Source organism: Hymenobacter sp. M1-2 (assembly GCF_057808495.1).
Genome location: NZ_JBTYZO010000024.1, coordinates 1 through 103,299, shown reverse-complemented (window position 1 = coordinate 103,299; position 103,299 = coordinate 1). Strand labels below are relative to the sequence as shown.

87 protein-coding genes are annotated in these 103,299 nt (G+C 58.5%); 40 read left to right on the top strand and 47 right to left on the bottom strand.

Going from position 1 to position 103,299, the window contains the following annotated elements; all coding sequences use genetic code 11:
* Positions 1–182 precede the first annotated feature (182 nt).
* The 4 genes from ACYSMN_RS20675 (at position 183) to ACYSMN_RS20660 (ending at position 2,543) form a co-directional block, all read left to right on the top strand.
* A complete protein-coding gene (locus tag ACYSMN_RS20675; RefSeq protein WP_488925814.1) occupies positions 183–566 on the top strand; it encodes a hypothetical protein in 384 nt (127 codons plus the stop codon).
* 157 nt (positions 567–723) lie between these two features.
* On the top strand, positions 724–1,179 hold the full coding sequence (locus ACYSMN_RS20670; RefSeq protein ID WP_488925813.1) for a hypothetical protein: 456 nt from the start codon (positions 724–726) through the stop codon (positions 1,177–1,179).
* A gap of 243 nt (positions 1,180–1,422) precedes the next feature.
* Positions 1,423–1,707, top strand: coding sequence for a hypothetical protein (locus tag ACYSMN_RS20665; protein WP_488925812.1), 285 nt, complete (start codon positions 1,423–1,425; stop codon positions 1,705–1,707).
* Between the two features lie 104 nt (positions 1,708–1,811).
* Positions 1,812–2,543: a DUF3891 family protein gene (locus ACYSMN_RS20660; protein ID WP_488925811.1), complete on the top strand. Its 732-nt coding sequence runs from the start codon at positions 1,812–1,814 to the stop codon at positions 2,541–2,543.
* 99 nt (positions 2,544–2,642) lie between these two features.
* On the opposite strand, the gene ACYSMN_RS20655 is transcribed toward ACYSMN_RS20660, so the two are convergent.
* On the bottom strand, positions 2,643–3,476 hold the full coding sequence (locus ACYSMN_RS20655; RefSeq protein ID WP_488925810.1) for a hypothetical protein: 834 nt from the start codon (positions 3,474–3,476) through the stop codon (positions 2,643–2,645).
* Between the two features lie 142 nt (positions 3,477–3,618).
* On the opposite strand from ACYSMN_RS20655, the gene ACYSMN_RS20650 reads away from it, so the two are divergent.
* Together ACYSMN_RS20650 and ACYSMN_RS20645 are read left to right on the top strand one after the other, a co-directional pair.
* The gene (locus tag ACYSMN_RS20650) at positions 3,619–4,590 is read left to right on the top strand and encodes a YihY/virulence factor BrkB family protein (protein WP_488925809.1); all 972 of its coding nucleotides are present in this window, start codon (positions 3,619–3,621) and stop codon (positions 4,588–4,590) included.
* Between the two features lie 170 nt (positions 4,591–4,760).
* Positions 4,761–5,954, top strand: a complete 1,194-nt coding sequence (locus ACYSMN_RS20645; protein ID WP_488925808.1) for a hypothetical protein — start codon at positions 4,761–4,763, stop codon at positions 5,952–5,954.
* A gap of 139 nt (positions 5,955–6,093) precedes the next feature.
* On the opposite strand, the gene rlmN is transcribed toward ACYSMN_RS20645, so the two are convergent.
* Positions 6,094–7,161, bottom strand: a complete 1,068-nt coding sequence (rlmN, locus tag ACYSMN_RS20640) for a dual-specificity RNA methyltransferase RlmN (protein WP_488925816.1) — start codon at positions 7,159–7,161, stop codon at positions 6,094–6,096.
* A 66-nt stretch (positions 7,162–7,227) separates the two neighbouring features.
* Positions 7,228–7,656, bottom strand: a complete 429-nt coding sequence (locus ACYSMN_RS20635; protein WP_488925807.1) for a thioesterase family protein — start codon at positions 7,654–7,656, stop codon at positions 7,228–7,230.
* A 146-nt stretch (positions 7,657–7,802) separates the two neighbouring features.
* Between ACYSMN_RS20635 and mnmC2 the strand changes: the two genes are divergently transcribed.
* The 3 genes from mnmC2 to ACYSMN_RS20620 all read left to right on the top strand — a co-directional run bounded on the left by mnmC2 (position 7,803) and on the right by ACYSMN_RS20620 (position 10,464).
* Positions 7,803–8,495, top strand: a complete 693-nt coding sequence (gene mnmC2 / locus ACYSMN_RS20630) for a tRNA (5-methylaminomethyl-2-thiouridine)(34)-methyltransferase MnmC2 (protein ID WP_488925806.1) — start codon at positions 7,803–7,805, stop codon at positions 8,493–8,495.
* Positions 8,496–8,638: 143 nt separating this feature from the next.
* Complete coding sequence (locus tag ACYSMN_RS20625; RefSeq protein WP_488925805.1) at positions 8,639–9,862, top strand: DUF2157 domain-containing protein; 1,224 nt, start codon at positions 8,639–8,641, stop codon at positions 9,860–9,862.
* Positions 9,859–10,464: a GDYXXLXY domain-containing protein gene (locus ACYSMN_RS20620; RefSeq protein ID WP_488925804.1), complete on the top strand. Its 606-nt coding sequence runs from the start codon at positions 9,859–9,861 to the stop codon at positions 10,462–10,464. Before ACYSMN_RS20625 ends, ACYSMN_RS20620 begins: the two co-directional genes overlap by 4 nt.
* 62 nt (positions 10,465–10,526) lie before the next feature.
* Here ACYSMN_RS20620 and ACYSMN_RS20615 read toward each other — a convergent pair whose 3' ends face one another.
* The 22 genes from ACYSMN_RS20615 to ACYSMN_RS20510 form a co-directional block, all read right to left on the bottom strand.
* A complete protein-coding gene (locus ACYSMN_RS20615; RefSeq protein ID WP_488925803.1) occupies positions 10,527–11,045 on the bottom strand; it encodes an ExbD/TolR family protein in 519 nt (172 codons plus the stop codon).
* A 272-nt stretch (positions 11,046–11,317) separates the two neighbouring features.
* Positions 11,318–11,896, bottom strand: a complete 579-nt coding sequence (locus tag ACYSMN_RS20610) for a 5-formyltetrahydrofolate cyclo-ligase (RefSeq protein ID WP_488925802.1) — start codon at positions 11,894–11,896, stop codon at positions 11,318–11,320.
* A 66-nt stretch (positions 11,897–11,962) separates the two neighbouring features.
* A complete protein-coding gene (locus ACYSMN_RS20605; RefSeq protein WP_488925801.1) occupies positions 11,963–13,726 on the bottom strand; it encodes a HAMP domain-containing sensor histidine kinase in 1,764 nt (587 codons plus the stop codon).
* 35 nt (positions 13,727–13,761) lie between these two features.
* Positions 13,762–14,931, bottom strand: coding sequence for a sensor protein KdpD (locus ACYSMN_RS20600; protein ID WP_488925800.1), 1,170 nt, complete (start codon positions 14,929–14,931; stop codon positions 13,762–13,764).
* A gap of 305 nt (positions 14,932–15,236) precedes the next feature.
* Complete coding sequence (locus ACYSMN_RS20595) at positions 15,237–17,189, bottom strand: KUP/HAK/KT family potassium transporter (protein WP_488925799.1); 1,953 nt, start codon at positions 17,187–17,189, stop codon at positions 15,237–15,239.
* A 57-nt stretch (positions 17,190–17,246) separates the two neighbouring features.
* Positions 17,247–18,659: an outer membrane beta-barrel protein gene (locus ACYSMN_RS20590; protein WP_488925798.1), complete on the bottom strand. Its 1,413-nt coding sequence runs from the start codon at positions 18,657–18,659 to the stop codon at positions 17,247–17,249.
* A gap of 157 nt (positions 18,660–18,816) precedes the next feature.
* The gene (gene kdpC, locus ACYSMN_RS20585; protein ID WP_488925797.1) at positions 18,817–19,389 is read right to left on the bottom strand and encodes a potassium-transporting ATPase subunit KdpC; all 573 of its coding nucleotides are present in this window, start codon (positions 19,387–19,389) and stop codon (positions 18,817–18,819) included.
* A 144-nt stretch (positions 19,390–19,533) separates the two neighbouring features.
* On the bottom strand, positions 19,534–21,579 hold the full coding sequence (kdpB, locus tag ACYSMN_RS20580; protein WP_488925796.1) for a potassium-transporting ATPase subunit KdpB: 2,046 nt from the start codon (positions 21,577–21,579) through the stop codon (positions 19,534–19,536).
* A 192-nt stretch (positions 21,580–21,771) separates the two neighbouring features.
* Positions 21,772–23,472 carry a potassium-transporting ATPase subunit KdpA gene (gene kdpA, locus ACYSMN_RS20575; protein ID WP_488925795.1) on the bottom strand — a complete coding sequence of 567 codons (1,701 nt, stop codon included), beginning with the start codon at positions 23,470–23,472 and terminating at the stop codon, positions 21,772–21,774.
* A gap of 45 nt (positions 23,473–23,517) precedes the next feature.
* Complete coding sequence (gene kdpF, locus ACYSMN_RS20570) at positions 23,518–23,595, bottom strand: K(+)-transporting ATPase subunit F (RefSeq protein ID WP_488925815.1); 78 nt, start codon at positions 23,593–23,595, stop codon at positions 23,518–23,520.
* Positions 23,596–24,000: 405 nt separating this feature from the next.
* A complete protein-coding gene (locus ACYSMN_RS20565; RefSeq protein WP_488925794.1) occupies positions 24,001–25,356 on the bottom strand; it encodes a sigma-54-dependent transcriptional regulator in 1,356 nt (451 codons plus the stop codon).
* 88 nt (positions 25,357–25,444) lie between these two features.
* Positions 25,445–27,034: a bacillithiol biosynthesis cysteine-adding enzyme BshC gene (gene bshC, locus ACYSMN_RS20560; RefSeq protein WP_488925793.1), complete on the bottom strand. Its 1,590-nt coding sequence runs from the start codon at positions 27,032–27,034 to the stop codon at positions 25,445–25,447.
* A 329-nt stretch (positions 27,035–27,363) separates the two neighbouring features.
* The gene (gene rimO, locus ACYSMN_RS20555) at positions 27,364–28,677 is read right to left on the bottom strand and encodes a 30S ribosomal protein S12 methylthiotransferase RimO (protein WP_488925792.1); all 1,314 of its coding nucleotides are present in this window, start codon (positions 28,675–28,677) and stop codon (positions 27,364–27,366) included.
* Between the two features lie 512 nt (positions 28,678–29,189).
* Positions 29,190–30,329, bottom strand: coding sequence for an acyltransferase family protein (locus tag ACYSMN_RS20550; RefSeq protein WP_488925791.1), 1,140 nt, complete (start codon positions 30,327–30,329; stop codon positions 29,190–29,192).
* A gap of 374 nt (positions 30,330–30,703) precedes the next feature.
* Positions 30,704–31,681, bottom strand: coding sequence for a signal recognition particle-docking protein FtsY (gene ftsY, locus ACYSMN_RS20545; RefSeq protein ID WP_488925790.1), 978 nt, complete (start codon positions 31,679–31,681; stop codon positions 30,704–30,706).
* Positions 31,682–31,861: 180 nt separating this feature from the next.
* Entirely contained in the window at positions 31,862–32,023 is a 162-nt protein-coding gene (locus ACYSMN_RS20540) for a DUF4295 domain-containing protein (RefSeq protein ID WP_488925789.1), read from the bottom strand.
* Between the two features lie 7 nt (positions 32,024–32,030).
* Positions 32,031–32,213 (bottom strand): 50S ribosomal protein L33, encoded by a 183-nt coding sequence (rpmG, locus tag ACYSMN_RS20535; RefSeq protein ID WP_044510387.1) that lies wholly within the window; start codon positions 32,211–32,213, stop codon positions 32,031–32,033.
* Between the two features lie 307 nt (positions 32,214–32,520).
* Complete coding sequence (locus tag ACYSMN_RS20530) at positions 32,521–34,158, bottom strand: aminopeptidase P N-terminal domain-containing protein (RefSeq protein WP_488925788.1); 1,638 nt, start codon at positions 34,156–34,158, stop codon at positions 32,521–32,523.
* Positions 34,159–34,268: 110 nt separating this feature from the next.
* The gene (gene rpmB, locus ACYSMN_RS20525) at positions 34,269–34,508 is read right to left on the bottom strand and encodes a 50S ribosomal protein L28 (protein WP_488925787.1); all 240 of its coding nucleotides are present in this window, start codon (positions 34,506–34,508) and stop codon (positions 34,269–34,271) included.
* 321 nt (positions 34,509–34,829) lie between these two features.
* Positions 34,830–34,991 (bottom strand): C1orf53 family protein, encoded by a 162-nt coding sequence (locus ACYSMN_RS20520; protein ID WP_488925786.1) that lies wholly within the window; start codon positions 34,989–34,991, stop codon positions 34,830–34,832.
* A gap of 11 nt (positions 34,992–35,002) precedes the next feature.
* A complete protein-coding gene (locus ACYSMN_RS20515; protein ID WP_488925785.1) occupies positions 35,003–35,383 on the bottom strand; it encodes a RidA family protein in 381 nt (126 codons plus the stop codon).
* A 127-nt stretch (positions 35,384–35,510) separates the two neighbouring features.
* Positions 35,511–36,413, bottom strand: coding sequence for an LEA type 2 family protein (locus ACYSMN_RS20510; RefSeq protein WP_488925784.1), 903 nt, complete (start codon positions 36,411–36,413; stop codon positions 35,511–35,513).
* A 207-nt stretch (positions 36,414–36,620) separates the two neighbouring features.
* Here ACYSMN_RS20510 and rocD point away from each other — a divergent pair, with 207 nt between their 5' ends.
* The 6 genes from rocD (at position 36,621) to ACYSMN_RS20480 (ending at position 45,617) form a co-directional block, all read left to right on the top strand.
* Entirely contained in the window at positions 36,621–37,871 is a 1,251-nt protein-coding gene (rocD, locus tag ACYSMN_RS20505) for an ornithine--oxo-acid transaminase (protein ID WP_488925783.1), read from the top strand.
* Between the two features lie 108 nt (positions 37,872–37,979).
* Entirely contained in the window at positions 37,980–38,297 is a 318-nt protein-coding gene (locus ACYSMN_RS20500; RefSeq protein ID WP_488925782.1) for a S24 family peptidase, read from the top strand.
* A 219-nt stretch (positions 38,298–38,516) separates the two neighbouring features.
* Positions 38,517–39,044: a hypothetical protein gene (locus ACYSMN_RS20495; protein WP_488925781.1), complete on the top strand. Its 528-nt coding sequence runs from the start codon at positions 38,517–38,519 to the stop codon at positions 39,042–39,044.
* A gap of 737 nt (positions 39,045–39,781) precedes the next feature.
* Positions 39,782–40,774 carry a porphobilinogen synthase gene (hemB, locus tag ACYSMN_RS20490; protein ID WP_488925780.1) on the top strand — a complete coding sequence of 331 codons (993 nt, stop codon included), beginning with the start codon at positions 39,782–39,784 and terminating at the stop codon, positions 40,772–40,774.
* A gap of 432 nt (positions 40,775–41,206) precedes the next feature.
* Complete coding sequence (locus ACYSMN_RS20485; RefSeq protein WP_488925779.1) at positions 41,207–44,770, top strand: PQQ-dependent sugar dehydrogenase; 3,564 nt, start codon at positions 41,207–41,209, stop codon at positions 44,768–44,770.
* A gap of 307 nt (positions 44,771–45,077) precedes the next feature.
* A complete protein-coding gene (locus tag ACYSMN_RS20480; protein ID WP_488925778.1) occupies positions 45,078–45,617 on the top strand; it encodes a GNAT family N-acetyltransferase in 540 nt (179 codons plus the stop codon).
* Between the two features lie 42 nt (positions 45,618–45,659).
* On the opposite strand, the gene ACYSMN_RS20475 is transcribed toward ACYSMN_RS20480, so the two are convergent.
* Positions 45,660–47,027: an APC family permease gene (locus ACYSMN_RS20475; RefSeq protein WP_488925777.1), complete on the bottom strand. Its 1,368-nt coding sequence runs from the start codon at positions 47,025–47,027 to the stop codon at positions 45,660–45,662.
* Between the two features lie 149 nt (positions 47,028–47,176).
* On the opposite strand from ACYSMN_RS20475, the gene ACYSMN_RS20470 reads away from it, so the two are divergent.
* Together ACYSMN_RS20470 and ACYSMN_RS20465 are read left to right on the top strand one after the other, a co-directional pair.
* On the top strand, positions 47,177–48,136 hold the full coding sequence (locus tag ACYSMN_RS20470; protein ID WP_488925776.1) for a cation diffusion facilitator family transporter: 960 nt from the start codon (positions 47,177–47,179) through the stop codon (positions 48,134–48,136).
* Between the two features lie 70 nt (positions 48,137–48,206).
* Complete coding sequence (locus ACYSMN_RS20465) at positions 48,207–48,923, top strand: phospholipase D-like domain-containing protein (protein ID WP_488925775.1); 717 nt, start codon at positions 48,207–48,209, stop codon at positions 48,921–48,923.
* 213 nt (positions 48,924–49,136) lie between these two features.
* Here the strand turns inward: ACYSMN_RS20465 and ACYSMN_RS20460 are convergent, their stop codons facing one another.
* On the bottom strand, positions 49,137–50,765 hold the full coding sequence (locus tag ACYSMN_RS20460; RefSeq protein WP_488925774.1) for a PA14 domain-containing protein: 1,629 nt from the start codon (positions 50,763–50,765) through the stop codon (positions 49,137–49,139).
* 283 nt (positions 50,766–51,048) lie between these two features.
* Here ACYSMN_RS20460 and ACYSMN_RS20455 point away from each other — a divergent pair, with 283 nt between their 5' ends.
* Complete coding sequence (locus ACYSMN_RS20455; RefSeq protein WP_488925773.1) at positions 51,049–51,546, top strand: methylated-DNA--[protein]-cysteine S-methyltransferase; 498 nt, start codon at positions 51,049–51,051, stop codon at positions 51,544–51,546.
* Between the two features lie 41 nt (positions 51,547–51,587).
* Here ACYSMN_RS20455 and ACYSMN_RS20450 read toward each other — a convergent pair whose 3' ends face one another.
* Positions 51,588–52,496, bottom strand: coding sequence for an alpha/beta hydrolase (locus tag ACYSMN_RS20450; RefSeq protein ID WP_488925772.1), 909 nt, complete (start codon positions 52,494–52,496; stop codon positions 51,588–51,590).
* A 458-nt stretch (positions 52,497–52,954) separates the two neighbouring features.
* Here ACYSMN_RS20450 and ACYSMN_RS20445 point away from each other — a divergent pair, with 458 nt between their 5' ends.
* On the top strand, positions 52,955–53,671 hold the full coding sequence (locus tag ACYSMN_RS20445) for a tetratricopeptide repeat protein (RefSeq protein ID WP_488925771.1): 717 nt from the start codon (positions 52,955–52,957) through the stop codon (positions 53,669–53,671).
* Between the two features lie 270 nt (positions 53,672–53,941).
* Positions 53,942–54,688: a hypothetical protein gene (locus tag ACYSMN_RS20440; protein ID WP_488925770.1), complete on the top strand. Its 747-nt coding sequence runs from the start codon at positions 53,942–53,944 to the stop codon at positions 54,686–54,688.
* Positions 54,689–54,854: 166 nt separating this feature from the next.
* Here ACYSMN_RS20440 and ACYSMN_RS20435 read toward each other — a convergent pair whose 3' ends face one another.
* Positions 54,855–57,302 (bottom strand): M4 family metallopeptidase, encoded by a 2,448-nt coding sequence (locus ACYSMN_RS20435; RefSeq protein ID WP_488925769.1) that lies wholly within the window; start codon positions 57,300–57,302, stop codon positions 54,855–54,857.
* A 274-nt stretch (positions 57,303–57,576) separates the two neighbouring features.
* Between ACYSMN_RS20435 and ACYSMN_RS20430 the strand changes: the two genes are divergently transcribed.
* Complete coding sequence (locus ACYSMN_RS20430) at positions 57,577–58,365, top strand: SDR family oxidoreductase (protein ID WP_488925768.1); 789 nt, start codon at positions 57,577–57,579, stop codon at positions 58,363–58,365.
* Between the two features lie 107 nt (positions 58,366–58,472).
* On the opposite strand, the gene ACYSMN_RS20425 is transcribed toward ACYSMN_RS20430, so the two are convergent.
* Together ACYSMN_RS20425 and ACYSMN_RS20420 are read right to left on the bottom strand one after the other, a co-directional pair.
* A complete protein-coding gene (locus ACYSMN_RS20425) occupies positions 58,473–59,372 on the bottom strand; it encodes an ATP-grasp domain-containing protein (protein WP_488925767.1) in 900 nt (299 codons plus the stop codon).
* A gap of 177 nt (positions 59,373–59,549) precedes the next feature.
* On the bottom strand, positions 59,550–60,857 hold the full coding sequence (locus ACYSMN_RS20420; protein ID WP_488925766.1) for an amidohydrolase: 1,308 nt from the start codon (positions 60,855–60,857) through the stop codon (positions 59,550–59,552).
* Between the two features lie 169 nt (positions 60,858–61,026).
* On the opposite strand from ACYSMN_RS20420, the gene ACYSMN_RS20415 reads away from it, so the two are divergent.
* Both ACYSMN_RS20415 and ACYSMN_RS20410 read left to right on the top strand, forming a co-directional pair.
* Complete coding sequence (locus ACYSMN_RS20415; protein WP_488925765.1) at positions 61,027–61,674, top strand: phosphatase PAP2-related protein; 648 nt, start codon at positions 61,027–61,029, stop codon at positions 61,672–61,674.
* Positions 61,675–62,109: 435 nt separating this feature from the next.
* Positions 62,110–64,266 carry an ATP-binding protein gene (locus ACYSMN_RS20410; RefSeq protein ID WP_488925764.1) on the top strand — a complete coding sequence of 719 codons (2,157 nt, stop codon included), beginning with the start codon at positions 62,110–62,112 and terminating at the stop codon, positions 64,264–64,266.
* Positions 64,267–64,295: 29 nt separating this feature from the next.
* Here ACYSMN_RS20410 and ACYSMN_RS20405 read toward each other — a convergent pair whose 3' ends face one another.
* Both ACYSMN_RS20405 and ACYSMN_RS20400 read right to left on the bottom strand, forming a co-directional pair.
* Entirely contained in the window at positions 64,296–65,081 is a 786-nt protein-coding gene (locus ACYSMN_RS20405; RefSeq protein WP_488925763.1) for an SDR family NAD(P)-dependent oxidoreductase, read from the bottom strand.
* 223 nt (positions 65,082–65,304) lie between these two features.
* The gene (locus ACYSMN_RS20400) at positions 65,305–66,120 is read right to left on the bottom strand and encodes a phytanoyl-CoA dioxygenase family protein (protein WP_488925762.1); all 816 of its coding nucleotides are present in this window, start codon (positions 66,118–66,120) and stop codon (positions 65,305–65,307) included.
* 188 nt (positions 66,121–66,308) lie between these two features.
* Between ACYSMN_RS20400 and ACYSMN_RS20395 the strand changes: the two genes are divergently transcribed.
* The 6 genes from ACYSMN_RS20395 to ACYSMN_RS20370 all read left to right on the top strand — a co-directional run bounded on the left by ACYSMN_RS20395 (position 66,309) and on the right by ACYSMN_RS20370 (position 71,852).
* Positions 66,309–67,133, top strand: a complete 825-nt coding sequence (locus ACYSMN_RS20395; protein ID WP_488925761.1) for a WG repeat-containing protein — start codon at positions 66,309–66,311, stop codon at positions 67,131–67,133.
* 615 nt (positions 67,134–67,748) lie between these two features.
* Positions 67,749–68,168, top strand: a complete 420-nt coding sequence (locus ACYSMN_RS20390; protein ID WP_488925760.1) for a hypothetical protein — start codon at positions 67,749–67,751, stop codon at positions 68,166–68,168.
* A 46-nt stretch (positions 68,169–68,214) separates the two neighbouring features.
* Positions 68,215–68,934 (top strand): energy transducer TonB, encoded by a 720-nt coding sequence (locus tag ACYSMN_RS20385; RefSeq protein ID WP_488925759.1) that lies wholly within the window; start codon positions 68,215–68,217, stop codon positions 68,932–68,934.
* A gap of 25 nt (positions 68,935–68,959) precedes the next feature.
* Positions 68,960–69,445 carry an energy transducer TonB gene (locus tag ACYSMN_RS20380; RefSeq protein WP_488925758.1) on the top strand — a complete coding sequence of 162 codons (486 nt, stop codon included), beginning with the start codon at positions 68,960–68,962 and terminating at the stop codon, positions 69,443–69,445.
* Positions 69,446–69,448: 3 nt separating this feature from the next.
* Positions 69,449–70,102, top strand: coding sequence for an energy transducer TonB (locus ACYSMN_RS20375; RefSeq protein ID WP_488925757.1), 654 nt, complete (start codon positions 69,449–69,451; stop codon positions 70,100–70,102).
* Positions 70,103–70,292: 190 nt separating this feature from the next.
* Entirely contained in the window at positions 70,293–71,852 is a 1,560-nt protein-coding gene (locus ACYSMN_RS20370) for a hydroxymethylglutaryl-CoA reductase (RefSeq protein WP_488925756.1), read from the top strand.
* Positions 71,853–71,966: 114 nt separating this feature from the next.
* Here the strand turns inward: ACYSMN_RS20370 and ACYSMN_RS20365 are convergent, their stop codons facing one another.
* Positions 71,967–72,494: a hypothetical protein gene (locus tag ACYSMN_RS20365; RefSeq protein ID WP_488925755.1), complete on the bottom strand. Its 528-nt coding sequence runs from the start codon at positions 72,492–72,494 to the stop codon at positions 71,967–71,969.
* A 225-nt stretch (positions 72,495–72,719) separates the two neighbouring features.
* The gene (locus ACYSMN_RS20360) at positions 72,720–73,928 is read right to left on the bottom strand and encodes a homogentisate 1,2-dioxygenase (RefSeq protein WP_488925754.1); all 1,209 of its coding nucleotides are present in this window, start codon (positions 73,926–73,928) and stop codon (positions 72,720–72,722) included.
* 229 nt (positions 73,929–74,157) lie between these two features.
* On the opposite strand from ACYSMN_RS20360, the gene ACYSMN_RS20355 reads away from it, so the two are divergent.
* Positions 74,158–75,144, top strand: coding sequence for a transglutaminase-like domain-containing protein (locus ACYSMN_RS20355; protein WP_488925753.1), 987 nt, complete (start codon positions 74,158–74,160; stop codon positions 75,142–75,144).
* Positions 75,145–75,302: 158 nt separating this feature from the next.
* On the opposite strand, the gene ACYSMN_RS20350 is transcribed toward ACYSMN_RS20355, so the two are convergent.
* Positions 75,303–76,985 (bottom strand): S41 family peptidase, encoded by a 1,683-nt coding sequence (locus ACYSMN_RS20350; RefSeq protein ID WP_488925752.1) that lies wholly within the window; start codon positions 76,983–76,985, stop codon positions 75,303–75,305.
* A 403-nt stretch (positions 76,986–77,388) separates the two neighbouring features.
* On the opposite strand from ACYSMN_RS20350, the gene ruvX reads away from it, so the two are divergent.
* The 7 genes from ruvX (at position 77,389) to ACYSMN_RS20315 (ending at position 83,738) form a co-directional block, all read left to right on the top strand.
* The gene (gene ruvX, locus ACYSMN_RS20345; protein WP_488925751.1) at positions 77,389–77,799 is read left to right on the top strand and encodes a Holliday junction resolvase RuvX; all 411 of its coding nucleotides are present in this window, start codon (positions 77,389–77,391) and stop codon (positions 77,797–77,799) included.
* Positions 77,796–78,395 (top strand): peptide deformylase, encoded by a 600-nt coding sequence (gene def, locus ACYSMN_RS20340; RefSeq protein ID WP_488925750.1) that lies wholly within the window; start codon positions 77,796–77,798, stop codon positions 78,393–78,395. Before ruvX ends, def begins: the two co-directional genes overlap by 4 nt.
* Positions 78,396–78,599: 204 nt before the next feature.
* Positions 78,600–79,577 carry a zinc dependent phospholipase C family protein gene (locus ACYSMN_RS20335; protein WP_488925749.1) on the top strand — a complete coding sequence of 326 codons (978 nt, stop codon included), beginning with the start codon at positions 78,600–78,602 and terminating at the stop codon, positions 79,575–79,577.
* Positions 79,578–79,796: 219 nt separating this feature from the next.
* Complete coding sequence (locus ACYSMN_RS20330; protein ID WP_488925748.1) at positions 79,797–80,168, top strand: DMT family protein; 372 nt, start codon at positions 79,797–79,799, stop codon at positions 80,166–80,168.
* Between the two features lie 85 nt (positions 80,169–80,253).
* On the top strand, positions 80,254–80,562 hold the full coding sequence (locus ACYSMN_RS20325; protein ID WP_488925747.1) for a CD225/dispanin family protein: 309 nt from the start codon (positions 80,254–80,256) through the stop codon (positions 80,560–80,562).
* A 21-nt stretch (positions 80,563–80,583) separates the two neighbouring features.
* The gene (locus ACYSMN_RS20320; RefSeq protein WP_488925746.1) at positions 80,584–80,991 is read left to right on the top strand and encodes a DUF2752 domain-containing protein; all 408 of its coding nucleotides are present in this window, start codon (positions 80,584–80,586) and stop codon (positions 80,989–80,991) included.
* 407 nt (positions 80,992–81,398) lie between these two features.
* Positions 81,399–83,738, top strand: a complete 2,340-nt coding sequence (locus ACYSMN_RS20315) for a patatin-like phospholipase family protein (protein WP_488925745.1) — start codon at positions 81,399–81,401, stop codon at positions 83,736–83,738.
* A 230-nt stretch (positions 83,739–83,968) separates the two neighbouring features.
* On the opposite strand, the gene ACYSMN_RS20310 is transcribed toward ACYSMN_RS20315, so the two are convergent.
* Complete coding sequence (locus tag ACYSMN_RS20310; protein ID WP_488925744.1) at positions 83,969–84,949, bottom strand: quinone oxidoreductase family protein; 981 nt, start codon at positions 84,947–84,949, stop codon at positions 83,969–83,971.
* Positions 84,950–85,116: 167 nt separating this feature from the next.
* On the opposite strand from ACYSMN_RS20310, the gene ACYSMN_RS20305 reads away from it, so the two are divergent.
* Positions 85,117–85,485, top strand: a complete 369-nt coding sequence (locus ACYSMN_RS20305) for a winged helix-turn-helix transcriptional regulator (RefSeq protein WP_488925743.1) — start codon at positions 85,117–85,119, stop codon at positions 85,483–85,485.
* Between the two features lie 40 nt (positions 85,486–85,525).
* Here ACYSMN_RS20305 and ACYSMN_RS20300 read toward each other — a convergent pair whose 3' ends face one another.
* The 6 genes from ACYSMN_RS20300 to ACYSMN_RS20275 all read right to left on the bottom strand — a co-directional run bounded on the left by ACYSMN_RS20300 (position 85,526) and on the right by ACYSMN_RS20275 (position 96,430).
* Complete coding sequence (locus ACYSMN_RS20300) at positions 85,526–86,116, bottom strand: DUF1989 domain-containing protein (RefSeq protein WP_488925742.1); 591 nt, start codon at positions 86,114–86,116, stop codon at positions 85,526–85,528.
* The gene (gene gntA, locus ACYSMN_RS20295) at positions 86,085–86,777 is read right to left on the bottom strand and encodes a guanitoxin biosynthesis heme-dependent pre-guanitoxin N-hydroxylase GntA (protein ID WP_488925741.1); all 693 of its coding nucleotides are present in this window, start codon (positions 86,775–86,777) and stop codon (positions 86,085–86,087) included. Before gntA ends, ACYSMN_RS20300 begins: the two co-directional genes overlap by 32 nt.
* Before the next feature lie 409 nt (positions 86,778–87,186).
* Positions 87,187–89,196 (bottom strand): type I pullulanase, encoded by a 2,010-nt coding sequence (gene pulA, locus ACYSMN_RS20290; protein ID WP_488925740.1) that lies wholly within the window; start codon positions 89,194–89,196, stop codon positions 87,187–87,189.
* A gap of 203 nt (positions 89,197–89,399) precedes the next feature.
* Positions 89,400–92,198: a T9SS type A sorting domain-containing protein gene (locus tag ACYSMN_RS20285; RefSeq protein WP_488925739.1), complete on the bottom strand. Its 2,799-nt coding sequence runs from the start codon at positions 92,196–92,198 to the stop codon at positions 89,400–89,402.
* 391 nt (positions 92,199–92,589) lie between these two features.
* Positions 92,590–95,025 (bottom strand): TonB-dependent receptor, encoded by a 2,436-nt coding sequence (locus ACYSMN_RS20280; RefSeq protein ID WP_488925738.1) that lies wholly within the window; start codon positions 95,023–95,025, stop codon positions 92,590–92,592.
* Positions 95,026–95,398: 373 nt separating this feature from the next.
* A complete protein-coding gene (locus ACYSMN_RS20275; protein WP_488925737.1) occupies positions 95,399–96,430 on the bottom strand; it encodes an AraC family transcriptional regulator in 1,032 nt (343 codons plus the stop codon).
* Positions 96,431–96,552: 122 nt separating this feature from the next.
* Here ACYSMN_RS20275 and ACYSMN_RS20270 point away from each other — a divergent pair, with 122 nt between their 5' ends.
* Positions 96,553–97,815 (top strand): DUF4386 family protein, encoded by a 1,263-nt coding sequence (locus ACYSMN_RS20270; protein WP_488925736.1) that lies wholly within the window; start codon positions 96,553–96,555, stop codon positions 97,813–97,815.
* Between the two features lie 8 nt (positions 97,816–97,823).
* On the opposite strand, the gene ACYSMN_RS20265 is transcribed toward ACYSMN_RS20270, so the two are convergent.
* The 4 genes from ACYSMN_RS20265 to ACYSMN_RS20250 form a co-directional block, all read right to left on the bottom strand.
* Positions 97,824–98,576, bottom strand: coding sequence for a LytR/AlgR family response regulator transcription factor (locus ACYSMN_RS20265; RefSeq protein WP_488925735.1), 753 nt, complete (start codon positions 98,574–98,576; stop codon positions 97,824–97,826).
* On the bottom strand, positions 98,506–99,615 hold the full coding sequence (locus ACYSMN_RS20260; RefSeq protein WP_488925734.1) for a sensor histidine kinase: 1,110 nt from the start codon (positions 99,613–99,615) through the stop codon (positions 98,506–98,508). The genes ACYSMN_RS20265 and ACYSMN_RS20260 overlap by 71 nt, the downstream gene beginning before the upstream one ends.
* Before the next feature lie 52 nt (positions 99,616–99,667).
* A complete protein-coding gene (locus ACYSMN_RS20255) occupies positions 99,668–100,348 on the bottom strand; it encodes a hypothetical protein (RefSeq protein ID WP_488925733.1) in 681 nt (226 codons plus the stop codon).
* Between the two features lie 192 nt (positions 100,349–100,540).
* Positions 100,541–101,470 carry a LysR substrate-binding domain-containing protein gene (locus ACYSMN_RS20250; RefSeq protein WP_488925732.1) on the bottom strand — a complete coding sequence of 310 codons (930 nt, stop codon included), beginning with the start codon at positions 101,468–101,470 and terminating at the stop codon, positions 100,541–100,543.
* 105 nt (positions 101,471–101,575) lie between these two features.
* Here ACYSMN_RS20250 and ACYSMN_RS20245 point away from each other — a divergent pair, with 105 nt between their 5' ends.
* A complete protein-coding gene (locus ACYSMN_RS20245; protein WP_488925731.1) occupies positions 101,576–103,093 on the top strand; it encodes a catalase in 1,518 nt (505 codons plus the stop codon).
* The last annotated feature ends 206 nt before the right edge of the window (positions 103,094–103,299 follow it).

Sequence of the window (103,299 nt, the reverse complement as noted above, 5' to 3'; positions counted from 1 at the left end):
TTTTCACTTCTTCTTTTAGCCCTCTATAGCCTTTCTATACACTCATTACACGACCGACCTATGGATTGAAGAAAAGTACACGAATAAAATTATGAAAAACATTAAATCGCTTACAGACTAATGGCATGAAACAAATACTCTACATAGCTCTTAATTATATACTCCCTATTACATACATCTACTTGTCTTATCGCTACATCTGGAAAGATGCTTTGCTCAATGTTTCCTTTAAAGGCTGGAGCAGCTTGTCTCGTTATAAAGTTGCCAATACAATAATGCCCGCCAAGCATACTGTCATAACCATGCGCGTAGGCTCACAAACGTACAACTTTGATAACATGTTTATTTTCTTAGATGACAGGGGTGTTTATCTACAACGGAAATATTTTGGCACTCGCGATACAGTACATATACCTTATAGTAAATTCAAACTTGCAGATCCTCCCAAGAGCAAGAGATTCTTAGTTTTCAGCATTCCCGTTTACGGTCTTTTTTACGTTGATGGGGTGGATTTGTGGATAAACAATCCTCATGCTGAACAAATTATAAGCCATTTGCCTACATGATAAATTCTTTGACAGGAGCAATCACTTGTATCACTTATACAATAGCCTTCTGTCTTATATGATCGAAACACTCCTATTACTAGCTTTAATTCGGTGGAGCAAGTGGTCATGGGCACCATTTCATCATATCTGTTCTATTGGTCAAACTGTGCTCTTTATGAACCAAGCTTTGAAAGTATTCTTTGACATCATATGGACGATAGCATTCCTTGGGTTTATAGCTTACAGACTCAGGTTTATCTTAAAGAATATAAGAATAAATTCCTTTAGAGGAGATTGGGGAAGTTTAGAGCCGAAATATTCTCTACACAAAAAAACTATCAGTTTGCCTTTATTGTCAACTTCCATTAGAGTTGGCTTCATAACATATATGGATACCGCTAGTATTGCCTTAGATGCTATGGGCGTATACTTACAAAGAGACCTTGTTTTCATTTCTAAAAACATTATTTATATACCGTATGAGAATATCAGACTAGTGGAAGAGCCTAGGAAATCTTGGTTTTCAGCAGGAATTGGAATATTTACCGTCGACGGAATAGATTTGTGGATAGATCAGCCGTATGCAAGCAGAATAATAAATAAATTACCCATTCAAGATCGGTGCAAATAGAAGCAGATTGATCTTGTCGTTTCAACGAAGAACTGACTTACTGCATAAGAAACTTTGTCTTATAGCAGGAAGAAACTACCTTCTTTACTAATGCATTGCGCATCACCTGTTTGTATTATGCCCCCACTTTTCGATTGGACAATCTCTTTAGCTCTGCTGTATGCCGTTTATCATAGTGTCTTGAAGCCGCCAATCTCCCATTGGTTTCACTTAGGCTGGAAGAAGCTCTACAAACAGTATGGGATGGACGCACCGGTGTCCTACGAGCCGCAAACCTTAGTGCGGGTTGCCTGGAATCAGTATCCGCTCTGCGTCTGGACCACGGAGCAGGGCCTATACCTGCAACGGCAGAGCACCCTCACCCCCACCACCATCTGCGTTCCTTACAACCAGATTCGGCGGGTGGCGCGGCCCCTGAAAGCCAAGCTGTTCGCGTCCGACTTATATTATTTCTTCCTCATGGACGGCCTGGACTTGTGGATGGAAAAGAAGTATGGCTGTCACGTTTCCCTCCATTTGCCTACCTAGCGCATACGTCTCCACCGACGGGCCTTTTGTGCGTTAACGGCATTCTCCGCGAACCTCTGCGTGTCCTCTGCGTTCCTCTGCGGGAACTCTACTCAGAGCGTATCATGATAGTAAACCATACCCCCGACGGCTGGCAAATCATCTATCAGCAAGCCCATGCGCTACTGGCGGCGCAGCTGGCTTGGCACTGGCCCCCGCTCGGCCCGCCAGACCGCTGGGTGGGCATACTCGCCGCCACCGCGCAGCACGACGATGAGCAGCAGACCTGGGACGGGCACTATGGCATTACGCCGGCGGGGGCGCCAGCCAACTTCACCATGAAGGAGTTTTCGCTGGAACAGGCCACGCGCGTGATGCACGCTGCTCGGTTCCAGGGGCGCTGGCGCAGTTTGCTGACCAGCATGCACCTGAGTACACTTTACGAGGGCATGCGTGGAGAGAAGCAAGAACTAGACACGTTTCTGGATGAGCAGCAAGCTTGCCAGCGGCAGTGGCTGAAGGAGCTACACCTCAAAAAAGCCGAAGCCCAGCAAGCCTACGACCTGCTCCACTGGTGCGACCGGCTCAGCCTGATTCTGTGCCGGCACGAGTTGCCTGAAATGGGCCGCACCCTCGAAATCTACACGGGTTCTGATGGGCAGGCCTACTACGTTTCTCAGCCCCAACCCAATGGCGCAGTAGTAGTAGAGCCCTGGCCATTTCGCCAGAGAAATTTCACGGTAAGCGTAGAAATGAGTGTGCTGCGCCAGTTGCAATTCCAAGACGATGCGGAGCTGGCCGCAGCCCTACGTAGCGCCCCAGTTGAGACGCTGACGTGGGAACTGCGCCAGCACTAAAGACGCCAGCTCATTTTCTGGTTTGGAAACTCTGGTAGCCAGCCAGACGCCGCCGAACGCGACTGAGCTGCGTGGTGAAACGCGGAGCAGATTTCAGCGCTACAGTTTTTGCACAGGCACCTTGTTTGTCATCACGCCAGCGGGCACGGAATCCAGGGCTACAACGTGGTCGAGGTGGCGGCCGTCTTTGCCGTCGGTACGGTCGGTGGCGAGCAGCAGGCGGCCGTAGCGGCGATAGTCGGCCCAGCGGCGGCGGAAGGCGGGTTCAGCGTCTGTGGCTTTCGGGAAATAGGCCCATTCTTCCACCAGGTTGGTTGTGGGGTTGATGAGTACTTCGTACTTGTTGTCGGGCGTAACGCCGACACCCTTGAAGGTCATGCTGAGCACTTCGGCGGGCGTACCATCCATAAGCTTACCGGCCCCCTTGTAGGTGAGCGTGACGCCGGAATCTTTGAGCTTGAACGGCAGCAGCAGCCACCACGAGTTGTTCACCCAGATGGGGTACATATTGGTCAGCAGCTTCTGTCCGTCGGGGGTTGCCGAAATGTCTTGCCCGCCTTTGTAGACCTTGCCCTGTTTGCTGGTTAAGTTATACACGCCCACAAGGCTGTCTTTCTGCCACCGGAAGTCGCCGGTTTGTTTGTCCCAGAGTTGGTAAGAACCGTCCAGAAAATCCCAGCCCAGCAGGCGGGTTCCTTGCCAAGCCGCGTAGCCGCCCATCTGCCGCATCACTTTGTCGGCGAGGGCCAGGGCGCGGGCATCGGAGCCAGCTTGGTCGAAGCCTTGCGCCGCGGGGTAGCTGGCCGTATCAGCGGCCGCGCTGGTTGCCGACTTTGCCGAATCGGCGGTAGACTTGTCGGTAGTGGTGGGTCCGCAGGCGGCGGCACTCAGCAGCAAGGCTGAGAGTAAGCAAGAAAGACGCGAAAAGCTCATGGCTAACCAGCAAAATGTGAGGAAAACAACCGTTGCGTTTGTGCACGGCCAAGGTACGGAACTGATGGACAGATGCTAGCTAATCCAAACGCCGGCCGCGTCTCCACCGTACTACGCAGGTATTCCCCGACTCCGCTGCTTTATGGCCACGCACTACCGCATATCCGACATTCTGAACATTCTCAAGGCTACGGCCAATGAGTTTATCGAAAACAACTCCTTCCGGCACGCGGCAGCCCTCTCCTACTACACCATTTTCTCGCTGCCGCCGCTGCTGCTCATCGTCATCACCACGGCTAGCTCTGTATATGGAGCCGAAGCCGTAACGGGCCAGATTTACGGCCAAATTCGGGGGCTGGTGGGTACCGACTCGGCCAAGTTTCTGCAAGATTCCATAGCGGAGTTCACCAAGCAGCAGAAGACTGGCGTCGCGTCCATCATTGGGATTGGAACGCTGATTTTCGCGGCCACCACGTTCTTTGTTACGCTCCAAGCCAGCATCAACGACATCTGGAATTTGAAGGTGAAGCCCCGCAGCGGCGTGTGGCAGTTTGTGCGGGACCGGCTGCTCTCCTTCGGACTCATTCTGAGCGTGGCGCTGCTACTACTGATTTCGTTCGTAGTTAGTGCCGTACTCAGCGTGTTCACCGGCTACTTGCAGCGTTTGTTACCAGAGGTGGCAGTAGTCTTTATTCGCATCATCGATGTGGCGCTTTCGCTCGGTATCACGACACTGCTCTTCGCGCTCATTTATCGTTTTTTACCCGATGCCATTATCCGCTGGCGCGATGTCGGCATTGGGGCCTTTATTACGGCCTTGCTGTTTCTAGTAGGTAAATACCTGATTGCCTTCTACATCGCCAAGTCTGATCCTGGCTCGGCGTTTGGCGCGGCGGGGTCGGCCATTGTGCTGCTGCTATGGGTTAACTACTCCTCGCTCATCATCTTCTTCGGTGCCGAGTTCACCCAGGAATTCGCCGATGCTTTCGGGCAGAAAGTACAGCCCAAGTCCCACGCCGTGCGCATCGAAACCCGTGAGGTACCAGAAGGCGAGACCAGCGAAGAAATAGCCACGGGCCGTCCCCGCGCCACCGGGCGCTGGAAGAAAGCTTAAAAGTCAGATAATAAACGAGCTATACGCTTGATTTTGCAGCGTAGCAACTTACTCTTGTTGGTATCAGCTCCGTTCAGGAAGTCTGATTACTGCATCGATTTACCTTGCTAACGTGCTGCGGAATGGTGGCGAAGTGATAGGTTTGACAAACCTCTCTCCTCACTACCTGTATGGTTCGACCGTTACTTTTCAGCAAGTTTCTGCTGCTCTTGGGCCTACTCTTGTGTACCCGAGCGGGGCAGGCGCAGAACGTTCCCGCTACCGTACGGGTGGTTAGCGCCAGCCCTATTCTTGGGCCGCTGATTGATGCGCAGGAGAAGTCTACCTTCGGCCTGTTCCCGTATTACTCAGCCAACGACTTCCAGCAAGCGCGTTTCACGCGGGCCTTAGACCCCGATAGTGCCATCGTCCTCTACACACTATTGCGCGATGGTCGCACTGTTACCCGCCCGTTCACCGAAGCAGAATTTCGCGGCATCGACCAACTAGTCGAGGAACGGGTAAACGAACTGTACCGGAGTCGAAAAGCGCAGGGCAAAATTAGCCCTTCGACGGGGCCAGCGGGGCCCATAGGAGCGGAGGTTGAGCAGCCCGAAACGGTGGGAAAAGCCTACTTCGTAGACGTATTTTCCGGTGCTTCTTTCATTGGCACGCTCACTGACACCAGCCCCGAGGCCTTGGAATTCGACACGAAGGAACTAGGCCATTTGCGGTTGCTGCGCGCCAATATTCGACAGATGCTACCGCTCACGGCCGAGCAAGCGCGCCGCGGCTGGGACCCGGTTGGCAACGGCACGCGCGTTTTCTTCTCGCCCACGGCTCGCAACCTGCGCCGTGGCGAAGGCTACGTCCAAAGCATCGATATTATCTTTCTAGGAGCCAATTACGGCGTCACGGATAATTTCTCGGTGGGTGCCCTCGCTTTGTTGCCTATCGGCCAAGACCTGAGCGAGGGCCTACTGGCGCTTACGCCTAAGTTTAGTGTACCAGTCAGCGAGAAGTTTCACGTGGGTGCGGGCGTGCTGATTTCGCGAGCCTTCGGTACCACGTTCGGCGTGGGCTACGGGGTAGGCACCTACGGCTCCGCCGACCAAAACCTGACGCTGGGCCTGGGCTACGCCTTCGCGGAGGGTGAGGTGAGCAGTACACCAGTGGTGGTGCTGGGCGGGGCCGCACGAGTGTCGCGCCGTATTTCGCTGCTGAACGAAACGTATGTTGCCGGGGGAAGCGCCGCGGGCCTATTTGGACTGCGCGTGGCTGGCCCGCAGTTCAGCGGTAGCCTAGGCTTCTTGTATGCCAGTGAAGTGGGAGGCATCTATCCCGCCTATGCCGAAGTCGCTTACCGATTCGGGCGAGTGAAATGAGAAGTGAGACAGTTCTCTAATGAGCGGAGCCTTATCTACGACCACAAAGGCGCTTACTTTCGATTACCACGAAATAGAAATGCAGAGGCCCTGCCTCATGTATTTGAGGCAGGGCCTTTTTAGTAGCCATAACACTGGCTTACGCGGCTTCGGGCTTTTCCTTTACGGCCAATTGGCCACAGGCCGCGTCAATGTCTTTGCCGCGTGAGCGGCGCAGGTTGGTTTGCACGCCTCGGTCGGCGAGGTACTTCAAGAAAGCCATCAGCTTTTCTTCGCCCGTGTTGCGGTAATCAGCGTTTTCGATGGGGTTGTACTCGATAAGGTTCACCTTGCAGGGAATCCACTTCGAAATCTGGAACAGTTCCTCGGCATCCTGGAGCGTGTCGTTGAAGTTCTCGAATACGATGTACTCGTAGGTTACTTTGCGGCCCGTCACCTGGTGGTAGTGCTTGAGAGCATCCTTTAGCGAAGCCAGCGAGTTGGCTTCGTTGATGGGCATGATTTCATTGCGCTTGTTGTCGTTGGGAGCGTGCAGCGACAGGGCCAGATTGGCCTTTACGTCATCATCCGCCAGCTTTTTGATCATCTTGGCAATCCCGGCGGTGCTGACCGTGATGCGGCGGGGCGCCATATTCAGGCCGTCGGGCGCGGTGATACGCTCAATGCTTTTCACCACATTGGCATAGTTGAGCAGCGGCTCGCCCATGCCCATGTATACAATGTTGGTGAGCGGCGTGCCGTACTGCTTTTCGCACTGCTCGCGGATGCGTACCACCTGGTCGTAGATTTCGGCGGCGTCGAGGTTGCGCTTGCGCTCCATGTAGCCGGTGGCGCAAAACTTGCACGTGAGCGAGCAGCCTACCTGCGAGCTAATGCAGGCCGTCATGCGCGTGTCGTGCGGGATGAGCACGCCTTCCACGATGTTGCCGTCGTGGAGCCGGAACGCCGACTTGATGGTGCCGTCGTTGGAGAGCTGCTGGTTTTGGACCTGCACTCCATTGATGACGAAGTGCTTGGCCAGCAGCTCGCGCGTGGCGAGGGAAATGTTGTTCATTTCCTCAAACGAGCCGGCCGTGTTCTTCCACAGCCACTCGCTTACCTGCTTGGCCCGAAACGGCTTTTCGCCGTGCTCCACCATAAAGGTTTTGAGCTCGTCGGGCGTGAGTTTGCGGATATCGCGCTTGGAAACTACGGGCAGTTCAATCATCATAGCCGCAAAGATACAACGCCGGAGGCGCTTGGGTTCCACTAGTTTGTCTTTCCAGCCGTAAGGTTATTCGCCGCGCAGCAGAGCCTCGGCCGTCTCTCCTAACGCCAGCAACTTGCGGGCGTTGTAGTCGAAGCTCACCATGCCGGTTTTGGCGCGGGCAATGTCGCGGCCGTCTTGGTTGCGGACCTGGTACACGATGTCGAAGCCGTACTTCTGCACGTCATCCACGGCCATGTCGATGTGCAATGCGTCGCCGTGAAACGCTTCGCCTTTGTACTCGATGGCGACGTCGGCCATGATGTGGCCCTGGCCGGTGGCGCGGTCTACTTCGGGGCGGCCCAGGTGGCGTAAAAACTGCACGCGCGCTTCGTGCAGGATGCTGAGCAGGGCATCATTGCCGAGGTGGGCGCCGTAGTTGAGGTCGGTGATGCGGACGGGAATGACGACCGAGAACCGGAAAGTTTCCGGTAGATTTACCTTGACGCGGGGCATAGATTAGAAGAAAATAAGTGAGTGAAAACTATACGCTAGGTGGCTGGCCACCGGGCAAAGATGGCGCTTGCTCCTTATTCGTATTGCACATCTAGTTTATGCTTCAGCTCGTATCCGCCCTATTCCCACTCCCACCCCCTGTCCTAATGTCTGACCCCGAAGTAGAAGTCCGCACTACCGCCGACGGCTCCAGCACGCTCTACGTGCCGGCCCTCAATGAGCATTACCATTCCACGCACGGCGCCTTGCAGGAAGCGCAGCACGTGTACTTGGCGGCTGGCTTGGAGCACGCGCTAGCCACTACCACCGACGACGTGCTCTGCGTGCTCGAAGTCGGCTTTGGCACGGGCCTGAACGCGCTGCTTACCTTGCAGCGCAGCCTTGCCAGTCGGGTGCCTATTTTCTACGACACCATCGAAAAGTATCCGCTTTCGACGGCGGTTATTGAGCAGCTGGGCGTGGAAAGCTACGTGCTGAATCCCGAGCTGCTCGACTACCATCAACACATTCACGCGGCTTCCTGGAATACGCCGGTGGCACTTACGCCGCGGTTTGCGCTGCTCAAGCTGGCCGGCGCGTTGCAGGATACGCCTCTAGCCGAGGATACTTACCAGGTCATTTACTTCGATGCCTTCGCGCCTGAGAAGCAGCCGGATATGTGGACCGATGAGGTCTTCGCGCAGCTGTACGCCGCTGCCGCACCGGGCGGCGTGCTGGTGAGCTACTGCGCCAAAGGCAGCTTCCGCCGCAGCCTGAAAGCCGCCGGCTGGCTGGTAGAAAAGCTGCCCGGCCCGGCTGGCAAACGCGAAATGACAAGGGCTAGAAAGGTGATGGGGTGAGTAAGGAATTAAGTGATTAGGTCAGTAAGACAGTAGATGACTGGGTTAAATTACTTTCGCACTTCCTGCTCATATAAGCTGCTATCCGTCTCCTCGCTTCATTACCCAATCACCTACTCACTTAATTTCTTACTCACCAATCAATGAGCCGAAGACTACTGGAAACTGACGGACTGAACTGGGTGCAGAAAGGCATCATCACGCCGGAGCAACGGAACAATCTGCTGGCCCTGTACCCAGAAGAGCCGCCCGCTATTGGGCTGTTGCCACTGCTGGGCAGCTTGCTCATTGGGCTCAGTGCTTTGAGCTTGCTGGCCGCTTACTGGGTAGGACTGCCGGAAGTCGTGCGGCTGGGGCTGCTGCTGGGGTCGTTGGCTGGGGCGTACGTGGGAGCCGAATATTTCCTGCGCCGCCGCTACGAGGCGCTGGGCGTGGGCCTCGTTGGGCTGGGGCTGCTGCTGTTCGGGGCGAGCATTGTGCTTACGAGCCAGATGTACCAGCTCATCGGCTACGATGTGACGGGGCTAGTAGCCTGGGCCGTGGCGGGCGTGGCCCTCACGTGGGTGTATCGCAGCCGCTTCTTGTTCATCCTGACCGTCGCCATTGGGGGGATCGTGCAAGGCTACAATACCGGGCAGCTGGGTGCCTTCAGTTACATGACGGCCATTCTAACGGCGGGCGGGCTGGGCTACTACTGGTGGCGCCGGCCCGATTCGCTGCTGGGGGCCGTGCTAGCTACGGGCTTGCTCTGGCAAACGGCGCTGCTTGTGAGTCATCTCCACATCAAAATCACCTGGTTTTTCGGGCCGGCCATGCTCATCTATGCCTTCGGCGACTGGCAGGCGGATCGGCCGGCCGGCCGGGCCATGCAGGGCCCACCACTCGTAGCTGCTTTTCTGTTTACGCTGGGGCTGGCCTTGTTTGGAGAATCAGATGCGTACGCGGGCGGGCTGCGGCCACCGCTGTTGGCGTATCTGGCGGTGCTAGGTGCCGTGCTGGCGCTGTCGTTGGAGGGCAAGCGGCGACGCGGCCGGCTGGGTAGCGCCACCGACTGGCTGCTACTGCTGCCAGGCTTCTACTTACCGGGTGGGTTGCCGCTGGCCATAGCAACGCTGGTGGTGCTCTACGCCTATTCCGGTGCCGTGCTGGCCCGCGCCCACCAAGAGCAAAATCCCGACCGAGTAACGCTAGGCACGGTGCTGTTCATCCTGACTACCGCCGTGGCTTACTTCAAGCTGACGTGGGGTTTCATGGATAAGTCGCTTTTTTTCCTGCTGGGTGGGGCGCTGTTGCTGGGTCTGAGCTGGTTTTTGCGCCGCCGGGCCGCCCAAACGTTTTCCCCCTCCGAACCATCTTCCAAAGCATGAGCGAGCCCGCAACTTCCGTCCCAATCGTCGGTAGCAGCGCCGCCGCTTCTATCTCCACCGAGGCACTGCCGGAGCCGAGCCGCCAGCGGTGGCTCCTGTGGTTGGTAGGCGCGCAGTTGCTGTTCGTGTTGGCTGTGGCAGCAGCGGGCTACGCTACCGGCCGCTTCGGCACCATCGTCACGTTGCGCACCGCCCCCGTCGACTCGCGCGACCTGCGCTACGCCGACTACGTGACTCTGAACTACACCATCAGCCAATTGCCCGGTCACTTGTGGAAAGGCAGCACCTTGCCGCGCCGGAAAGACCCCGTATACGTGGTGCTCCAGTCCCGCCAAGGCAGTTTCGAAGCCGTGGCCATCTACCCGGAAAAGCCGACCGTGACGCCCGAGCAAGCCATATTGCGCGGCTGGGTAGCCGACGTCTGGCGCCGCAGCTTGCACCTGCGCTACGGCCTGGAACGCTACTACGTACCAGACGAAATCCGCCGCAAGCTGAAACGCCAATTGCCTTTGCAAGTACAGGTCAGCATTGCACCGTGGGGGCAGGCGCGCATCTCGCAGGTTGCGGTGCTGCCAGCACCGAAAACGCCCACGGCGCCATAAGTGCCGTTAGACACTCATGACGCCGTGGGCGTTTTATCAACTTAACATACAACAAGTTACATCTACCGAGCGTTGCGCTGGAGCAGTTCTTTATCGGCGGGGGTGAAGTCCACTAAGGCGTACTTGCCTTGTTCAGTGATGTTCATCTCATCGAGTACATCTACCAAGTCGCGGTACTTCGCATCGGGGCCGGCTTTGATGAGCACAAAAGGTGCGGGTTTCTGTCCCTGACGCTTTAATAGCACCTGCCGGAGCCCTTCGGCGCTGAAGCTGGTAGTGTACAAGGTTGGCTTGCTCTCCGAGTCATTAAGGCCGAAGAAATAATGCACCTGGCTGTCTTTGCCCAGAATCAGGGTCAGCGCTTTGCTAGCCGGCAAACCATCATTAATAGGTTTTTCTGGCTTCACTGGCATCGTCAACTGCATCACGTTCGATTTGGCGAAGGTGGTGGTGAGCATGAAGAAAGTGAGCAACAGGAAAGCCAGGTCCACCATCGGCGTCATGTCGAGGCGAAAGGCATTCTTCTTAACGCGCGGCTTGTTGCCGCGACTTGCAGGGGCGGAGGAGGTGATTTCAGCCATGACAGAAAAGGGTATATAGTGGACAGATAATAACCTAACGGCACAGTGCAACTACTTATTGCCTGTCTCTTATTCCACTACCTCGAACCACCACTGTAGCACGGCCTTCAGCGCGTAGCTCCTGCCACAGGGGAAGTTTGCCTTCTCGTTAGCTTGACCAACTTAGCAGCCAGCACTACATCAAGCAGTAGTAACCTTGAGCAAGCACCCTAGACCTTGTCAACAAAATTTTGAAACGCATCCGTCTGTTTCGCTGCCCATGTCCCACTCTCTCATCTCTCAAAAACCCACACGGCATCCGGCGTGAGGCAGGTGTGCAGGCGGATGTCGCCGGGCCAGGCGTCGGTGATGCGCGGTACGGGCGGCTCCAGGCTCAGGCCGATGCGCAATGTGTCGGGGCGGCATTCAGTTAAAAATCGGTCGTAGAAACCTTTGCCGTACCCAACGCGGTGGCCCTGTTCGTCGAAAGCCAGCAGCGGCATCAGCACGGCATCAAACACGGTGGGCGTTACTTCCTCGGCCCCGACGGGTTCCGGAATGCCCCATCGGGTATCCATCAGCTGCGTTTCGGGCGTAAGCTCGTAGTGGCGCAAGGTCTGCCCGTCGGGCTGCACGACGGGCACCGCCAGCCGCAGCGGCAGCTTTTCGCCCCACACCCACCGAACGATTTCCCAGGTGTCGGGCTCGTGTTGGCGCGGGATGGGCAGAAACAAGTGCAGCCACTGCCACGCCGCCACATCGAAATGCCGAAAAAACTGCTTACGAAGTATATTACTGCCCCGGGCCACTTCGCCTGCTGAAAGGGCCCGGCGCTGGGCTAAGGCGGTGTGGCGCAAGTCGGCTTTCAGCATCGCGGTTGTAATGGATTTCGATGAGGTACAGCCCTGTCTCTTTCTCTCACGTGTGCGGTTTTGTGGTCAAGCAATTGGTAGCGTGAAGCGAAAAGTGCTGCCAGCGCCCAGCTCGCTTTCCACCCACAGCCGGCCACCTTGGGTGGTGATGAATTCGCGGGCGATGCTCAAGCCCAGACCAGAGCCGCCACGGTAGCCGGCCTTGTCGGGAATCTGGGCGAAGCGCTGAAAGATACGCTCGTGGTGCTCGCCCGCAATACCAGGCCCCCGGTCCTGCACGCTGACTTCCACTTGCTTGCCTACGGCTTCGACGCGGACCGTGAGAGTTTCGCCAGGCGGCGAGTAGCGAATGGCGTTGGCTAATAGATTGATGAGCACCCAGGTAGTCTTCTCGACATCGGCGCGGGCATTGGGCAAATCAACAGCGAGTTGCAGGTCGAGATGAATACGTTTGTCGTCGAGCTGGGCTTGTACGGTGGCGGTGGCGTATTGGACCACCTCCGCGAGGTTGGTGGCGCGCACATCGAGTTGGATGCCGGCGCCGCTGTCGAGGCGGGACACGTCGAGCAGTTCGGCTACCATGCGTTGCAGACGCCGGATTTCCTGCCGTACGCTGTCGGTAATACGCTGGCGCTCTTCGGCGGGCAGACGCTCATCTTGCAGCAGCTTGAGGTTGATGTTCATGCTCGACAAGGGCGTTTTCAGCTCGTGCGACACGGTAGCCAGGAAGTTGGACTTCATCAGATCCAGGCGCTTGAATTCCGATACGTTGCGCAGGGCCAGAATGTGACCCGTGAACTGCATCTCGTCGGCCTCCTCGTTGAAAGACACGATGTCGTGTACCGCCAGGCGGTAGTAGGCTTCCTCCCCACGTTGCGTGATGGTAAATAATGGCGCGTCGGCCAGGGCTTGCTGACGGCGCGGGGCGGCCAACGGCGCCAGCAGGCTGTGGAGTAAATCGTTCTGCTGAGCCAGTTCGTCGGCGGGCCGTCCGATAAGCTCGGCGGCGGGCACACCCAGTAGCTCGGCGGCCGTGGGGTTGGCCAGTAAGATGCGCTGGTGCTGGTCGATGAGCAGCAGGCCCTCGTCGAGGCTATTGACCAGGCTTTTCATACGGTTGCGCTCGGTGATGAGCTCGGCTGTGGTAGAAGAGCGGAAGTCCTGCAACTGCACTAGCAAGCGGTTGAAGGCATCGGCCACGGTGCCAAACTCGTCGTGGCTTTCCACCGGAATAGTCGAGCGAAAATTTCCCTGGCTGGCGTGCCGAATGGCGGTTGTGAGCTTGCGCAGGGGCATTACGGCGGCTTCGGGTACGCTAAGTACCAGGGTCAGGCCTAGCAGCAAGGCCAGAGCCACACAAGCGAGCAGGTAGCGGTTGGCCTGCGTGGCGCGCTGGTTAGCGGCCGAGTTTTTGGCCGTTAGGGCGCGCACGTTCAGGGCGATGACGCGGTGGGTCTGAGCCCGCAGCTGCTCCACCAGCGCCAATTGAGCCGCCGGGTCTGAGGTGGCCAGCTGCCGCTGGTAGCGGGCGAGGTTCTGCGTCAAGGAATCGACTAAGACCTGCTCGCCGGGCTCGGTCACGTTGCCGGCTTCCCGGATGAGAGCGTGCTCAAAGGCAGGCAATGCCCCCGGAGCTTCCGGAGCAGTTTCCATCCGGTCGAGAGCCCGCAGCATCTGCTGGCCCAGCTCGATGGTGTAAAAGTTGGCCCGGAGGATAGTGCGCGAAGAACGGTTCAACTCCTGCACAGCGAAGAAAGCGTATCCGCCGGAGACCAACAGCAGCGCCAGCATGGCCACGAAGCCGAGAGTAATTTTGGTTTTTAAGTTCATGGGCAGGGCGCATTGCAGGTACCGGGCAAGCAAGGTTAGTAGCTGACGAGAAACATATCCAAGTCGGATTTGCTGTGGGCCACGGCGCGAACCAGATCCGAAGTGACGCCCCGACGCGCCACCCGCTCCCACAGACTTTTGTCGCGGGTGACGCCGCAGACGAGCAGAGTAGCATGTTTCTCCGCCGCCACGCGCAGCACGGTGCCCACCACGTCGTCGCTTTTGAGGCGCAGGATCTGGGCGCCTAGCTCGGTGGCCAGCTGCAAGTTGTTGATCAAATGGCGCTGCTGGGCCAGTCCGATACGGTCGGCTGATTCCTGGGGGATTTGCACGTAGAGCACGTACCAAGCGGCAGCCGAGAGGCGGTCGGCGAGGCGGGAGGTTCTGCGGATGATTTCCTTGGCCGCGGCGGCGTTGGTATTGATGCAGGCCAGCAGACGGTCGGTGTTGCGGCGTTCGGGCGCTACGGCCGCCGCCCCGCCCGCGTCGTTTTCGATTTGCCGGCCTAGCAGCAGGGCTACTTCGCGCACAGCCAACTGGCGCAGTTGGAGCAGGTTATCGGCCCGGAAAAAGTGTTGCAGGGCGGCGGGCACCTTCTGCGGATCGTAGATTTTGCCTTCTTCCATACGGGCCCGCAGCTCGCCCACGGTCAGGTCCACGTTCACCACTTCGTCGGCTTGCTTGAGCACCTGGTCGGGCACGCGCTCGGTTACAGCGGTGCCCGTGATTTTCAGCACTTGGTCGTGCAGGCTTTCCAGGTGCTGCACATTCACGGCCGTAATCACGGAAATGCCCGCCCGCACTAGCTCTTCCACGTCTTGCCAGCGTTTCTCGTTGCGGGAGCCCGGCACGTTGGAGTGGGCCAGCTCATCTACCACCACCACGGCCGGGCGGCGCTGTAGAATGGCCTGCACATCCATCTCCTCCAGGGCGTGCCCCTTGTAGAACAGCATCTTGCGTGGCACTAGGGGCAGGTCGCGCAGCTGAGCCACGGTTTCGGGGCGGCCGTGGGTTTCCACGTAGCCCAGCACTACATCCACGCCGTGCTGGCGCAGGTCGTGGGCTTCTTGCAGCATCCGGTAGGTTTTCCCCACGCCCGCCGCCAAGCCCAGGTACACCTTCAGCCGCCCGCGCCGCTTCTGCTGCACGAGGCGCAGAAACCGCTCGGCGGATTGGTCGCGCAGGGTGTCTTCGGCGGGGGCCATAGATGAGAAATGAGCAAATCGGTTAGCAAGCCAGCTTCAGCAAGTAAAGCGGTTATCAGGTCAGGGCCCCGCTTCAGCAGCCTTTCAGCCCTCCAACTCTTCTCTAAAGGGGCGAAGGAATGGGGTTTATCATCCAATCTGAAGGCCGCTCCAGGTTGGTAGACACTTCTCTACTTTTCTCCACTAGTGTCCACCAAGAGTGGTGCTGGCTTAGGCAACTCACCCTCTTTTTGTCTGGCTAAAGCCGAGCGTATAGTTGAGATTGGCGGAGTAGCTGAGCCGGACTGGCGCAGAAAGGCCACCAGTCAGTCCCGTTCGAGCTGTAATTCGGGCCGGGCCGGCATGTGCAGCGGCACGTTCTCGACGGTGTACGTACTGTTATCGAGACCGAAACTTTCGGTTTCCGACGAGCCTAGCCGCTTCAGCCAGCCGTGTACGCGCAGAGCCAGCCGCTGCCAGCCCCGCAGCAGGTATTCGTAGGGCAGGGTTTTGTTGAGGATGACGAACTGAAAATCGCCCGCCATTTCCTGGCCCCGCAGACTCTCGTAGCGTGAGGTGATGTCGACCTCCTGGTTGCGGACGAGGTCCGTGACTACCTGCCGGAACATGTAGTTCAGGGCGTGGTCGACGCGGAAACCGAGATAGAAGTCGATGCGCACCAGCTCGTCGGGCAGAATGTGCGAGACGTGGTAGCGGCGAGTGTAAGGGTCGTCGGTGGTGTGCACGTGCACGAGGTAGTACACGTCGGCGCGTTTGGGGCGCTTGCGGAAGATGCTGTGGATGATGCCGTTTTCCACCTGCGCCGCGTTTTCGGATTTGGTGAGGTACACCAGGTGCGTGGCGTATTTCGGCACCGACTGGTCGTTGCTCAGCTCCTTGAGCAGCGGCAGGTACTCGGCCAGCGGCGTAAACTCGGTTAGCTCGTTGCGAATCCGCTGGCCCACTATCCAGCTCAGCATCACAGTTAGCAACAGGCCCGCCAGCAGCACCGACAGCCAGCCGCCGTGGGTAAACTTGGCCAGGTTGGCTATCAAGAACGAGCCTTCAATCAGTACGTAGAGCCCAATCAACCCAAACACCCACCCCCGACCAACACGCTGCATGAGCAGGTAATACGCTAGCAGCACGGTGGTCATGAGCATGGTCACCGTCACGGCCAGCCCGAAGGCGGCTTCCATATTGCCGGACTCGCGGAAGTAGAGCACCACGCCCACGCAGCCCGCGCACAAGAGCCAGTTCAGGCTCGGCACGTAGGCTTGCCCGCGCAGCTCGGTGGGGTAATTCACCTGCACTTTGGGCCAGAACCGCAGCCGCAACGCCTCAATCACCAGCGTGAAAGAGCCCGAAATGAGGGCCTGCGAGGCAATAATGGTGGCCAGCGTGCACAGCCCGATGGCCGGCAGCAGCGCCCACTCGGGAATCAGCAGGAAGAACAGGTTTTTCTCGCCCAGCGGCGGACCCAGGTGACGCAGCAGCCAGGCGCCCTGCCCAAGGTAGTTCAGCAGCAAGCAGGTCTTGACGAAGGTCCAGGAACCGTAGATGTTCTTGCGGCCCACGTGGCCCATGTCGGCGTACAGGGCTTCGGCGCCGGTGCTGCACAGGAAGATGGAGCCTAGCAGCCAGAACGCGCCCGGCACCTGCGTGAGCATTTGCAGCGCGTAGTGCGGACTCAGGGCCCGCAAAATGCTCGGCTCCTGCACCAAATGCACCACCCCCAGCACGGCCAGCATGGAGAAAAACAGCGTCATGACCGGCCCGAATAGCTTACCGATGATCTGGGTACCGAACTGCTGAAACGCGAACAGCGCCACCAGAATGCCGATGACGATGGGCACCGTGTCGAGGTCGGGCTTCAGGATGCGCAGCCCTTCAATGGCCGAGGCCACCGAAATGGGGGGCGTGATGATGCCATCGGCCAGCAGCGCCGCCGCCCCCACGATGGCCGCCAGGTAGAGGTAGGGTACCGGCAGCCGCCGCAACCGCGCATACAAAGCCAAAATGCCGCCTTCGCCGTGGTTGTCGGCGCGCAGGGCAATGAGTACGTATTTCACGGTGGTGAGCAGCGTGAGCGTCCAGATGATGCAGGAAATAGTGCCCAGCACCACCGTTTCCGTGACGGGCTGCTGCGCGAAGACGCCCCGCACGGTGTACAGCGGCGAGGTGCCGATGTCGCCGTACACGATGCCGAGGGCCACCAGCAGGCCGGCGGCCGTGGCGCGGTTATGAACCGGATGCGAGCCGGCAGTAAAGTGGGTCATGCGGAGAGAGCGGGATTAGACCAGTACGAGGCAAATCTACGCCAGCAGACGGTGGCGCTAGAGCCGGAAGTTGACAGAGCCGATGAGGCGGTTTTCGGTCTTGCGCAGATCGGGCGTGTAGGTGGCCGGCAGGTCTTGGTCGATGTAGCCGGAGGGCGAAGTGGTACCGCCCCGGCCCGCGAAGTAGGGCACGTTGGCCCGGCGGTGCAGGTATTCGAGGCGGAAGGTCACAAAGTCGTTGGGCATCAGGTCGAAGGTGGCGGTGGCTTCCCTGGCCAGCAGCTTATTGCTGGTATCCGTGAAGCCCACGACCGAGGGGTTGAAGCTCAGGTAGCGCGAGGGATTTTGCACGAAGCCGGCCCGCAGCGTTACAGCGGCTTTGTTCTTGGCAAACCACACCCGGTTGGCCAACGACGAGCCGAACATGTAGGCCTGCTTGCGCGGCAGCCCGCCGCCCCCGTTCTCGAAGCCGTAGTGCGTGTTCAAACTAAAACCAGCCTGCGTGATGCCCGAGAGGCTGCTCGCCGGCTTGTGGTAGTAGCGCGCCACGATGCTGTTGTCGTGGTGGAAGCGGATGCGGTTGGGGTAGGCCGCGGCGCCTACGCTGGCGGAGTCGGTGCCGGCGCGGGTGTCTTTGCCGAGGTAGAAGTTGGCTACTAGCTGTAAGTTTTCGTTCGGCCGGTAGTAATTCGACGAGCCAACGCCGGGCTGCTTGTTGAATGTGTTGTACGTCTGCCAGCCGTTCATCACCCACAGCTCGGTCTTGAAATTCCGGGTGGGATACCATTGCACCCGCGCACCCTGAAAGTAGAACGGCGTGAAGTCGCAAACGAGGCTGCGCTGGTAGCTCCAGTTTTCCTGCATCACGTAGCTCTCCAGCCCGATGTAGCTCATGAAAATACCCAGCTCGACGTTCAGGCCGTAATTCTTGTTGAAGTGGTAGCCAGCCGCCGCCTCCCGAATGAACTTGAGGTTGCCGGTGCCCGTGTTGCGCCCGCGCAGTACTGAGCCGTCGGTTTCCTGAATCACGTGCAGCATAGAGCCGGTTTGCAGCCACAGCCGGCCAATAATGTTCTTGTAGTTCGACTCGATGCCGACGGAAGCCAGGGCCAGGGAAAACTCGTTGGCCCGGCCCGTCACGGCCGAAATGGTTTGCGTGTGGTCGATGGGCCGCGCGAAGTTGTAGTTGTAATAGCCGTCGAGCAGCACCACGCCGGTCAGCACCGTTTCGCCGTTGGGGTCCTTGACTTGCAGCGGGAAGTTGCGCTGGCGGTTCTGGCCGTTCACCCAGGTTAGGTCGTAGCCCTCGAAGGGGACTTTGGCGGGCACGGCCACGGTGGTATCGGCAGCGGGCTTGAGCGCGGCGGGGCGGGTTTCGGTGGTTTGCGCGGCCGCCGGTAAAGCACCCGCAGCCAGCAGGGCGGCAACGAAGCATTTTTTGCAAGCGGCGGAGCGAGAAAGGTGGTTCATGGATAATAAGAGAAGGAAAAGCAAAGCGAAACCGGGGCCGGCCAAACAGCGCAGCGGCCCAGCTTGGCTCAGCATCAAAAGGGAAGTGAGAAAAGCGGAGAGTGAAAAGCGGTAGCAAGCCGCCAGAGGTGCGGCGAGGCCGGCTCCAACCAGCGCCTCAGGGCCGCACCGACAGCTCGTCCAGCGCCAGATTCAGTTGTAGCACGTTCACCGTGGGTGGGCCGAAGAATACAATCAGCGGCTCGTGGATGTGGGCCGTCACGAGGGCCCGCACGCGCGCTACGGGCAGCTTCCGCAGCCGCGCTACGCGCGCTACTTGCACGTAGGCGCCCTGCGGCGAGAGGTGCGGATCGAGGCCGGAGCCGCTGGCCGTGACCAGCTCGGCCGGCACTTCGTTGCGGGACACGGTTGGGTTTTGCTGCAAAAAGGCCCCGGCCCGCGTCTGCACCGTGCGGAGGTATTCCGGGTTCGACGGGCCTTTGTTGGAGCCGCCCGAGCCGCTGGCGTTGTAGTCCACGGCCGAGGGGCGGGTGTTGAAGTACTCTGGCTTGTCGAATTTCTGCCCAACGTTGGCGAAGCCGACCACGCGGCCGTTGCGGGTGAGCTGCACGCCCTCGCCACGGCCAGGCACGAGTTGGGCCACGCCCCACACCAGGGCCGGATATATCCCGCAGCACACCACGAGCAGGGCCAGCGTGAGACGGAAAGCAGGAAGGAGGTTGTTTTTCATTGTCGGAAAAAGGTGTTGCTGCCTGGTGCAGTACTGGGGTGCTCCAAGCACCCGGAGCTGTACCTTATTTTTTGCTGCGGTAGAAATAGGGTACAGTTCTGTACCTTATAAATCTTGCGGACAGAAATAGGGTACAAGCATTTCCTACAAAAACGCCCCCACAATCACGTCGATGACCTTGATGCCGATGAAGGGCACGATGATGCCGCCTAGGCCGTACACCAGCAGGTTGCGGCGCAGCAGTGCCGAAGCGCCGAGGGGTTTGTAAGGCACGCCTTTGAGAGCCAAGGGAACCAAGGCAGGAATAATGAGGGCGTTGAAGATCACGGCGGAAAGAATGGCCGACTGCGGCGACTTCAGCCCCATAATGTTCAGGGCGCCCAAGGCCGGAATGGCCACCATGAACAAGGCTGGCACAATGGCGAAATATTTGGCCACGTCGTTGGCAATGCTGAACGTGGTGAGCGTGCCGCGCGTCATGAGCAGCTGCTTGCCAATCTCCACCACTTCGATGAGCTTGGTGGGGTCGTTGTCGAGGTCGACCATGTTGCCGGCTTCTTTGGCGGCCTGCGTACCCGAGTTCATGGCCACGCCCACGTCGGCCTGGGCCAGGGCGGGGGCGTCGTTGGTGCCGTCTCCCATCATGGCCACCAGCTTGCCGTCCTGCTGCTCGCGGCGGATGTAGGTCATCTTATCCTCGGGCTTGGCCTCGGCAATGAAATCATCGACACCGGCTTTTTCGGCAATAAACTTGGCCGTGAGCGGGTTGTCGCCGGTCACCATCACCGTTTTGATACCCATGCGGCGCAGGCGCTCAAATCGTTCCTGAATGCCGGGCTTGATGATGTCCTGTAGCTCCACCACGCCCAGTACTCGGTCGTTCAGGCTCACTACCAGGGGCGTCCCCCCGTTGGCGGCCACCGTTTGCACCCGCTCGGCTACTTCGGCCGGATAGTCCTGCCCGGCCCGTTCGGCCAGCTGACGAATGGCGTCGGCGGCTCCTTTGCGAATGCGGGTGCCGTCGGCCAGCGTCACGCCCGAGGAGCGGGTTTCGGCGGTGAACTTGATTAGGTCGGCTCCTTGCAGCCGGCTGCGCAGCTGCTCGGGGCTTATCTGCTGCTCGCGGGCCAGCTCCACGATGGACTTGCCTTCGGGCGTCTCATCCGTCAGGGACGACACCGTGGCCAGCTCCGCAAATTGACTGGCCGCCACGCCCGGCGCGGGCCAGAAGTGGGTGGCTTTGCGGTTGCCGATGGTAATGGTACCCGTCTTGTCGAGCAGCAGCACGTCGATGTCGCCGGCCGTTTCCACGGCTTTGCCGCTTTTGGTGATAACGTTGGCGCGCAACGCCCGGTCCATACCCGCAATACCGATGGCCGATAGCAGCCCGCCAATCGTGGTCGGAATCAAGCACACGAACAAGGCAATGAAGGCCGAAATGGCGATGGGCGTGCGGGCGTATTCGGCAAACGGCGCCAACGTCACGCACACAATCACGAACACCAGCGTAAAGCCGGCCAGCAAGATGGTGAGGGCAATTTCGTTGGGCGTTTTCTGCCGGGCGGCCCCTTCCACCAGCGCAATCATCTTGTCCAGAAACGACTCGCCGGGCGCGGTGGTCACCAGCACCACAATGCGGTCAGACAAGACCTTGGTGCCGCCCGTCACGCTGGACTTATCGCCGCCCGCCTCCCGAATCACCGGCGCCGACTCGCCCGTAATGGCCGACTCATCGATGGTAGCCAACCCTTCGATGATTTCACCGTCGGTGGCAATGATTTCGCCGGCTTCCACCACAAACACATCCCCTTTTTTCAGCTGCGCGGAGCTAATAGCGTCCAGGCGGCCGTCCGGCAGACGTAGGTTGGCGGGCGTTTCCTGGCGGGTTTTGCGCAAGGAATCGGCCTGGGCTTTGCCGCGGGCTTCGGCAATGGCCTCCGCGAAATTGGCGAAAAGCAAGGTCAGCAGCAGCACCGCAAACACGGTGAAGTTGTAGCCAAAGGAGCCTTGCGCGGCATCGGGCTTCACCAGCAGCCCAAGGGTGACAAGCAGCATCACCACCGTCCCAATTTCCACGGTGAACATCACCGGATTACGGAACATGATGCGCGGGTCCAGCTTCACGAAGGCCTGCTTCATGGCTTCACGGGCCAGGGCGGGCTGGAAGAGAGATTGTTCTTTGGTAGACACGTTTATGGGAGGTTCTTGCGGTGGCCTCACCCCCTAGCCCCCTCTCCTAAGGGAGAGGAGGAACTAGCACTAGTTTCTAGTGCTAGAGCTAGTTTCTGAGCGGGGTGTAGACAGCGAATTTTTAGATCTAAAAAGCTATTCTAGTCCCCCCTCTCTGAAGGAGAGGGGGCTAGGGGGTGAGGCCACCAGCTCCTAGTACAGCGCGAAATGCTCAGCCAACGGCCCGAGGGCCAGGGCCGGGAAGAAGGCTAGGGCAGCAATAATCCAGATGACGAAGAAGACCATGACGCCGAAAGTGGCAGTGTCCACGCGCAGCGTACCGGCCGATTCGGGGATGAACTTCTTGCGGGCCAACAGGCCGGCTATGGCCACCGGGCCGATAATGGGCAGGTAGCGGGCCAGTAGTAGCACCACGCCGGTGCTGATGTTCCACCAGGGCGTGTTGTCGCCGAGCCCCTCGAAGCCGGAGCCGTTGTTGGCGGCCGAGGAGGTGTATTCGTAGAGCATTTCCGAGAAGCCGTGGAAGCCCGGATTGGCCAGCCAGCCGCTCAGGCCCGCGGGGTCGTGGGCGTAGAGATACGAAGCCAAGGCGGTGCCCGTCAGGATGAGCAGCGGGTGAAGCAGCGCGATGATGACGGCTATTTTCATCTCCCGGGCTTCAATTTTCTTGCCTAGCAGCTCGGGCGTGCGGCCCACCATCAGGCCCGAAATGAAGACGGCCACGATGATGAAGACGAAGAAGTTGAGGAAGCCCACTCCCACCCCGCCGTAAAAGGCGTTGGTCATCATGCCGAGCAGCGCGTTCATGCCCGAAAGCGGCGTGAGCGAGTCGTGCATGGCGTTGACGGAGCCGTTGCTCGTGACGGTGGTAGTAATGGCCCACAGCGCGGAAGCGGGCGCGCCCAGGCGTATTTCCTTGCCTTCCAACGAACCCATACTTTGGTTGATGCCCAAGCGGCTGATGGCCGGGTTGCCGTGCATTTCCAGATACACGGTCGGGATTTGCAGCAGCAAGTAGCCCGCCGTCATCACCCCAAACACCATCCACCCCAGGCGAGGCCGGCGCAGGTAGTAGCCCAGAGCCAACGCCATAGCTATAGGAATTAGAATGATGCTGATGTTTTCAACGGCGTTGGTGAGGTAGGTCGGGTTTTCCAGCGGGTGGGCCGAGTTGACGCCGAAGAAGCCGCCGCCGTTGGTGCCCATCTGCTTGATGCCAATCATGGCGGCCGCCGGCCCCCGACTCACCGTAACCGAATCGCCTTGCACCGTGATGATGGGCTGCTTGGCTTGGAACGTCATCGGGGTGCCCTGAAAGACTAGCACCAGCGCCACCACCAAAGAAAGTGGCAACAGCACGCGCGTCAGGCTCCGAACGAAGTACACGTAGAAGTTGCCCAGCTTATCGGCCGTTCGCTCGCGCAGAGCGTTGAACACCACGACGCAGGCGGCCATGCCGGTAGCGGCCGTCACGAATTGCAGGAACATAACCACAATCAGCTGCGAGAGATAGGTCAGGCCCGACTCGCCGGAGTAGTGCTGTAGGTTGCAGTTCACCAGGAAAGAAATGGCCGTGTTGAAAGCCAGATCCGGGGCCATCGAAGGGTTATGGTCGGGATTCAGCGGCAGGCTGCCTTGGGTGCAGAGCACGAGCATGGCCCAGAAAAACCACAGCAGGTTGATGCTGAGCAGGGCCATCAGGTGTTGTTGCCAGCTCATCTCCTTTTGAGGATTGATGCCGCTCACGCGGTAGAGGCCGCGCTCCAAAGGAGCCAGAAAGTCAGTCCAGGTTCGGTCGGTGTGGTACACGGCCGCCAGGTAGCGCCCGAGGGGTATAGCCAGCAGCACGGTAGCCAGAAAAATAGCGGTGATGCCGAGCAGTTGAGTGGTCATAGGGCAAAGGGTTCGGGCCGGGCAAGGCCCGGTCGCCGGAATTCGTTAAAAGCGCTCGGGGCGCAGCAGCACGTAGCAGAGGTAGCTGAACGTGGCCAGCGCCAGCACCAACAGGGCAGTCATCATGGCGAAAAAGGGGTAGCCAAGCGCGGATCAGATGCGCTCGAAAAAGTGGACCGATTTGTAGAAAAGCCAGAAGCCGGCCAAGCTAACGGCGGTAAGAGACAGAGCGATGAAGGCAGGCGCCATAAGCGAGGTGGTTGGTTGCGCTGAGCCTCTTGCCAATCCCGGTCCTTATTTGGGATGAGCCTTGTTTTTACTATCCAACTCGTTAATTATGAGAGAGTATTATTCAACTGCATCGTAATTTGGTTCGGCTCTAACGCAACAAACCGGATCATTCTGACCCGGTGCGGCAGTCAGAATGATCCGGTTTGAAAGGAGTGCTCCTCGCATTCCAGCCTAAATCAATAAGCCTGGTGTGGACCAGCGTTTCGCTCCAGATGCGGGGGTGCTCTAGTCGCGGGGTTACAATCCGTACTCCTGGATCTTGCGGTAGAGTGTTTTCGTGCCAATACCGAGCTGGCGGGCCGCTTCCATTTTGTTGCCGCCAGTATCGTGGAGCACCTGCCGAATTTGGCGCTTTTCCATGGTACGCAACGACTTATCGATGGCGTCGTTGGTGTCGTCGCCGGGAGGCGGGAAGTGGTGAAACTCGGGAGGTAGGTCATCCACGGTTAACGTGTCTCCGTCGGCCAGAATGGCGGCGCGCTCCAACACGTTTTTCAGCTCCCGCACGTTGCCGCGCCAGTTGTGGTGGCACAGTTGCTCCAAGGCATCAGGGTCGAGGCCACGCAGGCGGCGGCGCAGCTTGGCGGCGAAGTAGTGCAAGAAGTGTTCGGCTAGCAGTGGCACGTCGCCGCGCCGCTCGTTGAGACCCGGCACCGGCACCGTAAACACGGCCAAGCGGTAGTATAAATCGAGCCGGAAGTGCCCTGCTTCGGCTTCTTGGCGCAGGGCGCGGTTGGTGGCGGCCACCAGACGCACATTTACGCTCGTAGGCTTGGTGTCACCGAGCTTGGTGAATTGCTGGGTTTCGAGCACACGCAGGAATTTGGCTTGCACATTCAGCTCCAACTCGCCGATTTCGTCGAGAAATAGCGTGCCACCATTGGCTTCTTCCAGCAGGCCCTTCTTGTCGGTTAAAGCTCCCGTAAAGGCGCCTTTCTTGTATCCAAATAGCTCCGATTCCAGCAAATCTCTCGGAAAGGCTGAACAGTTGACAGCGACAAACGGCTTGTTTTTACGCGGTGAAGCCTGATGTATGGCTTGCGCAAAGAGTTCCTTGCCAGCCCCGGTGGGCCCTTCCAGCAGCACGGTGCTGTCGGTGGGAGCGGCCCGCTGGGCCAACTTGCGAGCGTGCTCCAGCGCTGGGGAACGGCCAATCATGCTCTCAAAGCTGTACCGAGTGCCAACCTTTTTTTCCAGGTCCGCCACGCGGCGCTGCAAGAGGGCTTTTTCGGTGGCGCGGTCCACTACCACCACCAATTGGTCGTCGGAATCGCCCTTTGTCAAGTAATCAAAAGCACCTTCTTTCATGGCCCGCACGCTGTCGGGAATACGGCCAAAAGCGGTGAGCAGAATGACTTCGGCCAGCGGAGCCTGCTGCCGATAGCGAGCCAATAAGTCGAGGCCGTGGCCATCGGGCAGCTTCACGTCGGAAAGGACAACCAGTACCTCATCGGCGTGCTGGTGGAGAACTTCGAGGCCGCGGCGGGCATCTGGAGCCTGCAGCACCGTGTAGCCTTCCAATTCTAGCATCCGAGCTATGGCTTGGCGTAACGGTGCTTCGTCGTCGATGAGGAGCAAGGTACCCTGGGGCATAATCGGACGTGAATAGCGCAGTTTGATAATTAGAACGGCCGAGAATCAGTGCTCTTAGCAGCCAGGAAGCTCGTTTGGTCCTGAGGCTCTACTCCTCTTCCAGCACCGTAAACTCCAGCGCCAGCGGGTCGAAAGCCTCCAGCAGCTGCTCAATAAACTGCGGATTATTGATGAGGATGCTCAGCACGTTATCAACTCGTTCCTGAAGTTGGCCATCGGGAAACAGCTTGTCTTTGAGCGCGGTGAGTTGGCTGTAGGCGGTTTCGTGTTTGGCTTCGGCGGCTTTACTGAGGCGCTTTTCCAAGCCGGCGAGGCTGCCGGCGGCTTTCTGCTGCTCGGCGGCTACGGTGCGCACCAAGGTCGGATCGAGGCGCTGCGCCAGATCCGACACTTCCTTGAACATCGCCGCCAGTGCTTGTTGCTGCGTGGCGAGGCTCACTTCTTCCTGGCCCAGCGTGGCGCCCACTTGCTTTTTGAGGGCGGGCAACGGCTGGAAAATGTCTTTGGCCGTGAGACCTAGCTTGCGTAGCTTGCCCGCGTTGGCCTTACCAATGTAGAGGCCCGAATTACGGAGCAGCAGCAGCGGAAACGGCACGTTGTTGGCGTCAAATACTGGCTTCAGCTGGAACCAGTACGCTATTTCAGCGCCGCCGCCCACGTAGCAGAGGTTGGGCAGCAGCAATTCCTGGTACAGAGGCCGCAGCACCACGTTGGGGCTAAACTGCTCCGGGTGCTGCTGCGCAAGTTTCAACAGCTCCTGCTGGGTGTGGCAGCGGTTGGTGTTGCGCACCGTTATTTGCACGCAGTCCTGTGCGGCATCGTACTCCAGCCGTTCCCGCTTGCCGGCGTCAGTCAGGAAAAACAGGTTAATGGGCCGCGAATACACCTGTGGCTTATAACCAGCCGTTTCGAGGCGGGCATTGGCGGCCTGCACCGCTTGGTTGGAAGCTTGCTCCAAAATTTCCTTTTCCAGCACCGGCACTAAGGCTTGTTTCAACTCCGGGGCATCGGCATCCAGCGCCACTAGGCCGTACCCGCCAAACAGCGCGTGCGTGAGGCGGCGGGTGGCTTCGGCCAGCGTCTTCGATTCCCGATAGGCCTGCTGAAACGCAGCTGGTACGCCCTCCGGCAGTTGGTCGAGCAGTTCTTCAGCTAGGCCATCAAGTGCTAAGCGGCCCACGGGCCCACCCTGGTCGGGCGCATTCCACTCGTATTTCTTGCCGAACAGATGCAGGTGGTTGATTTCGGCGAAGTCGTGGTCCTCGGTGGCCATCCAGTACAGCGGCACGAAATCGTGCTGCGGGTAGTGCTCCTTCAACTGCCGACAAAGCTTGAGCGTGGTCACGATTTTGTAGACGAAGTACAGCGGCCCAGTCAGTAAGTTGAGCTGGTGCCCGGTCGTGACGGTGAACGTCGTTTCTTTTTCGAGCAAGTCGAGGTTGGCTTGCACGGCCGGATGCACGTCAGCTAGTGTCGCGTACTGCGCGCGAAGGGCCGCAACGAGCCGCTGCCGGGCTTCCAAGGTGTAATGAGCCTGTTTCTCCTGGATCTGCTCCGCAAAGGCTTCCAGCGTGGGAAACCGATGGTAGAAGGACGTCAGGTTCTCGTGGCGGGCCAGGTAATCGGCAACAAGCGGAGAGAAAGCAGCGGTATGGGCGTACGGAAGTGTCGTGGTCATGCGGGAGGCAAGTAGGCGCAGTTGCCGACAGTAACCGCGCCGGCCCAACAAAGTAACTGGCATTCCCGGAAAGCTTAGCCGGACCTTGACTTACAAACCCTGTGCGGCTGAATATCTAAGCTTCATTTACCCCTGATTCACAATAGCATACAATGCAACGAATCATTACTTGAGTTTTAGCTTTTTACTGAGCATTGCCCCCGCCAAAACGTGCGTAGCGCGAAGCTCCTGCTTTGTGCATCGTTGCTGACATTGAACGAACAGATTAATCCGTTGCAACAACGTCATTCAACGATGCACAAAGCAGGAGCTTCGCGCTACACTTGTCGTTATACCAGTTTGCCGTACAGGTCGAAGTCGGAAGCTTCAGTTATCTGCACCTGCGCGAAGTCGCCGAGGCGCACGAAGGTGTCTTTGGTGGCGGGCACCAGCACTTCGTTGTCCACTTCGGGCGAGTCGTACTGGGTGCGGCCCACGAAGTAGCCGCTTTCCTTACGGTCGAACAGCACCTTGTAGGTCTGGCCGATTTTTGCTTCGTTCAGCTCCATCGAAATGCCCTGCTGCAACTCCATGATCTGGTCGGCGCGGTCCTGCTTTACCTCGGCGGGCACGTCGTCGGGCAGCGTGAAGGAATGGGTGTTGTCTTCGTGCGAGTACGTAAAGATGCCGAGCCGGTCGAAGCGGGTTTCTTCTACAAACTGGTACAAATCCTCGAAATCCTGCTGCGTCTCGCCAGGGTGGCCAGCAATGAGCGTGGTGCGCAACGCAATATCCGGCACCCTCTGCCGAATGGTATCTACCAGCTCAATGGTACGCCGCTTAGAAATGCCGCGGCGCATGATTTTCAGCATGTTATCCGAAACGTGCTGCAAGGGCATATCCAGGTACTTGCAGATATTTTCCCGGTCGTTCATCACGTCCAGCGCGTCCAGCGGAAACTGCGAAGGATAGGCGTACTGCAAGCGAATCCAGTCGATGCCGGGCACGTCGGAGAGGTGGCGCATGAGGTCGGCTAGCTTTCGCGTGCCGTAGTGCTGCAAGCCGTAGTAGGTCAGGTCTTGGGCGATGAGAATTAGCTCTTTGGTCCCCTGAGCGGCCAGGCGTTTGGCTTCCTTCACGAGGTCTTCGATGGGCCGGTCCTGGTGCTTGCCGCGCATGAGCGGGATGGCGCAGAACGAGCAGGGCCGGTTGCAGCCCTCCGCAATTTTGAAGTAGGCGTAGTGCGAAGGCGTGGTCAGGAGCCGCTCGCCCACCAGCTCGTGCTTGTAGTCGGCTTCGAGGGTCTTGAGCAGCTGCGGCAGTTCCAGGGTACCGAAGTAGGCATCTACCTGCGGAATTTCCACCTCCAGGTCGTCCTTGTAGCGCTGCGAGAGGCAGCCCGTTACGTAGAGCTTCTCCAGGCGGCCGGCTTCCTTCTCGTCGGCGTAGCGCAGAATGGTATCGATGCTTTCCTGCTTGGCGTTGTCGATGAAGCCGCAGGTGTTGATGATGACGATGTTGGCGTTGCTCTGCTCGGCTTCGTGCGTCACGTCGAATTGGTTGGCGCGGAGCTGGCCCATCAGCACCTCCGAGTCCACGAGGTTCTTGGAGCAGCCCAGGGTGATAACGTTGACTTTATTAGCCTGCTGGCTTCTGACTTTCATGCGAATGGAATAAGCGGGCCGGTGGGCAATTTCTTCTGCGTGAGAAACTTGCCTGCGCCAGCCCACGGCGAAATTTGGACCGCAAAGGTACGCAGGAGCCAACGCCTTTTCCTACTACCAATGTTCCCAAAGCTACTCTCCCTTCCACTGTCATCCTGAGCTTGCGAAGGACCTTAGCAGGTTAGAACAACCGGAGCAGATTTCCTTCTAACATGACTAGGGCTTACGTTCGGCGGCCTACGGCAAGCCCCGTAGGGGCGGTATATCGGTAGAGACCAACTGGTAGAAAACCACTAAAGCCCTGTAGGGGCGACACCAATCGTTGGACGGTTGGTGTCGCCCCTACAGGGCTTGTTTATCCATTATCGGTGTTTTACTACCGATATACCGCCCCTACGGGGCTTGCCGTAGGTCGCCGAACGTAAGTTTTAATGACAAAGCTTTTAATTTTTCTTTGGAGAAAAGGGCGGGGAGGTACCGCTCGTTCGACTGCACAAGCAAACCATACGCTCCTATAGCCCACGCCCGCCCGTCAGCACATCATACACACCGGGCACGAGCCGACGCAATACCGTGCCGAGCAGCACCGCCGTCAGCACTATGCATAATGGCAGTAATATGAATATCAGCAAATTCTGGCCCGGCCACTGGCGCAAAGCCACTTCCGTAGCATAGTTGATGAGCGGTACGTGCAGCACGTAAATCAGGAAGGAGAAGCCTGTGAGCCACACAAACCACTGCTGCCGCATAGCCCCGCGCACCAGCGCATCGGCGCCGAACCACATCACGCCCACTCCTAACAGCTCCACTACTTTGTGCAACAACAGCATCGGCAGGAAGGGAGGTTGCTCCAGATGAAACGCCAGCCAGGTTTTCAACGAAACCAATCCTAGCCACAGCACCGCAAACACGCCCACCCGAAACCAGCGGGGCGGCGTCAGCACGTCCACTTCCCGCTTGCGCAGCCACACACCCAGCGCGAAAAACAGCAAGCCTGTACCTTCAAAGAGCGGCAGGGCAAAATCCGTCAGCCACATCAGGCCAGTAATGGAAAAATAGATGATGGGAGCCCGCTCTACTGCCTTGCGTAGCCATGGGTAGGCGAGATTGTAGATGAACAGGCTGCGCAGAAACCACAGTTGAAACGGCACCGGCGCCAGCAACCAGCGCAACAACAACTCACCTGCCGAGTAGCCGCTCACGAACGGGTTTTCCGGTCCGAAAATGCTCAGTGCCGCGTCCTGCACCACTTGTCGCGTGGGCGGATATTGCTCCAGCGCCCAGGTCCCGGCCAGGCCTATAGCACTCCATAGCAAGTACGGCACCAACAGAGTCCGCACCCGCCGCTTCACTCGGGTTTTATGCGGCGTGCCGGCATCGTGGTGAGCGAACAGGTAGCCGGAAATGGCAAACAGAATCGGAATTCGAAAGCGCAGCAGCCCGTTGGCCAGGAAATATTGCAGCCACGTGCCCACCGATAAAGGCTCGTCAACCGGCGTCCAGGGTTGCAGGTAGCGCGGGTGCAGGTTGTAGGCGTGCACGTACACCAGCAGCACCATCGACACCAACGACCAAAACCGCAGCTTCTGGCTGAGAAACGAGTCGAGACGAGCCGGCGCTACCGCAGGTTCCAGGGTAGTAGTTGCTTCCATATTCCATAAGATACAGGTGCCGCCAAAACCGTTGCCTGCCGAGCCATTCTAGAATACAGGACTTACGCACAACGGCCTATCGAAAGCCCCGGAGGGGCGACATATCGGTAGAACCACAGCCCGCAATATTGGATAAAGCCCCGGAGGGGCGGCACCAACCGTCCAACGATTAGTCGCCCCTCCGGGGCTTGGATCCATTAAATCAACGGGTTCCTACCGATATACCGCCCCTCCGGGGCTTTCGGTAGGCCGTTGTGCGTAAGTTTTAGAAAAGCGGTAAGCCCCGCCAGTTTCTCAGTGGCGGAGCTTCGCTAGTTATAGTCGAGGTTAAATCGACAAGAAGCCGTGGCCAGGGCTTAGTTAGCTAACGAAGCCTACTTCTTGAACAAGGAATTCACGAAGGTTTGCCGGTCGAAAAGCTGCAAGTCGGTCATCTTCTCTCCTACCCCAATGTAGCGCACTGGCACTTGCAGTTGGTCGGAGATGCCGATGACCACGCCGCCTTTGGCCGTGCCATCGAGCTTGGTAATGGCCAGGGCCGAAACTTCGGTGGCTTTCGTGAATTCCTTGGCTTGTAGGAAGGCGTTTTGGCCGGTGCTGCCATCGAGTACCAGCAATACTTCGTGCGGCGCGTCGGGAATCACCTTCTGCATCACGCGCTTGATCTTGCTCAGCTCGTTCATCAGGTTCACCTTGTTGTGCAAGCGCCCGGCCGTGTCGATAATCACTACGTCGGCCTGCATCTCCACACCTTTCTGCACCGCATCGTAAGCCACGGAAGCCGGGTCGGTGTTCATGCCGTGCGATATGACGGGCACGCCCACCCGCTGGCCCCAGATGATGAGCTGATCCACGGCGGCGGCCCGGAACGTGTCGGCGGCACCGAGTACTACCTTCTTGCCCGCCGAGTGGAAACGGTGAGCCAGCTTGCCGATGGTCGTGGTTTTGCCCACGCCGTTTACGCCCACCACCATAATCACGAAGGGGTGGCCGGTGTTGTCGGGCCGGTCGAGGATGGCGCGCGAGCCGGTGGCGCCGCTGTTGGCGTCGAGCAAGCCGGCAATTTCCTCGCGCAGAATCCGGTCCAGCTCCGAGGTGCTCACGTACTTGTCGCGGGCCACGCGCTTCTCAATCCGGTCTATCACCTTCACAGTGGTGTCGATGCCCACGTCGGCGTGCACGAGCAGCGTTTCGAGGTCGTCGAGCACGGCTTCGTCCACGGCGCTTTTACCCACAACGGCCTTGCTGAGCTGATCGAAAAAGCTGGTTTTGGTTTTCTCCAGCCCTTTATCCAGCGACTCCTGCTGTTCCTTATTTTCCTTATCCTTCTTGAAGAAATCGAAGAGGCCCATACACAAGGGTGGCGCGAAGCTCCAGCTTCGCGCGTCGTTGCTGACGTTGAACGAAGGCGTTGCGCGAGCCGAAGGACTGGAGCAACGACGCGCGAAGCTGGAGCTTCGCGCTAAACGCAAAAAAGTCCCACGGCGGCGGGACTTCTTCACTTCAGATCAGGTGGCCACGTGGGCGCGGGGTTACTTAACGCCGGTGGCGAGGTACTCCTGCACTTTGTCAACGGGCACCATCTCCTCGCGGAAGGTGTAAGCGCCAGTCTTCTCCGACTTCACGGCACGAATAACTTTCGCCCAGTCCTTGCCGGTAGCCGTTTTCAGGGTTGCTACTACTTTCTTAGCCATGACTCAATTACTTGATTTCCTTGTGAACGGTCATCTTCTTGAGCACGGAGTTGAACTTCTTCAGTTCGATGCGCTCAGGAGTATTCTTGCGGTTCTTGGTGGTGATGTAGCGCGAGGTGCCCGGCTGCCCCGAGTTCTTATGCTCAGTGCATTCAAGGATCACCTGCACCCGATTGCCTTTCTTAGCCATCTCGACGGGGTTTTTGGGATTAAGGACTGCAAAGGTACAGGTCTTTTCGGAATAGGCAAGCGGTTGATGTGCTAATTGATTGATATGCTGAGGTGCTGATTCTTTGTTGTGTTGGTGGATTGATATGGTGATTTATGGATGTATTGATGAGTAAAGGTGTTTTGAAGATGATTAAATGAAGCCATTTCGTGATGGACAATGATGAACACGCTTCCCTCCTGCAACAACTTCCGTCAAATTCACCGATAACCGCATCAGCGCCTTAATTCAATTAGCACATCAGCAAATCAAAGAATCAGCACATCAATCATAACTCCGGCAACTTAAACCCATCCAACACGCTCGGTTTAGCCATCATTGCCTCCACTTCGGCCACCGTGCGCGGCGCGTCCTTCGATAGGTTTTCGGGGGCGCCGGAAGTAATCAGCACATCATCCTCAATCCGGACGCCGATGTTCCACCATTTTTTGTCGCAGGGGCTGCCTTCCGGAATGTAGACGCCCGGCTCCACGGTGATGACGTTGCCGGCTTTGAGCGGCCCGTAGTTTCCCCGGTCGTGCACGTCGAGGCCGAGGTAATGGCTGGTGCCGTGCGGGAAGTAGCGGCGGCTTTCCTCGGCGGTTTTGGTGATACCGAGCTTGATCAGGCCCTCAGCCACCACGCGCTGGGCTACTTTGTTGGGGGCCTGAAACTCGTTGCCAGGCTTGCATTCCTGAATAGCAGCCTCCTGCGCGGCTAGCACCAACTCGTAAATCTGGCGCTGAGCGGGGCTGAACTTGCCGGAAGGCGGTGCCGTGCGCGTTACGTCGGCGGTGTAGCCGTGGTATTCGGCGCCGCAGTCCATCAGAATCAGGTCGTTGCCGAGGCGAGGTTTGTCGTTGGTTTCGTAGTGCAGGATGCAGCTGTTGTTGCCAGCCCCTACAATGCTAGGATAGCCTTCGAATTCAGCACCGTATTTCTTGTACACGTACTCGTGCAGGCCCTGCACTTCCATCTCGCCCATGTTCGGCCGCAGGGCTTTCATCACCTCCTGCTGGCCCACGGTGCTAATACGAATGGCCCGGCGCAGCAGCTTGAGTTCCTCGGGCGTTTTCACGGCGCGCAGCTCGTTCAAGGCGTCCACGAGCGCACTCCCACCATAGCGGCTGACGGGGCGGGTGTTCACGACCTGCTGGCGCTCAGCGTCAGTGGTGGCGCGCAGGTAGTTCTGCAAGTAAGGATCGGCGGCCAGCGTGGGCTGGGTTTTCATCATGCCTTCCACGTACTGCTTTATACCAGCGGCATTCACCACACCGTATCGCTGCACGGCGCCGTAAAGTTCTTCTCGCCGCCCGTCGTAGTCGTTGGGTATGGCGGCTTGCTGGCGGAAGGCCGCCACCAAGTCGAAGAGGTCGGCGGGGTCCTGAGCATCGTCCCGGACGTCAGTGGGCAGTTCCAAAAAGTGGATGTGGGCGAAGCCAGGCCATTTGATTCCGGCACCGGCAAATTGCTTGTTGTCGGCCACGAATTGCACCTTCAGCTGCTCCTTAGCTCCCTCGGCGCCGAGGCGGCGGCCGGTCCACTGCTCGGCTTTGGGGTCGCGGGGCTGCACGAACAGGGCTTCCGTAATGCCTGTTTGCCCGCCTAGCGTCTGCGGCTCCTTGAACAGCACCAGCATTGCATCGGGCTCATCGTAGCCGGTGAGGTAGTACAGGTCGGGGTGCTGGTGGTAGATGTAGTTGACATCGTTGGCGCGGTTGCGCACCGGATTGGCGAAGAGCACCGCCACTGAGCCGGCCGGCAGCGCCTGCCGCAGCAATTCCCGCCGACCCCGATGGAAGGCTGGATCAAGAAAATCGGTGGGGCGGCCGGGGCCAGCGGCGCGTTGAGCTTGGCTGGTCGGGGCCAGCAGGCACGTGAGCAGCAGCAAGCAGCTCATCGCACGGAGCGTAGAGGTCAGGTACACGGGCTCGAAGATTAGGGTTGGCTACAAAGACGCGTACCCGCCCCAAAAATTGCTTTTCAGTGCGGGTACGCGCCTACATAAAATTCGCTCCGTAGAACGGCCGCCGACGGTTAGTAAACGACGAAGCCCTGCTCCTTGGCCTTCTTCAGGACCGACATGATGCCGTTCTTGTTGATGGTGCGGATGGTGCTGGTAGCTACTTTCAACGTAACCCAAGCATCTTCCTCGGGAATATAGAAGCGCTTCTTCTGCAAGTTCGGGTAGAACTTACGCTTGGTCTTGTTGTTGGCGTGCGACACGTTGTTGCCTACGCGGGTACGCTTGCCGGTCAGATCACAAACTCGGGCCATGATATCAGGAACTTAAGGGTTTCAGTGCTGGAAAAAGGGACGCAAATATCGGCATAAGTTTGACAGAAGCAAACCGAACGACTGAAAAATAGCCGGTTAGCTATGGGAATGGAGAATCTGCATGAACGCCTAGCTCGGCCATTACTCATTGCAAACAGTCCGGTCTGCTCGCTTTTTCGGCGAGCTGAACGGTCGCCGCTAGCTGACGGTGTTTCGCCTGGTTGTCCACCGCAATTCAGAATTACAATTACCAACCAGCGCGCCCTTCGACCGTTCAGCCCGCTGAAAAGACCGGGCAGACCGGAGCGGCCAACTCATTGCTCATTCTTCATTCTTCATTTTCTTTTTCCACGGGCAGTGCCGGCAGCCGCTGCCGCAGCAGAAGCCGCGGCGGCGGTGGTACTGCTCGGTGAAGACCATGTAGCCTTCAGGAGTGAGATAATAGTCGCCGGGGCGGAGGGGCTGGGCCAGAAAGGCCGCCATGCGTGGGTCCATTAGGCGGGCAGCGCGGCAATGCACTCAATCTCAACCAACGCCTCCAGCGGCAGCCGCGACACTTCCACGGTGGTGCGGGCCGGCCGGTGGTTGCCGAATACTTCGGCGTACACGGCGTTCATGCGGCTGAAATCGGCGAAGTTCTTTAGGAAGACGGTGGTCTTAACTACATCAGCCAAGCTTAGTCCCTTTCCTGACAATACAATGTTGAGGTTGTTGAGCACCCGGCGCGTCTGCTCCTCAATGGTGCTGCCTACGATTTGCATGGTGGCCGGGTCGAGCGGCGTCTGGCCCGAGCAAAATACCAAGCCGCCAGCAACAATAGCCTGAGAATAAGGCCCCACTGCTTTCGGCGCCTGGTCGTGGTGAATAATGTCCATCCACAAAAGTAGCGGTTGAATGGCTTAATGGTTGAATGGCTTAATGGTTGAATGGTTGGTAGTTCTAGAACCTTCAGAACAATCAACCATTTAACCATTAAGCCATTTAACCATTTAACCATTCAACCTACTTCTTCGGAATGTTCTTCAGCTCTTGGAGGGTGCCGCTGCTGGCAAAGTCCATCTTCATATCCTTGGGATTATGCTTGCCGGCTGCCACCACCACGGCTCCTTTGAGGTCGTAAGACGTTTTTTTGGGTTTGAACAGCGTTTTGAACGCCACTTTGGGCATGGCTTTAGGCTCGAAGCGCACGTGGATGGGCATGATTTCGGTGCCGCGCTTGCGAAACGATACGTCTTTGGTTTCGGTACCTTTCACGTCCAGGTCGTCGCCCCCGACGCGGAAACGGTAATTCACGCTTTTGATGGTGAAGGGAAACGGGTTGTAGTTCGTGACTTTGAGGCGCACTACGGCTTCGCCATTCTTGAAACCCAGGTCCGTCACGTCGACGTCGGCCACTTCAATTTTAGGGAGTTTGGGAATGTAGACGCGTTTTTTCACTGACACCGGAATCCGCTGCGGACCCACCACGGGCACGTCGGCGTACATAATCATGGTCGTTTGCACATCCACGCAGTCTTGCTGCACGGTTTTCACTTTTTGCTTGATGCGGCCCAGATCCACGTTCACGGGCATTTCCAGTTCGCTGGTGCCGCGGGATTTCATGACGGTGGGTTTGCTTTTGGAACCCTGGGCGAGCGGCTCCCCATCAAGGCGGGTGATGTAGCTGAAGCTGTCGATGCGCACCGTTACGGGCACGTGATTGCGCAGCGACACTTTCATGGTGGCTTTAAGCGAATCGGGGGTGATGTTACCGGCCGTCATGGTGGCGTTTTCCAAAGTGGGCAACAGCTTTTTGCCTTTATCGGTGGCGAAATAGGCGACGACTCCGCCAACTACGAGCAGGAGCAGCAGTAGCAACAGCGTAGTGACAATAGGATGACGACGGGCAGAAGAGGAAGAACGCATGGAGTAGGAGCTAGAGTGAGACAACAGTGTTCAGCTTCAAGCACAACTATTCAAATTGTTGTGCTTCAACACTTTATCTTTTAACTACGTTGCTACCTAACACCCTTGTTATTGCCCAGTTGCTGCTTCCGCGCCGTGCGGCATCATCCTGCGCTTTTCTTTACTTTTGAGCAACCGACCTTCCCACTTCCTCAAACCTGCCTCCGTATGGAACTGACCACGCCCACCGCCACGCATAGCCGCAGCCAGCAACTGATGGCTCTCGAAGACCAATACGGCGCCCACAACTACCACCCGCTGCCCGTGGTACTGAGCCGCGGCGAAGGGGTGCATTTGTGGGATGTTGACGGCAAACACTACTACGATTTCCTTTCGGCGTACTCGGCCGTAAACCAGGGCCACTGCCACCCGCGCATCATCGGGGCCCTCACGGAGCAGGCGCAAAAGCTCACGCTTACCTCGCGCGCCTTCTTCAACGACCAACTTGGGGCCGCCGAAAAGCAGCTCTGCGACCTGTTCAACTACGATAAGGCGCTGCTGATGAACTCCGGGGCCGAAGCCGTGGAAACGGCCCTCAAGCTGGCCCGCAAATGGGGCTACCAGGAAAAAGGCATTGCCCCCAACCAAGCGCGCATCTTGGTAGCGGAGCACAACTTCCACGGCCGTACCACCGGCATCATCTCCTTCAGCACCGACCCCGATTCCACCGGCGGCTTCGGCCCCTACAACCCCGGCTACCAAGTGGTGCCCTACGACGACCTGGAGGCGCTGGAAGAAGCCGTGCGTGACCCGCACGTTTGCGGTTTTCTGGTGGAGCCTATTCAGGGTGAGGCGGGCGTAATGGTGCCCTCGGAAGGCTACTTGGCGAAGGCGGCGGCTATCTGCAAAGCGCACAACGTGCTCTTCATTGCCGATGAAATCCAGACTGGGCTGGGCCGCACTGGCGAGCTGCTGGCCGTGTGCTACGAAGGCGTACACGCTGACATTTTGATTCTCGGCAAAGCCTTGAGCGGCGGCGTGCTGCCCGTATCGGCCGTGCTGGCCCGCAACGAAATCATGCTCACCATTCAACCGGGCCAGCACGGCTCCACGTTCGGTGGCAATCCGTTGGCCAGCGTAGTACTGCGCGCGGCCCTCGACGTGCTCATCGAAGAAAAGCTGATTGCCAACGCGCGGGCGCTAGGGGAAGTGTTCCGGGAGCGGATGCGCCGCGTGCAAGCCAAGCGCCCCGAAGTGGTAGAGTTGGTGCGCGGCAAAGGCCTGCTAAACGCCGTTGTCATCAAGCCCGCCGCCGATGGCCGCATCGCCTGGGATGTGTGCGTGACGCTGATGGAGCGCGGCGTGCTGGCCAAGCCCACCCACGGCGACATTATCCGCTTCGCCCCGCCGCTGGTCATCACGGAAGAACAACTCCACGAAGCCTGCGACATTATCGAGCAGGTGATTCTGGAGTTTTAGGAGTGCGCCATTTGAAGTCCCCTGACTTTAGGCCAATTAGTTGTTCTTAAGGATATTAAAGAGTTTAGGTCTTACCTACTGACGAATCTGAAATGTTGAAAATCATTTATGAATAAATATGAAAGGCTGCAGACAGAACTGGAAGCAGCCGGAGAAGGGAAAATGAAAGTTTTTGGGAGTTCTATGCTGCCTATTCTTAAATCAGGCTCGTTGCTCACTTTCCGAAGACAAGAAGCTTATCGCATAGGCGACATTGTCTTCAGCAAAGTGAAAGGCCGGTATATTGATGCTCATAAGATAGTGTCAGTTGATGCTAACAAAGGCTATTTGATTGCCAACAACCACGGTTTTGAGAATGGCTGGACCAAACGAATATTCGGTAAAGCTGTGGTTGTCGAATTTGCGGGTCAGGAGCGGAAGCTGTGAATAAAGAGCCGTTGCTATTGCAAACCATCGACGGGCTTCCTGAGCAGGAAGCCCGTTTTTGTATCACAACTGAAGACGCTGTTTCGTGTCAATGCCTCAGAAGGTATGTTACTTTCTCACCCGGCTGCGAGACTCATAGGCCAACTCTCGACTAATAATGCGCCGAGTTTTGCGCATGTGCCTACCTTGGGCAGATACCTTGTAGCTACTTCTTCCGCTGTGAAAGCAACACTCATTTTTTACGCTTTCTTGCTGCTCACCGCCAGCTGCCAAAGCCCACGAACAACATTTCGGCTGCCACCTACTTCCTACCAAGCCACTCCGCACGAAAAGGTAGCAACTGCAACACCTACTTCCATTCCGCCGCTGCCCGCACTCGGCGCAGCATCGACAACCATTCATCCTGCCCAAACCAAGCTTCCTGTGGCGCTGCAGAAACGCCGGTTCCTGGCAGGACGCCTGCTCCAGCCGCAACATTCCACACTGGAAACCACTCACGTTTTGAAACGCGCTGATAAGACTCAGCAAAGTAGCCGGCCCCGGAAGACGCAGTTGGAGCACACGGCAGCCTTCGTGCTTGGGCTGGCGCTGGTGGCGGGCAGCGTGATAGTAGGGTTGCTGCTTGGCGGCTGGCTGGGGCTGGGCGTGGGGGCGCTAGGCGTCTTGTTAGGCTATTATTTCCTGGGGATAGGAATCGGGGGTGAGCACGCTTGGCTGGAAGTATTCCAGGAGTTTTTCAACCTGTGACTTTAGCAGATGATGAATCATTTACTTCTCTTTATCCTGCTTTCTTCGGTCTTGCTCATCAGTTGCCACAGTGAAAAAGTAGCTTTTCAGTTCCGGTTACCGCAGCCGCTGGCGGACACAACTCGAACCATAGATTGGCCTCAGCCAACGCAAGCGGCAGAAGATTTCCGAGCTTCGGTCATAACAGCAACCTTTAGAAAACCTGGATTAGCAAGAGCCCAGCAACCCAACTGGCTGCGGCCCTGGCGCAAAGACAATAGGGCACAACCTGGCATAGCAGCAGTACGAACGCAGAGTGCCTCAGCGAAGCTGACGTGGAGCCGCCGGGCTGCGGCCCCGCGTTCCATTTCTCAACTCGCTACTGCTTCCGACAGCCTATTCTTTTTCGGAGGCCTGGCGCTGTGTATTGCCGGCATAGTGCTCGGACTAATAATTGGAGGAGAATTGGGTCTGTTGGTTGGGCTAGCGCTGTACCTGCCCGGCGCTCTGTTTGGCGCCCGTGGTTATGCAGGAAGCTGGCAGTCGGCGGCAAGGCGTAACCGGCACCATTAAGCTCCTGCATCTCGGCGACAACACTTTACTAGTGCTGGCTAGGCTCCTTTCCAGTTCGCGCGGCTAGGTTGCTTGGCCTTACAGCGTCTAGTAGCCGCCGTGTATCGCGTCCTTAAGCAATAGGCTAAATCGGCAACCTTACCTTTGTGGCGGTTGTTTTACCCCGTCTTATCAACTGCCCACTTATGCCTCAGCTCCCCACGCACCGCCCGCGCCGCAACCGTAAGTCCCAGGTTATCCGCGACCTGGTGCAGGAAACCCGCCTCACCGCCCACGATTTGATTTTCCCACTCTTCCTCATCGAAGGCCAAAACCAGGCCGTGGAAGTTGCTTCCATGCCCGGCATTTTCCGCTACTCCCCCGACCGTATCATCGACGAGATTGAGCGTTGCGTGGAGCTGGGCATCAAGAGCTTCGCGCCCTTCCCCAGCATCAACGACGCGCTGAAAGACCGGCTGGCCCGTGAATCGGCCAACCCCGAAGGGCTGTACCTGAAAACAGTAGCCGATATCAAGCGGCAATTCCCGGATGTGGTGCTGATGACTGACGTAGCGATGGACCCGTATTCTTCCGATGGCCACGACGGCGTAGTAGATGCCGAATCGGGCGAGATTCTCAACGATGCTTCCCTGGAAGTACTAGGGCAGATGGCGCTGGCGCAAGCCCGCGCCGGGGCCGACATCATTGGGCCCAGCGACATGATGGACGGCCGCGTGGCTTGGATTCGGGATGTGCTTGATAGCAACGCGTTCAGCCACGTGAGCATCATGAGCTACACGGCCAAGTACGCCTCCGCCTTCTACGGTCCCTTCCGCGACGCGCTCGACTCGGCCCCCAAAAAAGGCGACAAGAAAAGCTACCAAATGAACCCAGCCAACCGCCGCGAAGCCCTGCGCGAGCTGGCCCTCGACGAGCAGGAAGGTGCCGACATGGTGATGGTGAAGCCCGCGCTGAGCTACCTCGACGTGATTCATGACGTGAAGGCCCACACCAACCTGCCCGTAACGGCCTACAACGTGAGCGGCGAGTACGCCATGGTGAAAGCCGCCGCCCAAAACGGCTGGCTCGATGGTGAAAAGACCATGCTCGAAGTGCTGCTCAGCATCAAACGCGCCGGCGCCGATGCCATTCTAACCTATTTCGCCAAGGAGGCGGCCGAAGTATTGCGGCGGGGATAGGAGTTGTTTAGAATCAAAGCTGCTCAGGAAATCCTTCACATCAGGTAAGGCATTCTGAATAGCTTAAGCCCGCAAATAGGCTTTAATCAAGAACGCGCTTACTGAAGCGCGTTCTTTTTTTGTTTTTGCCGCCAAAAAACGGCTTGGCCAGTGCCTCTTGCAGGAATGACAAAATCTTAACTTCCAAACACGGGCCTGGACCCGCGGCTTTGCTTAACTTCATCATACCTCAAACAAGCCGCTTTCTTCTGTAACCTCAACACTAACACCAGCTTACTACGCCTCCTTTTTTCTTACGGATGCCTATGAACAGACGCCTCGCTACTTAATACTCGCCCTTTTCCCACTCCTTCTGCCGGTGCTTGTTCCGGTGGCTAGTCCGCTCTGCTACTTGGTTTTGCCCTGTGTCCCACAACCATTCACAACCCTTCTATGAAAACACTTTTCCGTGTTACCCCGCCGGCTGCTCGCCGGCTCCGCCCCTCGACGGCTAAGCTGCAACTGGCCTTGCTGCTGCTCATGCTGAGCCTGCTGGCCATTACCGTAGTGAAGGCCCAGACTTTCCCGACTGGCTTCAACCAAGTACAAGTCGCCAACGGCATCAGCAACCCGACCGTGCTGGCCTTTGCGCCCGATGGGCGCATCTTCGTGGGCGAGCAAGGCGGCGCTTTGCGCGTCATCAAGAATGGAAGTTTGCTAAGCACGCCCTTCGTGACGCTGAGCGTAAATTCCAGCGGTGAGCGGGGCCTTATTGGCATTGCGCTGGACCCTAATTTTAGCACCAACAACTACGTCTACCTCTACTACACGGTGAGCAGCGCGCCGCTGCACAACCGCATCAGTCGCTTCACGGCCGCCGGCGACGTCGCGGCGGCTGGCAGCGAAGTAGTGCTGCTCGAACTTGACCCGCTCACGTCGGCCACCAACCACAACGGCGGGGCCATGAACTTCGGGGCCGACGGCAAGCTTTACGTGGCTATCGGCGAAAATGCCACCCCCAACAACGCCCAAAACCTCGACACCTATCACGGCAAGATTCTGCGCATCAACCCCGACGGTTCGGTGCCCAGCGGCAACCCCTATACTACTGGCACTGAGCAGAAGCGGCGGGTGTGGAGCTACGGCCTGCGCAACCCCTACACGTTTGCTATTCAGCCCGGTACGGGGCGCATTTTCCTCAATGACGTGGGCCAGAACACCTGGGAAGAAATCAACGATGCCAGCACGGGCGGACGTAATTTCGGCTGGCCAGCCACCGAAGGCGCCACTACGGCTTCCGGCGTTACCAGCCCGGTGTTCAGCTACCAACACGGTGACGGTGATGGCAAGGGCTGCGCCATTACGGGCGGCACCTTCTTCAACCCAAGCAGCTCCAACTACCCTGCTACGTACACGGGCAAATATTTCTACCAAGACCTGTGCAACCAGTGGATCAACTACATTGATGTTTCGGGCAGCACGGCGGTACGTTCCGCCTTCGCCACGGGCCTGCCGGGCAACGCCGTGGGCCTGAGCACCGGTCCCGACGGCAACCTTTACTACCTGAGCCGCAGCGCGGGCGCCGTGTACAAAGTGGTCTACACTTCGCCTACCAGTGCACCGGTCATTACCGGGCAGCCGGCCAGCGTGAGCGTGGCGCCGGGCCAGGCGGCTTCATTCACGGTGACGGCGGCGGGCACGGCCCCACTCAGCTACCAATGGCAGAAAAATGGCGTGAACATCAGTGGCGCTACGGCGGCTACGTACAGCATTGCCAGCGTGGCAGCGGCCAATGCCGGCCAGTATCGCGCCGTGGTGAGCAATAGTGCGGGCACTGCTACCAGCAACGCCGCCACGCTCACCGTCACGGCCCCGAACACGGCCCCCGTGGCCCAGGTTTTGACGCCGGCCTCCGGCGCTACCTACGTAGCAGGCACCACCATTTCCTTTTCTGGTGATGCCACCGACGCGGAAGACGGCACCCTGCCGGCCAGTGCTTTCAGCTGGCGGGTTGATTTCCACCACGCCGACCACGTGCACGATGGCACTCCCTTCAACCAAGGCGCGAAGTCGGGCACTTTCGATATTCCTAATACCGGCGAAACGGCGGCCGACGTGTTCTACCGCCTTTACCTGACCGTGACGGATGCCGGCGGCCTGAAACACACCGTGTCCCGCGACATCCTGCCCCGCAAGTCAACCCTGAGCTTTGCCACGAACCCAGCTGGCTTACAGCTGACACTTGATGGACAACCCTTGAGCACACCCGCTACCGTGACCAGCGTGGAAGGAGTGCTTCGGACGCTAGGCGTGGTGAGCCCGCAAACAGTGGGCGGCGTTACGTACGAGTTTACGGGTTGGAGCCAGGGCGGCACGGCTACGCAAACCGTGGCTACGCCTACCGACGACGCCACTTACACGGCTACTTTCCGGGTAATGCCAGCGGGCCAAGCCGTAACGAGCTTCACTTTAATCAACGCCGACACTGACCAGCCCATTGCCGGCTACGACCCGCTGCCGGCCGGGGCTACGCTTAATCTGGCGGCACTGCCCTCGCGCAACCTCAGCATCCGGGCCAACACCAACCCGGCCACGGTGGGCAGCGTGCGGTTCGGCTACGATGGAAACGCCAATTACAAGCTGGAAAATGCGGTGCCCTACGCCATAGCCGGCGACAATGGGCCCGCGGATTATCTGCCTTGGACGCCCACCGTGGGCAGCCATACGCTCACGGCTACGCCGTACACCGCCTCGGCGGCCGGTGGCACGGCGGGCCAGGCTCTGACGGTAGCTTTTACGGTAATTGACACGCCACTGCGCGCCGCCGACAACCCTAGCGGCACCGTAGCGGGCCTCAACTACGCCTATTATGAAGGTACTGGCTGGAGTGTCCTGCCCAATTTTACGGCGCTGGTAGCAGCCAAAACCGGCACCGTAACCAGCTTCGATCTGAGCCCCCGCACCCGTGATGAAAACTTTGCCTTCCGCTACACTGGCTACGTGCAAGTGCCTACGGATGGCGTGTACACCTTCTACACCAACTCCGACGATGGCAGCCAGCTCTTCATCGGCTCCACACTGGTGGTGAACAACGACGGCCTGCACAGTGCCGCCGAGCAATCGGGCAGCATTGGGCTGAGAGCGGGCGTGCATGCCGTAACAGTGACCTTCTTTGAGCGCACTGGCTACGAAGTGCTGGGCGTGAGCTACGCTGGACCGGGCCTGGGCAAGCAGCTGATTCCTGCCACGGCGCTATTCCGCTCGGGTAGCGCGGCCGCTGCGGCAGCCGTGTATTTGTCGGATTTGAGCTGGGCGTCGGTGAGCAGCGGCTGGGGACCAGCGGAGCGCGATGGTAGCAACGGCGAGCAGGACCCTTCCGACGGCAAAACCATCAGTCTCGGCGGTATTACCTACGCGAAAGGCTTGGGCGTGCACTCGAACTCAGAGTTGATTTACGCCCTGAATGGCGGCTATACCCGCTTCCTTTCCGACATAGGCATCGACGACGAATCGGGCAACAACGGCACGGTCAACTTCCAAGTGTATCTGGATGGCCTGCTGGCCTACGAAAGCGGCACGCTCAACGGCAGTTCGGCCACTGCTACTGTTGACCTGGACGTGAGCGGCAAAAACGAGCTGAAACTGGTGGTGACGGATGCAGGCGACAACAATTACTACGACCACGCCGACTGGGCCGGTGCTCGGTTGCTGCCTGTTGCCGCGTCGCGCACGGCGCTGCTGGCTCGCAACGCCCCGGCCAGCGCCGCCGACATGAGCCTCTATCCCAACCCGGCCCGCACCTTCGTGACCGTAAGCCTACGGCTGCCCGAGCGCCAGACGGTGCAAGTAGCCGTGCTCGACGCGTTGGGCCGGCAAGTAAGTAACACCAGCCAGATGGCGCCGGCCGGCCTCCTCGACCTGCGCGTGCCGCTGGACGAAGTGGCGCAGGGCGTGTACTTCCTCAACGTCCGCTACGGCACCGTGAGCAAGACCCAGCGCCTGGTGATATCGAAATAGCGGCTTCGAGCGGCTTTATTGAGGAGAATCGTGTATTATAATTTTTCAGAACAAATTTTTATGCTACAGATCTGTAGCATAAAAATTTGTTCTGAAAAATTATAATACATCAAGCACGGGAGTCTGTGCCAAGAATATACCCCCTAGGGAATTCTGTTCCGACACAGAACCAGTCGGATTGAGGCCTTCAACTAGGTGCACAGGCTCCAACGCGGATTATATAGGGCAGACCCGCTGGGCCTGCCCTATTTGCGTTTTTCAGCCGAACGGACGTGATAAAACCGACGAAGGTTAGCGTGAATGCTGTATGTTCGAGGCTTCATTTGCCACTGCCATCATGCCCATCATCCGACCCGCCACCCCCTCCGATTTGCCCGCCATCCTGGACCTGGTAACCCGCGTGGTGCCCTTAATGCAGGCCAGCGGCAACCAGCAGTGGTCCGCAGAATATCCCAATGAGCAGGTATTTCGGCAAGACTTAGAAAACAACCACCTGTGGGTGGCGGAGCTGGACGGTCGCGTAGCCGCCGTGGCCGCCCTTACCCACAACCAGCAAGACCCTGAGTACGCCCAGGCCGACTGGGATGCCACCGAGCCGGCCCTCGTGACGCACCGCTTAGCCGTGGACCCCGCCGCCCAAGGCCACGGCTTGGCTGCGGCCCTGCTGCTACACGCCGAAACGCTGGCCGCGGATCAGGGTCTACGCACTTTGCGCGTCGATACCAACTCCGAAAATACCGCCACGCAACGCCTTTTCCCTAAGCTCGGCTACCGTTTCGCGGGCGAAATAACGCTGGCGTTTCGGCCGGGACTACGGTTTTTCTGTTACGAGAAGCGCCTCGCCTGAATTACGACTGAAGTAGGCTTCTGTACTTTGAAAAACAACGAATTACCTTTCTTCAAATGGCCACCGTTTTAGCCGCCGGCTCCAGAGCATAAACGCTACTACTCCGGCCCCAATAACGCCCAGGCCTGACAGCATGAAGCGCGGGCCAGTGCTCCAGAACACCCACAGCCACACCGCCACGGCCACTATCACTGGTAGCGGATACAGCGGCATTCGAAACGGTAGATTGGCCGTACCGAGCCGGCGCCGCAGCAATACCAGCCCCACCGCCTGCCCCACAAACTGCACCAGAATACGCATGGCGAGAATGGCACTAATGACCTCACCCAATCGAAACAAGAGGCTGAATACGAAGCCCACGCCGCCCAAAATCAGCAACGATACGTGGGGGAAATGCTTGGTGGGATGGGTGCGGGCGAAGACGGACAGAAACTCGCCATCGGCCGCGGCGGCGTAGGGAATGCGGGAGTAGCCGAGCAGCACCGCAAACAACGACGCAAACGCCACCCACAGCACCAGCGCCGTAGCAGCCTTGGCAGCCAGCGGCCCATAAAGCCGCTCCACGAACGTGCTGACTATGAACTTCGACTGGCTGGCTTCGGCCCAGGGCACCACCGAGCCTACACTCCAATTCAGCAGTAGGTACAGGGCCATGATGCCCAGAATGCTCAGGAAAATGCTGCGCGGAATGACGCGTTGGGGCTCCCGAATTTCGCCGCCCAAATGGCACACGTTGTAGTAGCCAAGGTAGCTGTAGATGGTCTTGACGGTGGCCTGGCCCATAGCCGCCGATAGCAGCACGCCCGGCAGCGCCGCGAAGCCGCCGCCCTCCGGCAACCACGACACCGAGTGTTGCGCGTGCGTAATTCCGCCAAAAATCAGCCAGCCCATGAGGCCCAGTACGCCCAGCCACAGCAATACGCCCAGCTGCCCAATGGCTTCGATGCGGCGGTAGAGCAGCGCGATGAGCAGCAGCACCACACCGCCCGATACTAGCTTGGGCTGCCACCACGCGTCCAGCGGCACCAGATAGGCGAAATATTGCGCGAAGCCAATAGCCCCCGACGCCACCACCAGCGGCGCCTGCACCAGCGTCTGCCACACGTACAAAAACGACATCAGCCGGCCCCACTTCTTCTCACCGTACGCCAATTTCAGGAACCGGTAGGAACCACCGGCCTCGGGGTAGGCGGCGCCTAACTCACTCCAAATCAACCCGTCAACCAAACTCAGGCCAGCGCCTACCAGCCAGGCCAGCAGAAAGTTCGGCCCCATAAACCCCATCACCAGCGGCAGCGTCACGAACGGGCCGATGCCGACCATGTCTATCATGTTGAGCGCGGTGGCTTGCACCAGCCCAAGGCGACGACGGAGCGGAGCGGTAGACGTAGCAGAATCGAAATCGGACATAGGCAGCGGGGCAACGAATAAGTGGGATGGTAAAGGCGCGAGCCGGGCAGATTGTTTGACGCGTCCTCATCCTCCGCTGTTTTTCACGGGTACGCCGCTTAACTTCGCCCGCCTTCCTGCGTAGGAAACGGCATCCTGAACCCTGACACATGGCTGATCCTAACTCTTCTAAAACAGCTCTTTTTGGGGGCATTGCGGCCAACGTGGGCATTGCCATCAGCAAGTTTGTGGCGGCTTACATCACCAGCAGCTCGGCCATGCTCTCCGAAGGGATCCACTCCCTTGTTGATAGTGGCAATGGCATTCTGCTGCTGTATGGAGTGCGCCAAAGCCAGAAGCCCGCCGACCAGCGGCACCCGTTTGGGCGCAGCAAGGAACTGTACTTCTGGGGCTTGATTGTGGCTGTACTCATTTTTGCCATCGGCGGCGGCATGTCGTTTTACGAAGGCATCAAGCACATCGAGCACCCAGAGCCGCTGACTGACCCGTTCTGGAACTACCTCGTGCTCGGCATTGCCATTGGCTTCGAGGCCTGGGCTTTCTGGCTGGCTGCGCGGGCTCTCATGCAAGACAAATCGGGCGGCTTCTGGGCCAAACTGCGGCATAGCAAAGACCCGGCGGTGTTTGCCTCAGTGCTCGAAAACCTGGCGGCCCTACTTGGGCTTCTCATCGCGCTACTAGGCGTCTACCTCGGTCATTCCCTGAATAATCCCTACCTCGACGGAGCCGCCTCCGTGGCTATTGGCGTACTGCTGATGCTGGTGGCGGTGTTTTTAGTGAGCCGCACCAAGAGCCTGTTGGTGGGCACCGGCGTCGACGACACTATTCTCGACAGTGTGCAACGCCTTGCCAGCGCCCAGCCGGGCATCGAGCAAATCCGGCCGCCACTGACTATGTACATGGGTCCTACGGATGTGGTGCTGGCCCTCGACGTTGATTTTGACGACAATCTTTCGGCCGTGGAAGTGGAGCGCGCCGTCAAGGAGTTGCAGAACGTCATCCGAACGGCTCACCCGGAATTCAAGCGGATTTTTATCGAAGCTAAAAACCTAGCCGACCGGCAGCCTGATGGCGTGAACCCACCGCAACCAACTTCATCTCAACGGTAGCGCTTCGTAACAGGCTCTGGCACGGCGGCAAGCTTGTCTATTGGCGGGTGCTTTCTCTATCTTGGGCGATATGAGCCAACTGCCCGACACTACCGCCGACCTGCTGCAACAATTCAAACACGCCTTCGCCGACTCCACGCTTTCCTTGGAAGAAGCCCGGCAGCTGCGCCAGCGCCTGGCCGAACACGGCCAGCACGGCGACGCTCTACACGAGCTGCGCCACCGTCTGTTTGGGCTGGCCCGCGACCGGTTCAATAGCTTCCAGGACAAAGCCGTGGTGGAGTGGTTGGAAGCGGCCAGCGCCTTGCTGCTGCCACCCGCCGCGCCTCCAGCGCGCACCACTCGTTCCGAAGTGTACTTCAGCCCCCACGACGACTGCGTAGCCGCCATCCGCCGCTTCCTCAGCGGCGCAGCGCACCGGCTCGATATCTGCCTGTTCACCATTGCCGACGACCGGCTAACCAGTGCCGTGCTCGATGCCCACCGGCGCGGAGTGCGCGTGCGCCTGCTCACCGACAACGACAAGCTCTACGACCGCGGCTCCGATGTGCGCCAGCTTAGTGCCGCCGGCCTGCCCGTGCGCATCGACCGCACCACCGACCACATGCACCACAAGTTCGCCATTGCCGACAACCGCACCGTACTCACCGGCTCCTACAACTGGACTCGCTCCGCCGCCGAACTCAACCAAGAAAACCTCCTCATCACCGACGATGCAACCATCGTACGGCGCTACACCCAGGAGTTCGGGCGGTTATGGGAAACGCTCAAGGAATTCGAGGAGTAGATCTAAGGCATAAGTGCTTAGAGCTGAGAGGTGAGGAGTCAGATTATCATCTTATAAGCAGCGTCATACATCATTGCCCTTTACTTAAAATCAACTTTTAAAGAAAAGAACTAGCCTTCAGCTAATTACCCCAATAGAAAACGCCCCCTTGCTTGAATGCAAAGGGGCGTTTTCTGTACTCAATTCGGCATGTGGCCAGAACCGACCAGCAGCTTATTTGGCACCGGTTACCGCGTCAGGCTCAGCAGTTACGTTCGAGGGCCGACGGATGCTTAGTTGCTGGCGCGTGGTGGTGGAACCTACCGTCAGGTTGAGGTTGTAGTCGCCAGCGGGCAGGCCGGTGAAGTCGATGGTTTCGTGGTGTTGGCCGGGGCGCTGCACCAAGTAGTTGGACACCCGCACGGCCGCGCCATCCTGCGTATAGAGCACCCAACCAATGGGCTGCGCCTCGCCGAGCTGGTAGGCCATCTGGATCACGCCGTTGGAGGGGTTAGGATATACGCTGAGCCGGTTGGCGCCCTTCACCGGCACGTTTTCCACTGGCCCTACGATGGGTCTTTCCTCGTCGGTGGAGGCTTGTAGTTTCCACTGCTGGGTGAGCTTGCTCGAATAGCGGCGCTGTTGCAAGCCGCCTTCTTCTTCCGTACCGGCAGTTAAGGCTTTGTTGCTGTGCTTGGCAACCAACTTGTAGTATCCTTGGCCGGCGTCTTCAATTTTCCAGAGCTGGTTGTTGCCGCTGTAGTACGGCCACAGGCTCATGGGTGCGCCGTTGGAAGTGGAACTGCCTAGTACTTCCAGCACTTTGCGGCCGCCTTGCACCGTGAGCTTGTAGTAGCCGCTACCCGCTTCTTCTATTTTCCACTGCGGTGGTCCGCTAGGGGCCACCGACAAACCTGGCTCTCGCGAAACCGGTGCTTCACCTTCTACTTTCAGCGGCTTGCCGTCGGAGCGAGCCAGCAGCGTGTAAACGCCAGGCACACTCAGTACACCTGCCGCCGCTGCCGATGGCTCATCAATGACCGGGGCTTCGGCTACAGCTGCTTTCGGCTCTTCTTTGGGCTCCTCCTTCGGCGCAACAGGCTTGGGGGCTTTGGCAACTTTAGCGGGCTTGGCAGGCTTAGCGGGTTTGGGCTCCTCGCTAGCAGCAGCTACTGGCTCGGCGGCAGCGGCGGCGGCCTTCGCGGCAGCGGCGGCCTTCTTAGCCTCGGCCTTAGAAGGCGCGGGTTCTGGTGCGGCCGTAACCAGCGTTACGGGAGCAGCCACTGGCATACCGGGTCCTTCCAGAGGATACAGATACACCGATGGTACTGTTTGACCACTGCCTTGGCCGGGCCGTACCCACTGCAATCGAATGGTAGCGGGTCCCTCTTGGTCGTAGTACTCCAGCTTGATGGTGGTCCGCTCGCCAGCCGCCATGTTCACCTCCGTACCGCTGTTGGTGGTGGTGTTGTGGTCGGTCCAGTTGTCGATGATTTGCTTGCCGTTCACCCACAGCCGCACGCCATCGTTGGAAACAGTCATGAAACGGTAGCGGCCGGTGGCCGGCGCCTCCACTTGACCTTCCCAGCGCGCCGAGAAATTGTCGTTGCGGACACCAGCAGCCGGGCCGCTTTCTTTCCACTCAAAATCCACCACGGCATCGACGCGCCGTAGCAGCGGGGCGCCCGCCAAAGAGCCATTGTTGAAATAGGAGCCCGTTAGGCCGGTGCCTTCGCCAGGGCCAAGTGCAACCGGTGAGGGGGTAGTACCAGCTTTGGTGGCTGGCCCCGAAACAGGTGGGCCGCCCAGTGTAGAGCCAACGGAAATCAATCCGGCTATAAAACAGAACAGTAGGTGTCGCACGATGCGGAAAGCTTAGAAGTGAACGAGCGGGGATACCCCAGGTTTTATTACCAGTGTCTAGATGCAAATTCCCCCATAAGGCTTTCGTCCACAGAACTGTAGTCTACGAGGTTGGAGCAATATAAAGCATTCTTTTTCCACCAACACCGATTCTTGCCTTCCAACTTATTCATTTCTAGTTTTTTCTATAAATATTATAAAAAGCAGGCATTTGGTATCCTTTAGTGCTTCTCACTTTGTCAGCATTTTTTTTGCATTTTTGCTGTCCTGCTTCCCTCCTGCTATGTCCGATGCCGTTGCTTTTCTTTCCTCACCCGTCGGAATTCTGCGGCTTCGATCATCGGGCGCTGGCCTCTCCGCCGTGGAGTTTGTGCATGACATTCCCGCGCCCGTCGAAACGCTGCTCCCTGCCGTGCCTGCCTGTCTGCGCGAACCATACCAACAGCTCCGGGCTTACTTTGGGCGGGAGCTTCGCGAGTTCGATCTAACCTACGACGTAACCCAAGGCACTGATTTTCAGCGGCGAGTGTGGGCCACATTACCTGGCGTTGGCTTCGGCCGCACGGCTTCTTACCTGGATCTGGCCCGGCAACTTGGCAATCCGGCCGCCGTTCGAGCCGTGGGGGCCGCCAATGGTCAAAATCCATTGGCCATAGTCTGGCCCTGCCACCGCATCATTGGGGCCAGCGGGCAGCTCACGGGTTATGCGGGCGGCTTGCCACGCAAGAAATGGTTGCTGGATTTCGAACGTCCTGCCGTGCAGGCTACGCTTTTTGGATGAAGCAGTGAAGCAGTGAGTTGCTTCGTTGTCCGGACTCCTGCTCAGCGCTTTGCCGAAGAACCAGCCGGGGCTACGCCAGTAAGCTTGAGCAGCTCCTGGTAGATGATGTTGTTTTTCCAGTACAGCTGCAACACCATGGGCACGTGATGCTTACCCGGCAACACGGAGAAGTATGGCGTCTGCCCTAGCGACTTCAGCTTGTCCCGGAACCGTCGGCTGCTGGCACTGATGGAGGGGTAGGTTTCGCCCCCAATGAAGATGAGATAAGGCGGCGTTTGAGCCGACACGTGGTACATGGCCGACACCTCGCGCCACACCGCCGGCTGTTTCCCAAACGGTACCAAATACTGCTCATCGCCGGTGTATTCCAGTTTGCGTAAGTAGTCGGCCATGTCCAGCCCGGCGGGGTCGTCGAGGATGGCTCCTTTGACAGGGTTGCGCGCGAGGCCGCGCCGCTCGAATAGGCGGTTATCGGCCGCAAGCAAAGCGGCTAATCCGCCGCCGGCGGAGTGGCCCATCACGAAGAGGCGTTGAGGGTCGCCACCATATTGCTGAACGTGTTCAAAAGTCCAGGTAACGGCGCGGGCGCAGTCGTCGGCCATCTGCGGCACCTTCACATTCGGCGACAGACGGTAGTTGATAATGACGGCTACGACACCCTGTTTGGCCAGCCGCCGCCCAATGAACGAGTAGAAGTCCTTGTTGCCGCTATTCCAGCTACCCCCGTGAATGAATACCACCACCGGATGCAGAGCGGCAGTCTTCTCTTTGGGCGCATACACATCGAGGCGGTGCCGCTCGGCATCATAGGCGGAATCGGTGGCGGGCACGTAAGCCAGGTCCTGCGTGCGGTGGCTGGGGCGAGCAGTGGCGTATTCGTTGGCGAAGCCCAGCAACAGAGGCAGCACGAGCAGAGCCGGCAACAGCAGCCAGCGGTGGGAAATAGACATGCAAGAGAAGTAAAAGCCAGTCCGAAACCGGCCACACCTGCACCTACGCAGTGCCGCCGCTGCCGGATTAGCCGCGTAACTTTTTCGTTAGGACTTACGCACGGCGGCGCTTGTTTAGCCCCGGAGGGGCGGTATGTCGGTAGCAACCAGCCGGTAAAAAACCACTAAAGCCCCGGAGGGGCGACACTACCCGTTCAACGATTGGTGCCGCCCCTATGGGGCTTGGTTCAATAGCGCAGCTGTTTTTGCTACCGATATACCGCCCCGCCGGGGCTTCCCATAGGCCGCCGTGCGTAAGTCCTGTCGTCTTGCGTGTCGCTACCTTACCGAGCGGCCTTTGCTATGGCGCTGCTATGCACGAGGACGCCGGCTGGTGGCGTTATATTTGCCGGAACCTCTTAGCCACTACTGATCTGTTGGCTGAGAGTTTTGTTGTTTCGATTCCCCTTTTGCATACAATGAAGTACCCTCTTTACGTAGCCTTCGGGCTGCTTACCGTGCTGGCGCTGCCGGCCCAGGCTCAGCGTAAAACCAAAACCAAGGTCGAAACGGCCGCCGTCAGTTCCGCTAACCGCTTGCAGCCGTTGTTTGGCGGCATTTCGGCGGCGCAGGCCGAGGGCTTGATGGGCCCGGGCTACCTGGATAAGGTGGTAGGCAGCTTCGCGTCGCGGGCGGAGGCCAGCCGGTTTTTCTCGACCAAAGGCTACGAGTATCTCACCGAAGGGCAAACGGATACCGCTGTTTACCGCTTCAATTTGGCCTGGCTCCTCGACGCCAAGAACCCCGACGTGTACCGCGGCTTGGGTATTGTAGCCAGCCGCAACCCTTCCCCCGACCAATCCATTACCCTGCTCACCCAAGGGCTGGCTCTCGCGCCCGAAAACAGTCTTATGCTGAGTGATTTGGGTGCCAGCTACCTCATCCGCTACGAGCAGACCAAGAAGAAAAAAGACCTCGTCACCGGCGCCGGCCACTTGCAGCGCGCCGTGGCTCTCGATGCCAAGAATGCCGTGGCTTGGCAGCAACTAGCCAGGGCGCATTATTTGCAGGAAGAATACGCGAAGGCCTGGGAAGCCCTGCACAAAGGCCAAAACATCAGCATCACCAGCATCGACTTCGCCTTCCTGAGTGAGTTGATGGCTAAAATGCCCGACCCGGAAGGTAAATTCAAATAAGCCGGCGGAGTGAAGCGTTAGTTGGCTGAATCAAGGCAAAGCAAGGACCGTAAAAACCGATTTATCCTGCTGTTCCGTTGAGTTCATAAGCTCACCGGCAGGCAAAACAATCTTGCTTTGCGGCGGGCCATAGTGCCGCTGGAAACGGCTTCAGGAGTAGTACACCGACCTTTTTTGGTAGGTCGTTCTTCTTCCTGCTTTCCTTTTCACCAACCTGCTTCGGCTGCGCTACGTAGCCTACGACCTATTCTGCCTTCTTAACCCGACTGCGTGAAGCATTTTCTGCTGATTTCTTCTTTTGCCGCCAGCGTGGCGCTGGCGCACTCGGCCACCGCTCAGGACAGTCCGGAGCGCCGCCGTCGCCACTACAACAGCCAGGCCCGGCCGTATTACCGAGGGCCGGTGCGTTTCACGGTGGGCGGCGGGGCGGCTTTCTACAACGGCGACTTGGCGGAGAGCCTCGGCAACAATCTGCCCGGGCCTAGTATCAGCCTCGGTATTCTGTATCTGTTGCGCCCCCGGCTGGTGATTGGGGGCGAGGTTACCTACTTTCAAGTTGGGGCCAAAGATCAGCTTGCGGAGCGGGGCCTAGCTTTCCGCGGACGCAACGTGAGCGGCGTTACTTTCCTGCGCTTCGAGTTGCTGCGCGATGAAAGCCAGTTTGCTAGCCCGCGCCGCCCGGCCGCCCTCATCAAGCCCTACCTGAAGGCAGGAGCTGGCTTTCTACTCTACAGCCCAGAGTCCTACCTCGGCACCGCTCGCCCCACTACAACCTCCACCTTTCTGCGGCCCGAGCGCAACGACTACCCGGCCCTGGCCGTCACGGCGCCAGTGGGTTTTGGTATCGTATTTCGCCTCACGCCCAAGCTCAATGCCACCGCCGAGGCATCTTACTACTTCACCTCCACCGACCAACTCGACGACGTTAGTCCCGCCAGTGGCCGCTCCAGCTCCAAGCTCAACGATGGCTACGGCTTAGCAGAGCTGAAGCTGGAATACGCTCCTTGGGGACGGTAAAGTAGAAGTATTGTCAAGAGTAAGTCTGCTGCGCGACGCAGGGAGGGCAGATTCTACTGCAACTCACTGAGACCCAACAACAACTTCAATACACAAAAAAGGCCCGTCGTTTGGACGGGCCTTTTTGCATTCATTAACAGCTAGTTAGTAGCCGTCAACGCTTTGGCTATTGCTTCACGAAGCGCTGGTGGAATACTTTCTGTCCGTCGCTTACCGTGAGCGTGTAGATGCCTTTAGCTAGAGCGGCTACGTTGAGTTGGTCGCCATTCACGCGCAGGCCCAATACTTTGGCCCCGCGCAGATCCGTGAGCGAAACCGAAACCACGGGCACGTTGTCGGGCATGATGATGCGCACGACGTCGGTGGCAGGGTTGGGGTACAACTCCAGGCTCCGCGATACACTTTGCAATGCACCAAGCGAATTGACGCCAGTGTTGCCGTCCGCAATGGTTGCGCCACCCGTGATGGTGATGCTGTAATCTTCGGTTTCGCCGTAGCTGAAAGTACCGCAGCTGGTGGTGGCCGAAGCATCGCTCATAACTACGCGCAAACGAGTCTTGCCATTTTTGGCCGTAGCCGGAACCGTGAAGTTGCCCGCGAGCGTACCGCTGCTGCTGCTGCTGCCACTAACAACCGTCTCGCCACTGTCGGTGAAGTCGCCGTCCTGGTTGTAGTCGATGAAGATTTTCCAGTACTCGGTGTACGCGGAACTCGTGAAGCCAGCGGAGAAATTGATGGTCTGCGCCGAGCCAGCTGCTACGCTAGTGCCAGTAGCCGTGCCGTCGTAGTAGCCGGCATCTTTACCCGAAGTGCGGCTGATGCTGCCCAGGCTCACTAAGTCTATCCATTCGTAGCCAACGTTGCTGCCTTTGCTGGTGCAATACGTAACCGTGGTAGGTGGCGGGGTGGTAGTACCGCCACCGCTGTACGCAGCCCCGACGCCCACGGCGTACCAGGCGTTGGTGGTAGCAATTACCTGAGCCGAACCGGCTCCATACAAGTCAGTAGCGGCCTGAATGGAGTAGGTGCGGGCAGCAGCGTAGTTGGACGAAGCCGTTAGGTACACGCTTTCGGTGCGGTAGGCAATTTTAGCGGCCGCATCAATACCAATGCCGCTCACGGTGTAAGCACTCCCGATATCATTGGTGCCGCTTTTGCCCACGCTCAGGATGTAGAACCAGTGGTTGAGTACGCCGCTGTTGGTGTGTACCCCGCCGTTGTCGCCGGTGCCCGTGTACCAGCTGGTGCCCTTGTAGGTATCGGGCTGGCCTTCGGAATTTGGGTCACTCATGGAGCGAAGTGCGGGCCGAACTTTGTCAATGTCTTCCCCGATCAGCCACGTGGCTTTGTCGGGTGCTTTGTAATATTCCACGGCAGCGCCCCAGATGTCGGAGAAGCCTTCATTGAGGGCGCCTGACTCGTTGCTGTAGGTGAGGTTGGCGGTGCTGGAGCACACGGCGTGCCCAATTTCGTGGGCGCACACGTCCAGCGAAGTCAACGGGTCGAAGCGGGTGTTGCCGTCGCCGTAGGTCATCACCGAACCGTTCCAGTAGGCGTTTTCGTAGCCTTTGCCATCACCGGGAGTGTCGTCGAAGTGTACGTAGCTCTTGATTTTGGCTCCCGCGTTGTTGTAGGAATTGCGGCTGTGCACGTTTTTCCAGTAGTCGTACACGGCCTGGGCACCCCAATGAGCATCAAGGGCCGCGTTATCGAAATTGGCGTTGGCGTATTCCGTCCAGCTATTGTCAGCGTCCGTGAAATCGACGGCGTTGGTGTAGCTGCTGCCTTTCCGGCAGTTGTAGGTCTCAATGCCCGAGCCGCGCGTTAGCTCACGCAGGCGGTAGCTACCGTTGATGCTTTCGGTGGCGCTGGTTTGGGTACCAGCATATTTGGTGGCGAAAGTGCCCGTTGCGGCAGCATGCTTGATAATGGCGTCTTGCAGCACGATTTCACCCGTGTGCGCATCCACATACACGTAGGCCCGGCTGATGGGTGCTTTGGCGTACACATCGAACTTCCAAGCCAGCGTCGGTTTGTCCAGTTTCTGGGCATCGGTGGTACGCGCATTGCGCACAATCACCAGCTCGCCTTGAGGGCGGTAAGTGGCAGCAGAGTTATTCTGCTCCTGCCGCAAGCCCGCTTCTTCTGCCTGATCTTCCCACATGTACTGGCGGGCACCCACGAACGACAACGCGCTACGTAAGGCAGTGGCAGCATCGAGCGCAGGCGTAACGTTCAGGTTCTGAATTCGCTCCACTTTGCCGCTCATGCTTTCCACCTTGCCTTGGCGGGCGTGCAGCGTGTAGGTAGCGTGCTCTACTTTGATGCCTTTGTAGTACTGATTGTACTTCTCGTGCGCGAAGCCGAGGTTGTCGGTCTCGGCGCGGGCCGCAACCATCTGGTCGCTGTTCGTGAGCTGTAACTGCTCCACAAAAGCCTTGCGGGCTTCGCTTAAAGAATAAGCTGGGGCTTTGGCATTAAACCGTACGATAGCAGGAGTGCCATCTTCGGCTAGAAACTTTTCGGCTGCGCGGGCAGCATCTTGGGCATAAGCTGGCGTAAACGCCAGTCCGCTGAGCAACAACAAAGCAGATACGTGGTACTTGTTTGACATTTTCTGTGGTTTGGTTGTGGAAATGGGAACTAGGGCATCCTACTTACTTTTCACTAAGCAGGCTGCTAATTTACATTTTTATTAAAATCATGAGCAATATTTTAAATTATTATTCCGTAAACCTCTATTCAGTTACAATGATTATAATTCTGTAAAGAACCAATAGTCTAGATTAAGATTGTATTAAACGCTACAGCTTGCTGAGGTAATTTCCCCGGCCTTCAATTGTCCCTTCAAATTAGAGCCATAGTTTTGCCCAGTAACTCCCATACTCATGCCTCCCGTTTTTCAAAACCCACAAACCCGTTGGGGCCTTACCCACCAACTAGCCCTTGTCACGGGAGCATCCAAAGGCATTGGAGCAGCAATAGCGGCTGAATTACTGGCTTTTGGTGCTACAGTACTGGCCGTAGCCCGCAACGCGGCCGAGCTAGAGGCGCAAGTAGCCCAGTGGCGCGTTGAGGGCTTCGATGCGCACGCCGTAGTAGCCGACGTGAGTACGGAGGCCGGCCGGCAACGAGTGCTGGCGGCCGTAGCCGAACACGGATCGGCACTGCACATTCTCGTCAACAATGTGGGCACCAACATTCGTAAGCCAACCACCGAGTACGGCGCCGCTGAGTATCAATACTTGCTGGCTACTAACCTGGAATCGGCGTTTGGGCTGTGCCAAGGAGCTTTTCCGCTGTTGCAGGCGGCGGGGCGGGCTAGCATCGTCAATGTTTCTTCGGTGGCGGGCCTCACCCATCTTCGCACCGGCGCCATCTACGGCATGACCAAAGCTGCTCTGATACAACTCACGCGCAACCTGGCCGTGGAGTGGGCCCCCGCCGGCATCCGAGTGAATGCCGTGGCTCCCTGGTACATCCGTACGCCCCTAGCGGAGGGCGTACTGCGCAACCCCGAGTATCTGGAGCAGGTGTTGGTTCGCACGCCGCAAGGCCGCATAGGAGAACCAGAAGAAGTGGGCGCCGCAGTGGCCTTCCTGTGTTTGCCCGCCGCCAGCTACATCACCGGCCAGTGCCTCAGCGTAGACGGCGGCTTTACAGTAAATGGCTTCTGATCACGGATTAGCACGGATTTTAACGGATTTTGTGGTTGGCGCGAATGTCGCCTAACGTAATCCGCCAAAAGCAAAAGAGCTTGCCAGGTGGCAAGCTCTTTTGCTTTTCAATCGTCCACAAAATCCGTGTAATCCGCTAAAATCCGGGCTAATCCGTGATCGTAGCGGGCTAGGCTGCCTTCGGCGGAGGCGAGGTAGAGGAAGGGTTCGATTAATTCTAGCTCCATGAGCAGCAGTTCGCCTTCGGCTTCCACACCGTCTACGCGGGCGTAGAGGCAGCCAGCGGCGAACTCGCGCACGATGTGGTCGGCAGCTTGGCGTAGGTGGGCGGGGGCTTCGCGGGGTTCTATGCCGCCGCCGAGGTAGTGTTGTACTCGGAAATCGCCGGCCTTGGGCGTTTTCAAGACGCAGTGGCTGTACTCGCCGCCGAGGTAGATGAGTGACCATTCGCCCTGCTCCTGAATCTGGCGCTGGAAAGGCTGCACCAAGAAATCTTCGTGGCGCAGCAGTTCATTCAATTCCGGAGTGCGGCGGATGGCTTCGGCCCGGTTCAGTTCGAATGTATTCTTGGCGCCGCCGCTCACAGCTGGCTTTATCACCAATTGCTCGGTTTGGAAGTCCTCAAATAGCGTATCCGCTTCAAACGCACTTCCCTGCGACAGCCAGCGCGTAGGGACAATCCGAATGCCCGCCTGCTCCATGTCGCGCAGGTATTTCTTGTCGGCGTTCCAGCGTACCGTGGCGATGGGGTTTAGCAGCCGCACGCCCAAGGCTTCGAGCCGGTCGAGCCAGGCATAGAATTCCTGCACCCGGTCGAAATAATCCCACGGCGACTTGAGCACCACCACATCATAAGAAAGCCAGTTCACGGCCGGATTGGTCCAAACGCGGGGCTCGACGTGATGGCCTTGCTCACGCAGGTAGCGCGTGAGCAGATTGTCTTCATCATCGACGTTGGGCGCAGCGTATTGCGCCAGCGTCTCGCAGGTTACCAGGGCTATGTTCATAGATAAGAAAATGCTGTTATGTCTCCCATAATCTGTCATCCTGAGCAGAACGAAGGACCTTTACAATAGAACGATAGTCGTAGCAACAACCAGTTCTTATTTATAAGAACTGGTTGTTGCATCGCTCAAAATGTCAGATGCTAAGTTGGCAAAGGTGAAATGAAGGTTGAGTGCAGCTTACTTCTTCTTGGCGGCCAAATAGTCGGCCGCTAGTGTGGCCAGGGTTTGGACACCTAGCGTCAGGCCGCTTTCATCCACGAAGAAGCCGGCGGTATGGTGCGGCGCAGTGTCGGCGGGGTTCTTGCCCTTGGGCATGCCCCCCACGAAAACGAAGAGGCCGGGCACTTTCTCTTGGAAATAGGCGAAATCCTCGGCCCCAGTCACAGCCTTTTGCAGCACCACGTTCTGCGGGCCCGCTACTTGGCGCAAGGTGGGCAGCATTTGTTCGGTTAGGCGCGGCTCGTTGAACGTCACGGGCGCGTAATTCACGATGTCGACCTCGGCGGTGGCGCCGGCGCTTTCCGCGATGTTAGTGCTGGTTCGGCGCACGGCGGCCCAGATTTTCTGCTGCATTTCCTTGTTGAGCGTGCGGATGGTGCCGGTCAGCTCCACCTGCTCGGGAATGATGTTGTTGCGCACCCCGCCGTGCACCATGCCCACTGTCAGCACGGCCGCGTCTTCGGTTAGCTCGGTTTGGCGACTGATGATGGTTTGCAGACCCATAATAATTTGCGCGGCCGTCACTACCGGATCTACGGCCAGCCAGGGGTAGGCGCCGTGCGCCGACTTGCCTTTCACTTTGATGGTGAAAACGTCGGAGGACGCCATTTCTCCTTCGGGCCGGTATTTGAGCGTGCCGACTTCCGTCTGGGCGTTGATGTGCACCCCGAAAATAGCGTCGACTTTAGGATTGTTGAGGACGCCTTCCTGCACCATGAGACGGGCGCCGCCCACTTGGCCGGGTAAGGAGCCTTCTTCGGCGGGTTGGAAGATGAATTTTACGGTGCCCGGCAGGTCCTTTTTCACTTGGCTCAACGCGTTGGCGGCACCTAGCAGCATGGCCACGTGGGTGTCGTGGCCGCAGGCGTGCATTACGCCTACTTCCTGACCGTTGTACTGGGTGCGGGCTTTAGAGGCGAAGGGCAAGCTGGCACTTTCCGTAACTGGTAGGCCGTCCATGTCGGCGCGCAGCGCTACGACGGGGCCGGGTTTGCCACCGCGCAGAATGCCCACCACCCCGGTACGGGCCACGCCGGTTTGCACTTCCAGGCCCAGCCGCTTCAACTCCGCCGCAATAATGCCGGCCGTGCGGGTTTCCATGTTCCCTAGCTCCGGGTGCTCATGAATATCGCGCCGCCAAGCAATTACTTTGGACTCCTGCTGCGCCGCGAGCTTGGCAATTCGGGTGTTGAGGGCGGCATCCTGGGCGGCGGCAGGGCGCGCCAATGGTAGAGTCAAGGACAGAAGAGCAAGCAGACGCTTCATGTAAGTAGAGCTGGAAAGTGGCCGCAAAAGGTACAACGCCCGCGTCAGTTAGCCATAACTGAGCGTGTACGCCACCCGCTACACCACGAAAAATGAGTTTTTCAGCGCCCATGCACCGGACGAGTCGCCAGCAACATATTTTTGTAGCCCTTTACTAGCAAGTCCGTTTATGTCTATTGCTCCTGCTTCCTCTATATCCTGGTCCGCGGCGTGGCATAGTACGAGTTTTCGGGTGCGGCTGCTGGTCGTGATGGGGCTGTTGCTGGGACTGGTGGCGTGGTTGCCCCGGTTCTTCACGTTCGTCCAAGCCCGTTCCGGCACGCAGCTGCCCGACCCAATCCTGTCCTTGCTGCCCGTCCTCGATGTGTCGTGGCCCATCTTTATTCTTATTTACGTGGGTGTAGCTACCACCCTGGCCCACGTACTGCCCCGGCCGCTGGTGCTGCTCCGGCTCTTGGGGGCATATTGGCTGATGCAGGTTTGCCGGGCCGGGCTGTTGCTGCTGCTGCCCTTGGAACCGCCGACCGGCCTATTGCCCCTCCGCGACCCAATAATTGACACGTTCATCTACGTCTCGGCCGGCCCCATCACCAAAGACCTGTTTTTCTCCGGGCACACCGCCACCATGATGCTACTGGCGCTGGCCGTGGCCCCAGGCCAGCGCCGCCGCTGGTTGCTGGCTGCCGCTGCCGCCGTAGGGTTGCTCGTGCTGGTGCAGCGCGTGCATTACACCTACGATGTGGCCGCCGCGCCTCTTTTCGCCCTCGGCTGCTACCAATTGGCCGACCGGCTAACTCGCATCGGCTTGGATGACTGAGTTGCAATAGTGCCGTCTTCCGTCAGACGCGGCCTCTATCGTAGGCGGGTAACTGCCTCTGATGCTTCGGGTAAGGATGGTTCCTATATCTGAAGTGCAGTTCATTCTTCGTTGAGAACGAGCGGTACACCCGCGCACAGCAAGCCACAGGCGTTGCGTCGCCGTCTGCCGTATCCGTTCAGGAATGAGTATTAAGCTGTTGTAGTCTGGCTGCTGAATCAAAACGCAAACGCTAAACAGTAGTGGAATTATTCTATCTCCGATTCATTTGGGAGCGGTACAGCGGCGCTTCCTTCAATAAGTTCCTACTATCTTGCTAGGCCATTTAGCAAGGCTCGTTGGTTCAGCGTTATACAAATGAAGTTGAAGTGGATCTTTACCCTACTAGGTTTGCTTCTCAGCAGGCCACTTATAGGGCAGCACGGCTACTGGCAAATGGATTACGACTCGCTGGCGCACACCTTGCCCCAGCAACCCACGGATGTGGCCCGCCTGCGGACCCTGGTGAAACTAGTCGACATCATAGACCTGACCGAGCAACGGCGGCGGCGGCAGTTGCTGCCGCAACTGGATGAGCTGCTCCAACTCAATAGTCGGCTCCAGTTAGTGGATCAGAAGCCGTACCAGCAGTTGCGCGTAGGGCTAGGGCTGTGGGCCCAAGACGCGCCCGGTACGGAGGCTATGGCTGCTATGCAGCAGGCTATTTCCATCTTCGATGAGATTCACAAGCCAGTGCCGCGAATACTGATTGCCATCGCACCGCTGTTCAATATGCTCAAGCAAGAGGCAAACCGGGGCCTCTACTACCACCGCAAACTATCTTTCTACCGGCTCCGTGGCGATACCGAGAACGTAGCGGCCTGTTACCTGGCCCTCGGCGGCCACTACCGCCGCAAAGGCGACTACAACCAAGCCATCAGCCACCTGCTGCGCGCCGCCGACCTGTTCCAGAAACTCGACCGGTTTCTGTATATCAACGAGATTATTGCCGTTGGGGCGCTCTATGCCGACTGGGGCAACCAGCCCAAAGCCTTGGAATACCTCCAACGGGCCATGCAGCTGGTGAATACCTATAAAGTGACAGGCTTTAGGCGGTTTTTCACGCTGGAAGCCATTTCCAAGGTATACGCGCGGCAAGGCAACTACGCCGCCGCCCTGCGCTACGCCAACCTGGGTCTGCCAGCAGCGCGCGGCGACTCCACCTTCGAAACAATGTACACGGCGTATGCGCTGGTGCAAAAAAGCGCAGTGCTGCTCAGTATGGGCCAGCCCGACCAAGCGCAGCCCCTGCTCCGCCGCGCCCAGCACATCGACGACTCCTTGCACATACCCATGACCAGCCGGGTCGGTGATTTTGAGCTGGAAGCAACCTGGGCGCAGTACTACACCGCCCGTAAAGACTATGCCCAGGCCGAGCAGCACTGGCTCCGGGCCTACCAAAAAGCCACCGCGGCCCACCTGGAAGTGCTATTGCCGCGGTACCTGACGCAGCTTTCCCGCTTCTACGACGCGCGCGGTATGCCGGCTGAGGCGCAACGTTACTCCCGCGCCTACCTCACCCTAACCGACACGCTGAACGCCACGCAGTCTACCTTCCGGATTGCGCAGTACGAAGGCGAGCGGGTGGAACAGGCCTACAGCGCGCAGGTAGCGAACCTGCGCCAGGAGCAAGCCTTGCAGGCGCTTCGCCTGAAACAGCGGAATCTGTTGCTGGGCGGCGCGCTGCTGGTGGTGATACTGCTGTCGGGGCTGGGCGTGTTTATTTATCGCCAGCTCCAAACCAACCGCCGCACGTTGCGGCAGCTGCGGCAAACGCAGAACCAGCTGGTGCAGTCGGAGAAGTGGGCTTTTGTGGGCGAGCTGTCGGCGGGTATCGCGCACGAGTTGCAAAACCCGCTCAACTTCATGAAGAACTTCGCCGACGTCAGTACCAAGCTCGTGGACAGTATGCCCGACGGCCGCCTGGACCCAGCCCAGCAGTCGGGGCTGGAGCAGGAAATAGTGGCCGGACTGCGCCAGAACTTGCAGGAAATCAGTGAGCATGGCTTGCGGGCTTCGGCCATCATCAAAAACATGCTGGAGCATTCCCGCGCCGGCACCGGCCAGCTCACACTCACCGACCTCAACGCCCTGGCAGCAGATTCCATGCGGCTGGCCTACGAAGGCCTACGTACCCAGCACCCAGAATTCACGGCTAAGCTGACGCCCCAGTTTGATGAGCAGCTGCGCCCGGTGCTGCTCATGCCGCAGGATATGAATCGGGTGCTACTCAATCTGTGCACCAACGCCTTGCAGGCAATTCGGCAGCGGCAAAAAACCGCTTCCCCTGGCTACGAGCCCGAAGTACGCGTGAGTACCTCGCAGCGAGGTAGCCTGGTGGAAATCCGGGTGCGTGATAACGGAACGGGCATGCCGGAAGATGTGCGACGGCGGGTTTTCGAGCCATTCTTCACCACCAAACCCACTGGCGAGGGCACCGGACTAGGCTTGTCCTTGAGCTACGACATCGTGAAAAAGGGCCACGGCGGCACCATCAGCGTGCGTAGTGAGCTGGGGCAGGGCACCGAATTCATTATTACGCTCCCATTCTAGCCAGAGCGGTTACTCTGCTTGAAAGCCGCTTACTTGAGGTACTTCTCGTAGATACCCGCCGCTATTTTCTCGGTCAGGGATTTGGGCACCAGCGAGGTGAGCGTAGCCGACACCTTATTCAAGGCTCCCGGAATCAGTTCCGCCTCGCCGGCCAGCAGCGCCGCAATACCGGCCTGAGCCACCTGCGCGGGCGTCATCGAAACCTTATTAGCCGTTTCCTGGAGGCCGGCGCTCATGCCCGCCCGGTCGGCGAAGTCGGTGGTGGTGGCGCCGGGGCTGAGGCAGGTGACGGAGACGTTAGTATCGCGCAACTCGTAGCGCAGGCCCCGCGAAAAGCTTAGCAGAAAGGCTTTGCTGGCAGCGTAGAGCGTGAGCGTAGGCACGGCCTGGTAGGCCGCCGTGCTCGATACGTTTAGGATGTACGACTTGGGCTGTTGCCGCAGCACGGGCAGCAAGTGGTGAGTTAGGGCCACCGGCACGTGCATGTTCAGTTGCAGCATGTTTTGCTGCTCGGCCAGCGGCAGCTCCTCAAACCGGCCCCACAAGCCGTAGCCCGCGTTGTTCACTAATACCGCTAGCTCTTGCGTGTGCGTCTTGGCCCACTCTGCTACTCGCTCAGCCGCACCCGGCGCGGCCAGGTCGCAAGCCAGAACACTGGCCTCAATACCGTGCTGCTGGCGCAACTCGGCCGCGGCCTGCTCCAATTGATTTTCGGAGCGGGCCACGAGCAACAGATTATAGCCTCGGCGGGCCAGCTCGGCGGCGAAGGCCCGGCCAATACCCCGCGAAGCACCAGTAATCAGAGCAGTTTTCAAGGAGAGAGTGTTGGAATAAGTGGAAGTAATTTAAAGCTAGGACTAGGCTCTAACTCCCCTCCTTTTTGAAGGAGGGGTGGCCGCAGGCCGGGGTGGTAAAACCGTTGAACGACATCTAGCTCTAGTTTTTTAGTTCTAGTCAACCACCCCGGCCTGCGGCCACCCACGCCGCTTGATGCGCGGAATTTGAAAAAGGAGGGGAGCTAGTTGCCTAGCCTTTCTCCTACTTCACCAAGTGCAAAAACCGCAAATAAAACGGGGTGGGGCTGTTTTCGTGCTTGGGCTGGTACTTGCCGGCCACTATGGGCACGTACATGACGCGGCGGCGCGATACTTCGCCCATCAGCGGCGACTGGGCCACGCGGTGCCACATCCGGCCGTCGTGCACGGTCAGGTCGCCGGGCTCGGTTTCGACGGCCACTTCGTTCGGGTCGGGGCCTACGTCTTTGTAGTACTTCTTGCGAAACAGCATTTCGCGCAAGGGCTGGCGGTGAGTGCCCGGAATCAGGCGCAGGCCGCCATTGGTGGCGGGTGTTCCGTCGAGGTGAAAACCCACGTTGAGCATGGGCCCAATGCGCTTGCCGTAGAAGACGTCGCGCAACGAGTCGGTGTGCCAGCCCATCTGCGAAAACGCCGAGCCCAGCACGTTCACGTAATGGTTGATGACGAGGCCATCCTTCTCGTTGATACCTACTCGGCCGCCCGGCGCCTCTAGCAGCGGAAACAACGCTTCGAAACGCGGATCTTCCAGAAACTCGGCCAGCACGGGGCTGTAGTGGGAGGCAAAGGCGAAGCGCTGCACGATGAGCGAGCCGTCCACGTCCTTGCCGTATTTGATGGGCACGCCGTTCACTTTCTGCACGCCCTCGGCTAGCCACTGGCGCTGCACTTCCTGCGTGGCGCGTAGGAGGCTCTGCACCTGCTCTGCTTGGGCAAAGGCGCTGAAATGCAGAAAGCCATAACGGCGAAAAAATTCCAGCTGCTCAGCGGTGAGAGCGGAATCCAACGTAAAGCGCGGATAGTGAAGTAGTGAAGCCATAGACGCCAGGGCGGCTTAAAAATGCACCTGCGGGGACAAAGATACAGAGCGAGAATGGTGGTCATGGTGCTTAAAGCCAAAACGACCAGCAATTATGACTACTAAGCTGCCTGTTGGGACGTGAAGAACAGGTGAAATCAACCCGCAACAAGCACCGAGGTTTTAGCTCACCTCGTATCTTAGCCCTCATGGCTGCATTCCGGTTTTTTCAGCTTGCGTTGCGGGAGCGGCTGTGCTGGGCGCTCTTCTTGGCTGGTCTGCTGCTCGGAACGGAGGCAGTAGCGCAAGGAACCGCTAACCATTTAGTCCCGTTTCGGCGCGGTGCCCGCTGGGGCTATGCCGACCGCAACCGCCGCCTCGTGCTGCCCCTCGCCTACGACGAAGCTGGGCCCTTTGTGGGGCAACTTGCGTGGGTGCGCCAAGGCCCGCTCTACGGCTACATCGATGCCAGCGGCAACGCCATTATTCCCGTACAGTACAGTGCGGCCAGTAATTTTCGGCCCGAAGGTCGCGCCACCGTGGTGCTCCAAGCCGATACGTTCGACATTGGTCCCAGCGGCCACCGTCTCACCACGCCCCCCGAACCCGCCCCCGAAACCGACTACCTCGAACAAGGCGACGTAGTGCGCCGCCAGGGCAAAGTGGGCTTCCGCTTCACGAGTGGCTCCAACACGGTGGTGCCCGCCGAGTACGACGAAATCCGTGACCTGCACCACGACGGGCTGCTACTGGTGCGCCAAGGCTCGAAATGGGGCGCGCTCAACGCCAAAGGCAAACTCACGCTACCCCTGGAATACGATGCCGTTCGGGCCGGCGCGGCCAATGGCTTTGCGTATCCCGTGGTGGAGCAGCAGGGCCGCTTCGGCTACCTCGGTCCCGATGGCCGCTTGCTGACCAAGGTGAAATACGCCGCCGCCGAGCCATTCGTGGCGGAGGTGGCCCGCGTGACCACCGCCACCGGCCAGGTTGGCTACATCGACAGCCAGGGCCGGGAGTTCTTCGAGGAAGAGTAGCTTGTGCTGCCGGCAAGGTCCCTTTCAAGTACTAAATCCACGTTACGGATTAGTCATAACGCGGATTTAGTAAGTCATTTTCTCCGCCCCTACTTCACGTTATTATTGGCTGGCTGCTCCGCTCTGCTGTTTGCAAGGATATGTTCGGAGAATTAGACACAACAGACCACAACGCTCACCATGCTTGCCACATGTTAGACATATCTGACCATATCTTATCCAAGGTAATTCATAAATAAACATGTCTCACCACATTTTTACCAAGTTTACCAAGAAATAATCCTTGCTAACCACATTTTGAGCAACACTACCAAGAAGTAGTTCAGTTTGACCACATTTGGAGCAATATGACCAAGAAATGTTCTATTTTAACCACATTTTGAGCGATGTGACCAGAAGAAAATTCTTGTGGCCTCAGTTTGAGATATAGCAGCAAGAAGTACATAGTAAAGGCCACTAATTGGTCATCTTAAGCCACAAACTAGCCACTGCCCTACGTGCATGGCGCAGCCGACTCGGGGCTTCGTCTGGGGCAAGAGTACGGCCGAGCGCGGCAGGTTAGCAATGGCCACTTAAGTGGATTTGCGTAGCTTGGGGCTATATATTTAAGCGAGTATGGAAGTTTCTGCATCTGCCGCGGCCCGGCTGGTGGAACAGTTTGCCGAGCGCATAGCCCGCCGCGACGTACCACCCCCACCCGACCCGAATCGTTTTGAGGCGCCGCAGGTGCTGAACCGCCTGGCGTGGCAGCTCCGGCCGTTGAGCCGCTACTCCCGGCTGCGCAGTACGTTGGCGCGCATCTGCTACGCGTTTGTGGCCGAGCCGGAACGTTCAGCGGCGGCCTTGGGGGCGGCGGCCGGGGTAGGGCGCGAGGCCATTAGCAACGCGGTGGGCATCTTACAGCGCAGCGGCCTGCTGCAATACCAGTACCGCAACCGCCGCCGTCAGTACCGCCTCACCCGTTTCGGCGAAGACTGGCTGCTGGCTATTGCCCAGGACAAGGAACCGCCCGCCTTACCCGCGGTGGCAGCGTAGCACACCGTGCGGGTGCTCTATTTTGCCTTGCTTATTTCTTTTCCCGATGCTCAACATTCATGTAAGCGCCTGCTCTGAAGACTGGAGTGATATGGCCCCGGCTGCCCAGGGCCGACACTGCGCTACCTGCAACCGGCTGGTAGTCGATTTCACGCATAGCCCGGCTACCGGCGCCGAGGTGGCCGCGGCCCGCGCCGCCGCGCCGGGCCAGCGCCTGTGCGGCCGTTTCCGGGTAGAGCAGCTATCCGCCGCCACGCCCAGGCCCGCAAAAAGACGCTACCGGCCGCGTTGGCAGTATCTTTTGCTGTTGGGGCTGGCTCTAACGCAAACCGAAGCTGGGGCGCAGACCCGCAAAGCCGCACCGGCGGTCCGCAAGCCAGGGACTACGGCACCCGTTAAAGAAGCTCCTATGCCCCGGCAAGCAGTGAATACGGCACAGAGCGGCCAGCCGAAAGTATATATGTATGTGGAGCAGATGCCGGTCTTCAAGAAGGGTGGCCCGGAAGGCATGAAGAAGCTGCTGGCCCAGAACCTGCGGTGGCCGGCGGAAGCCATTGAAACAGAAGGAAGAGTGTTCGTGGGTTTCATCATCGACAAAACCGGCCGGTTGCGGGAGGCGAAGGTGCTCAAAGGCTTACACCCGGCAATAGATGCCGAAGCTCTCCGGGTCGTTCAGCTACTCGACGGCCAATTCACCATTGGCCGGCAGAACAACCAGCCCGTAGCTGTGCGCCTGACTATTCCCGTCACGTTTAGCCGTAACTAAGCTGTTTGGCCTCCTCGTTTCAGTTATGAAGTACACCTTCCAGGGTCCCAAGCAAAAATTTACCAGTCCTACCGCGCGCCGGACAAGCGTACAGTGGCTGAGCGCCTTGGTGCTGGCAACTGAGGCGGCGGCGTTGCCCGGTCTGGCACGAGCCCAAGCGCCCGCCCCACCCACCAGTACGACGCCTCCCCTGCCCCCGGTCTATACCTTCGTGGAGCAGATGCCCATTTACCGGCACGGCCGGGCAGATGCCCTCAAGGATTACGTGCTGCGCACCCGAAAATGGCCCCGGGAGCTATGGAAAACCCACGGTACGGTGTTCGTCTCGTTCATCATCACCGACCAAGGCCAGGTGCGCGACGCGAAGGTGATGAAAGGTCTGCATCCTACCCTGGACGCGGAGGCGCTGCGCGTAGCCGAATCCCTGGATGGCCATTTCTTACCGGGCCGGCAAAACGGGCGGCCCGTGCATGTGCAGTATACCTTGCCCGTTCCCTTTCAACCGAAGTAAGCCATGCTCGCGCTGCCCATCCTCAACGTACGCCTCCAGGCCTGCTCCGAAGACTGGAGCCGCATGACGCCCGTGGCCCAGGGCCACCACTGCGCCACCTGCGACCGGGTGGTGGTTGACTTCATGCACAGCACCGCCGCCGACCTGGAAGCCGCCCAGGCCGCCTCCCCGGATGGACGCCTCTGTGGCCGGTTCCGGCCGGAGCAGCTGGCCCCGAAGCCGCACTTACGCCCCAAGCTGCGGCGGTTTCTGGTGGCGCTGGTGTTGGTGTGCGGGCTGGGCCTGACGAGCCGCGAGGCCTGGGCGCAGGTGAAGGCCGGAACGGCGGCAAAAAGCACCCCAGAATATGTCTACGGCGGCCCTGAGCGGATGCCGGTGTTCGAAGGAGGTCAAGAAGCGCTACTAAAACTGCTGGCCCAAAACCTGCGTTGGCCCAAAGAAGCCTCTCATGTAGAAGGCAAGGTGTATGTGGGCTTTATTGTGGACAAAGAGGGCCGAGTACGTGACGCCAAGGTGCTAAAAGGCTTACACCCTGCTCTGGATGCTGAGGCGTTGCGGCTGGTAAGGCTCCTTGACGGTCACTTCACTCCTGGACAGCAGAATAATCATCCGGTAGATGTGAGCTACACCGTTCCCATCACGTTCCAGCACGATTGATGAACAGCACCGGCTCTTTGCTACCAGCAGAACACTGCGAAACACTGCGCCAACCACTGCGAAACTCTGCGAGAAAGAAAGTCAGGCCCCAGGCTAGCCTAAGCCTATAGGCCTTTACCGCTCTGCTATTCCCAAAAAATTCGCACTTTACTACCCGCATCATCTCATCCCACTCTCGTTCCCCGCTTCCATGATCTTCACGCCCAGCCCCATGCTGCTCAAGCTGCTTTACACGCGCGGCAGCCTGCACAACACGCCCAACGGCGTGGCCTTCAGCATCAAAAACCGGCTCGATACGGTGCACTTCACCCGCCTCGACTACGTGCAAGTGGGCGAGCACCGCATCACCCCCGACCATATCGCCCTGGACCTCGGCGATGGCGACATCCGGCCCGTACGCGACGCGCTGAGCCGCACGCCCAACGGTTTGGAATTCGCCGTGGGACACAGCATCACGTTTCACCTCACTATGCCGGCCCTGCCCGAAGGTATTCATGCCGTGCAGGTGCAGTTTGCCGCCAACCCGTTCGGTGACCTGCACGTGGAAGTGGAAGACGCCATCGTGAACCTGCCCGACAACCGCACCCGCATCCCGCGCAACGACCAGGACGACTACTCTGATGCCGCCATTCAGGCCCGACAGCGCTTCGCCGAGGAGTTTTCGGGGCAGCCGCTCAAGCACCTCAAGCACTACTCTTTCGATGCGCACGTGCTGCAAGGCAACTGTGAGCATTTCACGGGTGTGGCCCAGATTCCGGTGGGGCTGGCCGGCCCGCTGCGCGTAAATGGCGAGCACGCGCAAGGCGACTTTCTTATTCCGATGGCGACCACCGAGGGCACGCTGGTAGCGAGCTACAACCGGGGCATTCAGCTGCTCAACCTGTGTGGCGGCGTAAAGTGCACCGTCATTGGCGACGCCATGCAACGGGCGCCGGTGTTCGTGTTCGATGACGCGCGCGGGGCCCGGGACTTTGGGCGCTGGGTGGAAGAGACCATTGGGCAGATTCGGCCGGAAGCCGAAAGCACCTCTCGCGTCGCCAAGCTCCAGTACATCGACACGTACCTAAGCAACAAGTTCGCCTACCTGCGCTTCAACTTCTCGACCGGCGACGCGGCCGGCCAGAACATGGTAGGCCGCGCCACTTTCGCGGCCTGCTCCTGGATTCTGGAAAACTACAAAGGCGCGCCCATCCGCCACTTCTACCTCGAATCGAACTTCGCCACCGACAAAAAGGCCTCCCAGATCAACGTGATGCGCACCCGGGGCAAGCGCGTGGTAGCCGAAGCCGTAGTGAAGCGCGACGTGCTGCAACAGCGCATGCGCGTGACGCCCGAACAGCTGGCCTACCACGGGCAAGTGAGCAACGTGGGCGCCTTCTTGTCGGGGGCCAACAACAACGGTGCGCACTCGGCCAACGGCATTACGGCCATGTTCATCGCCACGGGCCAGGATGTGGCCAACGTGTCAGAATCGTCGGCGGGCGTGTTGTATTCGGAAATTACGGCCGAGGGTGACCTGTACATCAGCATCACTATCCCCTCGCTCATCGTGGCCACGCACGGCGGCGGCACGGGCCTGGCCACCCAGAACGAATGCCTGCACATGCTGGGCTGCGTGGGCCGCGGCACGGTCAATAAGTTTGCCGAAATAGTAGCGGGCGTAGTGCTGGCCGGCGAGTTAAGCCTGGGCTCCGCCATCAGCAGCTCCGACTGGGTAAGCAGCCACGAGCAGTACGGCCGGAACCGGTAAGAGCAGCTAGACTCTCTCATCTCGCTACGCTTCTTCCTCCGCAGGAATCTGCCGTTCTATCATCAAAAAAGCCCCAGTCAGAAATGGCTGGGGCTTTTTTGATGATAGAGCTACTTACAGCGGGTCGGCGGTGACTTTGAAGCGAGAGTCGGCGCGTACGGTGATGTCGCGAGAGATGGGGCGGGCAATTTCGGCCTTGGTGGTGAGCGTGTAGCTGCGGGCCTTGATGTATTTATCGAGTACCGCGTTGGTCGGTGTCAGCGTGATGGTGTTCACGCCTTGCGGCACCTGGGTCAGCGAGGCTAGCAGTACTTGGTCGTTAGCATCGGTGCTGATGTAGATTTCAATGCGGCGCAGGAAGTCGAAGTTTTCGCTGCTGGGGTCGGTGATGGTGAGCGTGAGGCGGTTGAGGCTCACGTTTTTCACGAGGTCGGCGCGGGTTCCTTCGTTGCTGAAACGCTCCTCCGATTTGGTAGGCACCGTAATAGGCGATAACGGAACCAGCGTCCCAAGCGGGAAATTGCTGGCAATACGGATGTTCTGCGAGTCTTCGATGTAAAACGTCAGCAGCTTCTCAATCTTCTTACACCCCACACCCAGCAACAAAGCCAGCAGCGGGAAAATGAACAATGCTTTCTTCATGGATCACGGATTAGCGCGGATTTAAGCGGATTTCACGGATTTTGTGGACGGTTTTCGAACGGCTTTTGTATCGGAAATTTTGGCCGGACGTCATCCATTTACGTTTGCTGCATCCTGGCTGGATTGATAATGCTTGGTAAATAGCCCCGCCCAACCAAGAACAAACCGAGCCGGCGCCATCCACAAAATCCGTGAAATCCGCTACAATCCGTGCTAATCCGTGATCTAGTCCATCATGTCGGCAGCGCGGGGCGGTTCGTGTTTGAAGTCGGGCTGCCAGCTCATGGGGTACTTCTCATCGATGTAGGGCAGCGCGGCTTCGGTGAGGTAGAGGGGACGGAAGGTGTCGACCATCACGGCTAGCTCGTGGGTTTCCTTTTTGCCGAGGCTGGCTTCTACGGTGCCGGGGTGCGGGCCGTGCGGAATGCCGCTGGGGTGCCAGGTGAACGAGGCCAAATCCACGCCGCGCCGCGACATGAAGTTGCCCGCCACGTAGTACAGCACCTCGTCGGAATCGACGTTGGAGTGGTTGTAGGGCGCCGGAATGCTCAGCGGGTGGTAGTCGAAAAGGCGCGGCACGAAGGAGCAAATCACGAAGTTGTGGCCCTCGAAGTGCTGGTGCACGGGCGGCGGCTGGTGCAGGCGGCCGGTTATCGGTTCGAAATCGTGGATGCTGGTGGCGTAGGGGTAGAAATAACCGTCCCAGCCCACCACATCGAACGGTGAATGGCCATACACGAGCTGGTGCAGGTAGCCTTCCTTCTTGATCTTGACAAGATACTCGCCCGACTCCTGCACGTCGTCGGTAATTAGCTCGCTCGGCGGCCGGATGTCCCGCTCACAGTAGGGCGAATGTTCGAGCAGCTGCCCGAAGTGGTTGCGGTAGCGGCGGCACGTTTCCACCGGGCTAAACGACTCGATGATGAGCAGCCGCACCGGGCCTTCCTCGAAATGCAGCTGATGAATAATAGTGCGCGGGATGATAACGTAGTCGCCGGGCTCGAAGGTGACTTTGCCTAGTTGGCTCCACAGTTCGCCCCGGCCTTCGTGCACGAAAATGACTTCGTCGGCCAGCGCGTTTTTGTAGTAATAGCTCATGCGCCGCTCGGTGGGGTTGCAGATGCTGAGCGTCACGTCGGCGTTGCCGAGCATGGTTTGGCGGGCGGCCAGGTAGTCGCCGCCGGTGGTGGTTTGGGCCAGGGTACGCAGGTGACTGGGAGCCAGCGGCTTGTCTTTGAGCAGCTTGGGACCGTACGGCTGCGGCTCCCCCACGTGGCGGATTTCGGTGGGCGGATGCTGGTGGTAAAGCAAGGACGAAACGCCGTGGAAGCCTAATGTGCCGACTAGCTGCTCGGCGTAAAGCGAGCCGTCGGGCTGGCGGAACTGGGTGTGGCGCTTGCGCGGAATCTGGCCGAGGCGGTGGTAGTAAGCCATGCGAGAAGAAGCGTTGCGGGTGGGAGATGGGGTGGAAAAGCTTGGTACGTGAAGGTAAGAAGGTTTGGCAGGAAGCCCCGCGGCAGTTAGCAGTAGCTTTGCAACTGCTTTGCTAGCTCCTGCCTGCTCAATACTAAACGAGTTATTCGTTGCTTGTTACTTGTTGTTCGTAGCGTATTGCTACAACACCACTGACTAAGCACCAAGCACTACCCCCTAAAAACTACCAATGTCTTTCCGTTTCCTGCCGGTTTTGCTGCTCCTACCCGTTGTTGGCGCCACGCCACCCGCAGCACGCGCCCGTACGTTCAGCTTCCATTATACCGCCACCGTACCCCCGCTCCCCGCCGGCGCCGACTCGCTGGAGCTATGGCTGCCCGTGCCGCACTCCGATGTTTCGCAAGACATTCAGCAGGTTGAAATCAAGACTACGGCTCCTTATACAGTCACCGACGCGCCGTTTGGCAATAAGGTGCTGCATCTGAAAGTATCCACCGCGCAAGCAGCTGGCCTCACCGTCGCTATGCGTTTCCGAGCCACCCGCCGCGAGCACCGAAATACATTCCTAACTGGTGTAAGCGCCAAGCAGCAACTAGCGGAAGCTCCCGACCCCAACCTAGCCCGCTGGCTCGCCCCGGACCGCCTCGTGCCGCTCGACCCCAAAATCAAGGGGTGGGCGCAGGAAGTGGTGACGAAGGCTGGCGCGAAAACCGACCTCGACAAAGCCCGCGCCATCTACGAACACGTGGTGAGCACCGTGACCTACGACAAATCCGGCCAGGGCTGGGGTCGTGGCGACATCTACTACGCCTGCGACGCCCGCCGCGGCAACTGCACCGACTTTCACGCTGTGTTCATTGGCTACTGCCGCGCCCTCGGTATTCCGGCCCGTTTCAGCATTGGTTTCCCATTACCGCCCGAGCGAGGCAGCGGCGAAATCAAAGGCTACCATTGCTGGGCTGAGTTCTACATCCCGCAAACTGGCTGGGTCCCCATTGATGCTTCTGAAGCAGCCAAAGACCCCAAGCGCCGCGCCTATTTCTTCGGCGCCCACGACGAAAACCGTGTCGAATTCACGCGGGGCCGCGACCTGGCCCTGACGCCACACCAGCAAGGCGCGCCGCTCAACTATTTCATTTATCCGTATGCCGAAGTGGATGGCAAGCCGTTCGAAGGTATAACGCGGGAATTTCAGTATCAGGATCAGCACAAGTAGCCATTGATGAAAGCTTAAACTTGTGACATAAGAATGTAGACTAGTTTCCAGTAAGCAGAGTCGCACAGACTATACAAGGGCTTCCTTGTGGATAACTCCTTAACACAAAGCGGCCGAACTTTCCAGTTCAGCCGCTTTGTGTTATAAGCATGCAAGTGCTATTTCATCGAAAGCTTCTGCATGGGGTTGGCCGAGCCATCGGCTACTGCCTGCAAGGCTTTGCGTATTTCCATATCCTGCTCCCGCAGCACGGCATAGTACGGAACCTTGCCGTAGGCACTGCGCGCGATGTAGGCTTTCAATTGGTTGCGAAGCAGGTTGGCGCAACGACGCAGGTTGACGGGGTTGGCCGGCATTCCGTCGCGGGCCGCGACTTGGGCAAGCTCCTGGAGCTGCGCATCCGTGATGCGGAAGGTGCTCAGAAACTGCTCTGGGCGCTGGGCTTCCAGTTCGGCTTTGTGCGTCTGGAAGTAGTTGAGGGCAAATTCACGCACCAAGTTGTGGCTCTGCAATCGGGTGTAATAGGCCGAGAAAGCCGACGTATCGCGTGGCACAAACACGTCGGGCATGATGCCGCCGCCGCCGTACACGGTGCGGCCGTGCATAGTTTGGTAGCGTAGCGAATCCGCAAAATGGATGCTATCGGCGTGGAACAACTCGCCGTGACGCAGGCGGTTTTGCAAATCCTGCTCGTAAGCCACCAGTCCGCGGCTGTACGATTTCTGAATGCTGCGGCCCGAGGGCGTGTAGTAGCGCGCGATGGTGAGGCGCAGTTCCGAACCGTCGTTGAGGGCAATGGGCTGCTGCACCAAGCCTTTGCCGAACGTCCGGCGGCCAACTACCAGCGCCCGGTCGTGGTCTTGCAGCGCGCCGGCTACCACTTCGGCGGCCGAGGCGGAGCCTTCATCGACCAACACCACCAGTGGGCCATCCTCGAATTCGCCGGCTATGCGCGCAAACGTTTGGGTGTCGTATTGGTCGCCTTTGCCGTCGGTGTACACGATTTTGCGGGTGCCGCTGATAAACTCGTCGGCCAGCTTGGTGGCGCGGTCGAGGTAGCCGCCGGGGTTGCCGCGCAAATCCAGCACGAGGCTGGTCATGCCCTGCCGGCGTAGGTCGCCGAGGGCCAGCTTAAACTCGTCGTAAGTGCCAGTAGCGAAGCGGCTGACCTTGATATAGCCAGTTTGACCGTCGAGCAGGTAGGCCACATCCACCGAATTGTTGGGGATGCGGTTGCGGATCACCATTACGTTCATAGGCTTGGCTACGGTGCGGCGCAGCAGCTTCAGTAGCACCTTGGAGCCGCGCGGTCCGCGCAGCTTGCCAAACATCTGGTCCGTGGTCATGTGTACACCGGAAACCCGCTCATTATTCACGGCCAGAATACGGTCGCCGGTCTGCAAACCCGACATTTCCGCGGGGCCACCGCTGAGCGGGGCTACCACCGTCACGGTGTCGTGGAAGATGTTGAACTCCACGCCTACTCCGTCGAAATCACTTTGCAAAAAAGAAGATGCCTGTTGCTGCTGCTTGGCCGGAATGAACACCGAATGCGGATCGAGCCGCTCCAACATGCGCGCAATGGCATAGTCCGACAGCGACTCAGCATCCACGGAGTCCACGTAGTCGCGGTCTACATAGCTCAGAATTTCCTTGAACTTTAAGTAGCCGCGGGCAGTCCCATCGGGGTTTTGCGCGGAAGGCTTAAATGGATTAGCGCCAATGAGCACGCCGCACGCCAGCACCACGGCCAGCAGCAAAGGTTGCCGTACCCGGCGCCGTGTATGTTGCGGCGCCGCTTCCGAAGAATGCACCGGCGGAGGCGTAGAATCTACTGCCATAAACTGCTAAGGGAGTAATGGTTCAGTCTATAAATGCAAAGATTGAGAAGGTGCTAGGACTTCAAAGCTATTGAAACTTTTCGAAGAAGATTGCTGAGCACATTGTAGCATACGGATTATGCGATAAAAATGCAGGCTTCTCTGACTTAAAATCAATAATTCGTCTGTTTCCAAGTTTTCTGTTCTCCGGTTCACCGCTAGTGAACAGGAACGGCGTAAAGGTAGCTTTATGATTTTATGAAGATTAAGCTTCCTAGCTGAAGCAGGCTACTTACTCGCTGAGTTATATCGTTTTGCAGTTGGAGGGGGCTTGGGCCTTCCGCGGTTCGGGTGGCCTGCCGTATCTTTGGGGCGGCGGTCAGAGTGGCTGCTGAGTCGCTTACTTTTTTCACTTGCTCCCGTGATGGGCCGTATTCTCGCCATCGACTATGGCCACAAGCGCGTGGGGCTGGCCGTCACGGACCCGCTCCAGCTCATTGCCACGCCCCTCGACACGGTGCATAGTAAAGACCTGCTGGCCTTCGTGAAAGGTTATCACCAACGCGAGCCGCTGGCGGCGCTGGTGGTGGGCATGCCTCGCACCTTGCTGGGCGAAGCCACCGACAGCACCAGCGCAGTGGTGGGCCTGATCCGCAACCTGCGCAAGGAATTTCCGTCGGTACCGGTGCACGAAATAGACGAGCGGTACACCTCGCGCATGGCGCAGGCGGCCATGCTGGCCGGCGGGCTGAGCAAGAAAGACCGCCGCGACAAAGCCACCGTAGACAAAGTGTCGGCCACCCTTATTTTGCAATCTTTCCTCGAATCCCGATGATTTACCCCATAGTTGCTTTCGGCGACCCAGTGCTGAAGGCCCGTACCAAAGACATTCCGGCCGACTTTCCGGCTCCTGAGTTGCAGCAAATCGTGCAGGACATGTTCGACACCATGTATCACGCGCACGGGGTAGGGCTGGCCGCGCCGCAGGTGGGCAAAAGCATCCGCCTGTTCGTCATCGACTCCGAGCCGATGATTGATACCGAAGACGAGGAAACCGGCGAGTCACTGCCCGATGCCGAAAAACCCGTGAAGCGAGCCTTCATCAACCCCCACGTGGTGAGCGAAACCGGCGAGGAATGGGGCTTTGAGGAAGGCTGCCTGAGCATTCCTGGCGTGCGCGAAATGGTGTACCGCCCCGAAACCATCGTGCTGCGCTACGAAGACGAAAACCGCCAGCTCCACGAGGAAACCTTTTCCGGCATGACGGCCCGCGTGATTCAGCACGAGTACGACCATCTGGAAGGCGTGCTGTTCACGGACAAGATTTCGGGCTTTAAAAAGCAGCTCATCAAGGGCAAGCTCACCCGCATTAGCAAGGGCGACGTGAGTGCCGACTACCGGATGCGTTTCGCGGGTCAGGGCCGGCGGTAAGGAGGTAGTTGGTAGGAACTAGGAGTATCAGGACAGGAAGTTGCTGTAGGGTAGCATTCATCCTTTCAACTACTTGCTTAACCCTCAACGATATAAATGGTGTCACATCTAAGCAGGTGTGGCACTTTTTTTCGCATATTGCTCTGCTTATTCATTGGTTGCTATAGTCGGATATTGTCCGATTAGCTGCTTTGCCCCCGCCTCATGAGAAAACTGTTACTCGGATTGTTATTGCTGGTTTTATTGCTGCTGCCGCAACAACCGCAGGCTTGGGGCTTTTTTGGGCACCGGCTCATCAACCGACTGGCCGTGTTTACGTTGCCGCCCGAAATGATGGGCTTCTACAAGACCAACATCGACTACCTCACCGAAAACGCCACCCGGCCCGACTCGCGCCGCACGGTGGTGCCCGGCGAAGCCCCGCGCCACTTCCTGGACGTGGACGTGTACGGCGACTCGGCCCTAACCAAGCTGCCCCGCTCCTACGCCGATGCCGTGGCCAAATTCGGGGAAGACTCACTCCTGAAGCACGGCATTGTGCCCTGGCACGTGGTAGCCATGAAAGGGCAGCTCACCGAAGCCTTCCGCCGCCGCGACGCCGACCGAATTCTGGGCCTTTCCGCGGACATCGGGCACTACATTGCAGATGCCTGCGTGCCGCTGCACACCACCCACAACTACAACGGTCAACTCACCGGGCAGCGCGGCATTCACGGTTTGTGGGAGTCTCGGTTGCCGGAAATTCTGGCCGCCAATTACGACTTCTTCACTGGCCCGGCGCCCTACATCAAGCGGCCTTCGGAAACCATCTGGGCCACGGTAGCCCGCTCCCACGCCGCCGTAGATTCGGTCTTGAACTTCGAGCGGGAACTGACGGCCAAATTCGCGGATGACAAAAAGTACGGCTTCGAGGAGCGCGGCAACCTGACGGTGCGGGTGTACTCGCGGGAGTTTAGCCACGAATACCACCAGCGGTTGAATGGGCAGGTGGAGCGGCAGATGCGGCGGGCAGTACAGCTCATTGGGGCGTTTTGGTACACCTGCTGGGTTGATGCCGGTCAGCCCGACCTCGACGCGCTACCGAAACAGCCTTCGGAGAAAGAAAAGCTGCGGCTGGCTCGCGAAGCGAAGGAGCTACAGGAAGCCAAGCCGCAAGCCGCCGTGGCTGGCCATGAAGATTAAGTGGTGCTGAGACATGGGACTTTGGGACATAAGAGGTGAGACAGGCACAAGTTTTTAGCATCTTAAAGGCGCCAGCTTGGGCCAAGCACTTAGCCACTGCGGCTTATTGGCTTCCGATTTTCGTTGGCGCCTTGGCTCATGCGGGCAACATGGCATGGCGGCAACGCGACAGCCAACGCCCGTATGTTTGCAAGGCCTCTTCTGCTAACCGGCTAGCTAATGAAAAGCGTCTATACCGTTCTGCTGCTTACCATCTCCAATTTCTTCATGACGTTTGCCTGGTATGGGCATCTACAGTTCAAAAAAATCAGCTGGCTGCACGGTTTGGGGCTAGTGGGTGTGATTTTGGTGAGCTGGGGACTGGCTTTCTTCGAGTATGTATTTCAAGTTCCGGCTAACCGCATCGGATTCGTGGAAAATGGCGGGCCGTTCAGCCTATTTCAGCTCAAAGTCATTCAGGAAGTGGTTTCGCTCACGGTGTTTACGCTTTGCACCGTGTACGTTTTCAAGACCGACAAATTGGCCTGGAATCATGTAGTGGGCTTTGGGCTGCTGGTGGCGGCCGTGTATTTTATCTTCAAAAAATGGTGAGCTATATAGCATTGCGGCTTGGGGATTGTGCCAGGAATAACTACTTTTCAGACCTTTAATCACTCTTCCCTTTCTCTTTTCTTACATGGAACAACCTTACAATTTCCCCGGTGGTGTACCGCCAGTGGGAGGTCCACCCCCCAAAAACTGGCTCGTTGAGTCTATTCTGGTAACCATTTTTTGCTGCTTGCCCTTCGGCATCGTGGCTATCATTAATGCCGCCAACGTTAATTCCCGGCTCGCAGTGGGCGATTACGCGGGCGCACAGGAGGCCTCGCAGAAAGCCGGAACCTGGGTGAAATACTCCCTTATTGGGTGGGCCGTGGTTACCGTCCTCTACGTTGCGCTCATGTTCCTCGGGGTGCTAGGCGGCATCATGAATTCAAACTCGTAGTAGCTGGCTTTTACCCGCGCTATGTTCACGAAAAGGGCGGCTGGTGCCACTGCCATAGGCTTGTTGGCTGGGCTGGCGCTGGCCGCCCTTTATTTTCGCCTCGACCCGGCGCGCTATCCGTTTCCACGCTGCCCATTGAATTGGCTGACCGGATTGCACTGTCCTGGCTGTGGCACCCAACGGGCCCTGCACGCGTTGCTGCACGGGCACATTCGGGAGGCCATTAGCTTCAACCTACTGGCGGCGCTGTACGCGCCGGTATTGGTGTTCGGCATCGTAGAAGAAGCGCGGGGCCAACTTACTAGCAGGACTCGGCGCCTGACCTTTTTATACCGGCCGTGGTTTGGCTGGGGCACGTTGGGTTTGGCGCTGGTATTTGCCGTGCTGCGGAATCTGCCCGGCCCAGTCGGCGCGTGGCTGGCACCGTAGTTCTGCCACGTTTCTTAGTCACTGAAAGCTTCACCGTGCCCGCTGTGGGGCTTTTTGTTGGCAATAGTTGTCGTGCGTTGCTTGCTACCCTAAGTTGCGAAGTACAGTTGGGAGTTAGGTAGAAGGCAAGAGGGTATTCCGTATGTCTTCTACCTGGCGAAGCACAGTGATGAAAACGGAGAGAAGCTAGTGCGAGAATGAACCTGCGAGCCGCGCGCCGTAACGTGAGTTGGCTACATCTTTTCTCATGCGATAGTCAAGCGAAACACGCGTAGGGCAGCCCGATAGCACTGTTCCGCTTACTTCTCAGCAACAGTCTTATAATTACCTATATTGAGTGTCAGGCAACTCTGGCTTTGCCGCTGCGTAGGAAACGCGCCCCACCCTTGGGCTTATCTTCTTGGCTTATGCGCACCATTTCCCGTTTTCTACCATTTCTTCTGCTCGGTTTGCTGCTAAGCAGCCACGTGGGGCAGGCTCAAAAAGTAGGGTTGGTGTTGTCGGGCGGGGGAGCCAAAGGGCTGGCGCACGTGGGGGTGCTGAAGGTGCTCGAAAAGAACCGAATCCCCATTGATTACATCGTGGGCACGAGCATGGGCGCCATCGTGGGTGGCATGTACGCAGCGGGCTACTCGCCCCAAGAGATTGAGGATATCGTGCTCCGGCCCGAATTTCAGGACTGGGTGGCCAACCGCCCGCTCGAAGGCAAGGTCTACAACTTCTACGATTCCGATACCTCGCCGGGCGCCTTGCACCTGGGTTTGTCTATCGACTCGGCCTTTCGCACCCGCGTTACGCCGCGCCTCATCAACGACGCCACGCTTAACTATGTATTGGCCACCATGTTGGCTCCCGCTGGCGCCACCGCCAACTACAACTTCGACAACCTGTTCGTACCCTACCGTGCGGTGGCCTCCGAGGTGTTTACGCGGCAGAAAGTAGTGCAACGCAATGGCTCCCTCTCCGATGCCGTGCGTAACTCTATGGCTTTCCCGCTGGCGTTCCGGCCCATTCGCCAGCCCGATGGCCGCTACCTGTTTGATGGGGCCGTGGTGGATAATTTCCCGACCGGCGTGATGCGGGAGGAGTTCAAGCCCGACGTCATTATTGGCGTGAACGTAGGCGACGTGGCCTTCCGCCGCTACCCCAAGGAAAAAGATGACCAACTGCTGACCAGCACTCTGGTATTTCTGGGTTCTAATGCGGCCGACACGCTATCGGTGGGGCCCAACGGCATCTTCATTCAGCCCAACGTAGCCGACTATACGGCGGCCGATTTTGGGGCCGTGCGGCGGCTGGTGGCCATCGGCGAAAAAGCCACGCAGAGCAAGCTCGATGAAACGCTGAAGCGCGTGACCCGGCGCGTGGATACAGTAGCCTTGCAGCAGCGGCGACGGGCGTTCCAGGAGCGCGCTCCCCGCCCCGACTTCACCCGCGTAACCATACAGGGCCTGCCAGCCGAGCAGCAAAGCTTTGTGCGCAGCTTCTTTCTGCGCAGCGGCTCTAAATACTCGCCCAGCGACATCGAAGAAGGCTACTTCCGGCTGGTGAGCAACGACTTCTTCACCAACGTGTACCCGCGCGTACGGTACGATGCCGAGCAGAAAGGCTACCAATTCAACATCGATGCGCGGCAGGCCAACAATCTCACCGCCGACCTGGGCGTGCTGCTTTCGTCGCGGTCCATGAGCAACATTTACATTGGCGGGGCCTACCGCTACCTCAACCGCTACCTCTACACGGTGGAGGCTAATGCCACCGTGGGCCGCTTCTACAACGCCGTGCAGGGTTCTTTTCGGATCAGCATTCCCGGTAATGTGCCGCTCTTCTTCAAGCCCATTGTCACCTACAACAGTCTCAACTACCAGGACACGGGCGGCTTGCTCGGCGAAAATGCGGCTCGTACGCAACTGGTGCAGCGCGACCTGAAAACGGGCTTGCAAATTGGTATCAGCCCTAACTACCGCAGCCGCTACATCCTCGATGCAGGCTTGTTCACGAATCGGGACCGATTTGCTAATACCAGCGAAGTGAATTCCGATGACGAACTAGACCTGAACCGCTTTCAGGGCGCCACCGCAGCCATTCGCTTCGAACGTAACTCTCTGGACCGCAATCAGTACGCCACCAAAGGCCGGCGGGCCGAAGTTGGGCTGCGCGCCGTGGTAGGACAGGAAAAATACGAAGCCGGCACGACGGCCGCCGGCCTACCCGACCAAGACGACGACCACCGCTGGCTGAAAGCTTCGCTGCAACTAGAGCAATACTTTTCGCTGAGCAAAGCTGACTCAGTGGGTGCCCGCGTCAACGCCTGGGGCTATATGGTAGATGCCGCGGCCAGCACGCAGGGTCGTTTTGCTACTTACCGTTCATCGCTCACCACGTCGCCAGCCTTCCTGCCTCTCCCCGATTCGCGCACGCTCTTCCTCGACAATTACCGGGGCACATCGTACGCCGGGGCGGGGTTGCGCTACGTGCGGGGGCTGTTTCGGAACATAGAGTGGCGTACCGAGGCTTTCGTGCACGTATTGGTGCGCCCCTGGGAGCCGCGTCCCGACAACCCGGTGCTACCCCAACGCGGCTCCAACGTGAGTCGCCCCTACCTCACGGCCATGACCGGCGTAGTCTACGAAACTCCCGTAGGGCCTCTGTCCGTGCAAGCCATCCACTATGACGACCCCGACCACCGCTTCGGCATTTTCGCCCACATCGGCTACGTGCTCTTCCGGGATAGGTCGTTGGAGTAAAGTGGCTTCGGGCTGTTTCACCGAAAAGCTCCTCAATTGAACAAAATGTTCAGTTGAGGAGCTTTTTTAATGCTTAAGGGATGGGAAACGCGGCATTTGCCTGCTCACGTACTTAAGTAGTTGGGCAGAAGTAGGCGCGCCCAATGTTACGTGTCAGACTCGGGCTAACCCATAACTGTCTCATTTCTAAGTTCTCACCTCTCAATTCTAATCACTCCTAAGCTCTCTCCTCAGCACTCCAATACCACCTTGCCCGTGGTGCGGCGGTCTTCGATGGCGGCGTGGGCGGCGGCAGCTTCAGCCAGCGGGAAGCTTTGATCGGCAACAACTACGAGTTTGCCTTCGCGCACATACTCAAACATCCCTTGCAGCGCTTGCTGAATTCGCTCCGGCGCAATACCGTAGAGCGCGAAACCAATGAAAGACTGGTTGCGAAAAATCATCTGCATCACCTGCTCATTGTTGATCTGGGTGCCGCTGGTGGAGAGGGCGCCGTAGCTCACCCACCGGCCGAACGGAGCTAGCACCGCTAAACTTTGGTCGCCCACGGCACCGCTCACTGAATCAAGCACGATATCGACGCCTTGCCCGTCCGTAGCTGCCAGTACTTGCTCGGGCCAATTAGACTCGGTGTACTTGATGGCTATATCGGCGCCGAGGCGGCGGGTGAGGTCGAGCTTCTCGGAGGTACTCGCCGTGGCTAGCACTTGGCCGGCGCCCATGAGTTTGGCTAGCTGTACTGCCAGGCTGCCTACCCCGCCGGCAGCGGCGTGCACCAACACGCGCTGCCCGGCCTGCAAAGGTGCGGCCTGCTGGAGCAGGAAATAAGCGGTGAGCCCCTGCACCAGCAAGGCCACTGCTTGCGCAAAAGAAAGGTGCTCGGGCAGTGGAATCAGCGCGGCCGCTTCCGCTACCAGATACTCGGCATACCCGCCCGGCGCCGCGAGAAACACCGCCACCCGGTCGCCGACCTGGGCCGTGGTGACACCAGAGCCTACTTCAGCTACGGTGCCCGCCACTTCGAAGCCGGGCGTGACGGGTAGCTGCAACGGAATTGGGTAAGTTCCCTTGCGCTGCATGGTGTCAGCGAAGTTGATGCCCGCTACCCGCACTCGTACCAGCACTTGACCGGGGCCAGGAGTGGGCGTTGCTACTTCTTGGACGGCCAATACTTCGGGGCCGCCGACTTGGTTTATGACAATGGCTTTCATGAAAAACAGGGAAATTCCTTGCGCTAGCAAGGGTTTGTGAATAAGTTCACGGCAATCTTAATTGGAACCCTCACCCTTATCAAGTACATACTAGAATGTCGGGTACGTACTTTTATGTAGGCTATGGCCTGGCAGTAAGTATAGCCCGAAAGAAATTTCCTGAATCCATGAAAAAAGTTGTTGTCTTGTGTCCCGTGCGTGCTTCCATCCAAGCTATTGGAGGTAAATGGAAGCTGTGCCTGCTGTACTACCTCACCACCGGCCCCAAGCGTTACGGCGAGTTGAAGCGCGGCGTAGAAGGCATCACCGAGAAGATGCTGACCCAGCAGTTGCGCGAGTTGGAAGAAGATGGCATCGTGTTGCGCACCATGTACCCGCAGGTACCGCCCAAAGTGGAATACTCCCTCACGGAGCTGGGCTCGCGCTTAGCCGGCGTATTCGCGCCGCTGGAAGTCTGGGGCAAGGATTTTATAGGTCAACTTTCGCCCGAACGAGTGGACCAACCGGATACAACAACGCAGGAGCAGGTAGCATAACGGCGTTACGCTACCTGCTCCTGCGCTGCAATTGCCTCAGTTATTCCTCTATTTGGTAGCCGATGGGCTTAAAAGCATAGTTGTTGGACATTTCGGCCGAACAAGCTGTTAGGCCCACCACCAAATCCATGCGGGCCTCCAGCACTACATAGTCGCCGGCGCGGCTTTTGGGCGGCAGCACGGCTACCTTGCCCGTGTCCGAATCCACGGTTACGTGCATGAACAAATTGAACGTAATGGGAATGTCATCGGGACCGATACCATATTCTGCGAGAGCCGCGCACAGGTTACCGAAGCAGCCCCGGTGCGGGTGGGTGTGCCCATAAATGATGCGGAAAGTGTCGGCGCTACAGGGTGTGAGCAGGAAGTCGTGGCGGCCGACGGTGTCTTCCACCACGTCGAGCATGATGTTACTGCGGTTGGAATAAAGCGGGTGGCCCTTGGTGAGGAAGATGGTTTCGGCGTAGTCGATGGTGCGGCCCGAGGAGAGATACTCGGCTTTGTCGTGCAGATTATAGCACAAGAAATCCGCCACTTGCTCGCCTTCCAGGTCTACCACCTTCAGTCGCTGGCCTTTACGCAAAAGAAATGAGGTGCCGCTACGCGGCGGAATTGTGGTTAACTGCTGCATGTTGGCTTAAAAACGGACATTTCCAGGCTTCATCGTAGGCTCGGCCGGTGTATTGGTACACCTCGGAGGCTTCGCCATAGTCTTGGAGCATGGGATTGATGGACCCGGAATAGGCCATGTCCCGTTTGCGGATGGTGTTGCGCAAGGAGTCGTAGCGGCTGGCTTCCCGGATCTGCTCGAACTGCGCGTGCGCGTTGAATACCAGCGTGGGATGCTGAAACTGCCGGGCCAGCCGGCTGCTACCGGGGTGCAGGCCAATAACGAAGAAAGCTTCCTCTTTCAGGCTAAAGCTGAAATCGGGCGAGCTGGGGTCCGCGACAACGCGCGGGTCGTAGCCGTAACGGCGGGCATCTAGGTTGGAGACAGCCTGAAGGCGCTGCCAGAAAAACTCCTCGAACTGTGCTTCAGTGGGGTCCTCGGGCCCTTTAAAAATGATGGCCGCGCTGTGGTACAGTTTATCGGAGTTCCGATACGTGTCTACAAAATCGTAAAGGAACTCCAGAATCGCTTGGTCGTCTTTAGGGCACGCCATATGATCGACGACCAAACAATGCAGCTGGTTCCAGGTAAGAGCAGTCTTGGCGGCTACGCAAGGAAAATCTTTATTTTGGATAAAATCAAAATATTTTTCCTTTATTATATTTGCTTGATCATCAGACATGAGAGGAGATTAGGTTCAACATCAGGATCGGAATAATCCGATTCCATTTGTTTAGCTTAACGAGTAATACACCGTTAAGGTTAACCTAACCTCTCCTCTACTTTCGGCTTTTCAAGTAGCCGTTCTGCTGCTGAACTTGGCGCGGCTATTCTATTCTTTCGCTATGGGGTTATAGTTCAGATAACAGGGTCTTCTTCTCGTTGTTCGGCTTGCTGGCACAATGGACGCGGTTTTATTCAGCTTAGCTAGCGAGTAGCGTTGAGCTTTTTGCTCACTGCCCACGTTGCGCAATCAATGGTTCAAGTACGAGCAATACGCCATTGGATCTCCGACAAGCTCCACGCTAAAAACGCACCTAGCTCGGCACTTGTTCTCACCGAAAATTTCAAAATGACAAGGTTTTACACGCTTATTGTTGTGCTAAAATCATGGCTGATGAGGCTGGAATCTCAACGGTGAGCAAATCACCAGCTCCTTCTAGAGTGCGCAGGCCTTGCTGGTTGATTTGGGCCCCGGCCAACACTACGGAGTAGTGCCCACCGGGAATGGTGAGGCGAGTTGCTTGCCGGTTACCGTTGAAGAGCACGATGATGTTGCGCCAGGCGTCGCCACCGGCATGGTCGCGGAGGCGGTAGCCGATGGTAGTAGCGGGCAGGCCCGGCAGAAATTCCAGGTGCTGCTGGACCAGTGCCTGCGTGGACAGGCGAAACGCGGGGTGCGCCCGGCGCAGGGCAATGAGTTGGTGGTAGAACTCATTGATGCGCTGGTACTGCGCCTTACGAGCCCAGTCGAGTTGGTTTATGCTGTCGGGCAGGTTGTAGGAATTGTGCGAGCCGCCTTTAGTGCGCAAAAACTCGTCGCCGACCGGTAGAAACGGCACGCCCTGCGACGTAAACACGATGGTGTTGCTGAGCAAATCCATGCGCTGCAATTCTTCTTCCGATGCGCCGGGGTTGGCCACCATCAGCTTGTCCCAGAGCACCCGGTCGTCGTGGCAGGCCACGTAGTTGATAGCCTGGGCGGGCGAACTGGCCCAGGGCGCCTTCGAGTAGTTGACTTTGGCGTACTCGACCTGGCTGTGCTGCGTGGCTCCCACAATACCAAACTTGACGCTTTCTTCCAGCCCCGGCTGCCCACTAGCAAAGCCCGGCTCGGTCTGGTGAGCGAAGTGGCCCTTCACGCCGTCGCGCAGCTCGTCGCCGAAGGCTGCTACGCGGTCCAGCTTGCCCACGTTGGCTTTCACGGCCCGCTCGGCCACGGGCAACGGGCTTTCCTTGGCCGTCCAGCCCTCCCCATACACGAAAATAGACGGGTCGATTTCATCCAAAGCTACGCGCACGGCCCGCATGGTGCGCAGATCGAGCACGCCCATTAAATCGAACCGGAACCCATCGACGTGGTATTCCCGGGCCCAGTACGCCACCGACTCCACAATGAGCTTGCGCACCATCGTTCGTTCCGAAGCCACTTCGTTGCCACAGGCCGCCGCATCAGAGTAGGAGCCGTCGGGGTTGTGGCGGTAGTAGTAGCCGGGCACCAATTGCTCGAACGAGCTGCGGGCGGCGTTGGCGGTGTGGTTGTACACCACGTCGAGCACCAGCCGCAAGTCGTTGGCGTGCAGCGTACGCACCAGCTCCTTCAGTTCCCGAATACGACTGGCCGGGTCAGCAGGGTCGGTGGCGTAGGAGCCTTCCGGCACGGAGTAGTGCAGCGGGTCGTAGCCCCAGTTGTAACGGTTTTGAGCCAGCCGGCTCTCGTCCAGGGAGGCAAAATCGTTGGTGGGTAATAGATGCACATGAGTCAGTCCTAGCTCCTTGAGATGATCGAGGCCCGTACGGACGCCACCAGGGCCACGCGTACCCGTTTCGGCCACGCCCAGGAACTTGCCTTTGTGCACTATCCCCGACTGCGGGTGCATGGTCAGGTCGCGCACGTGCATTTCCCCAATCACAATGTCGGTGGCCTGTTTGAGCGAAGGTCGCCGATCATCGGACCACCGGTCGGGGCTGGCAGTAGCCGGGTCGAGCAAGGCGCCGCGCTCCCCGTTGATACCTACAGCATGCGCGTAAGGATCGGGCACTTCGGCCATGCGCTGCCCTTTAATAGTGGCTTGCACCACGTAGAAGCGGCCGGTTGGCTGCGCGGGCAACGTATACACCCACGTTCCTCCCGCTGACTTTTCCATGGCATATTCAGCTACCGGCGCTCCACTAGTGCCCTGCTCGTACAGCTTGAGCTGTAGTGCCTCCGCCGTGGGTGCCCACACCCGCAACTTGGCCCGTCCTTGCGCGAAGGTGAGGCCGAGGTCGGGGCCGGCGTAGGTGGGGTAGCGTTCAAAGCTTTCGGGCAGGCGGGTAGTGCGGCAGGTAGTGAGGGTAGCCAGCAGCACCAATAGGTTCAGGAGCAGTAGGTATTTCATGGGGGCAGGGGATGACCAGCAAGTTCGGCGGTGGCTGGCGACAAATCTATGCGCGCAGTACTTCCTGGAAGCTATAATATCACGGCTGCTGATGGTATACCGTCCCGAAATGAAATATAAGCTGCAAACAGCATAGACAAAAAAGGCCCTGCCTTTGTTGGCAGGGCCTTTTATACGGCAGCATGAAGGCTGCGCAAAGAAGGTTATTTCGTTAGCACCAATTGACGGATAGTGTACTCCGAACCCGAATTCACGCGCAGTACATACATACCATTAGACAGGCCCGAGAAGTCGAGCTTGTTCTGGGCATTGTCGCGCACGGTAGCCGTGTGTACCACTTGGCCGAGCGCGTTGATGACTTGCACCTGCATAGCGGCCTTCGCCTTGGCGTCGCGAATATCAAGCGTTACTTGGCCGTTAGTGGGGTTGGGGAACAGGCTAATGGCACGATTCAGCGCAGCCGATGTACCAAGCACTGTAGAGGTTTCAGCCTCCACTACGAAAATACCCAAGTTATCGGAAGCAGCATCAGCGAGCGTGCCTCCCGTGGTGGGCGAGAAAGGAGCAATGGTAAAGAAGGTTCCAGGACGCGTGGGATCTTCAGGTAGAGTGCCCATGGGGAAGTACCGGGCACCCCCAGCTGGAGCGGCCGTCTGTACCAAACCGATATAAAAATTACCCGCAGCAAGCACCAGAGGAGTGGTTAGCGGGAAGGTTTTGCGCTGTTCAACATCGGCGGCCGTAACTACATAATCGGCTGTACGGGCTATAACGGAGCCAGTAGAGCTTACAACAACGCCGTAGACTGTGCGGCCTACCGTGTTAGCATCGGACAGAGCAGCCGTAATACCCGTAAGCGTGCGGGCCACTGGTGTGTTGTAGCGGGCCACGAAGGCACCCGTAGTTGTAGCTACAAAGCCTACACTCAGATCAGGATCAAGAGCGCTGTTATTAGCGTAGCTGAACGTATTGGCCGTTACAATCTGCGTGTAGGCTTTGGAGTTATTAGTAGCTCCACCATCAGCTGGGACGGTTACCGTCAGCGTGTTGGTGCCCGTAGCAGCAGGCGTAAAGGCGGCGAAAGACACCGTAGCGGAGGCACCGGCAGCCAGTGTAGGTACTATCTTGGCGTCAGTGAAGGTTGTTGCGCCAGTAACGGCCAGCGTAACAGGCAGATTGGTCAGGGCGGCCCCACCATCATTCCGCACCAATACTTGTACTACTTGTGAGATGCCACTTGGAGCTTTACCCAGGGCATAGATAGTTTGTACAGCGGCATCGTTAGCAGGTAGAGGAACAGCACAAATGCCAAACTGACCAGTGGGCGTAGTGCCAAAGCTCCATACACGAACGTAGACAGTGGCACCTGGCGTGAGTCCAATCGCTCGAGCACTAGAGAAATTTCCCTCCCCGTCATCATCGCTACAAGCTACTTCTGTGAGCGAGCCACAAGCGCCTGTATAAACTGTTAGGCCGGTATCGGTTACTGGCGAGCCAGTTACGGCGCTGGTAGTAACTGTAAACCCACCAGAAGCTGGTACTACAACACTATACCAAACGTCATTACTAACGGGCGTAGTAGCTACAAAGCACCCCCCCGCTGTTGAGCTTGGAGCGGGTACGCCCGTTGAAGCGGTAGCACCAAGATTAGTGGTAGTAGTTGGTGTACAAGTTGCCGACGTAGTTAATACGCTGGCAGCAGCGCATTCATCATTAGCTGGTGGCAATGCTCTGGTGGTAAAAGTGCGCGTAATGGCCGGGGTAGTTCCACCTGCTGAACAAGAAGGCTGTAGCGTAACAGTGTAAGCTGTATTAACAGCGAGGCTGGTTAACGCTACTGGCGAAGCGGTTGGAGCCGGCGTAATAGTGGTTGTCATGGCCGGCGTGGCCGTGGGAAAATACGTCACCGTGTAGCTCGTATTACCAACTCCGGGTGTAAACACTAAGTTAGCCGAATTGGTGGTGATGGTGTTGACAGCTACGCCAGTAGCGGGCGCGCATACGGCTATAGGCGTAGTGCTGGCACAAATAGTGAAAGGACCCGTTGTATCTGCTGAGCCATAGCCCGACACAAATACGTAGTATGTAGCACTAGGTGTAAGGCTTGTTAGGTTCAAGGGTAGCGCTACCGTGTTGTTGGCTCCACCAGAGGAACAGGCTCTTTCTGTGAATGGCCCTGCCGCCCCGCCCGTCGTAGAGAACACGCGAATGTAACCAGCTGGATTACCGGTTACTTGTATAGTGACTGCAGTGCTTCCCGCGCCGCTGGCAGCCGTCGTGAAGGTGTACCATACATCTTTTGGAGTTGCAGCGATACCACAAGCAGCGTTCGGATTCGTACCATTGGTGTAGCCGGCTGGCGTAGTGGTAGTAGCGCCAACGTTGGTTCCGTTAACAGGTGTGCAGGTGGGTGCAAGTGTAAGCGCAATGGCTCCAGCAGGATTATCGTTAACTGGAGGTGGGGGTAGTGCTATTGCGCAGATACCAAACTGGCCTGTTGGAGTAGCACTGTCGCCGTAGCCCGACACGCGAGCGTAGACAGTGCTACCAGCGGGTCGGCCATTGACCGTCACGGTAGAAAAGGAATTCACAAATATGGCAATGTCATCGTTGCAGCCAATAGAGGTGAGGCTACCACAAGTACCAGAGTATAATTCCAGTACAGTGTCATCTAATGCACTCCCCGTTATTTGACTAGTTGTTACTGTTAGGCCGCCGCTAGCTGGTACTACGATGCTATACCAAACATCATTGCTACCGGTTGTACCAGTGCCACCGCACGAAGGAGCAGGCGTACCACTAGCTGTTGCGTTCACATTGGTACCAGTAGTCACGGTACAGGTAGCACCAGGCGTCAGTGCTATAGCTCCTGCGCAGTTATCGTTGGCTGGTGCTTGCGCCCAGGCAGCTGGCGCCAGTAATACGCTTGCGGCCAGCGCGGCCAGCCGGGTCCGCAGTTTACCTGATAAGAAGGTAGTGCGCGTGTAGAAGTTTGTACTCATGCGAGAAGGATGAAAGGGTGAATGATGAGTGGAAAGGAAAGAATGAATCTTTTCGACCTCATAAAGAAGTCAAGGTGAGTTCAATATAGTGGCATTTTGCAGGATAACAATAGCTTAATGTAATTGATTAGTGTCTAGTTGTAGGTGGGTAGTATTGGCAGTAGCTATTTGGCCTGCTTCACTATATCACTTGATGCAACCCCAACTGTAATAAGCAACTTCCGTTTTTCTGGCTACAGGCTTTTGCGTAGAACCAGCTACTATGCTATTGCAAGCTTCGCAGGTTCACAGCAGTAACTTCATCAACCTAGAAAAGCACAAATAACCCGAGAAGTCCGGGGCAGAACCGGACCTCTCGGGTGGCGGACCTCTCGGGCCGAACAAGCTCGACTTAGAAGGTGAGTCGATAAAAGGGAACGGGCAGAAAACCCTGCTGGTAGGCCGTCCCAATTTTTTGCGTGCGCGGGTTGTAGGCTTGCTGAAACACGTTCTCGTTGTTCGACACGTTCTGCAAGTCCACGGCTATTTCGTGGGTGAGACGCGCGCGGTTGATTTTGTAGCCTAGCTTGATATCGGCGCGGAAGTATTGGTCTTGTTGCTCGCTGAAGGCCCGGTCGTACTGGTACACGGCGGTGCCGGCTTGGCTGGAAGCTTCGTAGTTGATGGGCGTGATGTAGCGGCCGCCAGTGGTGGCGGCTTTGAGGCTCACGGTGAAGGTGTTGTCTTTGCGGCCCACTTTGAACTCGCGGCCCACCAAGGCATTGGCCACAAACTTGGTGTTGAAAGGGGTGTTGCGCTCTACGTCGTCGCTGCCCTTGTACTTGGAATCGAAAACCGACGTAGTGAGCAGGAAATAGTAGCCTTGGGCGAAGGCGCGCTCCAAGGTCAGCTCTACGCCGTAGTTGCGGCCGGTTCCTTCGTTTACAAGGTTGCCTTTATTGGTAGGGCCGAAGTCGGTGCCTTCCGTGAGGCCGGAGAAGTAGCTGGGCGTGCGCTCTACGGGGGCGTCAAACAGGCTTTGGTAGTAGCCTTCGGCGCGCAGGCGCAGGTTGTCAGAGAGCTGCCGGTCGTAGGCCAGCACAAAGTGGTGGCTGCGGGTGAAGCCTAGGTCTTTGTTGGTGAGCACGGAGGAGCCATCGGGCTGGCGGCTCTGGTAGAAGTAAGTGAGCAGCGGCGACAAGCTGCTGTGCAGGCCGTAAGCGACGCTAATGGTGCTGCTCGGCGAGGCTTGGTACTGCAAACCAAGTCGCGGCTCTACCACGGTGCTGCCGTTCAACTCGAAGCGCGAGGCACTCACGCCGGCGTTGAGCGTGAGTTGGTCGTTGAAGCGGTGCTTCCATTGGCCGTACACCTGCGAAAGGGCTGTGTTGCCTTTGGAATCACGCTCGGTGTAGGCCACCGGGTAGAGTTGCGTGCCCGCGTAGTCGTACTGGAGCAGATCCACGATGGCGCCAGCTGTTACGTTGTTGCGGGCACTGAACTTGTGGCTCACGCTCAAATTGGCCGACATTTTCTCCTGTTCAAACTTATTACGTTCCGCCGGCAGGGTGGCTTGCACCTCGCCCGCGTTGGTAAATAGAATGGTGTCCTGCTCGAAACGCTGAGTGATGCGCGAGGCCGAGAGCGTAAGGCGGCCCACAGTACGGTCGGTGAGGCGATGCTCGTAGCTGGCTGCCGCCATGCCATTGAAAAACTTGTTGCGGGAATTGCTGGCATCATCGCCGTACACATCTTCCTCTTCGGGGTCCACATCTTCGCCTAGAAAATCGATGTTGCTGCGGCCGCCGATGGTCCAGACACTCAGGTTGCCGCGGTTGCCAACGGGTACGTCGGTTTTGAACGTGAAATCCTGGTAGTTGGGAGTGCCAGCAATTTCGTAGCCCACACTTTTGAGTAGCGAAAACACCGAATAGCGGTAGTTGATGAGGTAGGAGGCTTTGGAGTTTTTGCTGTAAGGTCCTTCGGCTCCTACTTCCACGCCGTTGAAGCCTACTTGGCCCAGGAACTCCCGCTTTTCGTCGTTGCCTTTGCGTAGGCGCAGGTCAAACACGGAACCAAGCGCGTTGGCGTACTCAGCCGGAAAAGCACCGGTCAAGAAGTCGGACTTGGCTAGCAGGTTGTTGTTGAGCAGGCTCACGGGTCCGCCCGTGGTACCCAGGGCGCCAAAGTGGTTGGGGTTGGGAATGTTGACCCCATCCAACCGCCACAGCAGCGAAGCCGGTGAGTTGCCGCGCACGATGATGTCGTTGCGGGTGTCGTTGGAGCTTACCACACCGGCAAAGTTCTGTGCCATGCGAGCCGGGTCGCCGAGGGCACCAGCGTAGCGGTTGGCTTCGATGGGCGAAAAAGGCCGCGCCGACACGGTTGCCATTTCGTTGTTGGGCACGGTCCGGTCTTCGCTGCGGCGGTACACTACTTGCACCTCGTCGAGCTTGGTGAGCCGCTCAATCAGGCTCAGATCGAGCACCACTTCTTTGCCGGCCGTCACGGTCACTTCGTTTAGCAGCAGATCTTCGTAGCCAATGGACGTAACGCGCAGTTTCACGCGGCCCACTGGCACTCCCGACAGCCGGAAGCGGCCATCGGTATCGGTGGTGCCGCCCAGAGCGGGCTCCACACCGAGTACCACCACCGTGGCACCAATAACGGGAGCTTTGGCCGTGGCATCCAGAATAGTACCGCGGACGGTTTGGGTGGGCGTTTGGGCCCAACTAGCAGGTGCCGTCAGCAAAACCAGTAGCAATGCACCAAAACTAGGCAGTAGCCGCGGCCGGAACAGCAGGTTCCAATTCAACAAAGGAGCGAGGGAAAGGAAGAGCTGATTCATGAGTTCAGGGGGTTGAAATGGCTGACTGATGAATCAAAGCTATCCGGCCCCCACCGCAGCGGGAAGGGCCCAGCCCGCCAACCGTCGAACTGCGGCAGCCAACCGACAGAAGGGAAAGGTGAATCGTCGGCGCCGAAAGTGGCGAGCGGGTGGGTAAGGGCCGGGGTGCGGCACTATATTCCTAGGTGTTCTGCTGGCGGAGAATCTGCTCGGAAGTTTCGCGGCGGCAGCGGCAGGCAGACCGGCACTTGGTTTTATGCAAAAGTGAAATGCGGGCAGCGGCGCCCGTTTTGCAGGCAAATCAATATAGGCACTATATACCCAGTCCGAGAGCAGAGCGAACAAGCTGCGCATGACAATTACAGGAAAAACCCTATTCCTCAGCGGCTCTAGCGGCCTGCTCACGGAAAGCTAACGGGCTCTGCCCGGCCCAGCGCCGGAACGCGCGGGTGAATACGCCAGGCTCGGAGTAGCCGAGCAGGTAGGCAATTTCCGCCACCGTGAGTTTGGTGTGACGCAGGTACTGGCGGGCCACTTCGTGCTGCAAATCTTCGAGCACCTTCTGGTAGGATGTCTGCTCGTCGTGGAGCTTGCGTTGCAGGGTACGGGAGCTGACGCCCAGTTCGCGGGCCACGGCGTCCATGCTCGGGTAGCCTTGCTTGAAAAGGCTGGTGAGTGCTTGGCGCACCTGCTGCCCAAACGGCGCGGCCTGGTGCTGTAGCTGGAGCAGCCGTTCGGCTTCTTGATCGAGGAGTTGAAAGAGGGCCGCGTTGTAGCTCACCACGGGCCGTTGCAAGTCACTGAGGGAAAACGTGAGCGTGTTTTGCGCGGCGCCGAAGTCCAGGCCGTTGCCAAACACTGCCGCGTAGTCTGGCAGCTGCGCTATTGGGGGTTTGGGAAAAGCCAGCCGAACAGTTGCCGGATGCACGGGCGTGGCGGCTAGCTTGCGCACGGCTTCTACCACGAAAGCCATGCTGCTTTCCACGGCTTGGCGCGCCGCCACCGGGCAAGTTTCGGCAAAAACCGGCAACGGCTCAAACAGCACCACCCCGGCCCGGTCGGAGCGCGTGAGCTGAATATTGAGCAGGCTGCTGTACATGGAGGCGTAGTGGCTGCCCCGGTCGAGGGCGGTGTACACGTCGGGGCTGTTTTGCATGGTGAAGCCCACTATCCCGATGGCCGCAAAGTTGACCTGCGCGCCGGTATGGAGGCCCAGCAGCGGGTCGCCGGAGTATTGGAGGGCGGCCTGCCACACGGCCTGCACCATCGCCAGGTCGTAATGCGCGTCGGCGGCTTGCAGCTCGGCGGGGTCGAGGCCAACGGCGCGGGTGAGGTCGGGGAGGGACGCACCGGCTTGCACGGCGCCGTAGAGAATGTCGCGGATGAGGCTGGCGGCTATGTGCATGGCGCCAAGGTAGCAGCGTGGCGCAAAATGCTCAGCATCTGGCGCCTTCGGCTACGGCTACCGAGCCGCGGCTAATCCACCTTTGTGTCGTTGGTTTCACCTTCTTATTCCACGACATCCTCATGAAAACGACCCCAAAATCCGAAGCCCCTTTCCGCCTCACCGGCGCCCTGTTGCTGGCCGCGGGCCTGCTGCTCCTCGTTTGCTTCGAGTTGCTGCGCCAAACCCTGCACTACCCCGACGTGCTCCGTGAGAGTCCGGCCCGTATTCTAACTCTGCACGCCGCCATGCCTTCCGTAGCCGGCCTCTGGTACGGTATGACGGCCGGCTCCATCCTCACGCTGCTCGCCATTCTGCTGCTCTACTATTGCCTGAAGCAGCTGCGCGTCCGGTACCGGGGCCTGCTGACGGCGGTGGGTGTGCTGGCCGGCTTGTTCAACACGCTCGGATATCTGCGGTGGGTGTTTCTGGTGCCTTCACTAGCCGGTACCTACGCCAACCCGAGCAGCAGCCCCGCCACGCGTGAGGCAGTGCAGGTCGTGTTTGAAGCCTTTCATATGTACCTGGGATTTTCAGTGGGCGAGCATCTGGGCTTCCTGTTCCTGGGGCTCTGGGCGCTGCTGCTGGCGCTGGCGCTGCGGCCGGTGCTGGCTTTTCCGCGCTGGTTCATCGGGCTGGGCGTGCTGAGTGCCGTGGGCACGCTGCTGGGCATGCTCGAAGGACTTGGCTGGGCTCCGGCCGCGCAGATTGTGGCCGTGGGCGCGTCACTCCTGATTGTCTGGATGATGCTACTCGGATTCTACGTGTGGCGCAGCGGCCGGACGCTGGCCGCTCAAACGGCCGTTGCCACAGTGCAGGCATCAAGCGCAGTTCGGCGCCCGGCTCACGCAGCCTTGGTAGTGGCTGGTTTGTTGCTGGCCGGCAGCGCCGCCGCTCAAACGGAGCCTCGCAAGGCCAAGTCTTCTGATGACGCCTTTTCGCCGCGGGAGTTGAGCATCAACGGCTTCCGTAATCCGTCGGTGGGGTTGGAGTACCGGGTGCGGCGGGTGTCGGTGCACGTGGGGTACTACCCCACCATCATTTCCAAAAACGAGCAGGGCACCAACGTCACCACTTCATTCGTGCGCACGGGTGTTTCCTACTGGTTTCTCCCGGTTCGCTCCACTCGCCACGAACCGTCCTCGGCCTACGCATCTGCCTCCTACGTGCGCGGCTTCGACCAGAAGTGGAAAAACGATAATGGCGCCCTAGCCGAGGTGGGCTTCCGGTGGTTTGTGGCGCGCGGGCTGAACGTGCGGCTGGGCGTGGCGGCGCTGGTAGGGCCGGGCCACCGCCCGCGCCTCAACCCCACGCCGGGCATCAGCTATTCTTTCACGCTGCGCTAGGCCGGCCGTTAGGCATCCAGCCAGCTCTTAAAGTCTGCTACCCGCTCGCGGCTCACTACTACCTCGGTGGGCGCGGCGGGTAGCAGATCCAGTTTCAGGCGGCTATTGAAATACAGGTGAATCTTATGCACTGCTTCCAGCCGCACCAGAAACTTGCGGCTCACCCGGAAAAACACCTTCGGGTCCACCATGCTTTCGAGCTGGTCCAGGGTATAGTCGACGGGCCAGCTGGCGGCGGTGCGCGTCACGAGGCACACGGTGTCTTCCTGGTAATGAAAATAGGCCAGCTCATCCACAGCCACATACTTGAGCTGCTGCCCGATTTTCACCAGAAACCGTTGCTTGAAGCTGGTATTGGGCGCGTTGACACCGGCCGCCGGAGCCAGTGCGGCCACCGGCGTAGCCTGCGGTAGCTGTAGAAACTTATCCAGGGCGCGGGCCAGGTCGGCGAAGGCCAGGGGCTTGAGCAGGTAGTCGATGCTATTGACGCGGAAGGCCTGCCGGGCATAGTCTTCGTGGGCCGTGGTGAAGATGACAGGCGCGTAGGTGCGCACCGACTCGAAGATTTCGAAGCCCAGGCCATCGTTGAGGTGAATGTCGGCGAAGATGAGGTCGGGCCGCTGGCCTTGCTCGAACCACTGTACTCCTTTCTCCACCGAAGGCAGCACGGCCAGGATTTCGACATCGGGGCTATAGCGCCGCAGCAGCCCAATTAGCCGGTCGGCGGTCAGGGCTTCGTCTTCCAGAATCAATACTTTCATAGGCAGTAGGCAGCAGCAAAGGAAGGCGCACGATAAATTCGTGGTCGGTGGCTTCCACGGCCACCGGGGCCGGGTGCAACAGAGCGTAGCGCTTACGAATATTAGCCAGCCCCACCTTCGTGGAGTGTTCGGGCTTGGTGCGGGCCTGCCGATTGTTGCTCACCACGAGGTAGTCATCGGCTGCGTAAATATGAACCCGCAGCGGCGACTCCGGCGCGATTCGGTTATGCTTGATGGCGTTTTCTACCAGCATCTGCACGGCCAGTGGGGGCAACTGAGAAGCGCAGAGAGCATCGGGCAGCTCTACGTCCAACGTCAGGCCGTCGCCGTGCCGGATGGTGTGCAGGAAAAAGTACGCTTCCACGAAATCCAGCTCCGTCCGCAGCGGCACCAGCTCCTTGTGCTGGCTGTCGAGCACGTAGCGGTACACTTTGGAGAGCTGCATTACGAAGTCGGCGGCCAGGTCCTGGTCTTTATAAACCAGCGCCGTAAGTACGCTCAGGCTGTTGAAGAGGAAATGCGGGTTGACCTGACTCTTCAACGCTTCGTAGTTGGAGCGGATGGTTTCCTGGGTGAGCTGTTCGGTGAGCAACTGGGAGTTTTTCCAGTGCTCGAAGAAGATGCCGATGCCTTTCACGGCTACCGTGAGCAGCGAAAACAGCAGCACGGTCAGGAAGAGCTGCTTGTCGTCGGTGGGGAGAGTACCGGGCGGACAGCGAAACAAACCCGCCAGCAGCGCCAACTGCACCTTCACCATCACTACCGTTAGGAGCGAGGCGTATACCACGCTCACAAACGTGAAAATGGTAATCCACTGCGCCGCCGTCAGGTTCACGAACAGCACGTTGCGGAAGGCGCGGTACAGCAGCGCTGTACCATCCCAGCTGGCAATTATCGTGAGAATGGCCAGTATACCAAACACGTAACTCTTAGTCTGGAAATGGAACAGTTCCTCAGTGGGCATCACGAAGTAGCGGCCCAGCAGGTAGATGAGCGCGCCAGTGAATACCAGCAGGCTGTATTTCTGAAGCTGTTTCATAAGCGAGCGAAGCACCCCGACTCCGGCGGCGACAGGTAAAGTACGCACAGAATCAGAAATTTACCGTCAGCACGCCGCTCAACGCGCCAAACTTCCAGTTGTCGTCGCCGATGCCGTTGACCTCCACGCGGGTGTTGTGGAACTCGTAGTTCACAGAGGCATCTATGAAGCGTTTTTTCTCCCGGCCCAGGCCCACTGCGTAGCCCAAGCCCAGCATACCGGCCCGCCCCACGCCAAACTGATGAAAGAAGTTCTGCTGGCCTTCGGCATTCACAAACCGGGTCTTCTCCGTCAGCACCGACACGCCGCCCAGGCCGCGTACGAACAAGTTTTTGAGCGGCGTTTTGCGGAGCGGGTAGTACTTAGCGGTCAGCCCAGCCATGCCCGGGTTGAAGAAGTAGCCTTCCTCGTAGCCGGCATCGGGTGTAGAGCCGGTTTGCGCGAACTTGAAGTTGGCGCCCAGCATCAGTCCTGGCACCTTGCGCACCGGCTTGTAGAACCCAATTTCGAACACCCAGCCGCTCTGGTTGGAGTAGCTGCCCTCGGCGGCCCGCCGGGCTTTGTTGGCTAACAAAGCTTGGCCGCTACGCAGCTGCGGCGCCACCACGCCCACGCCCACAAAGCCTTGGGTGCGAGACCAGGCCTCATTAGGCTCGGTGTCGGTGGTAGTTTGGGCGAAAAGCGGCTGGCAGTTGGCTGCTACGAGGGCGAAGAACAGGAAGAAACGTTTCATGGCGAGGTTGATGGAGGTGAGGAAAGTTGGACCCTTGACAGGCAGCCCCACCGCTGCTGCTAGCGGGGTTGCTGTACAAGAATACGCCTCGCCTGCACCGGCTTCCAGCCCGCCGCCGTGAACTGTAAAACCAGCCCCGCAGACTGCGCGAGTAGCCCAGTGAATTGCAGCGCCCGGCCAGCCACTCCTACCTTACCGCCACCGAATTTTCTGCCCGGCTTTGCCCGCGTGCAGCCGCTCCGGCACCTGGCGCAGAATACCGTCGCGGAGGGCGTCGAGCAACGGGAGTCGTACGAAGCCTTGGTGCACTACTAAGCTCACTTCGCGCACCGGCTCGGGCGCCACAAACCGTTTCACCATGGGGTTGTCCAGCTCCGCGAGCACCGACAGCTCGGGCACCAGCGTGTAGCCGTGGTTGTGGCGCACCAGCTCTTTCAGAGTTTCGATGGAGCCGCTTTCGTAGGTGAAAGGTCGGGCCGGCGCGGTGGGTGGCGGGGAGCAAATATTGAGCACCTGATGCCGGAAACAGTGACCCTGCTGCAACAGCCACAAGCCCGGCTCGCCCATGTCTTGCGGCGTGATGGTGGCGTGGCTGTAGAGCGCGTGGTCCTGCGAAATGTAGCCTAAGAAAGGCTCTTCCAGCACCGGCACCTCGTGCAACTGCCGGTCGTCCAGCGGCGTCACGAGCAGGCCGATGTCGAGCTGATTGTCTTTGAGGCGCTGCATAATCTGGGCCGACTGTAGCTCCTCGACCCGCACTTGCAGCTGCGGGTAGCGCTGCACCAGCTCCACCAGAAACAGCGGCACGAGGTAGGGCGCCAGCGTGGGAATGATGCCTAGTCGCAATTCACCCACTAATTCACCCTTTTCGAGCTGCACCACTTCGCGCAACTGCTGTACTTCACGCAACACCTGCCGAGCTTGCTGCACCACCTTGGCTCCCACGGCGGTGGGCCGCACGCCTTTCGTGGTACGGTCGAAAAGCAGTACGCCCAGTTCCTCTTCCAGCTTTTGTAACTGCATGCTAAGCGTGGGCTGCGTGACGAAGCATTTCTCAGCGGCCAGCACAAACTGCCGGTGCGTATCTAAGGCAACGAGGTATTCGAGCTGCTGTACGGTCATGCCGCAAATATAATCTGTGGCTATACTACTATAAAAACTATTGATTTCTCTTATACAAAGCTACTGTTCACCTTTGCTTTCCACCACTAGCTCAACTTTCACCCCATGGAAGAATCAACTCAACCCAAGAAGCTGACGACGGCCGCGGGCCGGCCTATCCACGACAACCAGAACTCGCTGTCGGCGGGGGCGCGGGGGCCGCTGCTGCTCCAGGATTATTTCCTGCACGAAAAGCTAGCTCATTTCAACCGGGAGCGGATTCCCGAGCGCGTGGTGCACGCCAAAGGTTCGGGCGCATACGGCACGTTCACCGTCACCCACGACATCACGCACCTGACCCGCGCCAAGCTGTTCAGCAAAGTGGGCAACGAGTGCCGCATGTTCGCCCGCTTCTCCACCGTGGGCGGTGAGAAAGGTTCCGCCGATACCGAGCGTGACCCGCGTGGCTTCGCGCTGAAATTCTATACCGAGGATGGCAACTGGGACCTGGTGGGCAACAATACGCCGGTGTTCTTCGTGAAGGACCCAGCCAAATTCCCCGACTTCATTCACACCCAGAAGCGTGAGGCGCGCAGCAACCGCAAGTCGCCGACGATGATGTGGGACTACTGGAGCCTGAACCCGGAAAGCCTGCACCAGGTCACGATTCTGATGAGCGACCGGGGCACGCCCTACGGCTACCGCCACATGCACGGCTACGGCTCGCACACCTTTTCGCTCATCAACGCGGCCAACGAGTGGGTGTGGGTGAAATTTCACTTCCGCACCCAGCAAGGCGTGAAGAACTTCACCGCCGATGATGCCACCCGCATGAAAGGCGAAGACCCGGACTTTGCGCAGCACGACCTGCTCGACGCCATCGACAACGGCGACTTCCCGCGCTGGACCCTGTTCATCCAGACCATGACCGAGGAGCAGGCCCGCACCTTCCGTTGGAACCCCTTCGACCTGACCAAAGTGTGGCCCCAGGGGGAGTTTCCGTTGCAGGAAGTGGGCGTGATGGAGCTGAACGAGGTGCCCGTGAACTACCACGCTCACGTGGAGCAAGCCGCCTTCGCCCCCGCCCACGTGGTGGACGGCATCGGCTACTCGCCCGACAAAATGCTGCAGGGCCGCATCCTGAGCTACCCCGACGCGCACCGCTACCGCCTGGGCGCCAACTTCGAGCACCTGCCCGTGAATGCCTGCCCCTACGGTTTCAGCAACTACCAGCGCGACGGCCTCATGGCCCTCGGCGATAATGGTGGCGGCGGCCCCAACTACTTCCCCAATTCCTTCGACGGCCCGCAGGAAGACAAGACGGTGAGCGAGCCGGTGGAAAAGCTGGACAGCGCCTTCGCTGACCGTTACGACCGCAACGCCGGCCCCGGCGACGATGACCACTACACCCAGCCCGGCAACTTGTTCCGCCTCCTCGACCCGCAAGCCCAGCGCAACCTCATCGACAACATCGTGGGCGCCATGAGCGGCATTGCGGGCCCCAAGAAAGACCTCATCATCCAGCGCCAGCTCTGCCACTGGTTCCGCGCTGACATCCGCCTGGGCATGGCCATTGCCAAAGGCTTGGGCGTCGATGCCGAGATGCCAGTCCAGCACCCGCAGGCCGTTGAAGCCGCCGTGTAGACTTGCTTCGTATTGCCAACAGAAAGGCCGCTCCAGATTGCTGGAGCGGCCTTTGCTGTTGGTTGTGCAACCCCACCCCCGGCCCCTCCCCCCCCGGAGAGGGGGGGGTTCTTACGGGTCTTTTGTCTTGCGCCCCCCTCCCCAAGGGGAGGGGGGGTGGGGGGGGTTGGGTTTTGGGTTTGGTGGCAAGTCAAGCGGAGAGGCCC

Bases quoted from the DNA above. Each gene is read 5' to 3' on its own strand.
- gntA (WP_488925741.1), bottom strand. From the start codon at position 86,777: ATGTCTGATGATCAAGCAAATATAATAAAGGAAAAATATTTTGATTTT.
- ACYSMN_RS20445 (WP_488925771.1), top strand. From the start codon at position 52,955: ATGAAGTACCCTCTTTACGTAGCCTTCGGGCTGCTTACCGTGCTGGCG.
- ACYSMN_RS20480 (WP_488925778.1), top strand. From the start codon at position 45,078: ATGTTCGAGGCTTCATTTGCCACTGCCATCATGCCCATCATCCGACCC.
- ACYSMN_RS20360 (WP_488925754.1), bottom strand. From the start codon at position 73,928: ATGGCTTACTACCACCGCCTCGGCCAGATTCCGCGCAAGCGCCACACC.
- ACYSMN_RS20315 (WP_488925745.1), top strand. From the start codon at position 81,399: ATGCGCACCATTTCCCGTTTTCTACCATTTCTTCTGCTCGGTTTGCTG.
- ACYSMN_RS20660 (WP_488925811.1), top strand. From the start codon at position 1,812: ATGATAGTAAACCATACCCCCGACGGCTGGCAAATCATCTATCAGCAA.
- ACYSMN_RS20245 (WP_488925731.1), top strand. From the start codon at position 101,576: ATGGAAGAATCAACTCAACCCAAGAAGCTGACGACGGCCGCGGGCCGG.
- ACYSMN_RS20620 (WP_488925804.1), top strand. From the start codon at position 9,859: ATGAGCGAGCCCGCAACTTCCGTCCCAATCGTCGGTAGCAGCGCCGCC.
- ACYSMN_RS20255 (WP_488925733.1), bottom strand. From the start codon at position 100,348: ATGAAACGTTTCTTCCTGTTCTTCGCCCTCGTAGCAGCCAACTGCCAG.
- ACYSMN_RS20615 (WP_488925803.1), bottom strand. From the start codon at position 11,045: ATGGCTGAAATCACCTCCTCCGCCCCTGCAAGTCGCGGCAACAAGCCG.
- rlmN (WP_488925816.1), bottom strand. From the start codon at position 7,161: ATGATTGAACTGCCCGTAGTTTCCAAGCGCGATATCCGCAAACTCACG.
- ACYSMN_RS20500 (WP_488925782.1), top strand. From the start codon at position 37,980: ATGAATAAATATGAAAGGCTGCAGACAGAACTGGAAGCAGCCGGAGAA.
- ACYSMN_RS20285 (WP_488925739.1), bottom strand. From the start codon at position 92,198: ATGAGTACAAACTTCTACACGCGCACTACCTTCTTATCAGGTAAACTG.
- ACYSMN_RS20455 (WP_488925773.1), top strand. From the start codon at position 51,049: ATGTCCGATGCCGTTGCTTTTCTTTCCTCACCCGTCGGAATTCTGCGG.
- ruvX (WP_488925751.1), top strand. From the start codon at position 77,389: ATGGGCCGTATTCTCGCCATCGACTATGGCCACAAGCGCGTGGGGCTG.
- kdpA (WP_488925795.1), bottom strand. From the start codon at position 23,472: ATGACCACTCAACTGCTCGGCATCACCGCTATTTTTCTGGCTACCGTG.
- ACYSMN_RS20310 (WP_488925744.1), bottom strand. From the start codon at position 84,949: ATGAAAGCCATTGTCATAAACCAAGTCGGCGGCCCCGAAGTATTGGCC.
- ACYSMN_RS20435 (WP_488925769.1), bottom strand. From the start codon at position 57,302: ATGTCAAACAAGTACCACGTATCTGCTTTGTTGTTGCTCAGCGGACTG.
- ACYSMN_RS20540 (WP_488925789.1), bottom strand. From the start codon at position 32,023: ATGGCTAAGAAAGTAGTAGCAACCCTGAAAACGGCTACCGGCAAGGAC.
- ACYSMN_RS20415 (WP_488925765.1), top strand. From the start codon at position 61,027: ATGTCTATTGCTCCTGCTTCCTCTATATCCTGGTCCGCGGCGTGGCAT.
- ACYSMN_RS20350 (WP_488925752.1), bottom strand. From the start codon at position 76,985: ATGGCAGTAGATTCTACGCCTCCGCCGGTGCATTCTTCGGAAGCGGCG.
- pulA (WP_488925740.1), bottom strand. From the start codon at position 89,196: ATGAAATACCTACTGCTCCTGAACCTATTGGTGCTGCTGGCTACCCTC.
- ACYSMN_RS20670 (WP_488925813.1), top strand. From the start codon at position 724: ATGAACCAAGCTTTGAAAGTATTCTTTGACATCATATGGACGATAGCA.
- ACYSMN_RS20475 (WP_488925777.1), bottom strand. From the start codon at position 47,027: ATGTCCGATTTCGATTCTGCTACGTCTACCGCTCCGCTCCGTCGTCGC.
- ACYSMN_RS20400 (WP_488925762.1), bottom strand. From the start codon at position 66,120: ATGGCTTCACTACTTCACTATCCGCGCTTTACGTTGGATTCCGCTCTC.
- ACYSMN_RS20510 (WP_488925784.1), bottom strand. From the start codon at position 36,413: ATGCGTTCTTCCTCTTCTGCCCGTCGTCATCCTATTGTCACTACGCTG.
- ACYSMN_RS20450 (WP_488925772.1), bottom strand. From the start codon at position 52,496: ATGTCTATTTCCCACCGCTGGCTGCTGTTGCCGGCTCTGCTCGTGCTG.
- ACYSMN_RS20385 (WP_488925759.1), top strand. From the start codon at position 68,215: ATGCTCAACATTCATGTAAGCGCCTGCTCTGAAGACTGGAGTGATATG.
- ACYSMN_RS20420 (WP_488925766.1), bottom strand. From the start codon at position 60,857: ATGAAGCGTCTGCTTGCTCTTCTGTCCTTGACTCTACCATTGGCGCGC.
- kdpC (WP_488925797.1), bottom strand. From the start codon at position 19,389: ATGAAAAACAACCTCCTTCCTGCTTTCCGTCTCACGCTGGCCCTGCTC.
- ACYSMN_RS20280 (WP_488925738.1), bottom strand. From the start codon at position 95,025: ATGAATCAGCTCTTCCTTTCCCTCGCTCCTTTGTTGAATTGGAACCTG.
- ACYSMN_RS20355 (WP_488925753.1), top strand. From the start codon at position 74,158: ATGTCTTTCCGTTTCCTGCCGGTTTTGCTGCTCCTACCCGTTGTTGGC.
- kdpF (WP_488925815.1), bottom strand. From the start codon at position 23,595: ATGACTGCCCTGTTGGTGCTGGCGCTGGCCACGTTCAGCTACCTCTGC.
- ACYSMN_RS20425 (WP_488925767.1), bottom strand. From the start codon at position 59,372: ATGAACATAGCCCTGGTAACCTGCGAGACGCTGGCGCAATACGCTGCG.
- ACYSMN_RS20410 (WP_488925764.1), top strand. From the start codon at position 62,110: ATGGATTACGACTCGCTGGCGCACACCTTGCCCCAGCAACCCACGGAT.
- ACYSMN_RS20430 (WP_488925768.1), top strand. From the start codon at position 57,577: ATGCCTCCCGTTTTTCAAAACCCACAAACCCGTTGGGGCCTTACCCAC.
- hemB (WP_488925780.1), top strand. From the start codon at position 39,782: ATGCCTCAGCTCCCCACGCACCGCCCGCGCCGCAACCGTAAGTCCCAG.
- ACYSMN_RS20395 (WP_488925761.1), top strand. From the start codon at position 66,309: ATGGCTGCATTCCGGTTTTTTCAGCTTGCGTTGCGGGAGCGGCTGTGC.
- ACYSMN_RS20645 (WP_488925808.1), top strand. From the start codon at position 4,761: ATGGTTCGACCGTTACTTTTCAGCAAGTTTCTGCTGCTCTTGGGCCTA.
- ACYSMN_RS20390 (WP_488925760.1), top strand. From the start codon at position 67,749: ATGGAAGTTTCTGCATCTGCCGCGGCCCGGCTGGTGGAACAGTTTGCC.
- ACYSMN_RS20300 (WP_488925742.1), bottom strand. From the start codon at position 86,116: ATGCAGCAGTTAACCACAATTCCGCCGCGTAGCGGCACCTCATTTCTT.
- ACYSMN_RS20650 (WP_488925809.1), top strand. From the start codon at position 3,619: ATGGCCACGCACTACCGCATATCCGACATTCTGAACATTCTCAAGGCT.
- ACYSMN_RS20625 (WP_488925805.1), top strand. From the start codon at position 8,639: ATGAGCCGAAGACTACTGGAAACTGACGGACTGAACTGGGTGCAGAAA.
- ACYSMN_RS20590 (WP_488925798.1), bottom strand. From the start codon at position 18,659: ATGAACCACCTTTCTCGCTCCGCCGCTTGCAAAAAATGCTTCGTTGCC.
- ACYSMN_RS20520 (WP_488925786.1), bottom strand. From the start codon at position 34,991: ATGGCGGCCTTTCTGGCCCAGCCCCTCCGCCCCGGCGACTATTATCTC.
- ACYSMN_RS20260 (WP_488925734.1), bottom strand. From the start codon at position 99,615: ATGAAACAGCTTCAGAAATACAGCCTGCTGGTATTCACTGGCGCGCTC.
- ACYSMN_RS20305 (WP_488925743.1), top strand. From the start codon at position 85,117: ATGAAAAAAGTTGTTGTCTTGTGTCCCGTGCGTGCTTCCATCCAAGCT.
- ACYSMN_RS20605 (WP_488925801.1), bottom strand. From the start codon at position 13,726: ATGAACTTAAAAACCAAAATTACTCTCGGCTTCGTGGCCATGCTGGCG.
- ACYSMN_RS20515 (WP_488925785.1), bottom strand. From the start codon at position 35,383: ATGGACATTATTCACCACGACCAGGCGCCGAAAGCAGTGGGGCCTTAT.
- ACYSMN_RS20655 (WP_488925810.1), bottom strand. From the start codon at position 3,476: ATGAGCTTTTCGCGTCTTTCTTGCTTACTCTCAGCCTTGCTGCTGAGT.
- ACYSMN_RS20470 (WP_488925776.1), top strand. From the start codon at position 47,177: ATGGCTGATCCTAACTCTTCTAAAACAGCTCTTTTTGGGGGCATTGCG.
- ACYSMN_RS20335 (WP_488925749.1), top strand. From the start codon at position 78,600: ATGAGAAAACTGTTACTCGGATTGTTATTGCTGGTTTTATTGCTGCTG.
- ACYSMN_RS20380 (WP_488925758.1), top strand. From the start codon at position 68,960: ATGAAGTACACCTTCCAGGGTCCCAAGCAAAAATTTACCAGTCCTACC.
- ACYSMN_RS20565 (WP_488925794.1), bottom strand. From the start codon at position 25,356: ATGCCCCAGGGTACCTTGCTCCTCATCGACGACGAAGCACCGTTACGC.
- ACYSMN_RS20275 (WP_488925737.1), bottom strand. From the start codon at position 96,430: ATGCACATAGCCGCCAGCCTCATCCGCGACATTCTCTACGGCGCCGTG.
- ACYSMN_RS20635 (WP_488925807.1), bottom strand. From the start codon at position 7,656: ATGCCCCGCGTCAAGGTAAATCTACCGGAAACTTTCCGGTTCTCGGTC.
- rocD (WP_488925783.1), top strand. From the start codon at position 36,621: ATGGAACTGACCACGCCCACCGCCACGCATAGCCGCAGCCAGCAACTG.
- mnmC2 (WP_488925806.1), top strand. From the start codon at position 7,803: ATGTCTGACCCCGAAGTAGAAGTCCGCACTACCGCCGACGGCTCCAGC.
- ACYSMN_RS20600 (WP_488925800.1), bottom strand. From the start codon at position 14,931: ATGGCCCCCGCCGAAGACACCCTGCGCGACCAATCCGCCGAGCGGTTT.
- ACYSMN_RS20485 (WP_488925779.1), top strand. From the start codon at position 41,207: ATGAAAACACTTTTCCGTGTTACCCCGCCGGCTGCTCGCCGGCTCCGC.
- def (WP_488925750.1), top strand. From the start codon at position 77,796: ATGATTTACCCCATAGTTGCTTTCGGCGACCCAGTGCTGAAGGCCCGT.
- ACYSMN_RS20325 (WP_488925747.1), top strand. From the start codon at position 80,254: ATGGAACAACCTTACAATTTCCCCGGTGGTGTACCGCCAGTGGGAGGT.
- ACYSMN_RS20370 (WP_488925756.1), top strand. From the start codon at position 70,293: ATGATCTTCACGCCCAGCCCCATGCTGCTCAAGCTGCTTTACACGCGC.
- ACYSMN_RS20320 (WP_488925746.1), top strand. From the start codon at position 80,584: ATGTTCACGAAAAGGGCGGCTGGTGCCACTGCCATAGGCTTGTTGGCT.
- ACYSMN_RS20250 (WP_488925732.1), bottom strand. From the start codon at position 101,470: ATGACCGTACAGCAGCTCGAATACCTCGTTGCCTTAGATACGCACCGG.
- ACYSMN_RS20330 (WP_488925748.1), top strand. From the start codon at position 79,797: ATGAAAAGCGTCTATACCGTTCTGCTGCTTACCATCTCCAATTTCTTC.
- ACYSMN_RS20665 (WP_488925812.1), top strand. From the start codon at position 1,423: ATGGACGCACCGGTGTCCTACGAGCCGCAAACCTTAGTGCGGGTTGCC.
- rpmB (WP_488925787.1), bottom strand. From the start codon at position 34,508: ATGGCCCGAGTTTGTGATCTGACCGGCAAGCGTACCCGCGTAGGCAAC.
- bshC (WP_488925793.1), bottom strand. From the start codon at position 27,034: ATGACCACGACACTTCCGTACGCCCATACCGCTGCTTTCTCTCCGCTT.
- ftsY (WP_488925790.1), bottom strand. From the start codon at position 31,681: ATGGGCCTCTTCGATTTCTTCAAGAAGGATAAGGAAAATAAGGAACAG.
- ACYSMN_RS20550 (WP_488925791.1), bottom strand. From the start codon at position 30,329: ATGGAAGCAACTACTACCCTGGAACCTGCGGTAGCGCCGGCTCGTCTC.
- ACYSMN_RS20270 (WP_488925736.1), top strand. From the start codon at position 96,553: ATGAAAACGACCCCAAAATCCGAAGCCCCTTTCCGCCTCACCGGCGCC.
- ACYSMN_RS20465 (WP_488925775.1), top strand. From the start codon at position 48,207: ATGAGCCAACTGCCCGACACTACCGCCGACCTGCTGCAACAATTCAAA.
- ACYSMN_RS20375 (WP_488925757.1), top strand. From the start codon at position 69,449: ATGCTCGCGCTGCCCATCCTCAACGTACGCCTCCAGGCCTGCTCCGAA.
- ACYSMN_RS20610 (WP_488925802.1), bottom strand. From the start codon at position 11,896: ATGCTGAAAGCCGACTTGCGCCACACCGCCTTAGCCCAGCGCCGGGCC.
- ACYSMN_RS20365 (WP_488925755.1), bottom strand. From the start codon at position 72,494: ATGAAGAAAGCATTGTTCATTTTCCCGCTGCTGGCTTTGTTGCTGGGT.
- rpmG (WP_044510387.1), bottom strand. From the start codon at position 32,213: ATGGCTAAGAAAGGCAATCGGGTGCAGGTGATCCTTGAATGCACTGAG.
- ACYSMN_RS20265 (WP_488925735.1), bottom strand. From the start codon at position 98,576: ATGAAAGTATTGATTCTGGAAGACGAAGCCCTGACCGCCGACCGGCTA.
- rimO (WP_488925792.1), bottom strand. From the start codon at position 28,677: ATGAAAGTCAGAAGCCAGCAGGCTAATAAAGTCAACGTTATCACCCTG.
- ACYSMN_RS20595 (WP_488925799.1), bottom strand. From the start codon at position 17,189: ATGACCCACTTTACTGCCGGCTCGCATCCGGTTCATAACCGCGCCACG.